This window comes from Peribacillus sp. NPDC055009, from assembly GCF_053608705.1.
Genome location: NZ_JBSGVZ010000001.1, coordinates 293,175 through 405,555 on the forward strand (window position 1 = coordinate 293,175; position 112,381 = coordinate 405,555).

Sequence of the window (112,381 nt, forward strand, 5' to 3'; positions counted from 1 at the left end):
ATAGAAAGGCAGAGCCAGTGTTTTATAGAAGGAAGTGTAAGAATGTTTAATCAATTAACGAATAACGATAGTATCCTTAATCAATTACGTGCAGACTGTGAGAATTGTTTTGGTTTGTGCTGTGTGGCTTTGCCTTATGCAAAATCTGCTGATTTTGCATTTGATAAAGAGGGAGGTACACCATGTTCAAACCTGCAATCAGATTATCGTTGCGGCATCCATGAAAATCTCAGAGCTAAAGGGTATAAAGGCTGCACGGTATATGAATGTTTCGGTGCCGGTCAAAAGGTATCTCAACTCACCTATGATGGAAACGATTGGAGGAACAACCCAGAGTCAGCAAAGGAAATGTTCGATGTATTTCCTATTATGCAACAACTTCATGAAATGCTTTGCTACTTAAATGAAGCACTGAATTTAGAAGATGCGCAACCTCTTCACCGAGAATTGCAGACCGCTTTTGAAGACATGGAATATCTCACTCAACAAAGTCCAAAGTCTATCATGGACCTGAATGTGCCAGCTCATAGAGCGATCGTTAATGATTTACTTCTGCGCACAAGTGAACTGGTACGTGCAAAGGTTTCATTTAAGAAAAATAAAAAAAAGTCGAACAAAATAGGTAGGGGAAGTGACCTGATCGGTGCAAAGTTGAGAGGAGCTGACCTTAGGGGAGCGAACTTAAGAGGAGCTTTGCTTATTGCATCTGACCTCAGAGAAGCCGACATGCGAGTGACGGATCTTATTGGTGCAGACTTTAGGGACGCTGATTTAAGAGGTGCCGATCTCACCGGAAGCTTCTTTATCACACAAGCACAGATTAACTCGGCTAAAGGAGACACAAAGACAAAATTACCACCTTCATTAAGCATTCCCAATCATTGGAGATAGAAGTTTAGCCAAGATTGGAGCGAGATTTCATGTAGAGCAAACGCTTAACGAATAATGAGATTGTTTAATTCACGAGTAAAAAGCGGAAACTTATGAGTAAAAGCACTAAATTCACGTGTAAAAGGCGGAAACTTACGAGTAAAAGCACGAAACTCACGAGCAAAAGCGCCAGATTCACGAGTAAAAGGCGGAAATTCACGAGTAATGGGAAATTTACTACATAGTGTATGAACATCAATAGCGGTCAAGTAAATTAGATTTGCTTTAATCCGAAGCTTTTACAAAGAGTGAACCCTGCTAACATGCGATTCTTCATTAGGAAGGATCGTCTTTTAAATTTGGGAGGGAAATTTTCATTTTTCCATTTGACTCTGACGTTGCGTAATACCTTACTGTTAATGATATCGAAAGGAGGTAAAGAGCAGTGGCAATGAAAGTGAAGGAGTTAGCCGATTTGGTTGGCATTAGTGTGCGGACGCTGCATTATTATGATGAAATCGGGTTATTATCGCCAGAGGAAATAACCGATGCAGGTTATCGCCTTTATTCGAATGATAATCTTGAAATGTTGCAGCAAATCCTGTTTTTCAGGGAACTTGGCATGCCATTAAAGGAAATAAAACAAATGATTAGCAGCTCTTCGTTTGATAAACAAGATGCGTTAAAGCAACATCAAAAAATGTTGCTGGAGAAACGCAGTCAGCTCGATAAATTAATTAAGACGGTCGAAAAATCGATTAGACATATGAAAGGGGAAATTCAAATGACGAATAAAGAAAAATTTGAAGGGTTTGACTTCAGTCAGAATCCATATGAAGAAGAAGCTCGCAAGCTTTGGGGGGATAAAGCTGTCGATGAGTCGAAGGCTAAAGTGGCGGGCATGTCCAAAGATGCACAGAAAGTTGTATCAGCAATCTATTTAAAACTTGCGTCAATCCGAAATGGCTCGCCAAAGTCGGAGGAGGCACAAGAGGCAATTAAAGAATGGTATGATTGTTTGAACAATAACTTCGGCACATACTCGCTGGATGCTTTCAAAGGATTAGGTCAAATGTACGTGGACGATCAACGCTTCACCAAAAATATCGACCAATATGGTGAAGGGTTGGCAAAATTCATGTGTGATGCGATGGGGCACTTTGCTGACGCTAACAAAAATTAAAACTCAAGTTTGAGAGATTTCATGATGGAAGGTTGCTGCGGCAACCTTTTTATTTTGGTACTAAGGGGACGGTCAGTTTAAGAAGCTGTATACTGTGATTATGGGAATATTTAGAATTTAAGAGAACAGGGGGAAACTTATGGAATTTAGGAATGATTCCTTTAACCTCGGGAAAATCAATGATGTTGATGGAAGTAAAGTTGCTGTTTTTAATGGAGATACCATTTATACAAGTATCGTCACTAAACTTAGGGCCGCAGGTTGTGTTTTCGCGGAGGAAGAGGCCCGTTTGCTTATCAACGCGGCAGGGACAACGGCCGAACTGGCCGGGATGGTGGATAGACGGATAGTGGGTTTGCCCCTTGAACACGTCATCGGTTGGGCGGAATTCTGCGGTATCCGGATAGAGGTTCATCTCGGAGTTTTCGTACCCCGCCGACGGACCGAGTTTTTGGTCCGCCAAGTGACAGCACTCGCTATGCCAGGAGCAGTCGTAGTGGACTTGTGCTGCGGCACGGGCGCGGTTGGCTCCGCGGTTGGCGATGTTCTCGAAGGTATCGAGTTGTACGCAGTCGACATTGACCCAGCCGCGGTGCGGTGCGCGCGTCGTAACGTCACTTCAATCAATGGTCAGGTTTACGAAGGGGACCTCTATGAACCGCTTCCAGCAAATTTACGGGGACGTGTTGACGTCCTGGTCGCAAACGCACCATACGTCCCCACTGAGGGAATCGGTCTATTACCCCATGAAGCGCGCATGCATGAGGCGAGGGTGGCATTAGACGGAGGGGCGGACGGGCTTGATGTCCAGCGAAGGGTGGCGGCCTCGGCAACAGTTTGGTTGGCACCGGGTTCCCATTTGTTAGTCGAGACGAGTGAGCGGCAAGCGATGCAGACCGTTGAAATCTTTGCTGGATACGGGATGATGCCACAGATGGTAAAGTGTGAAGAACTGGACGCCACTGTCGTAATTGGAACCAGGCCCGCACTCAAAAGAAATGTTTGAGGGCACTTGTTAAGTTAAGACTAGGGAAAAAAACGTGACCTTCAAAAATCAAATTTTTGCAACAAAATGAGGCAATCGAGCAATAAAAAAATCCAAGTCATCTTGAGGTGCTGGTTAAAATGGAACTTTGGAAAATGAGTCAAAAGGTATCGGAGCTAAGCGATGTGATTCCTTATTATTTTTTTAGTCTAGTCTTTTCCTGTTTGTCGATTTCCACGATGTTGGTTATATTTAGCTTCGGTACCTAGGGGGTGCTTGGCATTATCGTGTTTTCTTTTTATGTTGTTATCCCTTATTTATTATTTGCTGTTCCGGTACAGGTCCTTTTCAATAAACATCCTAAAAAATTCAGTTTAATTTATTTTAGTTTTTATATTTTTTTCTCTTTGCTGGCTGTATTCATTTATAGTGCGGTGCTTAATTTTGACTTCAGTATGGATGTTTTAACTACAAGAAATTACTATGCAATAAGCCTTTCTGCGTCACTGTTTTTTGGTTTTGGGACTCGGTCTTTTTACAAAAAAAGAGCCCTGTATCTTGAAATGGGAACTTCAGATTGTAGACAAATTCAAACGTTGCCTCCAGGCACTCGCTTTCCGTGGGCGGTCCGGGAGCTTCCTCGGCGCCTTTGCGCCTGCGGTCTCCCCTGGAGGCGCTTTCCCACAGGAGTCTCGCACCTTCCGTTTCATCAACATTGATTTAAAATTTTGATAGAGCCCCTTTTGACAAACAAAAGGGACCAGTTAAATGATCCCTTTTCGACATTATTTCTTTAGCAAGTTTACGATTTCTTTTGCTTTTTCTAATGTAACTCCTTCAATGATACTGTTATTTTTTCGAACAGCCGTACCGAAATGATAGTGACCGGTATGCAGTTCGGAATGGATAGAAAGGATATTATCCTTATTTAAGCCGCTTCCAACCAGTATGGCTATGTCGCCGCTGACTCTTTTCATTTGTTGAATCGTTTTCATGCGGCTGGGGAGATCCCCATTACCTCCTGAGGTCAATATCGTTGTGATTTCTGGATATTGTGCTAGCATTTCAGCTGAAATGACCGGGTCGTTTGTTTCATCGATGGCTCGGTGGAATGTAATCTCCAAACCTTCACATACCGTCAATAATTCTTCGAGATATGGTCGATTGATTTCATTATTTTCATTTAATGCACCCAATACAACCCCGTTGGCTCCCAGTGATCGAATGATTTCGATATCTTTTTTCATTATTTCCAAATCATTTTTCGTATAACTAAACGACTGGCTATGAGGCCTTACCATCACGTTGACTGGTATCTTTACTGAATTGACGACAGCTTCTATCAGGGCGTGGCTGGGAGTTAATCCCCCCTCGGCTAAAGAACTGACAAGCTCGATTCGGTCTGCGCCCGATTCTTCGATAATAATGGCATCCTCTATCGTTGTGGCAATGAATTCAATGTACATTGGATTTTCCTTTCCTTCATGCAAGTGTTATAAGATTATTAAATCCATTAAGAATAGTAAAGTCAATTCATTAATAGATAGTTTTCCCTAGCTTTCCTCAAATGGAATATCTTTATTTCGCTATTTATGAAACGAAATGAACTTTCAAACGTATAAAAAAAGAATATATTCAATGGTATATTTGAAAGTGAAATGTTCGGCAGTGTAATTAAATGAAAATCATCATGACGGAGGTTATTTAATTGGATAAAGAAAGTAAGGAAATAAAGAAATCGAGGTTTTACAAAGTAGGGATGGGGTTCCTGATCATTTCCCTTCTCACTTGGATCATTCCTGTCGTAGCTCCTTTTACCCCATTTTCGACTGCGGTTAAAGCGGGGGTCATAACAGGTGCAATCGTCTTTGCGGAGGTCATGTTTTGGGCAGGAGCACTTTTGGTCGGGAAAGAAGTGGCTGCTAAATATAAAGGTTATTTAAACCCGAAAAATTGGAGAAAAGAAAAAGGATGAAGCTGTTTTTTAAAAAGGGCCGGGAGTGAAGCCCAATGGAAACTGAGTTGTTGAAAGTTTTCGATTCCAATCGCATTCAAACCGGCGTGAGGAAGTACATAGATTGGGATATTGGCCTGCTGGTTCGCAAGTAGGGAAACGAGATTGGATTACTATTATGAAAGCACCATTAGATTGATCAGAGAAAACCTCGTTAATTGAAAATAAAGCTCCGACAAAACGATTCGAGTTTTGTTGGAGTTTTTCTTTTTTCTTGAAAAAAACATTAAGTACATCGACCTGTATCCTTACCAATCAACGGCAGCCTATTGGCTCGTTTTGTCTCAGCTCGATACGCATATGTCCTTAGTTGTTACCTTATTTGTCCTGAATTGCTCATAGGGATAATGACTTTGTCTCTGTGCTGATTCAGTTGATAAAGCGAGACATACAAGACTGTAATAGTGATGGCAGGCTGCAACTTTAAGGCGGGGATGTTGTTTTTCATGAACTAGGGAATTTATCACTTGTAAGAATATTACAAAATTGTAAGATGAACAGTGTATAAATTTTGTTAAGGGGATGAGTGAAATAATGAAAAAAATGGTTTTATGCATTTCATTTTTTGTAGCTTCTTTAGTACTTTTTGGCTCCCTTGATTCTTTTGCAAGCAAAGCTTCAGCAGAAACACACACCTATGATGGAAAAAGTCCTTACTATAATAGTTGTGCGAATAGCGCTGTCACTAAGAAGTCAGTGAAAATTTATGCCAATGGCGGTTCTGCCAATTTGGAGTTGAAGTTCAGCACTGTCTGTAAAACCGCATGGGCGAAGATCACTCTAAGCCGACCAGCTAAAACAGACGGGGAAGCAACGGCATTGGTTGTCCGAAATACTGATAATAAACAATTTAGCTGTGCATCTCCTGGAGGAAATGGTGAAATAAATAAAGGTCAAACGTCATGCTATACACCAATGGTATATGATTTAGATCCGCGAAAAGCAAAAGCGGTCGCTTTTTGGCCATATACAGCAGGTGAAACCGATTGGTATTAATGAAAAAGGAAAAACCTTCATCTATATTTTTGCAAAGAAAGGATGAATGTATTGAATAAAAAGCTTAAAATGATAGGTTTATCCATGGTGATGACACTGTCGATGTTTCTTGTCGACTTTGGTTTTGGAAAAAATCAAGCACTGGCCGAAACACACACCTATGATGGAAAAAGTCCTTACTATAATAGTTGTGCAAGTTCGGCGGTAACGAAGGATAAAAAATGGATCGATTCCAATTCGTACGTAGAATTGAAATTCAGCACTGTCTGCAAAACCGCATGGGCAAAAGTGACCGTAACACGGCCCGCTGTATACAACCATGAAGCGGATGCCAGGATCGTCCGAAGTACTGATGGTAAGGCCTATACATGCGCCAGTTCTGGGGGCAATGGTGTTGTGAATATCGGGCAGACCTCGTGCTATACACCAATGGTATATGATTATGATCCGCGAAAGGCACAGGCCCAAGGGATACATGCGATACCTAATAGTGATGCATATAAAAAAGCGGTGACCATTTGGTACTGAAAAACAAAGGCAAAAAAAGCATCCTTATGGTCGGATGCTTTTTTTGCCGTCAGATTGTAATCACGCTTTCATTTCTGCTTCCAATTGAAGTAGATATTTTTTCATCTCCGTGCCTCCCCGGTAACCGGTAATGGCCCCGTTTTTTCCGATAACCCGGTGACAGGGCACTGTGATTAGAATAGGATTGGCACCAATGGCGGTACCAACCGCCCGAACAGCTGCAGGTCTTTGGATGATTTGGGCAATATCGGAATAGGAACAGGTTTTTCCATAGGGTATTTGATTCAGCGCTGCCCAAATTTCTTGTTGAAAGGGCGTGCCTTTTACATCTGCGGGAAGAGAGAAAGTCTTCCTGGTTCCTTCGAAATATTCTTGTAGTTCTTTTAGATAGGGATTTAATGCTTTCTCATTTTCAACAAGGCTCGCCATTGGAAAGCGTTTTTGTAGCCAAGACTTAAGTTCTTCATACGTTTGATCCGGAGAGCCTACATAGCAAAGCCCTTTTTCCGTCTTGGCCACATATAATTGCCACTTATCATAATGCAATATGGCCCAGTCAATGGTTTGTTCTTTATCATTCTTCATTTTCTTCACGCTCCAAAGCTTTGAGATAAGCATTCCGATATTCTGAAGGGGTATTCCCCATTTTTCTTTTGAACAGCGTCAAGAAATAGGGTGTACTAGAGAACCCCACAGCCAAGCCTATTTCGGTTATCGGCTGTTCGGAGTTTTCCAGCAGCCTCGTTGCTTTTTCAAGGCGAAGCCGTTGAATGTATTCAGTGGGCGATATCCCCTTCACGCGCTTGAATGAACGTTGTAAATGATAGGGGCTGCCGTGAGAAATATCCGCCAATTTGTTCAAAGTGAGGGGTTCGCTGTAATGGGTGTCGATCCATTCGGTTATTTGTTCAACCCATTCTTCCGTCGGCAAATTCATTCCTTCCGGTTTACATCGTTTACAAGGCCGGAAATCTTCTTCCAAAGCCATCATGGCATTTTTGAAAATCTTCACGTTTTCCTTATTCGGCACCCTGGATTTACAGGAGGGCCTGCAAAAGATGCCTGTCGTAATTACTCCGTATAAAAAATGATCATCATATGCGGCATCACAATCTATAATAGCTTTCCAATATTCATTCGGGAAAAGATTCACTGCATTCACCTCTTCATTTAGTATACAAGAAAGGGTTGATATACAACCATTTTGATAATATAAAAGCAAGATAACGTAATTGTTCGAGTTAGAAAAGAACACTATTGGTCTGTTAAAATAAGGGAGTTGGATGAAGGAAGGAGCGAGATAACGTACTTACTTTTCATTAGAATAAAGCTAAAGGAGGAGCGGAATGAAAGAGAAATTATCAAATGTTGAAGTCAAGACTGAATTGAGAATTCGTGCACCAAAGGAGTTCAGTTTTTCGGAAAATCTTAAATACTTATCACGATCCTCCAATGAATGTCTGTTCGATATTGTTAATCAAAAAATTTATCGAGCACTTGTTGCCGAAAACGAGACTCTTTTAATAGAAATCAGTGCGATGAATGAAACGGAGCTGACCGTTCGGTTTCCAGGGCGAACTGCACCGATGGATAATCAGGTAAAGGATGCTGTTTCCCAATACGTTCGTCACTGGTTCGATCTTGAGACAAATCTGCTTCCTTTTTATGAATTGGCCCAAAATGACCCTATATTGCAAAAGCCGGCAAGCCAATTCTTCGGTTTGAGAAATATGGGCATCCCCGATTTATTTGAAGCGATTGCCTGGGGAATACTTGGTCAGCAAATTAACTTGACCTATGCCTATACCTTGAAGCGTAGGCTTGTGGAGGGATTTGGTGATTTTGTTGAATTCGATGGAAAGCAATATTGGCTGTTTCCGACGCCAGATGTGATTGCGAAATTGACGGTCGAAGATTTTGTCGATATGAGGATGACGGTAAAGAAGTGTGAATATTTAATAGGTGTTGCTCAACTGATTGCAGAAGGGGAACTTACTAAAGAAAAGCTGTTGAATGCAAGGAATGTAAAAGAGGCTGAAAAAATGCTGACCAATATACGGGGAATCGGCCCGTGGACAGCGAACTATGTCTTGATGCGCTGTTTGCGTTTTCCAGCAGCCTTTCCCATCGATGATGTCGGGCTGCATAATTCCATGAAACTGGTCATGCAAACGGAAGCAAAACCAACGAAAACGGAAATCCTGAAACTTTCGGAAGCGTGGGCCGATTGGGAATCCTACGCGACCTTCTATTTATGGAGATTGCTATACTGAATACCGCTTCGGAGATAAACCTGCAAGTAACGTCGATAAAACTCCATATTCGGAGATAAAACAATAAATTTCGCCGATATATCTCCATTTTCGGAGATAAAACTATAGAATTCGTCGATATATTTCTATTTCGGAGATAAAACTGTAGAATTCGTCGATATATCCCTGTTCGGAGATAAAACTATAGAATTCGTCGATATATTTCTATTTCGGAGATAAAACAATAAATTTCGCCGATATATTTCCATATTCGGAGATAAAACTGTAGAATTCGTCGATATATCTCTAATTTCGGAGATAAAACAATAAATTTCGTCGATATATCTCTAATTTCGGAGATAAAACTATAGAATTCGTCGATATATTTCTATTTCGGAGATAAAACTGTAGAATTCGTCGATATATCCCTGTATTCGGAGAAAAAACTGTAGAATTCGTCGATATATCTCTAATTTCGGAGATGAAACTGTAAGTATCGTCGATATAACTCCAATTTCGGAGATAAAACTATAGAATTCGTCGATAAAACTATAGAATTCGTTGATATATCTCCATTTTCTAAGTTAAAGCATTTCCTGCCCAAACACGTTGAGTTCATATATCATAACTTATTACATTCAATCTTATAGAGGTGAATGACCATGTATATGTACCCAACGTATCATTATGAAGATCAAGCTTATCTTGAACGGCAGTTTCCCGGTCTATCCGGCTTTCCGGGCATACCTGGTTTACCTCAATTTCCAGGGCAGCCAGGACCACCGCCGGGTTCGCAAGCACCAACAGCTCCCCCGCCAGCGTTTATCCCCCAACAGCAATCGGCTTCAACATTTGCCGTAGATCCAGGTGCGATTTCATTTTGCCTTTTCAGGAATACTTTTATATGGCTAAACAATGGTGCGCGTTTCTGGTATTACCCCATCTTCGTCGGTCCGCGTTCTGTTGCCGGCTTCAGGTGGAATGGCAGGTTCTGGACGATTTTTGGCATCGATACAAGACAAATCAATTCATTTAGTTGTTTTTGAAAAAATGCTCAAAGGAGATGTTTCCTTTGAGCATTTTATGTTTCAGCTTGTTTTGCTTTCCTCCAGTACGAAAAGGTATGGCAGCAATATAGAAGCAGTACTACCCAAAGAAAAACATCATTAAAGGAAATGCCTATCGTTGATCGACCCCCTAAAGCGGTCAACATTCCGACTAGGGAAAGGAGATAAATGTGTAAAGCAACTGCGCCTTGATCCCCACATCATGATCGGTGTGACCATCTTTTTTAAATAGGACACTGAGAAATAAACCGATAGTACCTCAGGTGGAAACGTTATCATTTGAAAAGGATTCAAGAATTTCATTTCGCACTCCCTTTTTTGTTGCTTAAGTCCTTGCGTTTTTCAATGTGGCGAAATAAAAGGCCAACAATGTTCAATATTTAATAGAAATGGTAAAATCATTATGCTCCTATAAAATTTAGTGAATGAAAATGAAAATAGAGGATGCTGTTGAAAATGAGGAAAGTATCGCTGGAAACCAAGATTCTCGGGTTAGTCTTATCGTTGAGCCTTTTTTTGATTATCTTATTGACTACTTCTTTTTCCTATATGGAAGGAAGGCAAATAGCGAAGGATAAAGGTCAATTGGCGTTGGAGCTTTCAAAGACGGTTAGCTTCATGCCTACCGTTACAGATGCCTTTGAAACTGACGATCCCGCTGGCATAATCCAGCCGATTGTCGAAAGGATCCGCAGGGAAACAGGGGCTGAGTTCATCGTTGTAGGGAATGCAGAGGGAATTCGCTATTCCCATCCGCTGGCTTCTGAAATTGGGAAGCGGATGGAAGGCGGGGATAATAGCAGGGCCATTCGGGAAGGCGAATATTATGTCTCCGAGGCGGCAGGATCACTCGGACTTTCCATTCGGGGGAAGTCACCGGTATTCAATGAGGCTGGAAAAATAATTGGAATCGTCTCCGTCGGTTTTTTAGTGGACGATGTCCGCGCCCAAATTTTCAAGGATTTGTCCAAAGAGATGATTGTATCTTTAGTGGCCATCATGATATCGATCATTGGCAGTTATATGCTGGCAAGGAGCATACGTAAAGATACATTGGGGCTGGAACCATTTGAAATCGCCAATTTATATAAAGAAAAAAATGCAGTGCTGCATTCGGTGAAAGAAGGTATTCTGGCCATTGACCAAAATGGGTCGATTACCTCGATGAATCAGCCGGCGAAAAAATTGCTGGATATTAAAGAGTCAGTTCGCCATTTGAACGTGGATAACGTGGATGGCCTATTTCCTTCGAAATATTTATTCGAAGTGCTGAAGTCCGGTGAACCGCAAGTGGATAAGGAGATTTCATGGAAAGACAAATCCGTTATCGTTAATTGCACGCCAATCTTCGATAGTGAAGGGGTAAGCGGTGTTGTCGCTTCGTTCCGTGATCGAACGGAAATTGAGGAAATGGTCAACACATTATCTGAAGTGAAGATGCATTCAGAGGATTTGAGGGCACAAACCCATGAATTTACCAATAAACTATACGTCCTTTCAGGATTGATACAATTAGGAGAATACGATGAAGCGATAGAAATGATTCAAAGCGAAACATCCGAATTGCATTCCCTGAACCGTGTCGTGTTCGAACAGATAAAGGATACAAAAGTACAAGCCCTGTTACTTGGTAAGATAGGGAAAGCATCGGAGAAGAAGATCATCTTTGAAATAGACGCACAAAGTTACCTAGAGAAACTGCCGGATCATATAAAATTGTCACAACTAACATTAATTCTAGGCAACATTATCGATAATGCACTTGAAGCGGTTTCAAGCATGGAAGAGCCGCACGTGAAATTTTTCGCCACAGATATCGGAAATGATATGGTATTTGAAGTGAGTGATAACGGAAAAGGAATACCTGAGGATGCGATCGCCCATATTTTCGATCGGGGTTTCACTTCGAAAAACAGCGGAAGTCCGAGTGGTTATGGACTTTCGAATGCTGATCATGTCGTAAAAGAGCTGGGCGGCATTATCGAAGTTCAAAGCGAGGATGGAAACACCATATTCACAGTGTATCTTCCTAAAGAACAGAGAGGAGGGAAAAGATGCTGAAGATAAGAGCAGTCATCGCAGAAGATGATTTTCGTGTAGCGGATATCCATGAAAAATTCTTAAAAAACTTTGATGAAATAGAAGTGGTCGGAAAAGCTGTCAATGCCAAAAAAGCGCTTCGTATCTTGGAACAAAAAAGTCCGGATCTGCTTTTGCTTGATGTTTATATGCCAGATCAGCTTGGTACAGACCTTCTTCCGGACATACGGAAAAAATTCCCGAATGTGGATATTATCATGATTACCGCGGCAACGGATAAAGAACAACTTGAAAAGGCCCTTCACTATGGTGTAGAGAATTATTTAATTAAACCAGTGGAAATGAATCGCTTCAACCAAGTTATCGAAGAGTATCTGAAGAAAGTCCATCTGATGAAATCCAAACAAGAAATAGATCAGGATTTTGTTGATCTCATTTTGAAAAAGGGATCTTCCGTTTCGGAAACGAATGATGGGCCGTCCTTACCGAAAGGGGTCGACGAAATTACTTTGGCGAAAGTGATCGAGGTACTCGAAGCAAGCGATATCGGTTTGTCGGCTGAGCAAGTGAGCGGTCAGATCGGTGCTTCCAGGACAACCGCGAGACGTTATCTGGAATACTTGATATCCGTTAAGAAATGTAAAGCGGAAGTCGTATACGGGGTAGTGGGAAGACCTGAACGAAGATATTATAAAATTCAATAGAATTAAATGTGGAACACCTTCACGATTGGAGGTGTTTTTTTATGCATGCTGTACAACGGTTAAAATGGTTTGAAAGATTTCAAAAAAAGCAATGTGAGTTAGTTTAGAAATCCTCTGCAATGCATAAAGATTTAGTCACTGTTTGCTTAATAATCGTATCTTTTCCTTAAAGAACCCGCCATTCAACCCGGGGAATGGAGTCTGGTTCACTCTGGAAAATCGCCTCCGTGAACACAATGAACACAATTAATTTAATAGTTTTAAAACACAATAAATTGAAAACGCTTACAGATAAAGTGATTTCATATACAATTTAGAAAATTAGAAAATTAGAAATTAAGGAGTGATCATATGCTCGCTTTATTAGGATACTTGATGATATTAGTGTTTATGATTTTAATTATGACAGGGCGACTTTCAGCCATGATAGCTTTGATTGCAGTACCAAGTGCCTTTGCACTTATTGGCGGGTTTGGTGGTAAAATGGGTGAGATGGCGTTGGAAGGAATCAAAGACGTCGCGCCAACGGGAATCATGATTTTATTTGCGATCCTTTTCTTTGGCATTTTGATTGATGCTGGGGTTTTTGACCCGATCATCAATACGATTCTTAAGGTTGTAAAAGGCGATCCGGTGAAAATTGCCATCGGCACGGCAGTCCTGGCCTTACTGATTTCCTTGGATGGAGATGGTACGACTACATATATGATAACGATTTCAGCCATGCTTCCGCTATATAAACGGATTGGAATGAGACCGCTAGTATTGGCCGGTATTGCTGTTTCGTCATCTGGAGTCATGAACCTTCTTCCTTGGGGAGGCCCTACAGCACGGGTAATGACCGCTTTAAAACTTGAAATGTCCGATGTGTTCACCCCTGTCATTCCTGCGATGATTGGCGGAGTCCTATTCGTCCTTTTCATGGCATATTGCCTGGGTAAAAAAGAAAGAAAGAGAATTGGAATCATTGAAGTCGATTATCATGCTGTGGCACAGCACGCGGCTGCAACGGAAGATGCTTATCTTAAGCGTCCTAAATTGATAATATTCAATTACGCATTGACTCTTACACTGCTGGTTGCGTTGATTATGGAACTTATGCCTTCAGCGGTTCTGTTCATGGTAGGTTTCGCAATTGCCATTACGGTTAATTATCCGAAACTCAGTGATCAGAAAGAGCGTGTGGCAAACTATGCGGACAATGCTTTATCTGTAATTTCGATGATTTTTGCAGCAGGTGTCTTCACTGGAATCCTTGCCGGTACGGAAATGGTCGATGCCATGGCAAACTCTTTGATTCAGCATATTCCAGATCAAATGGGCGCACATTTTGCTGTCATCACAGCCATCATCTCAGCACCTTTTACGTTCTTCATGTCTAATGACGCATTTTATTATGGTGTGCTCCCATTACTTGCTAAAGCGGGAGCTGCTTATGGAATCGACCCTGCCCTGATCGGCAGAGCTTCACTATTAGGTTTGCCCGTCCATCTATTAAGCCCGCTTGTTCCATCTACCTATCTATTGGTTGGAATGGTAGGGGAAGATTTCGGTGCCTTGCAGCGCACGTTCCTTAAATGGGCATGCGGTTCGACGCTTGTCATGATAGTGGTTTGTGTCCTATTGGGAATCATCCCGCTATAAAGCTCTAAGAGTCCCGTTCGTCACGATGCGAACGGGACTCTTTTCTGTCTGTATCAAGCGCTGAATAAATCTGGAAAAGTGAGATACATTATGTTTGTCTTCTCTTTCGCGACAAAGTTAGCTTTTTCTTTTATTGAATGAGGAATGTACGTACCTTAAGATTAGAGGAAACTATATTAATATGAAGGGAAGGGAGCAAAATGGCTCACTTTAATATAAAAGTTGCAGTTCAAAAGTTCGGTAACTTTCTAAGTTCAATGGTCATGCCGAATATATCAGCATTCATAGCATGGGGGCTAATCACTGCCCTATTCATTCCATCTGGTTTCCTGCCAAATGAAAGCCTTGCCAAAATGGTTACACCGATGGTTACGTTTTTACTGCCGCTTTTAATTGGGTATACGGGTGGTAAGCTAATTCATGACCACCGCGGCGGCGTAGTCGGTGCCATTGCGACAATGGGCGTCATCGTCGGATCTGACATCCCGATGTTCCTTGGAGCCATGATAATGGGACCGTTCGGCGGTTATGTCATCAAGAAATTCGATCAATTGATTGAAGGGAAAGTAAAAGCCGGTTTTGAAATGCTTGTTAATAATTTCTCAGCTGGGATTATTGGAGGCTTATTGTCCATTCTATCCTTCTTGGCCATCGGGCCTGCTGTGGACGTATTTACAGGCTGGCTTGTAGCAGGAGTCGATTGGCTTGTCGGTACAGGTTTACTTCCGTTGACAAGTATCCTGATCGAGCCTGCCAAGGTATTGTTCTTGAACAATGCCATCAATCATGGTGTACTATCACCAATTGGTGTAGAGCAAGTTAAACAAACAGGGGCTTCCATCCTGTTCCTTCTGGAATCGAATCCAGGACCAGGAATCGGCGTACTGCTTGCTTATTGCTTTTTTGGAAAGGGAACGGCGAAGAAATCGGCGCCAGGAGCTGCCATCATTCATTTCTTCGGCGGTATCCATGAAATCTATTTCCCTTATATCCTAATGAAGCCGATGTTATTCTTAGCCGTCATTCTTGGAGGGATGAGTGGAGTTTTCACATTGGTCCTACTAGGCGGAGGATTATTCGCTCCAGCATCTCCAGGCAGCATACTTGCCATTACAGCGGTAACTCCGCATAATGCGGGTGCATATATTGCTAACTTTGCAGGCGTCATCGTAGCCGCCCTTGTTTCATTCATCGTCGGTGCATTCATCCTGAAAACAGGAAAACAATCTGAAGAGAATATTGAAGATGCCGCGAAAAAAATGCAAGAAATGAAAGGCAAGAAAAGCTCTGTTGCCGAAGTATTCGCTTCAGATCCGGGAACGTTGCCAACAAACGTCAGCAAAATAATATTTGCCTGCGATGCCGGGATGGGATCAAGTGCGATGGGGGCTTCGCTGCTTCGCAAGAAGGTGAAGGAAGCCGGATTGAATATCACTGTTACAAATACGGCAATCTCAAACATTCCTGCTGATGCACAAATCGTCATTACACAGGAAGAGTTAACTCCAAGGGCACAGAATAAAGTGCCGAATGCCTATCATGTATCTGTCGATAATTTCCTATCAAGCCCTGAATACGATTCATTGCTTGCAAGGCTTCAGGATGACGGTACCGATGAGCTGCATGAAATCGTCGAAGAGGCTGAAGAGAAGGTTCCCGGTGTTCGTGAACATTCAATCGAGCCTGGCATCGACGAGGATGAGCAGGAAGGTAATGAATTGCTTCGTGAAGAAAACGTCTTCCTTAATCAACAATTCGCCAATAAGGAAGAAGCGATCCGCTTTGCGGGAAGAGCTTTGGTCAATGCAGGTTACGTTAAGGAAAGCTATATTGAAGCAATGATTGCTCGTGATGAATTGACTTCAACCTATATGGGGAATGATGTAGCCATTCCGCACGGAACCGAGGAAGCTAAGAAAGATGTCCTTAAATCTGGATTTACCGTTTTGCAAATTCCTGATGGTGTCGACTTTGACGGCCAAAAGGCACGATTGATATTCGGCATTGCCGGCAAGGACGGGACACATCTTGAAATTCTATCTGGCATTGCAGTTACCTGCTCTGACATGGAGAATATTGAAAAGATGGTTAAAGCCACATCAGCCAGGGAATTGATGGATATTATAAATGTAGAAAATAATTAAATACTCTTAACCAAGAATAGAAAAGCGATTTACGCTTTTCTATTCAGTATTTTCTCGTGTTACTCCACCTGAAATGAGTTGGTAGCATGTATATTACTTCAAGGGAAAAATCAATCATTGAATTGATCATAAAAACTTCAGGAAAACATACAGCCTTATCCATTGCGACACAATTGAATGTTAGTGTCCGGACGGTTCAACGCGATCTGAAGTCCATAGAAAAAATCCTGCAATCATTTGAGTTGCATTTAACACGCAATACACATGAGGGACTGTCCATCGACGGGAAGAATGAACAAGTCTTTCGGCTTGTACAGCACCTGATGGGCAATCATCCGATCGATCAAACGCCACAAGAAAGAAAGTTGCATCTTCTTTTAGCTTTACTGCAGGAAGAATCATATAAAACTCAAGTTCTTGCGGGGGATCTCGGTATAAGCATTACGACTCTTACAACCTATTTGGACGAACTGACCGAATGGTTAAAGAATTTTAATATCGTGATTACCAGAAAAAGGGGAGTCGGAATAGAGCTTGCCGGCACCGAAGAAAATAAACGAAAAGCCCAGGCAGCCTATTTCTTGCACTTCTTTAATGAAGAGCTGATTGAAAGTTTATTTTTGCTGCAAGAAGGAAAATTTCCAGAAGCGAAAATCCTCGGCTATTTCGATCCCGAATATCTTCTGGCTATCGATGGGGTGCTGTTTTCCACTTTTAACAGTGCCCATTCCCGTTTGGCGGATAGCGGGTATATAGGGTTAATTGTACATATTTATGTAACCCTGCAAAGAAATGAAAGCCAATATTTTTTGGAGAAGGACTTCAAGAAAATAAACGAACTTTCCGATGAGAATAATCTCATGAATAAAATAGGCAAGGAACTCAGCACCATGCTGGAAGTTTCTTTTACCATCGATGATATAAGCTACCTAGCAGCCATCCTTAAAGGCTCCAAGCTTCATGCGGCGGATGCCGTACCATATGACAGTGTATTGCTTGGCCAGCTGATAAGAAACCTGATAAAAGATGTTTCGGCACAACTGCAAATTGATTTGACCAAGGATTTCCCATTGTATCAGGGGCTCCTTGCCCATATGGAACCATCGCTTTTCCGAATCAAACAGGAAATGGGATTGTACAATCCCTTAACCGAAGATATCAAGCGAAAGTATCCGGTTCTCTTTTTGGCAGTGAAGACCAGTCTGGAAAAGGGATTTAAAGAAATAAAAGAATTTCCTGAAGATGAAATAGCCTTCATCGTCCTTCATTTCGGATCTGCATTAGTGCTCCGGGAGGAAGAAATATCCATAAGGGCTCTCATCGTTTGCCCGACAGGTATTGGTACGTCGAAGATGCTTGCAAGCCGGATCAAAAAGGAAATCATCGAAATCGAGACTGTTGAAATCAAGACGATCAAAGACATCCAGCAGCAGGACAGCCTGAAAAACTATGATGTAATCATTTCTACCGTCCGGCTTCCGTATATCGATAGTGATTATATCCTTGTATCCCCTCTTTTGAGTGAAGAGAATATTTTGAACATCAGGAATTATTTAAGGAAGAATATCGAAAACTTCACGAAGAATAAGCGTTATGGCATTCAGTCAGCCCATAAGGATACCGTGACCAAAAAAGAGGATGGCGAACTGAAAGAAGTGCTGCAGGAATTGAAAGATGCCCAGCAGAGCATCGAGTCGATCATGGATAATTTCCGGTTTTATCGGCTGCCGCATCTGAAAGGACATCCAGAAGTCATTGAAGAAATGGTGAGGATGGCTGAAACGGAAGAACTGCTGCTGGGTGCGGATGGTGTGGTCAGATCCTTGAAGGAACGGGAAAAAAAGGGCGGTTTAGGCATTCCGGGCACTGGAATGGGCCTTTTCCATACGAGACATAAGAATGTAAAAGAACTGATATTCCAGGTGGCCCACCTGGAGGAATATCGTCTGGTCAAAGGTATGGACGGAAATGACGTCCATATGAAAAATTTACTGCTGATGCTGGCACCTGAAGAATTAAGTGTGAAGCAGCAGGAAATCGTCAGCTTAATAAGTTCAAGCTTAATTGAAAGCAATGAATCCATCATGATTTTTTCATCTTCGGACGAAGGAATGATTAGAAGAAGGCTGGAAGCCATATTTTTGGATTATTTATATACTAACTTGATAAAGGGATGATTGTAATGAAACAAGCAGTACATTTCGGTGCAGGAAACATTGGAAGAGGATTTATCGGAGCACTTTTTTCACAATCTGGATATCATGTGACATTTGTAGATATAGCTGATCAAATCATCGATCAGTTAAATGATAAAAAGCAATATCAAGTCAAACTGGCCACTGATCAAAAAGAATCCGTCACAGTGAAAAATGTATCGGGTTTAAACAGTTTAAAGCAGGAAGAGGAAGTCATTAAAGCAATTTCCGAAGCAACCTACCTCACCACTGCTATCGGTCCCAATATTTTGCCTCATATCGCTCCTTTAATTGCAAAAGGATTAGCATCAAGGGTGAAGGAAACCGATGAAAAGCTATATGTGATCGCTTGTGAAAACCAAATATCGGCAACAGACCTTTTAGAAGGATACATTCTGGAAAACTTGGATCAAGATACAAAAGAAAAACTAGCCGATAAAGTCTACTTCTTTAACTCAGCAGTCGATCGCATCGTTCCTATCCAAAATAACGAAGGATCACTCGATGTTTTGGTGGAACCTTATTATGAATGGGTCGTTGAAACGAAGGAAAGCATTCCTGCCGTTGAAGGGATGACCATTGTAAAAGAACTCGCTCCATTCATTGAGAGAAAACTGTTTACCGTTAATACAGGACATGCCGTCATTGCTTACCTCGGTTATCTCAAAAATGAAAAATCAACGATTGACCAGTCGTTGGAAGACGAAGGCATTGTGGAGCAAGTCAAGAAAACCCTAGGGGAAACGGGCGCCTATTTAATAGAGCAATACGGTCTGGATGCAGGTGAGCATCAGCAGTATATCGAAAAAATCATTAATCGTTTTAAAAACTCCTACCTGAATGACTCGGTGAATAGAGTCGGACGTTCACCGCTGCGTAAACTCGGGCCAAACGACCGTCTCGTGCGCCCTGCCGTAGAAGCAAAGAAAGCCGGCCTTTCCTATACTAATCTGGCGAAAGCGATAGCGGCCGCTTTACTCTTTGATTTTAACGAAGATGAAGAAGCAGTTAAGCTCCAAGCAATGATCAAAGAAAAGGGTGTAGCTGCCGTTCTTAAGGAAGTTAGTGGATTGGACGAAAGCAGTGAAATAACAAAAGAGGTTGTCAATCATTACAATGCGTTGAAAAAATAAATAATTTAAGTTAAAAGCTCCTGAAATGAATTTTCAGGAGCTTTTAAACATAGGGAAATTGTTAAAAGGGCTTATTGTGCTTACTATCGTGATCGAATGCGGTTTACAATGCTCAGAAGGAAATAATGCAATACCAACTAAACCACTAAAGATAATTGACTACATTGCAGGAATTTTATATGATAATACTGACTGACTAATCAATCGGGAGGTGAGAAAGAATTTCTACTCAAGAAAAGCCGGATAGAAGAGAGCAAATATTAGAGATATCACAACAACTTTTTGCGTCTCTTGGTTATCATAAAACGAAGATTTCTGACATCGTTCGAGAGGCGGGCATTGCACAGGGTACTTTTTATTGGCATTTTAAAAGTAAAGAAGCTATTGCTTTAGAAATTATTCAACAAGGGCGGATCGGACTTCTGGAAGTAGTAGCACACGGACATCGGAAATCTCCTGGAACAGTTCAGGATGTTTTGAATTCCTCTGAAAAGTTATTTGTGGAGTTGTTTGATTTTTCGGAATCTAATCGATATATGATGGAGATGATATTCAAGGGAATTGATGGTGAAGAGTCACTTAAACAGGCGATCATTGATACTCGATTGAAGGTGGAAGAAGCTTTTGAGAATAATATTAAAAGAGCAATGGAGCTAAACATTTTACCGGAAAGGGATTCTGGTTTACAAGCTGCATTATTAATGAGTTTATTTGAAGGAATCCTATCTAGGTGGTTATTCGGGCCGGTCTCAGATGGTTCGCATATCCGAAGCAGAACAACGGCTGAGCTGGCTAAAGAAATGGTTAGATTCGAATTTTTTGGATTATTAGGAACATAAAAAGGAGACAGATTATTATGAAGAAAAAATATTCATACATTACATTAGTTTTATTAGTAGCATTTACTTTGATATTAAGCGCATGTGGTACGAAAGACGATAAGGCAAGCGAAAATAAAGAAAGCAGTGCAGATTTATTACAACAAATCAAAGGTCGCGGAACCCTTAAAGTAGGGCTTATGGGTACATATCAGCCATACAATTTCTTGAATGAAAAAAAAGAGATGGATGGATTTGATGCTGATATCGCGAAGGAATTGGCCAAACGACTTGGAGTGGATGTTGAATTTGTTTCCCAAGAATTTTCAGGTATGGTAGCAGGATTACAAACTAAAAAATTTGATGCAGTTATCAGTCAAATGACCATTACTGATGAACGCAAAAAACAAATGGATTTTACAGAACCATATATCACAAACAATGTGAAGGTAATCGTTCAAGAAGATAATAATACGGTTAAGTCTGTAAAAGATTTCAAAGGCAAGAACATTGGAGTGGGGCTAGGAACTAATGATGAAACATATCTTCGTACAGAGCTGCTTCCGGAAGTGGGAGACTTTACGATTAAAACATATGATGACGTGATTACATCATTAAAGGATTTGGACTCTGGAAGAATCGATGCAACCATCAATAATATGTATGCGTTGAAACCAGTTGTAGAGAGTAATGGATTTAAGATCAAGGCTGTTGGTGATCCGGTTAAATCTGATAAAGCAGGAATCGCGATTCGTAAAGGCAATGAATCATTATTGAAAGAATTGAACAAACATCTAGCTGATATGAAAGAAGACGGCACATATAAAGAGATTTTTGTGAAATGGTTTGGGGAAGAGCCACAAGAATAAACCTATAGTAGTAGAAAGGATACAAGCAAAGTTATGGATGTTATTTGGATTAACCTGCCATTTTTATTGAAGGGAGCATACTATACGCTCCTTATCACCATTATTTCAATGTTTTTTGGATCGATTATTGCTGTGATTGTGGCGGTAGCAAGATTAAAAGGTAATAAATTTATTAGATGGATGGCTCGTGCATATGTTTCCATCATAAGAGGTACGCCCACTTTGGTCCAAATTATTATTGTGTATTATGGACTGGCTGATTACGGCTTTAATCTTCAACCACTAACAGCGGCTTATATTGCGTTAAGTATCAGCATCGGGGCCTACCTTTCTGAAACATTGCGCGGGGCGATTCAATCCATCCCTAAAGGGCAATATGAAGCGGCATATGCATCTGGAATGACACCATATCAAACGATGCGCAGAATTGTTTTTCCGCAAGCGATTAGGGTAGCCATCCCGCCAGCTGGCAATACATTCATTGGGATGTTGAAAGAAACATCGCTTGTCTCCGTTATAACGGTTACCGAATTATTGCGATCTGCTCAATTATTAATTGCCCAATACTATGTGTACATGCCATTTTATTTAGCGATTGCGCTAATGTATTGGATCATGAGTACAGGATTTTCCTTTGTATTGGAAAGAATTGAAAAAAGGTTATCAATATATGACTAAGTATGGAGAGGTAGAATGATAAACATCAGTAACCTATCGAAGAGTTTTTCAACCTTAGAAGTGTTGAAAGATATTAATTTACAAGTGAACAGCGGCGAAGTTGTTGTGATTCTTGGGCCGAGTGGTTCAGGTAAAAGTACATTGCTTCGATGTATAAATGGACTGGAAGAATTGACGAGTGGAACTATTGAAGTGAGCAACATTATCGTTGATGCGAAAAAAAGTCATAAAGTGCGCAATAAACAAATTAAAAAGGTCCGTCTACATACGGGAATGGTTTTTCAACAATTTAATTTATACCCGCATAAAACGGTATTGGAAAATGTTATCGAAGCACTGTTAATTGTGAAAAAGTGGTCGAAAAATGATGCAGTGATAAAAGGGGAAACGCTGTTAAAAAGAGTAGGTTTGATTGATAAAAAAGATGTGTATCCTTCGCGATTATCTGGAGGTCAGCAACAAAGGGTCGCGATTGCCAGAGCACTTGCAATGGAGCCGGATATCTTATTGTTCGATGAACCAACGTCGGCATTAGATCCAGAGTTGGTAGATGAGGTGTTGGCTGTAATTAAAGAACTCGCTTATGATGGAATGACCATGGCCATTGTTACTCATGAGATGACATTTGCTCAGGAAGTCGCTGATCGAATCGTCTTCATGTCAGATGGTGTCATCGTTGAAGAAAGTCCACCAGAGGAATTCTTTTCACAACCACAAACTGATCGAGCCAAGAAATTTTTGAAGAAAATGTAGATAATATAAGGAATGCGGGAGGAATTATCATGAGAGTGGTAACAAAATGGAATGGCCAGCGTGCTTTCACAGCTGTTGGAGATTCAGGTTATGAAGTCAATATGGACGCAACACCTGCATATGGAGGCGAAGGTAAAGGGTGTACACCAACAGAAATGCTTTTAGCTTCCCTAGCTGGATGCATTGGAATAGATGTCACGATGATACTGAAACCTTATTTGTCATCTGTGGATAAGCTTGAAATTGAAACAGATGGTACGAGAAAAGAAGAATTGCCAAAAGGATTCACATCCATTGTTGTGACTTTCATAATTGATGGACAAGTGGACAGTAAACGAATCTGGAGAGCAATCGATCTAGGAAAAGAGAAATACTGTGCAGTATCAGATTCCTTGAAAGCCAATATCTCATTCCGGCTTATTTTAAATGGAGAAGAGCAAACGAAAGTGGTAACTGGTCAGAACGAAGCAGAATAATATTTTTAACCTTTCAAAAGCGCTGTAGAGAAATCTCTACTGTGCTTTTGTGGTTTTTAAGGAAAAAAAGGGAACGAATAAATTTTAGCAAATTTAAAAAATGCTTGTAAATAGTAATCATTACGTTTTATAATGAAAGACAGCCAATACAAGAGTGACATGTAAATTTTTTTAAAGTATAAATCGTAATCATTTTGATTTATTAGACGGAAAGCACTGAAAGAATGAATTGAAAAAGGAGGATTCGTGCAATAAATAGAGAATTTGGTGCATTTTTTAATAATTTGGTGATATTGCAAGAGATTTAGAGCTGTTACTCAAGGGTTTAGAGCAAAAACTCGTGAATATGGAGCAAATCATCGTGAGTTTAGAGCAAATACTCGAGAATTTGGAGCAAATACTCGTGAGTTTAGCACATTTACTCGTGAATGGATGTTTACTCTCGAGGAGGATTACATAGTTTGATTTCTGATAAGCATTCGGGGATGTGTTACGTCGTTTGTCATGATGGTAAAGCTGCATTCTAAATCGTAATCAATACGATTTTGTGTCGGCCAAAATAGTTGAGGTAATGGAGGAAATATATCGTGTTCAGGAAATGTAAATCAATTTTTATTGTTTGTTTAGCATTCTTACTTTTGGCTGCTTGTTCCACCGAGTCTGCGAATGAAGTGGGAGGGGAGAAGGAAGTGAACTTGCTTTTTAATTTTGCGACTAGCTCGCTTGATCCGAATGTCGATACTAGTTATGTGTCACTAAGGGCTGGGATCACTGAGACATTGGTGCATCTCAATGATGAGGATCTGACCATCGAACCTTGGCTGGCGAAAAGCTGGGATAGCAAGGACGGTCAATTATGGAATTTCGAGTTAAGGGAGGGTGTGACTTTTCAGAATGGAAAGCCGATGGATGGCAAAGCGGTGAAGGCTTCGTTGGAGAGGGCGGTGAAAGATAGTCCGTCGATCAAGAATGCCTTGCGCATTGAGTCGATTGAAGCGGACGGAAATGCGCTGACGATTAAGACGGAGGTTCCTTTTCCTGAGTTTCCTTCTGAATTGGTTCATCCAAATACATCGATTATTGACGTGAAGGAAAGTGACTATATAAACAAGCCGATAGGTACAGGGCCATTTGCCGTTTCGAAATTCATACCAGGTACGGCTGTTGATTTAATACGTTATGAGTCTTACTGGGATGGGGCCGCAAAGCTTGAGAGCGCCAGGTTTTCGTTTAATGAAGATGCCAATGCACGGTCTCTTGCCCTTGAATCGGGAGGCGCCGATATTGTTTTCCGTCCGGAAGTGGAAAGCCTGGAAAATTTAAAGGCGATAGATGGTGTGAAGGTTGAATCGACATCCACTTTCCGCGTCCATCAAATGACGATGAATTTGGAACGTAAAGCATTGCAGGACATACACGTCCGAAAGGCGATAGATGCCTTGATCGATCGTTCATCCATTGCGGAAACGATTTTACATGGTCATGCAGAAGTGGCGACGGGGCCATTTCCATCAACATTCTCTTTTGCTCCGGACTATCCGAAAAAAGAGAATGGAATGGAAGCCGCTAAGGTGTTTCTTGATCAGGCGGGATATAAGAAAGTGGATGGTGTCATGCAAAAAGACGGTAAACCGTTAACGTTTACACTGCTTACATACAGTTCACGTGCCGACCTGCCGTTAATTGCCCAAGTTTTTCAATCGGATGCCGGTCAGTTGGGGATTGATGTGAAAATCAAGCAAATAGAAATCCCTGAAGAGTATATGGCTGCCAATCGCGATTGGGATTTAACGACCTACAGCAATTTAACGGCTCCGCGCGGGGATGCCGGTTATTATTTAAATGCTACTTACCATCCAAAGGGAGCCTTGAACTTCAGTGGGGCCGATGATAATCGCCTGACGTCCCTGATTGATGAGCTAAACGTAACGGTCGGACAGGAGAAGCGCTCGGATTTAGCTGAGGAGATTGCGATGTATGTGGATGAACAGGTGTATAATTCATTCATTTTACATCCGAATACACTTGTTGCTTATGATGCCGATAAAGTTGAAAACTGGATCACTTCGAGAAGCGAATACTACATGCTGACGAATGAACTGGATGTGAAGTGAATGTTGCGCATCTTAGTCCGGCGATTCATTGAGGTCGTGATATTTGTCCTTGTAATTACATTCATCTCTTTCCTTTTTGTTCGGCTTGCTCCAGGGGACCCGGTTCTCTCGATACTTCAAGTGGATGATGTGTCGATCACAAACGAGCAAGTCAATGAGCTTCGTGAAGAATTGGGGTTCAATGATCCGCTGTTAGTGCAGTATGGCGATTGGTTTATGGACTTTATCCAATTGGATTTCGGGCATTCCTATCTGACGAATCAGCCTGTGATGGAGATGATCATGAGCGGACTGCCTGCAACACTTGAGCTGGCGATTGGCGCATTGCTTGTCATGCTTGGTATAGCCATTCCATTAGGTTCGCTTGCTGCCTTGTACAGGGGAAGCTGGATTGATCAGATAAGCCGTGCCGTTTCTTTGTTGGGGGCAGCCATTCCTAGCTTTTGGCTGGGGCTGCTCTTGATAGATTTATTTGCGGTACGATGGGGAGCCCTTCCAACGATGGGCAGGGACGGGTTTCGTTCTTTGATTCTGCCGTCGGTCACGCTGGGGCTGGCCATCACAAGTGTGTACGTCCGTTTGCTGCGTTCGAGTTTGATAGATTCCCTCAGTCATGATTTCATCAGGGCAGCCCGATCAAGGGGGATTTCAGAGACGCGGATATTCTTTGCCCATGCATTTCGTTATAGCTTGCCCCCGGTCATTACCGTATTCGGCGTCAGCCTTGGCAGCCTGATTGGCGGTGTAGTCGTGATCGAAGTGATTTTTGCCTATCCAGGGATAGGTAAGATGGTCGTGGACTCGATTCGGTCGCGGGATTATCCAGTCATCCAAGGGTACCTGCTGGTCATGGCCATCATTGTATTCATGGTTAATAGTGCCGTGGATTTATCTTATCGTTATTTAAATCCGGAGCTAAGACTGAAGGAAAGGAAGCATGGAAAATGGAGTTAGTTATCAAAGAAAAATCCCAATGGCGCTGGAGAATGACCGTCCTATTTACGGTGATGGCGACAGTTCTTGCCGTTACGGCTTACACCTTTCTTATTCTGAAACATGATCCGACACTGGTCAATCTGGAAGAAAGGCTATGGCCGGCGAGCATGGAACATCCGTTAGGGACGGATCATCTAGGGCGTGATTTATTGACGCGTCTTCTGCTTGGGGCACAATTGACGGTTGGCTACGGTCTTTTATCTTTGTTTGCCGCAGTTATCATCGGCGTCCCGTTCGGGGTGATTGCCGGTTTTAAAGGAGGGCTGATCGATCGGATCTTCATGCGCATTGCCGACGCGTTTCTCGCCTTCCCTGATACAATCGTTGCCATTGTTCTTAGTGGTTTATTAGGACCAGGAATCGAAAATCTCCTGTTGGCGATCGTTCTGGTGAAATGGGTGAATTATGCCCGGCTTGTGCGAAGTACGGTGATCACCGAACGTCAGAAGGATTATGTCACAGTTGCTAAAATCAATGGATTAAGTTCATTTGGGATCATGCGGAAGCATCTAGTTCCGCACCTTATTGGGAACGTGCTGGTCCTTTCTAGCCTCGATTTAGGAAAAATCATTTTGCTCATATCTTCCTTATCATATATCGGGCTCGGTGCGCAGCCGCCGGCACCTGAGTGGGGAGCCATGCTGAATGATGCCCGTCCATACTTTCAATCCAATATGTTGCTGATGATTTACCCAGGGCTAGCCATCGTATTTGTCGTCCTTCTATCCAACATGCTCGGTGATTATTTGCGCGATGCATTCGATGTGAAAAAGGAGGTGGAATCATGAGCATTTTATCCGTGAGGCATCTAAATATCATGGGGAAGCAAAATCATATCGTCAAGGATATTTCATTGGATGTGCAGAAAGGTGAATGGTTCGCACTTGTCGGACAAAGCGGGAGCGGCAAAAGCATGACTGCCATGGCAATATGTCAGCTGCTTGCACCCAATCTCCAAGCGAAGGGAGAAATATGGTACGGGGAAAAGAATTTATTAACGCTATCTTCCTCAGAAATCAGGAAGATTCGCGGAAAGCGCCTGGCTTATATTTTTCAAGATTACCAGGGTTCATTTACACCGTTCCTTACCATCGGTAAACATTTCGACGAATATCAGCGAACACATTTGAACCTTTCCAAAAAGGAGAGGCGCAAGCAAGCGGTCAAGGCGCTCATTTCGGTGGGCCTGAATGAAGATATCTACAGCAGATACCCTTTTCAATTAAGCGGCGGGCAGCTTCAACGCGTATCCATTTCAATAGCCCTGCTGCTTGAGCCGGATATATTGATAGCGGATGAACCGACCACAGCCTTGGACAGTGTATCTTCATTTATGGTCTTACAGCTGTTATCAAGGCTCCAAAAAGAAACCGGATGTGCGATCTTGTTCATTACCCATGATTTACGTCATGTCAGGAAGTATGCGGATCGCCTTGCGGTCATGAAAGACGGGGCCATCATTGAGACCGGTGATAAAAATCAGGTATTGAATCATCCACGGCACACTTATACGAATGAACTGATTCAATCATCACCATCATTGAGCAGAATTCCATTTAAGCTTGAAGGAGTGTCAGGATGAGTTTATTAGACGTACGCAATGTCCATAAAAGCTATGATAACGGAGTGGAAATACTAAGGAACGTGAATTTCAGCATCGAAAGGAAGGAATGCCTTGGATTAGTGGGAGAGAGCGGGAGCGGAAAAAGCACATTGGCAAGACTCATCCTTCAGGTTGAATCTTTTGACCAGGGCAGCATCCTATTTGAAGGAACGGCGCTGCAAAACAAAAGCGAACGCAGTTTAAAACCGTATCGTAAGAACATCCAGGCTGTTTTGCAGAATCCTGCATCGGCTTTGAATCCAAAACTAAGGATAAAAGATTCACTAATGGATCCATATCTTCAATTTGGCAGCCAGGTAAATCTGAAACATTTTACTTTTACAAGTGAAGCGAACTTTATCGAACAGCTCCTGGAAACTGTGGAGCTTCCAAGGAGTATTGCTGAACGTTACCCGCATGAGCTAAGCGGCGGACAAAAGCAGCGGGTGACCATTGCACGCGCAATCAGCATTGAACCGGCCCTCATTATATTGGATGAACCGGCTTCAAGCCTGGACGTTCTGTCTCAAGCGGCGGTGCTGAAATTGTTAGGCGGGCTGCGGGAGACTTTGGACATTTCTTACCTTTTTATTTCCCATGATCTATCGGCTGTACAGGAGATGAGCCAACGGATCATGGTGATGAAAGGGGGTGTTATTGTAGATTCTTTTGAAAAAGAACAGCTTTTTTGCAGCGATCGCCATTCATACACAAAAGAACTGATTTCGATGTTTGAATAATGAAGTTGTGTTTAATTGAGTTTTAAATCGTAATGATTTCGATTAAATTTGATACTTAGGAGGAAGTAAGGTGGCATGTGAGGAAGTCGGGAGAACGATTGCGGATTCTTTCATCATCAATTCAACCATTTATTACACATTTAAATAGTGACACCATATAACGAGTTGCTTTCGGCAATTCGTTTTTTTAGGTAAAAAAATGAATTCCAATAAACTTACTTGACATTATAAGCTTATGAAAATATAATTACTTACATAAAGTAACTGACAAAGGAGATTCATACATGAATAAAAATGATGCAGGTCAAGTTTTTTTAAGGGTGATTTTAGGTCTTACTTTTTTCATTCACGGCGTTTCAAAGTTTCAAGGGGGCATAGGAAATACGGCGGGATTTTTCGATAGCCTTGGCATTCCTGGCTTCATGGCATACATCGTTGCAGGAATCGAATTGATTGGAGGACTTGCGGTTATACTGGGTTTGGGAACACGAATCGTATCCGTCCTATTTGCGGTCATTATGGCGGGGGCGATTTTCACGGCTAAATTACCTGCTGGTTTTCTTGGAAACGGGCAAGCGGCGGGTTACGAACTGGACTTGGCACTGCTTGCCATGTCTGTCTATCTAGCGTGTGCAAACCGCACGGTTCTTTCTTTGGATCATGTGATTTTCAATAAAAAAGGGAAGTGACAATATGGATAAAAATTTTCATCAAAAACCAATTACCTTTGTTGGCGAGGTCAGTATAAATGTATTGGATTTAAATAATGCCATTCTGTTTTATCAAGAAATCATCGGTCTTCAAGTATTGAATAAAACCGACCGGCAAGCTGTTTTGACGACAGACGGTAAAACCCCGTTGCTGACACTTGAGCAGCCTGCAGATGTGATTCCGAAAGAAGGGCGGACGACGGGCTTGTATCACTTTGCCCTTTTACTGCCAAGCCGTGCTGACTTATCGATATTTTTACGCCATTTACTTCAAACGAAATATTCTTTTGGAGCGGCTGATCATGAAGTGAGTGAAGCGCTGTACATTACCGATCCGGATGGCAATGGGATTGAAGTATACTCTGATCGGCCATCAACTGATTGGAGATGGGCCAGAGGGGAAGTCGCAATGGGCACGGATCCGCTGGATGGGAATGACCTTCTGAAAGAAAGCGATGGCGAGTGGAGAAAACTGCCTGCAGGTACCTTAATGGGGCATATACATCTGCATGTAGCGGATTTACGTAAAACGGAGGAGTTTTACATGCAAGGTCTTGGGTTTAGCGTCGTGAATCGATATGGAGGAGCGCTCTTTACTTCAACCGGTGGATATCATCATCACATAGGGTTGAACACTTGGAATGGCGTTGGCGCCCCTGCTCCTAAGGAAAATAGTGTAGGGCTAAACTGGTATACTCTCGTTTTTGCAGACGAAGAAGCGAGAAAAAAAGTAACCGAACAACTGAAAGGAATCGGGGCTGTCGTCACGGAAAAAGAAGGGTTTTTCGCTGTAACAGATCCATCAGGCAATGAGATTCATTTAATCGTCTAAATATTATAATCAGAAAGCAATGGTGAGAGGATATGGGATTCTTAAGTAGATTATTTAGAAATAAAGAAACCGCGGCAGGGGAGAATGGAAAAATGACAAAAGTATTATTCGTAAAAGTGAACGATCGTCCTGCAGAACAGGCAATCAGCTCGAAAATGTATGACACCTTCTTAAAAGCATATAAAGAGACACACCGTACAGATGAAGTGACCGAGCTGGATTTATTTAAAGAAGAACTTCCTTACTATGGAAATACGGCGATAACCGGGTTGTATAAACGCAACCAAGGTCTTGAACTGACAGCCGAAGAGGAAAAGGCGGCCGAATTGGTTGACCAATATTTAAATCAATTCCTGGCCATGGATAAAGTGGTATTCGCTTTCCCTCTATGGAACTCAACGGTTCCTGCACCGCTAATCACATATCTTTCCTATTTGGCCCAAGCCGGTAAAATGTTCAATTATACGGCGGAAGGTCCTGTCGGGTATGCTGGTGATAAAAAAGTCATGCTATTGAATGCCCGCGGTTCCGATTATGCATTGGAAGGTATGGCTTCTGCTGAAATGGCCGTGAATTTAGTGAAAAATATCATTGGCCTATGGGGGATAAACAATCCGGAGGTCGTGGTCATTGAAGGCCATAATCAGTATCCGGACCGGACACAAAAAATCATCGCGGATGGTTTGGAAAACGTTGTAAAAGCGGCTGAAGCATTCTGATTGCGAAGTAAAAATGAATAGAAGCAAAAAAAGGCCCTCATTATCAATGAGGGCCTTCAGACTGTAGACAAATTCGCAGAAATTGAGTTTGCCTTGATCTACACGGCATTATTCGGCCGTTCACGCATTAATTCGACCTACATGGGATTTAATTCGACCGTTGATGCGTTTATTCGACCTACATGGGATTTAATTCGACCGTTGGTGCGTTTATTCGACCTACATGGCATTTAATTCGACCGTTGAAGCATTAATTCGACCTACATGACCTTTAATTCGACCGTTGATGCATTAATTCGACCTACATGGCATTTAATTCGACCGTTGATACATTTAATTCGACCTACATGTAACTTAATTCAACACTTAATTCAACCGTTCACGAATTTTTTTAACCTTCACCTCACTATTCGGAATTTGGGCATTTATTTTAGGGTATACGCATGAAACCCGCTCGCTTTCCGCCGATAAACTAAAGGCCCACCATATATATAATGGGGGCCTTCTTTGTGTTATTTGACCTGATACTTTTTCAAGCGGTATTGAAGACTTTGGCGGCTAATATTCAGGGCCTTGGCTGCTTTGGAGATATTCATCCCATGTTCTTTTAAAATCTTCTCCAAGTATTGCTTTTCAGTATGGGTGATATAATCATCTAGAGATAAGGTCGACTCCTGTAAATCTCCATTTTCATGATTTTCTTTTTTATCGGGACGAATGTCTTCCAAATGGGCTTTCTTCCTAAATAGAGCCGGAAGGTGGGTGATGGCAATCTTTGTATCGCCAGGTTCCATTAAATTCATGGCCCCCTCAATGATATGTTCAAGTTCCCTTACGTTCCCGGGCCAGTCGTAATCATAAAAAAGCGAGTAGACATCTTCGCTGATTCCTTCTATATTCAATTCGAACAGCGCATTGAATTTCTCGATGAAGGATTGCGCCAGCAGAGGAATATCCTCTTTCCGTTCACGAAGAGGCGGGATGAATAACGAAACGACACTTAATCGGTAGTATAAATCCTTTCGTAAATGATCATTTGCAATGGCATCTATCGGATCTTCATTTATCGTTGCAATGACCCTAACGTCAATTTTTTTATCCTTTGTATCCCCAACACGGCGAATCGTCCTTTCTTGAAGGGCCCGTAATAATTTCGCTTGCATGTTTGGATTTAATGAGTTGATTTCATCGAGAAGGATGGTACCGCCCTGTGCCTGTTCGAATAATCCAGGCCTTTCAATCGATCCGGTGAAGGCGCCTTTCTTTGTTCCGAAGAGTATTCCTTCAATTAGACTATCTGGCAGGGCAGCACAGTTTTGGCTGATGAAAGGATGTGTCGAACGGCTGCTGCCATTATGGATGCTTTGGGCGAAGAGCTCTTTTCCTGTGCCCGTTTCCCCGACGATGAGGATGGAGGATGCCGTTCTGGTCGAGCGCTTGCTCTTTTCTATGACTTCCAGGAAATTTTCACTCGTTCCGATGATGCTGTCAAACGTATATTTGGTATCGCCCTTATTTAAGATATTATCTTTAATGATTCTTTCCAGATTCGTTATATCCTTTGCCACTTCAATTGCTCCGATGATATTTTGCTTTTGATCCAAAATCGGAAACGTATTATTGATTGTTGTAATTTCCTGACCAAGATTATTGAAGTAGGTCTGCTTCGAGTTCTCGGTTGTCTTACCCGAATGAAGTGCCCTTATTAATGTACTCTCCGTTTCTTCCTTGAATTTAAAGATTTCGTGAATCTTCTTCCCTAACACTTCTTCTGAATCCATTCCTTCTATTTCTGCCATTTTCTTGTTATATACAATGGTCCGCCCTTTTATATCGATTATATGTATCCCTGTATCGATTACATCCACAAGCGAATAGAGGATGGATTGGAAACCATCTATTTTAATGATTTGATCTAAATTCATGAATGCCTCCCGTTTTTCTTCTTTTCTTAGAGCTATTGTAGAGGAATTGAAGTAAAGGCGCAAATAAAATTTGCACAGCAAGATAATTTTGCATCGAAGTGCAAAAATATTTTGCGGAAAAAGTGATAAAACGCTGTTTTTTATGTTTTTTATAGTTGGCATGAATCTTGCATTATAAAAAGTGTAAGGTTTAAGCGACATAAATAGGGATTAGAGCAAAAAAAGATGGCATACTATGTCAATTTTGCCCCAAAAGTGCTGAATTTCATTGCATATCTAATGAAATATCATTATTTTTTCAAAAAAATGAAAAGTTGGCACGGAACTTGCTTGTTAAGTAAGGGTGAAGAAAAAAACATAAAATTTTAGGGAGATGAGCTATAATGGTCCAAACATATAAACACGAACCATTTACTAATTTTAAAATCGAAGAAAACAATAAAGCTTTTCAAGCGGCATTGAATGATGTAGCTAATGATTTAGGGAAGAAATATCCGCTGATCATTAATGGTGAAAAAGTGTTTACTGATGAAGTCATTACCTCTGTAAACCCAGCAAATAAAGAAGAAGTTATTGGAACCGTATCCAAAGCCAATAAGGATCTTGCTGAGCAAGCGATGCAAGCGGCAGATAAGACATTCCAAACTTGGAGAAAAACGAAAGCGGACGTGCGTGCAAATATTTTATTCAGGGCTGCAGCCATCGTACGGAGAAGAAAACACTATTTCTCGGCCCTATTGGTGAAAGAAGCAGGAAAGCCTTGGAATGAAGCGGATGCGGATACAGCGGAAGCGATCGACTTCATGGAATACTATGCACGTCAAATGCTGAAGCTTAAAGACGGCATGCCAGTGGAAAGCCGTCCGATTGAACACAATGCTTTCAATTATATCCCGCTTGGTGTCGGTGTCATCATCTCACCTTGGAACTTCCCGTTTGCGATCATGGCAGGCATGACGACGGCAGCTCTTGTTTCAGGAAATACGGTCTTATTGAAACCGGCCAGTACAACACCGGTCATTGCAGCTAAATTCATCGAAGTGCTGGAAGAAGCGGGCATGCCTGCAGGAGTTGTGAACTTCATTCCAGGAAGCGGTGCCGAGGTTGGCGATTATTTGGTAGATCATCCTCGTACACGTTTCATCAGCTTTACCGGTTCTCGTGATGTTGGAATCCGTATTTATGAGCGTGCGGCAAAAGTTCATGAAGGCCAAATCTGGTTAAAACGTGTCATCGCTGAAATGGGCGGTAAAGATACGATCGTTGTTGATAAAGAGGCTGATCTGGAATTGGCGGCACAATCAATCGTCGCTTCTGCATTCGGATTCTCCGGTCAAAAATGTTCTGCTTGTTCACGTGCCGTAATAGTGGAAGATGTATATGACCAAGTCTTGAATCGTGCCATTGAATTAACGAAAGAAAAAACAGTCGGGGAACCAACAGATCTAAACAACTTCATGGGTCCGGTTATCGATCAAGCAGCTTACGACAAAGTCATGAGCTACGTTGAAATCGGTAAAGAAGAAGGGAAAATTGTTACAGGGGGAGAAGGAGACAATTCAAAAGGTTTCTTCATCCAGCCAACTATCATTGCCGATGTGGATGAGAACGCACGTGTCATGAAAGAAGAGATTTTCGGACCAGTGGTTGCATTCTGTAAGGCAAAAGATTTCAATCATGCAATCGAGATTGCCAATAACACGGATTATGGATTAACGGGTGCGGTCATCTCGAACAACATTGAACATATCGAACAAGCGCGTGAGGATTTCCACGTAGGTAACTTGTACTTCAATCGCGGCTGTACTGGTGCAATTGTAGGATACCAGCCATTTGGCGGATTCAATATGTCAGGTACAGATTCAAAAGCGGGCGGTCCTGATTATTTAGTTCTTCATCTTCAAGGAAAAACAACATCTGAAACGCTATAAATCTTAGGGGGAATCAACATGACAACATTAACGGAAAAATTAATCGAGCAAACAGAACAATATGGTGCAAACAATTATAATCCACTTCCAATCGTCATTTCGAAGGCAGAAGGAGTTTGGGTGGAAGATCCTGAAGGCAACAAATATATGGATATGCTTAGTGCCTATTCAGCAGTGAACCAAGGCCACAGGCATCCGAAAATCATCGACGAATTAAAAAAACAAGCTGATCGCGTAACATTAACGTCCCGTGCATTCCATAGTGATAAATTAGGACCATGGTATGAAATGGTTTCGCGCATTACGCAAAAAGACATGGCACTGCCTATGAATACAGGTGCTGAAGCTGTTGAAACTGCAATCAAAGCTGTTAGACGCTGGGGTTATGATGTTAAGGGAATCGCAGAAAACCAAGCTGAAATCATTGCATGTATCGGGAATTTCCATGGCCGGACGATGGCAGCAGTGTCCTTGTCATCCGATGATGAATATAGAAGGGGCTTTGGACCGATGCTGCCAGGAATCAAGCTTATCCCTTACGGCGACCTTGATGCATTGAAAGAAGCGATTACACCGCAAACGGCTGGATTTTTAATCGAACCGATTCAAGGTGAAGCGGGAATCATCATACCGCCACAAGGATTCTTGAAAGAAGCTTACGACTTATGTAAAGAAAATAATGTCCTATTCGTTTCTGATGAAATTCAGTCAGGACTTGGACGTTCAGGAAAAATGTTCGCCTCTGACTGGGATGGAGTAGTTCCGGATATGTACATTTTAGGTAAAGCGCTGGGCGGCGGGGTTTTCCCAATCTCTTGCGTAGCTGCAAACCGTGAAATCCTTGGCGTATTCAATCCTGGTTCCCATGGTTCTACATTCGGCGGCAATCCATTGGCATGTGCGGTTTCCATCGCTTCATTGGAAGTCCTTGAAGAAGAGAAGCTTGCTGAACGTTCATTGGAGCTTGGACAATACTTTATGGATAGTTTAAAAGAAATCAAGAATCCAATGATTAAAGATATCCGCGGCAGAGGCTTATTCATCGGAGTCGAATTAACGGAAGCAGCAAGACCTTATTGTGAGCAGCTTAAAGAAGAAAAATTGCTTTGTAAAGAAACACATGATACAGTTATCCGTTTTGCTCCGCCATTAGTGATTACAAAAGAAGACTTGGATTGGGCAATCGAACGCATTAAAAAAGTTTTATCCTAATATACCTATGAGGTGAATTCCATTGAGTACAACAGTCAAAGAAGAAAAAGAAACTGTCAGTTTGCTAGATTCAACACAGGTCGTAATCAAGGAGGCGCTGGATAAGCTTGGCTATTCTGAAGAAGTGTTCGAGCTTTTGAAGGAACCTCTTCGGATGCTGACCGTCCGGATTCCAATCAAGATGGATGACAATTCGACGAAGATTTTCACTGGATACCGTGCACAGCATAACGATGCTGTAGGTCCGACGAAAGGCGGAATCCGTTTTCATCCTGAAGTCGATGAAGAAGAAGTCAAGGCACTTTCAATGTGGATGAGTTTGAAATGCGGAATCGTGAATCTGCCATATGGCGGAGGAAAAGGCGGCATCATCTGTGATCCGCGCCAAATGTCCATCGGTGAATTGGAAAGGCTTAGCCGTGGATACGTTCGGGCAATCAGCCAAATAGTGGGGCCGACTAAAGATATTCCGGCCCCGGATGTTTATACGAATTCACAAATCATGGCATGGATGATGGACGAATACAGTAGAATAAGAGAACACGATTCGCCTGGTTTCATTACAGGCAAGCCACTGGTACTGGGCGGTTCACACGGTAGGGAAAAGGCGACGGCACAAGGTGTCACCATCTGTATCGAGGAAGCGGCAAAGCGTAAGGGCATAGAATTGAAAGGTGCACGCATCATCGTCCAAGGGTTTGGGAATGCAGGAAGCTTTTTGGCCAAATTCATGCATGATGCTGGTGCGAAAGTGATTGGCATATCGGACGCATATGGTGCCATCTATAAACCTGAGGGTCTGGATATCGATTACTTACTTGATAAAAGGGATAGCTTTGGGACGGTAACGACACTATTCGATAATACAATCACCAACCAGGAGCTTCTGGAACAAGATTGTGATATTTTAGTGCCTGCTGCCATTTCCAATCAAATCACCAAAGAAAATGCACATCTTATCAAAGCCCAAATTGTTGTGGAAGCAGCTAATGGACCTACCACTTTGGAGGCAACCAAGATCTTGACGGAACGCAATGTGCTTCTCGTACCTGATGTATTGGCAAGCTCAGGCGGTGTGACAGTTTCTTACTTTGAATGGGTTCAAAATAATCAAGGTTATTATTGGGAAGATGCAGAAGTCCAAACCAAATTAAAAGAGTTATTGGTCAATTCATTTAATCAAGTATATGAAATGTCCGAGACAAGAAAAGTGGATATGAGGCTGGCAGCGTATATGGTGGGTGTCAGAAAAATGGCAGAAGCCTCGATATTCCGTGGCTGGGTATAAGCTAGCCAAATAATGGAGAGTGGAGGAGTGATTCCGTGTTAAAACCGATTCATACCATCGAGTGTGCTCAGGATGGGACCGTCGAACAAGTTTACGTTCAAAAGAATTCCTATGTTTATGAATGGGAGAGGCTCTTTTTAGTGAAAACGGAGGATGGGAAATTGATTGATGTTTCAATAGGTGCCAGTGGTCACATTACTGAAATTAATGTTTCGGCAGGGGATCCTATAAATAGAAAGCTTCCTTTAGCTTTGCTCCAAGACGATTTTGTTATAACTGGCTCTGATTGATTATAGGAAAGAGGGTGTTCCAAAGGCGGAAGTGATTTCTGCTTTGGGATGCTCTTTTTTTGTTGTGATCATTTATATGGTGATGACAAAGCCAGGAAAAAGTTTGAAAAGAAAAAACGCCCTGTTTCATGGTAAAATATCAGAATGATTGGACAATGCACCAAGCAGTTACAAACCAGGAAGCTACAAGGTGAATGACCGATCTGCGGGGATTGTCACGGTTTGAATATGTAAAGTTGAGAGGAGGCTGGAAGGGTGAATATGAATGTGGATATATTCAGGAGATTATCCGATTTTGATAATGTTTTGGTCGTAGATGATAAAGGGATTATCATTTTTTATGATATGGCAGATTTAAATGTCCTTATAGAGCTTGGGATAAGGCCGGAAGAATTCATGGGGAAGAGTGTCACTTCCTTTTATAAAAATATCACGAACGAAAATAGTACGCTGATGAATGTGTTAAGGACGGGAAAACCGTTATGTAATATAAAACAAGAGATGATCACCAAAACGGGAGAGGTCATCGAAACGATCAATTCCACATTTCCGATAGCCGAAAACGGTAAAATAATTGGAGCCGTAGAATTCTCTAAGCGTTTCTTTTCCAAGGATGCCATCCAATATTTGGACAAATATTCGAGCCATAAAATCTTCAGGAGAAATAATACCGTTTATACGGTCGATGATATTATTACGGTTAACCCTAAAATGGAAAGCATTAAAGATAAACTTGGAAGAATTGCGCTAACGACCTCAAATGTTTTGATCGTTGGGGAAACGGGCACAGGGAAAGAACTTATCGCTCAGGCGATCCATAATTTAAGCGATCGATTTGGAAAGCCCTTCATTTCACTTAACTGCAGTGCGGTCCCTGCTAGTTTATGGGAAAGCACTTTGTTTGGTACGAATAAGGGGAGCTTCACCGGATCGGAAGACATGCCGGGTCTATTCGAACAGGCGGAAGGCGGAACTTTATTTCTGGATGAAATCAATTCACTGGATATGAATCTTCAGGTGAAGCTTCTGAAGGCGATTGAAGAGAAAACGATCAGGAGACTGGGCGGGAAGAAAAATATCCGCTTGGACATCAGGGTGATTTCAGCAACCAATGAGGTACCGGATATTTTACTGGCGGAGAAACGGTTGCGGGAAGATTTATTCTATAGAATCGGTGTCGTACAGATTGACTTGCCAAACTTGATGGATAGAAAAGAGGATATAGAAGTCCTTGTTGATCATTATCTGAATTTTTACAACAATACGATGAATATATATATCGACGGTCTTCAGGATGAAGTGCTGGAGTGTTTCAAAAGATATCCATGGCCAGGGAATATCAGGGAATTGAAAAATGCGGTTGAGACGGCATATAATCATGTCCAGTCCAGTAGAATCACCCTTGATGATATTCCTGGAAGAATAAGAGATTATACTGAAGCTCCAATGGCTAATAACAACAGTCTTAATGTGGATTCCTTAAAAGATGCGGTTCAGCAATATGAAAAAGAGATCATTGTGAGTCAGTTGAAAAATACGAATGGGAAAATGGCGGAATCTGCCAGACAGCTTGGTATCTCCAAACAATTATTGAAATATAAAATGGAAAAACATAAATTGCGGTAAAAATTCTTTTACGCTAGAGGTAAAAATTTCACCACTTTTTATTGGATTTGGATAATCAAAGGGTCACGATTCTAGACGCTAAATAGAATCGTGACCCTTTTTTGCCTTGTGTGCAGGGGAATATGCCAGTGATGTTAAAAATAATTAAAATATTGTTAAGATTGGCACGGCATTTGCTTATATAAGTGATAGGCGTATTAAAAGCTGGTTTCATTAAGTGATAAAAAATAGAGGTGAATGGATGAATACAAACAAGATAGTACGTGACAGCCTTATTTTTGGTTTTGCTTTATTTGCCGTATTTTTTGGGGCTGGCAACCTGATTTTTCCTCCGTCGATCGGACTTGCGTCAGGGTCGGATTGGCTTCCGGCTCTAGCGGGCTTCATTCTTACGGGAATTGTACTCCCTATACTGGGAGTTGTGGCGGTCTTGAATTCAAAAGGGAAATTTGAAGAACTGACAAGGCCGATCAGCACTTGGTTTTATAAGGTATTCAATCTGGTTGTCATGATCGGGATTGCGATGCTCGTCACTGTACCCAGGACGGCCGCTACGACCCATGAAATGGGGGTCCATACATTATTCCCGAATGTCCCTTCTTTCGTGACGATGGTCGTTTTCTTTGGATTGAATTTTTATTTTGCCAGCGATCGATCCAATCTCATTGATAAAGTCGGACAAGTGCTAACGCCTGCTCTGTTCGCCATTCTTCTTTTTATCGTCATCAAAGGCACTATCGATCCACTGGGGGCGCCTGTAAATACGGAAATTCAAAATCCGTTTGGCCACTCGTTTTTTAGTGCTTATCAGACGGGTGATGTGTTCACCGGCCTTCTTTGTGCATCGGTTTTCATTGGCTCGATTGCAGCAAAAGGATATGCGGAACCTTCCAAAATGAAGCAAGTGGTCATGAATGGAACCATAGTGGCTGGTTTGGGATTGCTCATCATATACGGAGGGCTTCTATATATCGGTGCTACAGGAAGCGGATTATTCCCTTATGAAATGGAGAGTGCGCAGCTGGTGACGAGCCTGGTTTATAAACTGCTTGGGGATTACGGCACCATTGCATTGGCTATAGCGGTTTCATTAGCATGCCTTACCACCTCAATTGGAATAACCGCTTCAATTGCAGATTTCCTTAGCGGGTTGACGAAACAAAAAGTGAGTTACCGCAATTGGGTAATCGTCGTTTGTGCCATTGGAGTGTTGATGGGGCTAATGGGTGTCGAAAAGATCATCGACTATTCCGTACCGTTATTCATGGGAATTTACCCTGTTTCGATAGTGATTGTCTTACTTGGCGTTTTCCGCAGGTACATACCAAACGCGGGTGCCTATAAGGGGTCGGTCCTGGCCACTTTCATCATCAGTTTATGCGAAACATTGGAAAGCGTCGGTATCCATATGGGATTCATGAATGATTTCATTTCCATCATCCCATTCAGTTCATATGGTTTTGCATGGCTGATTCCAGCCGTACTGGGATTCGTCGTGGGAACGTTCATTCACGGAAAACAGGCTCAGGGAACTCCTTCAAGCCCCATGACTGGTGAAAACCATTTATCTTAATTGTTGGGAAACGGCATAAGGTTTAAATATGGAAGGATGAAGGGAAGTTTCCACGTTCATCATGTTGGATTTTACTTATTAAGGAGAGGGAAAGTATGATTGAAAATAAACGAAATATGAATTTTATTTATATAAATGGGAAAATATTTACATCGAATCCAAAACAACCTTATGCGACTGCCATGGTTGTTCGTAATGGGCGCATCGAGTGGGTAGGAGAACAGTCAGAGACAGACGGAATGAATGGGGAACAGATTGATCTTCAAGGGCGGCGGGTGCTTCCCGGATTAATAGATTCACATCTTCATCCGCTATTTTTAGCGAAGGCGGCCAAGCAAATTCCATGTATGCCACCTGTCGTTGAATCGATTGAGGATTTGATCAAGGCCGTTCGTGAACAGTGTGAATCCCAAAAATCAGGGGATTGGATTGAAAGCTGGGGATATGATGAAGGGAAATTGACGGAAGGACGGTCCCCTTCACGCTACGATCTGGATAGGGCGACGACGGAAGTACCTGTGGTAATAACCCGGACCTGCGGCCATATAATTGTCGTGAACAGCAAGGCATTGGAATTGGCGGGAATTACAAAGGACACGCTAAATCCAGCAGGGGGAGAGATTGACAGGGATTCAGAAGGGGAGCCGACCGGAATATTACGGGAAAATGCAAAAGAACTGGTCAATAAAGTGATGCCGGTTCAAACATTCGAAGAAGAAACAGATACTCTCGCCGAATTGAGTCCTAAATTATTAGCACATGGGATTACTGCAATCACTGAACTCCTGGCAAGGACCAAGCCGATCGATTACTTGGATTTGTATAGGGCTGCGAGCGAAAAGGGTTTAAAGCAACGTACTGTTTTATACTATATTTGGGAAGATATGAAGAATGATATGATCCTGGATAAGGGTAAAACAAACAGAGAAAACCAGAATCATATCGGTGGGGTTAAGTTATTCTCGGATGGCAGCGTGTCGGGGCAAACCGCGTGGGTCGACCCTCCATTTTTAGGCGAAGAAAAGAACCAGGGCATTCAGATGACCTCAGAGGCGGAGTTGTTAAGTGCAGCTGAGGCAGCCAGGGAAAACAATATACAATTGGTCATACATGCAATGGGGGAGCAAGCGATCGATATGATCGTGAATACCTTTTACGGAAAAACGGGATGGATCGCTGATGGTCCATCAATAAGAATCGAACATGCAGCCATGCCTAAAAAGCAAGCACTTCAGCGAGCAGCAGAAACGGGTATCGCTTTTGTTCCTCAACCAATCTTCTTATATGCCGAAATCGAAAGCTATCTTAATAATCTAGGTGCAGAACGCACAAGGCAAACGTACCCCATCCAATCCATGTTAAAGGCAGGCATAAAGCTGGCATTCTCTTCCGATGCACCAGCAACAGCATGGGTTGATCCGGTCAATCCGTTCGTCGGAATCAAGGCAGCCGTCACGCGAATTGCCTATGATGGTACGGACACCGGTCAGGATCAGCGTGTGGATGTACCTACCGCTATTACACTCTACACGCGGGCAGCTCAGGAGATAACGAGAATCCCGGATGTCGGGCAGCTCACTCCCGGCTATCATGCAGACTTCATTGTGCTTGACCAGGATATTTTGGCGATAAGACCGGAGGAAATCGATAGGATTACAGTGGAAGAAACCTATATGGGCGGTTCTTTGGTTTATCAAAAAGAAAAGACGATAAATAAATAGAGGAAATAGGGGCGAAAAGGGAGCGGATTTCCTTTTCGTCCCTTTCGTTTCTTAGAACGGTGTTCAATGGTAGTAAAATTTTTTTTACGCTAGAGGGTGAAAAAATTTACACTTCCATGGTGTATAAGGGGAAAAGGGGTTGCTGTAATCCTATTTTTCAAGAGCGGGAAGGGTAATCCGGAAATTGGCACATAACTTGCTGATTACTAGATAGAGAGATTCTTATAGTTCATATTTGAGGAGGAAATGGTCATGCATAGTTTGAAATTATATCCGGAAATAAAAAGTGTAAGGGAAGATGTGATTGCTTGGCGACGTCATCTTCACCAGCATCCGGAATTATCTTATCAAGAGGAGAAGACATCGCAATTCGTATACGAAACCCTGTTGTCATTTGGAAACCTGGAAGTTACACGTCCGACAAAATATAGTGTGATGGCCTGCTTGATTGGCTCCCAACCTGGGAAAACATTGGGCATCCGTGCAGATATGGATGCGTTGCCGATTGAGGAAGAGAATTCTTTCGATTTTAAATCTCGAACACCAGGTGTCATGCATGCTTGCGGTCATGATGGACATACGGCGATGCTTCTTGGTACGGCGAAAATCCTTTCCGGAATGAAAGATAGCCTGAAAGGTGAAGTCCGCTTCTTTTTTCAGCATGCCGAAGAGTATTTTCCTGGGGGAGCGCAGGAAATGGTCGATGCAGGCGTTATGGAAGGTGTGGATATCGTGATTGGTGCCCACCTCATGTCCACCTTTGAAGTCGGGAAAGTTGGCATCGTATATGGACCGATGATGGCTGCGCCGGATGGTTTCTTTCTGACCGTTAATGGTAAGGGGGGCCATGGTTCTGCACCTCATGAAACAATTGACAGCATCGCGATCGGGGCCCAGGTCGTTACGAATCTTCAATATATCGTTTCCCGCAATACAGATCCGCTCGACAACTTGGTTCTCTCAATTGGAAAGTTCGTTGGAGGGGAAGCGGCCAATGTCATTGCAAACTCCGTAGAGATTAGCGGGACGGTTCGTAGTTTTGATTTGAAATTCCGTGAATCCATGCCAATTCTTATGGAAAGGGTCATCAAAGGCATTACGGAAGCACATGGTGCCTCGTATGAATTTAACTATTTAACTGGATATCGACCAGTCATAAATGACAATGAAGTCACCAAACTCATGGAAGAAACAGTCCGTGAAGTTTATGGAGAAAAGGCTGTCGACCATCAAAAACCGACGATGGGAGCTGAGGACTTTTCGGCTTTCCAACAAAAGGCACCTAGCAATTATTTCTTGATAGGAGCTGGGAATAAGGAAAAGGGAATAACCTATCCCCACCATCATCCGCGTTTTACTTTTGACGAAGATGCCATGGAATACGGTGTTAATATTTTTATCCATGCTGTTCGTAAGATTTTAGGATAGAATCCAAGGAGCAAATCACTGGAGAACATTAGAAATCCTTGCCGGGAAGGAAAAAAGAACTAGAAAGTACATTATCCAAGATCTATGAAAGCACCTTCGCGGACCGTACACTTAATTGGGTATGGTTACGCGAAGGTTTTTTCAAATGGAAGGAATTAAATGGTTTATGGCACTGAATGATTGATGGCATATTGTCATATTCGCTTTCATAAACTGTTACAAGCCAATAGCCAAGGCGAGAAAGGAGTTGATCATGGTTGCTCGAAACCGATTCAACAGCTTTTCTTTATCTGTGTGTGCTTTCTAGGAAATTAAGCCCACAGCTAGAAATATTATGTTAAAATACAACATGGGATTTAAACATCAAAAAAATAGTGGTTTTTCTTAATTCGACCAGATTTTACAATTAAATGGTGAATATTCAGAATTCCGCTGTTTAAAAAAGGGGAGTTAAATAGGAGTATGAGAATCTCAGAATTAAAAAGGAACGCCCTTCAGTCGTTGGGAGGTAAATGGGGAGTAACTGTATCGCTGATGTTGCTTCTGTTCTTGATCAACATCATTTTACCTTTAATTGTCGAAGTGATAGGAAGCGGTGGGTTTTCACAATGGCTCATGCAGGAAGAAACACCGATATGGTCTGATATCTTCAGTCTCGTCTTTTCCATTGCCTTAATCCCGCTTACCATTTCAACCACTTGGTTCTATCTGAATTTGGTTAGGGAAGGAAACCCTGATATTCCAGAAGTATTTGCTATCTATAAAGAAGGCAAAACCTCTTTCAAGCTTATTGGGGCATCCATCTTACAAGGTATTTTCATTTTTTTATGGTCATTATTATTAATCATTCCGGGTATCATCAAAGGCATCGCCTATTCGCAGGTGTTTTTCTTATTGAAGGATCATCCTGAATACACGGTGCTTGAAAGCATTACAGAAAGCAGAAAAAGGATGAAGGGCTTGAAATGGAAGTATTTCCTTATGCACCTAAGCTTCATCGGATGGGGCATTCTTAGCATGTTAACGCTGGGAATTGGTTTACTATGGTTGATTCCTTATGCAGGAACAACAATGGCTGCATTTTATAATGAATTAATTGTGCCACAAGATGACGATCAACAATTAGAGGTATAAAAGATCAACCGATAGCAACTGGCTATCGGTTTTTTTATTCCCGATTCCCCTTAAAAAGGTTAAATTGTTCATTTTGCCTGGTGTATAATAGAATATTGAGAATGCCATTTAGGGGGATTACATAGTGAGTGGGTATAATATTGCGGATATGGTATACCAATTGTTTTGCCTTGTATTTCTAATCCTGATCATCGTGGGAACCGTATCCCTTTTCCGTTCAATCAAGCACCGTAAAACCAGATTGGATATAATGGAAAAGAAGATGGATGATTTGCATGAACTGATTAAAAGGGGCAAAAATTGACGGCTACAGTGCAGCCGTTCAGACTGTAGACAAACTCGAAGAAAAGCGAGTCTGCCTGCAGTTTTTTTTCTTTTAAAAATTCCAGCTTGATTTCAGAAATCCGCTACCTTTCCGCCTGCCACAGCCTCCTCACCGCAAGAGGCTGTGGGGTCTCGGCCAGCCCAGTTATTCGGCAGGAGTGTCACAAATTCACTTAAATCCAGTGAGGGCTTAACTAACCTGACGGCTGCATTGAGCAGCCGTTTTTTTATGCAGTGGATTCATTCCGAATCAAACTCGGGTATTATAAAAATAATTTATACTGAAATAACTTAGTGGAAGGACTTTCACCGAATTTGAAAATGAGGATCGGATTTTAAGCTTCAATTGAGAGACATAAAAAAATAGAAAAAGAAAGGGAATTGTAAAAAAATAAGCAGTTTTACATAGGGTTGTTGGGATTGTGGGGCAAATTTCATGTAAGGCTGCTGGTATGGAAGATGCATGGTTTATTGCGGGATTTTACCCTATAATGGAATAGATGTGTATTTAAGGATATGGTGAAAAAGTCTATCAGGAATGCTCGACCCTTTAACAAATCGACTGAGATGGTAAGCTGAACATTCGATCCTTTTGTTAGGTAACTTTTAAGAAGTGGGAGGAGTCGGTATCATGAAAGAAGTTATTGCAGTAAAAGAAATTACTAGGTTTAAAACACGGACGGAGGAATTTAGTCCGTACGCTTGGTGTAAACGGATGTTAGAAAATGACCCGGTGAGTTATCACGAAGGAACGGATACGTGGAATGTTTTTAAATATGAAGATGTGAAGCGGGTTCTCAGTGATTATAAGCATTTTTCAAGTGTGCGTAAACGAACTACCATATCGGTTGGAACGGATAGTGAGGAAGGTTCTGTGCCTGATAAAATCAAAATTACTGAGGCGGATCCACCTGAGCATAGAAAACGCCGTTCACTGCTGGCCGCAGCATTCACACCTAGAAGTCTTCAAAACTGGGAACCTCGCATTCAGGAAATTACGGATGAGTTGATTGGACAAATGGATGAGGAAACGGAAATCGATATTGTGCAATCATTGGCGAGTCCGCTTCCGATCATTGTCATGTCGGATTTGATGGGCGTTCCCTCGAAAGATCGTTTATTGTTTAAGAAATGGGTGGATACCTTATTTCTTCCTTTTGATAGAGAAAAACAAGAAGAAGTAGATAAATTGAAGCAAGTGGCCGCAAAAGAATACTATCAGTATTTGTATCCGATTGTTGTGCAAAAACGATTGAACCCGGCGGATGATATCATCTCAGATCTATTGAAGTCAGAAGTGGATGGGGAAATGTTTACGGATGATGAGGTTGTCCGGACGACCATGCTGATTTTAGGGGCAGGGGTCGAGACAACTAGTCATTTACTGGCCAATAGCTTTTATTCCCTGCTATATGATGACAAGGAAGTTTATCAAGAGTTACATGAAAACCTGGATTTAGTTCCACAGGCGGTCGAAGAAATGCTCCGATTCCGATTCAATCTTATTAAATTAGATCGTACCGTAAAGGAAGATAACGATCTATTGGGAGTGGAATTGAAAGAAGGGGATAACGTGGTTGTTTGGATGAGTGCAGCTAATATGGATGAAGAGATGTTTGAAGACCCCTTCACCCTTAATATTCACCGCCCTAATAATAAGAAGCATCTCACCTTCGGAAATGGCCCGCATTTCTGCCTGGGAGCGCCGCTAGCCAGGCTGGAAGCGAAGATTGCACTAACTGCCTTCCTGAAGAAATTCAAGCATATTGAAGCGGTGCCATCGTTCCAGTTAGAAGAGAATCTTACCGATTCAGCGACCGGGCAAACTTTGACATCACTACCGCTTAAGGCAAGCCGCATTTAAAAAACGAAAAACCTTGTGCCCTAACCTGCATAAGGTTTTTTTCTTTTTGCATGTTGAATGGCACCCGTTAAATCGAGTTGATGTTCCTGTAGTCGTCGGGAAATCTTATAGTAACCTGAAGTTGAGGTGACAATGACGAATGGAGTAGTATGATAAAGTAGTAAATTTTGTGCCCAGGCAAATTCCTGAATTCGGTTGGCGGGCGATTACACTCACCATGCAATGAAGAAGATATGATAAAATGGAAATTTCCATATGAATCGGTTTTAAATAAGTGAAAGGATGTTATTATGAAATTAAAGCAGCAATTAACCATTGCCTTTTTAATAAGTGTACTTTCTTTAATCGGGTTCAGTTTCATGGCATTTACCATAAGTGCAAATGAATACCTGAAATTTGATGAAGATGTGATTTCCTTGGTGCAGGGATGGGAGTCTCCACTTCTCACGGACATCATGAAGTTCTTTACCTACATAGGTTCAACCGTTTCCCTGATCATCCTTTCCTTGATCATTTTGTTTTTCTTATATAGGGTTTTGAAGCATCGTTTGGAACTGGTCTTATTCACTGCAGTCATGGTTGGTTCACCTCTTCTCAATTTGATGGTTAAGCTATTGTTTCAACGCGCCCGGCCCGATTTACATCGACTCATCGAAATTGGGGGGTACAGTTTCCCTAGTGGACATGCCATGAATGCATTTTCCTTATACGGTATTCTTACATTTTTGCTATGGCGTCACATTACGGCTAGGTGGGCAAGGATTCTATTGATTCTGATCAGCATGATCATGATTCTCTCGATAGGTATTAGCCGTATATACTTGGGGGTCCATTATCCTAGTGATATCATTGCCGGATATTTGGCGGGTGGTTGTTGGATCGCAATTGCCATTTGGTTTTTTCAAAGGTATCAAGACCGCCGGAAGAACAAAGGTCGTTAATAAAGGGAGCAAGATTATTGCAAGATAAGCAGCCGGCGGGTAACAAGTCAGCTGCTGATTCAAGAAAGTTAGGAGCGTATTAAATGGAAAACTGGATTACGGAATTCATGAACGATTTTGGGTATATAGGAATCTTTCTATTAATAGCATTGGAAAATATTTTCCCGCCGATCCCGTCAGAGGTCATTCTTACATTTGGCGGCTACATGACAACAAAAGCGGATATGACGATTATTGGCGTCGTGATTGCTGCGACTATAGGGTCAGTGGCAGGGGCAGTCGTCCTTTATGGAATTGGTTTACTTCTTGATGTTAAGGTCATTGAAAGGTTCGTGGAAAGATGGGGCCATATTCTTCGGTTAACGGTATCGGACGTCCATAAGGCGAATTCATGGTTTGACAAGTACGGGGCATGGACCGTGTTTTTCTGCAGGCTGGTTCCGTTGATCAGAAGCTTGATTTCAATTCCTGCAGGTATGTCCCATATGAGCTTTTGGCTCTTTCTGCTTTACACAACATCCGGAACATTAATTTGGAACATCATCTTAGTCAATATCGGGGCAGCTGTTGGGTCTTCCTGGGAAGATATAGTAGGATATATGGACATTTATTCAAACATCGTTTATGCGATATTGGCTTTGTTATTGATTACTTTCGTTGTTTTGATTTTGAGAAGGAACAAAGGCAAAGTATAATTTCAGTTTAGTTGATTGGGCCGTTATAATCGGCACTTCATTACATAACGGAAAATAACCGCCAAAGGCTGTCATTGCGACAGCCTTTTTCTTATGGAAGGAAGTAGGCTGAACTCAGAATAAAGGGGGAATGCTTTGGGCAAAATGAGTGAAACGAAAAAGGAATGAGGTTCGGAATATGGCTTCTTTTTTCAAACAAAAGAGACAAGTAAAGCAACGTGAAAAGAAGAAGGAAGATGAAAATCAATCCAAAAGCAAAACGCCAATTTATATTGAAAGTTCCCTTTCTGCCAATCTGGAAATCGTGAAGAAAAAGACGGGAAAAAGTCCTGACATCATTATCCGAACGTTGAAAATCGGTCAAAATCCAGAGATAAAAACAACTATTTTGTATGTGCAGGGTCTGATTGATAATCCTAGCGTAACGGACTTTTTAATTGAATCAATCATGAAAAATCCTCACCTATCAAAAAACATACTTCCACTGGAAGCATTGGAAATTATCTCTGAGGACGTGGTTTCCCTCGGTGGCGTGGAAAGGGTCACGGACTGGGAAAAACTATTTTTGACTTTATTATCAGGGGACAGCATCATTTTTGTTGATGGAGTAAACATCGCCCTTGTTGCCAGTACAAGAGGAGGAGAGAAGCGCTCGATTCAGGAACCGAGCACGCATTTGACTGTCCGGGGATCTAGGGAAGGGTTTACGGAATCGAATGGAACGAACATCGCCATGTTACGCCGCATCATCAATACACCGGATTTATGGATAGAGTCGATGAAAATAGGCACTGTGACAAAAACGGACGTTTCCATCATGTATATAAATGGAATTGTCAAGGAAGGGATTGTCGAGGAGGTCAAGAAGCGCTTAAATCGAATTAACATCGATAGCATTCTTGAATCAGGATATATTGAACAATTGATAGAAGACCAGGTCATGACCCCATTCCCAACCCTTAACCATACAGAAAGACCGGATATGGTTGCGGGAAATCTTCTGGAAGGAAGAGTGGCGATATTCGTTAATGGAACGCCTTTCGTCTTGGTGGCCCCGGCAATATTCGTACAGTTTTTTCAATCTGTCGAAGACTACTATAATCGCTTTGACATTGCATCTGCCACACGTTTTTTACGGATCATCGTTTTCATCATCTCGATAGTCGGGCCGGCTGTCTATGTTGCAGCCACGACTTTTCATCAGGAAATGATTCCAACGAAGTTGCTGGTCATTGTAGCGGCCCAAAGGGAAACGGTTCCTTTGCCTGCCGTCGTTGAAGCGCTTCTTATGGAAATGACCTTTGAAATATTACGGGAAGCAAGTCTTCGGATGCCAAAGGCCGTTGGTTCGACGATGTCCATTGTCGGAGCATTGGTCATCGGGCAGGCGGCCGTCCAGGCTGGTATCGTATCTCCGGCAATGGTCATCATCGTCTCGATCACGGCAATCGCCAGTTTTGCAACCCCTTCTTATGCCATAGCAATATCTGCCCGCATTGTCCGGTTCGGATTCATCATTTGTGCCGGCACATTAGGTTTTTATGGGATGATTTTAGCCTTTATCATTCTCATCGTCCATTTATGCAGCCTGCGTTCACTTGGAGTTCCTTATATGACACCGCTCGCCCCTCTGAATCCTGAAGGGCTGGGCGACACATTCTTCAGAAGACCTATGTGGGCATTCAAGGAAAGGCCTAAATTTTTAACCAACGAAAATAATCTGATAAGGGAAGGCGACAATCAAAGACCACTGCCTCCTGAATCGCGTGGAATGAAAACTTCTGACGGGAAAAAAGGTGAAGGCAATGAATCGTAAAAGATTAGTTCTGCTCTTGATGATGTTGATTGCAACCATATTCACCACAGGCTGCTGGGATAAAACAGAGTTAAACGAAATGGCCATCGTCTCGGCGGTTGGACTCGATAGAAATAAAGAAGGAAAGTTAGTGGGAACGTTCCAAATCATTAATCCAAGCAATGTAGCGGGAGCTCTTCAGGGCGGAGGCGGAACGAATCCACCGATATCCATTTATAGGGCTGCTGGAAATAATATACTTGAACTGGATAATATCGCTTCAACTAAAATCTCGCGAGATATGTATTTTGCCCATGCCAACTTGATTGTCATCAGTGAGGAACTAGCAAAAGAAGAGGGCCTCAACGATATTTTCGACGCATTTGAGCGCTCCCCGGAATTCAGGGCAACTACGAGGATCGTGATTGCCCGGGGTGTGAAAGCAAGGGATATTGTCGAAACTTTAACCGCAATCGATAAGGTATCTGCTGAGAAAGTCATTAGGACGATTGAAACCACTGAAAAAACCCAGGGGAAAAATATTAGCATCAATCTCCAAGAGGTGATCAAAAATCTGCTTAGTACCGGAAAAGAACCGATAATAAGCGGTTTTACCGTGAAAGGAAACACAGGTAAAGAGGATAAAATGGAGAATACCATGTCCTCGGATATTGAGGCAAACCCTAATGCAGCAGGGATAGGTGTTTTTAAAGATGGGAAATTGATTGACTGGCTGGATGGCGCTAAGGCAATAGGATCAATGTGGGTATTGGATAGGATTGAAAATACCCATTTAAACCTTGATTGGGAGGGGAAAAAAGACGCAATCACCTATTCAGTTATTCGCCAAAAAACCAACGTCGGAGCAAAATTGGTAAACGGCAAACCGAAAATATCGATAAAGGTCCATGCAGAGGGAGATATCCGGGAGGTGAATGTTCCTTTAAATCTAACCGATATGCATGTTCTGATAGATATTGAAAAGAAGTTAGCGAAAGAATTGAAGAAGGAGATGGAAGATGCGATCGTTCGGGCACAAAAAAATAAATCCGATATTTTTGGCTTTGGGGAGCTCATGCACGAATCCCATCCGAAAGAATGGAAGAAGTTGGAGAAAAATTGGGACGATGATTCTTTTCCTAAACTGGAAGTTGATGTGCAGGTAGAAACTTTCATTCGCCGTACCGGATTACGTAATAAACCGTATCTTTCGAATTTAAAAAAGGATGATCAATAAAAGGAAAGGAAGTGGCATCCTTATGGAAAAGGCAAATATCAGCGGTTACCAGCTGTTCGTCCTTATTTTCCTGTTTGAAATGGGCAGTGCACTTTTGGTTGGGCTTGCAGGTGAAGCCAAGCAGGCTGCCTGGCTGGTCATCCTTATCGCGATGATAGGCGGATTTTTATTATTTTTCATTTATTATGGCCTTTTTCAATACTACCCTGATCAGTTGTTAACGGAATTTGTACGAAATATATTGGGGAATTTTCTAGGCAGGATCGTAGCTTTTCTATACATCCTTTATTTCATCTATCTTGCTGCAAGGGTGCTGAGGGATTTCGGAGATACGCTGCTTACTTTTGCCTATCCTCGTATTCCGTTATTTGTTGCGAACGCTGTATTTATTTTAGTCGTGGTGTATACGGTCCGTAAAGGGATAGAAGTATTGACGAGGACGGGGGAACTATTCTTTGTCTTGGAGAATTTACTTTTAATGACCTTCATGCTTCTGATTATTGCTTCAGGCATGATCCATTTAAACAACTTAAAACCCATTTTTGAAATTAGTGGGACAGAGATGATGAAAATGGGTTTCACTAAAACCGTTTTCTTTCCATTTGGCGAGATCATAGTGTTTTTAATGATTTTTCCTTATTTAAATGAACCTCAGCGACTGAAAAAAATTGGGATATGGAGCTTGGCGACAAGCGGTATTTTTCTCGCGATAATAATGGCTGTGAATGTTGCTGTACTTGGGGTGGACCTTACAACACGTTCGCAATACCCTCTTCTTACCCTTATTCAGTCCATAGAGGTCGCGGGCTTTCTCGAACGTCTCGATGTGTACTTTTTGTTTTTGTTGATGATTGGCGGGTTCATCAAGATAAGTGTATTTACTTATGTGGCGGTAACGGGTACGGCGAATATTTTCAATGTTAAACAGCCCTCCAGACTTGCATACCCTGTTGGCTTTGTCATTTTACTGATTTCCATAATAATAGCAAGCAGCTATACGGAACATATGCATGAAGGGCTAGGAGCCGTACCGATATACATTCACCTCCCATTTCAGGTGATCATTCCGTTGCTTCTCTTGATCATTGCCTTTTTTAAGAATCGAAAAAAAAGGAAGACAAGCACCAAAAAAAGTTCCTGAAAGGCGGAGTTGATCAAAAATGAAATTCTTCGGTATTACGCTTTTGCTTCTAATCCCTTTAGTGGTCATATCTTTAGGTATGGATATTCTATTGGGATTTGATTTGGATAATTCAATCAAGCATGCCTTTAACCCATTTTTGGTGAAGGACCCCGCTGAACTTATCCTTTTTTTCATTCTTTTTGCATTCCTTGTGTTCAGCTTCTTTTATCGAAAAAAAAAGAAAGGCAACGCCAAAGGACAACAATGATGGTGCAAATTCGCCTTGCTGAAATAGAGATGAACTCCGAATTTGGGAGTTTGTCTTTTTGCTTTTTTCCACCTTGCAAACGCATTTCATAGTATGATGATTAAATGAGATATTTTCAGCGGAATGTAAAATCATTCAACAACAAAACCCCGGGAGGAAGACGGCAACTTGGATATCAAATTGAATCAAAAAATCATAAAAGACATGTGCGGGGCCGTCTCCTTCAAAAGAGGGGAAGCTTTTCAGCGTGCCAATAAAGTGAAATTTGAAAGCTACCGTCAAGATGGTTGTGAAGCAACGGTTAAAGGCAAGGAAGACTTCCATGTCACGATTGAAACGGATGCTGTAGGCGGATTTCAGACGAAATGCAGCTGTCCTACGCTAGCTTCCTTCCATCGGGATTGTCAGCATATTGCAGCCGTCCTGCTGTCGGTTTACGACCATCAGCAAGGTGGAACGATCCCTGAGGGCCTGCATTCAACCGTTTCTAATGCTTCAGCCAATAAGCAGTTGTCAGAGGGCTTGCTGACCCTTTTCGATAATCAGCCTGTCCGCAAAAGCGGCCATCAGCGCCACTTTGAAAATAGAAAGGTGCTTGAAGCAGAGTTTACGTGCAAACCAGTATGGATGGGCACGGACCAATATATGTTAGGACTGGAAATGAAAATCGGTGCTTACAATGTGTCGAATATTCGGGATTTCCTGAAGCGAGTTAAAGACGGAAAATCTGCCGAAGTGTCCCATTCATTTATATATGACCCGATATTGCATTGTTTTCAGAATGAAAATGATTCCGTGCTTCAGGAACTCATTACGGTGATATCGGATGAAAAAGTCTATGTTGACGCCCTGATGGATAAATCTGAATATACATTGGATAATCATTTATTACTTTTGCCTCCATCTTCTTTTCGAAGGCTTGTCCCCATCCTTGAAGTAGCGCCAATGGTGAAGCTTGCCTATGGTAGCCTTACATACAATGGCTTTCGTTTATCGAATGGACCGCTTCCTTTACAGTTTGAATTTACCGAAAGCGAGGTCAAAGGATATCAACTGAATATTAAAAGGCTGCACGAAATGATCGTCATGATTGCATACACATTGGTTCTATTTGAAGGGAAATTGGTTCAGCTTGAAGATGGGGATTTCCAACGCCTTTCAGAGTTGAAGCAAATGATGGAGGATTCGGGGATGGTTCAAATTCCAATCCATCATGACCAGCTGGAACTATTCCTGGACAAAGTGGTACCAGGTTTGAAAAAACTCGGTGAAGTTCATATAGCAAGAACCATCACCGAATTGTTTTTGAAGACACCGCTGGTTGCAAAGCTATACTTGGATCGAGTAAAAAACAGGCTGCTTGCGGGGCTGGAATTTCACTATGAAAATATCGTGATTAACCCTTTGGAAAAGCAGGAGTCAAAGGTTATAAGGGATGTTGAGAAGGAGTCGGAGATACTGAAGCTGATGGAGGATAGCCAGTTTGCCAAGACGGACGGCGGCTATTTCTTGCATAATGAAGAGTTGGAGTATGAGTTTTTGTACCACATCGTTCCGAAACTTCAAAAGCTGGTACAAATCTATGCCACGACGGCAGTAAGAAACCGGATTTCCCGTGGAAATGCTGCACCGCGCATAAGGGTTAATATTAAAAAAGAACGTACTAATTGGCTCGAATTCAAATTTGAAATGGATGATATCCCGGATAAACAAATTCGTGAGGTCTTAGCAGCGCTTGAAGAAAAGAGGAAGTACTATCGTTTAAGGAATGGATCGCTGCTTTCCCTTGAAACAAGGGAATACGAGGAAATCAATCGTTTTCTGAATGCACTTCCTGTACAGGATGAAGACCTGGAGAGCACGCTGAACATGCCAATCGTAAAAGGGCTTCAGCTCCTTGATTCCGTGAATGACAGCCAAACATTCACAATGGAGGAGTCATTCCGTCAGTTTTTGGATAACATCGGGAATCCGGGCTCCTTGGAGTTCACGGTGCCAAATAGTCTGGTCCCTATCTTGCGCGAGTATCAAAAAAACGGCTATAAATGGATGAAAATCCTTGCCCAATACGGTTTTGGCGGAATTCTTGCTGATGATATGGGACTGGGAAAAACACTGCAAAGCATCGCGTTCATTTTATCCGAGCTGCCTGACATCCGTGAGAAAAGGGTTCCGGCGCTTATTGTCTGCCCATCATCATTGACCTACAATTGGCTGAGCGAATTCACTAAATTCGCTCCTGATATACAAGCCGTCGTCATTGATGGCGACAAGACTGAAAGGACGAAGCTGCTTAAGGAAGCGAAGGATGTGGATGTAGTGATCACCTCTTATCCATTGCTCCGGAAAGACATCGCATCGTTTGAAAAGCAGGACTTCCATACGGTGTTTTTCGATGAGGCACAGGCCTTTAAGAACCCAGTGACACAAACGGCACGAGCGGCCAAGAAGATAAATGCTGCACATCGCTTCGCGTTGACTGGTACGCCTATCGAGAATTCACTAGAAGAGCTCTGGTCCCTTTTCCACGTCGTATTCCCTGAACTATTCATGGGGTTAAAGGAGTATAGCAATCTCTCAAGGAAGCAGATTTCCCGCAGGATACGCCCATTTTTGCTGCGGAGAATGAAAGAGGACGTGCTAGGTGAACTTCCGGAAAAAATCGAGTCGCTGGAATCGATGGAACTGCTTCCTGATCAGAAGAAACTGTACGGCGCCTATCTGGCGAAGCTGCGGCATGATACGCTGAAACACCTGGATAAGGACACCCTCCGGAAAAATCGGATCAGGATCCTCGCTGGCTTGACCCGGCTTAGGCAAATATGCTGTCACCCCGCCTTGTTTGTGGACGGATATAAAGGCAGTTCAGCTAAATATGAGCAACTGATGCAAATTGTCGAAGAATCGAAGCATTCTGGAAGACGGGTGCTGATTTTCTCGCAATTTACAAAAATGCTTCAAATTATCGGCAGGGATTTGGCCATGAAGGGACAACCTTTTTTCTACCTGGATGGAAAAACCCCATCAAAGGAACGTGTGGAAATCTGCAATCGATTTAATGCAGGAGAGCGGGATATATTCCTCATTTCATTGAAAGCGGGGGGGACGGGTCTCAACCTGACAGGTGCCGATACAGTCATTCTATATGACCTTTGGTGGAATCCGGCAGTTGAAGAACAAGCCGCGGACCGTGCCCATCGAATGGGACAGAAGAATGCTGTTCAAGTCATCAAACTTATTGCCCGTGGTACAATCGAAGAAAAAATGAATGAACTTCAAGAGAAAAAGAGACACCTTATTGAAGAAATCATCGACCCTGGAGACAAATCGTCGTCTGCACTTACAGAAGAGGATATCAGGGAAATCTTGATGATATAAGGGAACAGCTGAAGGTAATCTTATTAATGAATCGAATAGTTCAGTTATGGAGCAGTCCTTTGTAAATGAGGAGTGCTTCTTTTATTTTTAAAAGAAAAGGATATTACGGTAACAATAATAATATAATAAAAAACAACAATGTTTTATTGTAAAACGATAAAAATTGTGTTAAATTCAAATTGATAAAAAATAAATGAGGTGCTTTTTATGAAACAAGTGTCAACGATCTTTTTGAAGATAGCCGTTATTCTTATTGGAATGCCGATTCTTGCTTTGTGCATCTTTGTGGTGCCTGAGATTGCGAATTTTGCAGCAGAATTATATCCGGATATGACTTATTTGAAATATCTCGTTTTAATCGATTTGTATGCATCGGCGATACCTTTTTACTTCGCTCTATATCAAGCCTTTAAACTTTTAAGCTATATTGACAAGAACAAAGCTTTCTCGGAATTATCTGTAAGAGCTTTAAAGACAATAAAAAATTGTGCAATCACAATCAGCAGCTTGTATGTGGTAGGAATGCCGCTCTTTTATCTCATTGCGGAGATGGACGACGCCCCAGGCATCATAGTAATCGGATTGGTCATCATTTTTGCTTCAATGGTGATTGCAGTCTTTGCTGCTGTTCTTCAAAGGCTTTTGCAAGAGGCCATCGATATAAAATCAGAAAATGACTTAATAGTCTGAGGTGAATAAAATGGCAATTATAATCAATATTGATGTAATGCTGGCTAAAAGGAAAATGAGTGTTACAGAACTTTCTGAGAGGGTTGGAATAACGATGGCTAACCTTTCCATATTGAAAAACGGCAAGGCAAAAGCGATTCGATTATCAACTTTAGAGGCGATTTGCAAGGCGTTAGAATGTCAACCCGGAGATATTTTAGAATACCGTAATGATGAAGACACCCAAGGATAATGGTAAAGGGGAGTAAAACATGAATTTTTTAACCATTAAAAAAGTGGAAACACCAATCATGCGAGCACTAAAACAACTCGTTCGGTTTGGTTGGGAGCAGGCCCTGTCATGTTTGTTTCCTGCCGTTATTTTTGCTTCTTTGGCTATTACAAAATTCATACCGCTTCCCTTCCTGCCGCGGTATGACTGGCTGCTCATCATCTGCCTTCTGATGCAGTGGTGGATGCTGCGTTCCGGGCTTGAAACACGGGATGAACTAAAGGTTATCACATTGTTCCACCTTATTGGACTTGCTCTTGAACTTTTCAAGGTACATATGGGCTCCTGGACTTATCCAGAGGAAGGTATTTTTAAGATCTTTGGAGTGCCTCTGTATAGCGGATTCATGTACGCAAGTGTAGCGAGTTATCTTTGCCAGGCGTGGAGGAGGTTAAAGGTTGAACTTGTCAAGTGGCCGCCGTTTTTGGTCGTTGTATCTCTTGCAGCTGCGATTTATTTGAATTTTTTCACCCACCATTATTGGATTGATGTTCGTTGGTGGTTATCTGGACTTGTCATCATCGTCTTTTGGCGGTCATGGGTCACATACGAGGTTGGTGGAGCTCGATATCGTATGCCAATCGCGCTTTCTTTTGTGCTCATCGGATTTTTTATATGGATAGCCGAAAATATCGCAACGTTCTTTGGGGCATGGGAATATCCAAACCAAACCGATGCATGGAGTCTTGTTCATCTAGGAAAGGTAAGCTCATGGCTCTTATTAGTAATTGTTAGCTTTCTTATAGTAGCGACGCTAAAGCAGGTTAAAGGGAAAGATTCCACTAAGATGGATGCTAATCATTTTTTATAAAATGACTTCACACAAGAAAATAAATAAGTAAAGACGACACATTAATTCGATATATCAAAATTGTGTCGTCTTTGTTTTTCTATGCTTTTATATACTAGATAACCTAATGGTAATGCGGTGTCATATTCCGAATTTCTATAGACAAAAGTAAAATCACCTTCACTCATTTTTATGAAACAAGTTTTAATCCCACTGCTGCGCCAAGGACCATGGCTATAAAAACGACTCTTCGCCAATCTTTGGATTCCCCATATAATAGCATCCCGATTATCGCTCCGCCTGATGCGCCGATTCCTGTCCAGATAGCATAAGCAGTCCCCATCGGCAAGGTTTTCATGGCATAAGCAAGAAAAAGGAAACTTGCTCCAAATCCGATGAACAACAGCAGCAAGGATTGCCAATTACGGTCTTTGTGCAATTTATTTATCATCGCAACCCCAAACATCTCAAATAGCCCCGCTAAGATTAAAGAGACCCAAGCCATTATGATTCATCCCCTTTCTCTGCCTTATCATCAGTCACTAGCTTCAAGCCAATCACCCCTGATAATAAAAGGAGGATCAATAGCGTTTTGCTCAGCTTGAAGGATTCTCCAAAGAAAATGATTTCTGAAAAAACGGTACCGGCTGTCCCCATACCGACAAAAACGGCATATACCGTACCGACAGGAAGCTTCCTGCCAGCCATTATCATCAAGTAAAAACTGATGATGATCGAAATGACCGTTCCAGACCAAGTCCAAAAGTCATCTGCATGTTTTAAGCCAATTACCCAAAATACTTCAAAAAAAGCTGCAATAAATACTTTAATCCAGTTTGTGCTCATGAATACCGCACCTCCAATTTTATTCTTTACCAAAAAAAACAAAAAAAGCCCAAGAGATAACCGTTAAACAGTTTCTCCCAGGCTTTTATCCTTCCGTGGCACAGCATGCTGTGAGTTTTCTCTCGGACCAGACCAGCAATAGACGCACTGCGGAACCCTAGAAAACCTTTGACATATGCAATTACCTTTCATTATACATACTTTTTGAACTTACTCAAGGTATAAGTTTAATGAAAAAAATGGATGGCGAGCTTTTTGCTTCACTAAATAATCATTAATTTTTCATGACCTATCAATGCAAAAAAGAACATAGTCAGGTCGAAAAAGCCCCGCTAAAATTTCGGGGCTTTTTTGACTTGCTATTTAGGCACTCACTATCCGTTTCCGGGATGGACCTTCTTTTTTATGTGATACATAGCTATGCAGGATCATTCCTATGATGACGATAAAGATGCCGAACCATGATAACGGAGAAGGAATCGGTAAAGATAGGAATAGTAATTCGCCAGCCAGTGCAAAAAGGACCTCCATCGATTGTGTAGCTTCGACTGAAGCTAATTTCTGCATATTTCCACTTACCAAATCGGTCGCTTTGAAAAAAAGGACTGTGGCAATGACACCTGAAAATAGTGCGACCAAAAGGGATTGGAAACTCTGCATCTTCGTCGGTGCCCCTACTGTAAAGAAACCGTACAATGAAAGCAGGAACCAGAATGGCAAACTCGCCAAAGTCATTCCCAATACACGCTGGTAAGCATCTAAACGACCTTCGGATACTTCCATCATTTTGCGATTTCCCAAAGGATATGCAAACGAAGCGATGACGATTGGAATCACTCCCAGCCAAAGATTGGCCATTGAAATGTGTTTAGTATGTTCCAGTTGCATCAGGATGATCCCAAGCAGAATGATCATGGACATGAGGAGGCCTTTCACAGAAACCCTTCCTCTTTGCCTTTCGATCCCATCTTTCGTTTGGACACTTTCAAAAAACAGCGGCGCAAGCAGCGCACCCGAAATGATCGTGATTTGCCAAGTGCCGGCGATCAGCCAGCCAGGTGAGTAGGCGGACGCAAAGCATAAAGGAGCATAAAATAACCCAAATCCGACAAAACTCCAAAGCAGCCAAGGACCTGGCTTTTCTCTCATCACTTGTAAAAGGGGACGCAGGTTTTTTCTGCTCAATACGATACACAACAGAAATGGCACCATGAAGAAATAACGCAGCGAAGCACTCCAAATCCAACTTCCGCCAGACAACTCCATGGCCTGATTCAAAACAAACGTAAATGCAAAAAAGAAAGCAGAACAAATACCTAATATAATCGGACGCAATTGACTCACCTCAATCTGTTTTATGAGTCAGTAAGACTCTGGAAGGATGGCAATCGTTTCGGCTTTCTGAATCCACTGTTTTAAAAGCGGAATGAATTTTCGGAATATTATAAGCGATCAATTTAAATTTTCCTTCAAAAGCAAAAGAAAATCAACAGGATTCTTTTAGGCTAGTGAAATTCATTCTTCATGATTCGACATGACATAAAAAGAATGCTTGTTGGAATTAAATGAAGGCGTTTCCATTTCAATATCCATTTTAACAATATATACCAACTAAAGAAGCGGGAAACGTTGTCATGACGCGTGTTATGAAGGTATTACTAATATTTTATATAAAAATCATATAGAGGCAGATAATATATGAAGATACGAGAATTGACGAATATGGTAGGTAGTGGTATCTTAATAGAAGTGCAAATAATGTCGAATGGTGACGAAATATATAAATACAACATTCGCAAGAAAGTTAGTGGGGTAAATTAAATGAAATCTACAGGTATTGTACGTAAAGTTGACGAATTAGGACGGGTAGTCATTCCAATTGAACTGCGCCGAACATTAGGAATTAATGAGAAAGACGCTCTGGAGATTTATGTAGAACAAGAGCGCATCATCCTTCAAAAATATAAACCAAACATGACTTGTCAGGTTACAGGTGAAGTTTCCGATGACAATATGAAACTTGCTGACGGTAAATTAATACTTAGCCCTGAAGGTGCCGAACTTCTAATTAAAGAAATTCAAGCCAGCATGGAAACTGCTAAATAATTAATATACTAGATACATAGCATCCAAGTGTAGGGAAGGTTTTCCCTACACTTTTTTATATTAAATGGTGAAATAATAAAAATGGTTCGATTCACGGACGAAACCAATTCTTTCATAAAGTTTCTGTGCGTTTACATTATCCTTGCCTGTCTCCAGTGAAACTCCTTTGGCACCTGTTTCGCGTGCAAATGTGATGGCCGCGTTCAATAACTCCTCGCCAAATCCCTTTTTGCGGGCGGACTCCTTCACGAATAAATCATTCAATACCCATGACCGCATCATACTCACAGATGAAAAAGAAGGATATAATTGTACAAAGCCAATAGGATTTCCTTCATCATAGGCCATAAAAACCACAGACTCCCCATTTTTCAGCCTTTCCCTTAAAAACTCGCTTGCACGACCAGGATCAGAGGTTTGCTCATAAAACACTCTGTATAAATCAAAAAGTTCCGTCAGTGATTCCAGCTCATGTAATGTAGCCTTCTGTATGCTCATAAATGGCCCCCCAATTGTTAGAATACTCTAAATTTACCATTTAATCATACTTCCCGCCAAATTCAGGACCACATTTTCCGGCGCCAAAAATCAGGATGGAGCCTAAAAAGGTGCCATCCTACATGAAAAGGGCTATTAAACCCAAGTTGGGCTGTAAACTCATGGATTATAAGCGATAATACGTCAAATGCAGCAGCAAACTCACGAATTATAAGCGTTTACTTATGAGTTTTGGCAATTTACTCGTGAAATTAGAACAAATACTCGTGAGTTTGGCCGATTTACTCGTGAAAGGAGCATCATCAAATTGGGACCTAAAATAATAAATCAAATCCTTCATTACTCGAGTGGTTTAGCTTCTAAACCGCCTGTATTAAGAATGTGAACTTTAACGTTTATATCATGTAGTGAATCGTTATCTAAGTAGTCCTTCGGATCATTTATATGATTCTTTTTCCAGTATTTTGTCTCTTTGATATAAAGGATTTTACCTAAGCTTAAAGGATCTGCGTTCTTTTGAATCCCTGTCATGAAGGTTGTTTGGATTTCTTTTTTTATTTGGCTTTCGAATTTTCGTTTTATTTTATCGATATCCATTTGTGTATCAAGCCCCAGTATCTTACCTGATACATCAACGTCAATATTGAATTTGTACTTTCCATCCATGAGAACAGGCTTTACTTGATAATGCGGATGGGAGAAAGAGGCATAGATGTCTTGCTTATTCATGTTAATATTTAAGGGTGTTTTGTTGGTCCTTTTATTGAGCCAGCGTAAACCGCTCAAATCCTTTTCAGAGAACCAGGGCTGGGACACTTTATAATAAATGACAAATGCACCATCCATAAAGAGACTTTTTCTTTTTTTATCCTTTTCCTTCCATACTTTATCGTTCCAGGAAATGGAGGGCAGGATGGTTGTGGATGCTTTTTCCCGCTGGTTAGAATAATACTTTTGGACCGTAATGGGTTGGATGAATGATCGATTCCGGTAGACATCCTCAGGTAAATATAATGTCGTGTATAAAGGCGATAAATTAAAATAACCATTAATGGAGAAAAGCTCATCCATGGAACTTTTTGTCGCAAAGATATTGGCAGAGTACCTAAGTAACTGGTTTCTGTATATATAATCCACTATTTCTGTACTTTGCTGCTTCAAAACATTTTCACTGATGACAAATGTGGAAACATGACCTATATAGAGAGACTGTTGAGTATTGCGCATTAGTTTATTAATGGCGATCGAGATGGAACGCGCTTTTTGTTTCCCTACATATACGGGCGGGGCTTGAGTGGGTTTTGCCTCCGTTTTAGCTACCGCAGAGAAGTCCACAAGTTGCGTATAAACAATGTATTCCCCATCTTTGAAATCTATCCCGATGGCCGTTATATAATGAAAGTCCTGGATCGTTTTTTCATCCCAGCAGCCTGAAAGTAAAAGGAATAGAGGGATGGTTAATAATATTTTGCAGATGCGGAACATGGCCTTACTGCCCCTTTCTGGTCTTATCATTAGCTGCCAAGGATCGTTTGCTCATGGAATTCCATGGCCTCTTTATGAATGAATCCAGTAGTTTAGTGAATATTGGCGGGTTCATTCCGCCAATATATGAAATCCCGAATGAATCAAGCCTGGATAGTAAAGTGACAATGGAAAGGAAACCGATTATCGTGCCATAGATTCCATAAATACAGCTTAGTAACAGCACAAACATGCGCAGAATCGTTACGGCCCCTGTTAAAGACTGGTTTACAAGAGTATAAGATGCGACAGAGGTTACGGCAGTAACCACAAGCATGGTTTGTGAGGTCAGTCCGGCCCTTATCGCGGCATCACCGACAATGAGTCCGCCTACAACAGCAACTGTCTGCCCAACCGCTTTAGGTAACCTGACTCCGGATTCGCGGAATAATTCAAATAAAATGAGCATGAGAATGAATTCCATGGTGGCGGATAAGGGAAGTCCAAGCCTTGAAAGGGTGATGGTGGCCAATAACGGGAACGGCACCTGTTCAATGTTGAAAGCGGAAATGGATATCCAAAACCCCGGCAATAAAATGGTAATGCCAAGCCCCATAAAGCGAAGCAGTCGCTCAAGACTTACAAATAGATAAGGAAGATTCGAATCTTCTGCTGTTTTTATTTGCAATAATAATGTAGAAGGAGCCACGATTATTGTTGGCATTCCGTCCACGATTAGAATGAATCTTCCTTGATTGAGTGCTTCCACTACAAAGTCGGGGCGACTTGTATAATGAGTGAGTGGAAATATACTAAATTTACTGTTAGTGATCAATTCCTCCAATTGTTGGCTGCTCACCAATATATCAATATCAATGGAGTTAATCTTGGACCTCACATTTTTAACGAGTTCTTTATCAATGATGTCATCCATGTACATTAGTGCGACTTTCGTTTGACTGCGCCTGCCGACAATAAAGTCTTCATAGGCGAGCGATTTTGTTTTTAGCCGCTTTCTGATTAAAGCGGTATTTATGGATAAATCCTCGACAAATCCATCTCTTGGTCCTCTTACAGAGACCTCGAAGGAAGACTCCTCAGGCTGCCTGTTCGGAACATTGGACAAATTTATTGAAAATAACTTTTGGGTTGATGGAATGAATAATAAGGCATTCCCGGAGAAAATCAGCTGCTGGACGCTATTGAATTCACTATCAATTGTCACTTTAGTCAAATCTATCAATGGTTTTAGCTTGTTGATTGCCTCTTCTTCATCGATTCTCTCATCCAATTCCATCATTTTGTTTAACTTTTCCAAAATCCCCTCGTTCAGTAAACTGATATCGGTCATACCCGAGCAATAAAAGATAAGGACAGGAATGGGCCTTTCGGTTTCTCCAATATAAATCGTGTCAAATATGATATCCGAGCTTGAACTGAATAACTCCCGAAATGTCTCCTCCTTTAATTCAGGCAGGGTTGGTTCATTTTTGGATCGTTTCATTCTCATGTCGTTTACCCTCCTTAGATCTAATGAACGTGCCGATAAACAAAAAGGCGGACAAAAGTAACAGGAAATAAAAAGCGCCAGGATAATAAAAAGTTTGGGTCACATGCAAAAACTTGAAATTACTGAATGGTACGATGGAGATGACGACCATGAGAAAGCCGACAGCGAAAAGAATTCCTACCTTCATTTTTTCAGTTTTCCTATTAAAGATTTCCGTTATTAAGAATAATGCCAGTGAAACACGGATATAGGCACCAGCAAGCCATTGATAAATGGAAAAGAAATCTGTATGTTCAATATATTTTCCAATAGTCAGCAGCCGCCACTGTTCATAGGCAGGATACCTCATGGCTTCGGCTAAGGTCGGCCCGAATTCAGCGAGTGCAGCTGTTAATGGGCCGAGAAGTAGAAACACTAATCCGAGGCATATGAAAACCAATACTTTCCGACTGATTTTATCAGAAATCTTTTCCTGAAAGAAAGCCAGTAAAATCAGTTCGGCAAGGCCATAACCAGTATATAGAAAGCTCTTAACGCCATGAAAATAGCCATTCTCGAAAAGGGGAAGGAGGTGGCTGTAGTCTTTTGTCGGCATATTTCCGGTCGCAACGAAAATGCCAAGAATGATGACTATTGGCAATAATACAGAAGAGCAAATGGCGATGGAGCGCATACCAGAATGGGCAAGAAAGATACATAGCAGTGTAAACGGAATGATAATCGCTAAACTTGGGGTTTCAAAAAGAAAGCTTGTAGTGATCCAATCTATCGTTTCCTTTGTAGTCGCCAAAACAAGGCTGATCAGGTAGATCACTATAAAGAATAAAGCGATATTTTTAATATGTTTTCCAAATCTATTTTCAAGCCAACCCGTCAGGGATTGATTATTCATATTCTTGATTATCCTCGATAATATGTAGACCCAAATTGGGATCAACCCAATCGTAATGATAGAAAAAAACCATGAATCCCTTCCGCCGGTGGATAGGAGGAAAGGAATTAAGATAACGTGATTAAGAAGGCCGATTGATAAAAAGAAGATGCTGAGGGTTTGTATCGAACTAATTTTCTTCAAGATGATCCTATCCCCATTTCCATTTTTTAAAGATTGGATTGATGCATATGCCATTCATTTGTTTATGGTTGCTAAATGTGGAAATAGTATACGTGCTAATGATATGGATTAAATTTCCTGATGTTTAGTGATGAGCTGTAGAGCAAAGCAAAGTATGCCGGAAAAAGGATTTGTCTTAATTGATAAAGAATATATATAGATGCATTTTTATTGAACATCAAGGGGGAATGAAGGTGGATTTAAGATACCCGATTGGAAAGTTTCAGTTTGATGGGGAGATTACTATTGGTGTAGCCGAGGGGTGGCTTAACGAGATCGATGCTTTGCCTCGGATGCTGCGGGAAGCGGTAGGCAACATGGAAGATGAACAACTGGATACGGCTTATCGGCCTGGAGGATGGACGGTGCGCCAAGTGGTGCATCATGTTGCGGATAGTCATATGAATGCGTATATTCGCTTCAAATTGGCCCTTACGGAAGAAAGTCCGGTCATTAAACCATACGAAGAGGGGCAATGGGCAGAGCTGCCTGATTATGATTTGCCGATTGAAGTTTCTCTATCACTGCTCGAAGGTATACATATTCGAATGTGCAAACTTTTATCAGGTCTTCATGCGGATGATTTGAGCAGAACATTCATCCATCCTGATTCGGGAGAGGTGACAGTCGGTGAAAATATAGGAATTTATGCCTGGCACGGACGCCATCATCTGGCTCATATTACTTCTTTATCAAAGCGCCAGGGATGGTGAATATGACTGAGAAAGGTGTGATTACTGTGAATGCCGAAGTGAAAATCGAACAATTAACATCAATCGAAGAACATCTTAATGATCTTTCCGACCTTTTGGTGCAAGTGGTGGATGATGGCGCGTCCATCGGTTTTTTACCTCCCATGGAACGGTCTGAGGCGATTGATTATTGGAGTAGTGCCATAAATCCTGATGTGATTCTATTAGTTGCTAAATTACAGGGTAAGATAGTCGGGAGTGTACAGTTACATTTATGTTCAAAGCGGAACGGCGGCCATCGAGCGGAAATCGCAAAATTAATGACGCATACTGGTTATAGACGAAATGGAATAGGACGTTCTCTCATGCTAGAGGCTGAGAAGAGGGTCAAGCAGGAGGGACGGACATTATTGGTCCTGGATACAAGGGAAGGGGATCCTTCTAACTCCCTGTATACATCATTGGGATATATTCAGGCAGGCAGGATTCCTGATTATGCGAAATCTGCAAATGGTGAATTACATCCGACCATGTTTTATTATAAAAATAAAATCGGGTAACGAATTGTAAGGGGGGAATCCAATTGCAAGCTGTAATCGAAAAAGAAGGTAATGGGATTATCGCAAGATTTGATCGCCTGCTCAATCATTCGGTTGAAAAGGTATGGGGTGCTTTAACGGAGAATGATAAGGTGGAAAAGTGGATGTCCAACCTGGAAATGAAAGACCTTCGAAAAGACGGGACCATAAAATTCAATTTCAATGATGGGTCAGGGAAATCTTTTGATATGAAGGTCAGGGACTTCCAAGAATTTTCCGTTTTAGATTTTGAATGGGGGGACGGCTGGGTTCGTTTCGAGGTATCCCCTGAAAAGGATGGATGCTCATTAGTATTGAAAGAATCCATCACGCCAGTTAATGATCATACATCAAAAGATTTGGCAGGCTGGCATATATGCCTTGATATGTTTAGTGATTTACTTGATGGTCATCATCAGGACTTCCCGATGGATGAATGGGAAGAAAGGCATAAGGAATATACGGCCGCCGTCAAACGAATTGAAGGATGAATGGAATGTGTGACATGCAGGTGGATGCATAAGGAAGCGGAAAAGTGAATTTCGGCCAAAACCGAAGTGAGGCTTCTGTCATTAAGGCAGTTTTTTATTGATATTCCAATTGGCTCCATGTTAAGATGACTTTAACTTTTAAGAAATGGAGGTTTTCCTTGTGACATTTATCAGACTGCGTTTCCAATCTTTGAACCGTTAATTGAATACGTTCAAAGGCTCTGCATGTCCGCAGGGTAAATGGGAATGGTCTGTCTATTTTTAAGGAAACCTTCATTTTACGCTTTAGTGAAAAAAAGAGACGATTTCAACCTCTTTTTTTGTGTCCAGCTGATGCCGCGACAACCTTTGTGATCAAAGGGTTTTCGCTATTCCAGTTGACTTTAAAATAGAAGAATTATTAAGGGGAGAAATACTTTACCTATCCAAGGAGGTCATTTTGGATACGTGTAAAGTGGTGAATTCTCCTTGTATTGACCAAACCGAAGGCCAGTAGGAGATTATTTTTTATCGGGAAAATAATCATTCTCTCAGTTTCTTTAGATAGGTTCTGATCCATTTACTCTAAACACAGGCAGATAGCCTGTGTTTTTTTTAGGGCATTAAGAAAAAAATATTCAAAATAGAATGAGGTGTTTAAGAGATGAAATCATTAAATGAACAAGTAAAGGACAATTGGAAAAAGAATATCACTCTTTTTCTAGGCAGTCAGACCATATCCCTCTTTGGTTCGTCCTTAGTTCAGTATGCCATCATGTGGTATATCACGTTGAATACACAGTCGGGTGTCATGATGACGATATCCATCGTTTGTGGTTTCGTGCCTACCTTTATACTCTCCCCAATCGCGGGGGTATGGGCAGACCGCTATAATCGGAAGATGCTGATCATTCTTTCGGATTCATTGATTGCCATTTCAACGCTGATTTTGGCCATATTGTTTTTAATCGGCTACGATGAGCTTTGGCTGCTTTTCGTCATGTCCGCTGTCCGGGCGATAGGAACTGGAATCCAGACTCCTGCAGTCGGGGCCATTCTTCCGCAGCTTGTGCCAGAGGATAAGCTTACGAAGGTGAATGGGACAAATGGAAGCATTCAAGCGCTGGTGATGCTAGTTTCCCCCATGGTGAGCGGCGCGCTGCTTACGATGGCTTCAATCGAAACCATTTTCTTCATTGATGTGATTACAGCTGCAATTGCCATCTTCACTTTGCTGGCATTTTTGAAAATTCCAGCACATGCGAAGGCATTACAAAAGCAAACTACCAGCTATTTCACCGATTTGAAAGAAGGATTCAGTTATATCAGGAATCACGACTTTCTTAAGAAGTTCTTTATATTTTTCGCATTTTTCTTCGTGCTTGCCGCACCTGTAGCATTTCTTACACCGCTTCAGGTCACACGCTCTTTCGGGAATGATGTTTGGCGGTTGACTGCGATAGAGATCACTTTTGCCATCGGAATGATGCTAGGCGGGATTTTCATGGCTTCGTGGGGAGGCTTTAAAAACAAGATCCATACGATGACACTTGCGAGCCTAATAATTGGCGCCTGTACTTTCGCTCTTGGAATCATCCCCGTTTTCTGGATTTACTTGATCATCATGGGGGTAGTCGGATTGGCGATGCCCATTTTTAATACGCCGTCCATGGTCTTGTTACAGCAGAAGGTAGAGGGTGATCTTCTTGGGAGGGTATTTGGTGTTTTAGGGATGATCTCGACATCGATGATGCCCCTGGGAATGCTAGTATTCGGACCGATATCCGACATCATTAAAATTGAGTGGCTGCTTATAGGAACTGGTTTATTGCTGTTCATTCAAGGTTTTTTCCTGCTGGGCAGCAAAGTGTTGATCGAAGCCGGAAAACCAATCCCGAAAGATGCCCCCGAGTAATGGTACACGGGACACCATGTGAGCTGAAGGACTGGAGCCAGAAGGGTATTGGATATTAGGGCAGCACTCCAGTTTTTTATTCTTATTACACCATGAAAGTCATCATTAGATTGGCTAAGGAGGAAAAGATGGATTTTTTGGGAAAGTTATTTAATTGGATGGTAGTTATCGGAATGATCCTACTTATAGGACGACTGCTTACGATGGCGTTTTTATTTCTGGAAATTCCATTTACGACCTTTTTTAAGGACTACAGTCTCATTTCGATCATCATTTTAATAATAGGTGCAATTGGTCAGCAATTCACCAAACCGGGTAAAAGGTAAATTGGTTTGAGTTATCATCTTTCCTTTTCATGGGAAATGATCAGCTTCGAATCCAACAGATCGACATATTCTATTGTCGGTCTAAAGTTTTACTGGAAAAACGGAAGGTATGAGACTCCGAGCAAAGCGAGTGCCTGGAGTGGAAAGTGAGTTCACTAAGTTCCTGACGAATTGAAAGCCAATTCCGTTGAATATGCAAAACAGCATGTCGTTGCGCATGATGATATCATTACAGGTGATGGTCCGGATGGTGCAAAAGAATTCGGAGAGAGCCTAGCTGCAGCATTACGCTAAATCTCGTTTTCTGCTAACCTTGTTATTACCCATTTGAAACCCTTGGATTCTATGTAATCCAAGGGTTTTTTGAATTTGAAAACGCAATAAGTTCTTTGTACCTACATATTTATCCTTAATTGGCAATTGACAAGGTTTGATTAGGTATATAGTATGTTTATGTGGAAAAATAAAGTAAGTGATCGTAAATAAGGAAGGATCCATTTTGAGCATAGATTGAATCTTTGTTTTCACACAGGTAAGCGAAGCATTTTTGCAGGTCAAATAAAAAGGGGAAATTATTAATGAGAAGTTCATTGATTGAAAAGAAAGAAAAAGTGAAGAGGAGGATATCGGTCCGGATAAAATGGTTATTATTTATATGCACATCCGTTTTTCTAGCTATTGTCGTATCCGTTTCGATAATGGGGGTAAAAGTGACCTCCATTTTTAAAGAAGATAGTATATCCATCAACAAAAGCTCGGCCCAAAATGCGGCGGCACAAATCAATTTGAGCATGGCCACGTATGAGAATTCGCTAGAGCAGTTATCACAGCTAGTTTCCAATCAGATCAAGAATGGTGATTCAATCAAGGATATCCAAAAAACGATAGAGGCATTTCAAAAGAACAATGAAGATTTAATTTCTGTTTATTATATGGATGGATCGGATGGTTCCTTGTATGCTTCGCCCCAAATGGATTTCAATCAGGATGCAAGGGAGACCAAGACATATACGCAGCTGACCGAAAGGCCAGAAACGAAATGGATGGATGTGTATAAGGATGGAGTTTCAGGGATGATCATGACTTCCGTTGTAACGCCCGTTTTATCGGACGGGAAAATGGCAGGAGCCCTGGGCTATGACATCGACCTTTCGACAATCGGGAAAATGAGGACAACCATCGAAAAAGAGTCCACTAGCAATCTGGTTATATTGGATTCACAAGGTTTTATTGTGAGTTCATTCATGCAGGGGATGGACGGGAAGAATATGAATCCTGAAAAAAGCGGGATGGAAGTAGGTGTGGAGGATTTCATGGCGGATACTGACCGATTCAATTCAGAGTTCAAGTGGGTGGCCGACATGTATAATGGCAACGTCAAGGCGAATCAGGCCTTGACGTTGGAAGGTGAAGATTATACAGGTGAATTGAGTACGGTCCCTGAAGTGAACTGGAAGGTTTTGGCGCTCAATCCAGATAAAATACTGCAATCAAAGCTGGATGACATTAATAGAATCGTAGTGATATCAGGTATTTTAGGTCTTCTATTCGGGACGGCATGTGCTCTTTATCTAGCAGGAAAGTTAACGAAGATCATGGCCGACTTCCAAAAAATCATAGAAAAGACAGCTAATGGGGATTTAGTGTCCGAATTTGCCATTAAATCCAATGATGAGATTGGGGACTTAAGCAAAAGCTATAACTCGATGTTGGGGAAATTAAGAGGATTGGTTACCAAGGTAAACGGCAATGCGGAATCGGTGACAAAGGCCAATGCCGGCTTAAGCCAAATAGCTGCTGAGAATAGTGCGGCCATTACAGATGTTTCACGCGCGATAGAAGAGATTGCAGCGGGAGCATCGAATCAATCTGAACAAGTGGAGCATGGTGCGGGCACGATCCAGGTTCTTAGTGGCGAAATCGATGGGTTATCAAAAAAATCGAGGGAGACCCAAACCGTATTGGAGCTTGCATCTGAAAAAATAGAGTCAGGGAAACAACAGGTAAGTGGCTTGGAAACGTCGTACCATAAATTAGAAATGGCTTTTGCTGCAGTCAACAGCATGAGCTTAAGACTTGTGGAAAAATCAAAAACCATTTCCGATGTCACGAATGCCATCTCGAAAATATCGGAACAAACCAATTTGTTATCTTTGAATGCATCCATAGAAGCGGCAAGGGCAGGTGAGTCCGGCAAAGGGTTTGCTGTTGTGGCGAATGAAGTAAGGAGCTTGGCTGATGATTCAAAAGAAGCTACAAAAAACATTCAAGCCATCATCCAAAGCATTCTGTCAGATACAGAGGAATTGCTGAGGACGACCAATGAAACGAATCAAATCAGCAAGGATCAGAAAAATGCCGTGATCACGGTAAGTGAAGCCATGAAAGAGCTGGAGGATTCCGTTGAGGAGATTTCTAATTCGATCCAGGAAGAAACACGATCCATTGAAAGCATCAATCAACAGAAAGAAACGGTTATTAAAGTAATAGAAGAAATCACCGCCGTATCTCAGCAAACGACAGCTTCATCAGAGGAAATTGCATCATCGATGGAGGAACAAGCAGCTTCATCCAATGAAATAGCTCAATATACACAGCAGCTATCACAGTTAATAAATGATTTGGAGCATACGCTCGGGGAATTTCAGATAAAGGATTAGAGGAACGGACAACATAAGTGTTTCGAAAAGGGGAGGCCACTAAGTGGTCTCCCCTTTGTTGTATTGCCATTGACCCTGATTTCTGTGAACTGGGCATCTCTCTTTAGTGGACAAAATCACTAGAAGTACAAAAGTACAATTTAGAAGGACTGGTCAAGTATCCATGCTTTTTTTACAAAGGGGAATAATATATAGGAATCGGACAAGTAGGGTCCAATGGCTCAAGGCCCAAAAAGGGGAGAACAACATGCATTTCGAAATAGGAATGACTATTTTTGTGTTCGTCATGACAATGATAGTTATATTGTGGAGGCCAGGAGGTATCAATGAAGCATGGCCAGCTTCAATCGGTGCAGTGATAATTTTACTGAATGGCACAGTATCCCAAGGCGATATTTTGGATATCATCAATAAAATCGGGGGCGCATCGATCACCATCATGGCAACGATTGTCATGGCAGTCATCTTGGAAAGTTTCGGATTTTTTCACTGGGCGGCTGCGAGACTTGCGATCCTTGCCAAAGGATCGGGGTATCGTCTGTATTGGTACATTCAATTATTGTGCTTTTTAATGACCTTGTTATTCAATAACGACGGCAGCATCATGATTACGACCCCCATCTTGATCTTGCTTTTGAAAAATCTCAGATTAAAGCCGCATGAAGCCATCCCGTATCTTTTGAGTGGAGCATTGATTGCAACAGCTTCAAGTGCGCCTATTGGTGTGAGTAATATTGTTAATTTAATCGCTTTGAAAATTGTGCACATGACGCTTTATATGCATACTGCCATGATGTTTGTACCTGCAACTTTGGGGTTGGTCTTCATGTCATGGTTGATGTTCGTAGTGGTCAAGAAAAAATTGCCCAAGAAACTTCCAAAAATTTCTTATGACATTGAGGAAAGTTTCTTCACTAAGAATTTCCACCCCCTAAAGGGGAAAGTGACGGTTGAAACAAAAAGGCAACGCACAAAATTCATGTTGAAAGTATTGCTCTATGTGTTCGTGGTGCGCTGTTTACTCTTTGTAGCTTCTTATTTTTCCATTCCAATCGAGTGGGTTGCTGTACTTGGCTCTTTATCTTTACTGATCTGGAGGTGGTACCATTTACGGACAAACCCTGTCGATATCTTAAAAAAGACCCCATGGCACATCCTGATATTCGCATTCTCCATGTATGTGATCATTTATGGTCTACATAATGTAGGCCTTACAGACATGCTCGTACAGATATGCGAACCGATTGTAAATCAAGGGTTACTGAGTGCGAGCTTTGTCATGGGAGGATTGGTTTCGATTCTATCAAACATCTTCAATAATCATCCAGCATTAATGATAGGTACCATTACCTTAACCGAAATGGGACTGGATCCGGTCACATTAAAAACTATCTATCTAGCTAATATAATCGGTAGTGACATGGGATCATTGTTATTGCCCATCGGTACTCTTGCCTCACTTATCTGGATGCACATCCTGAAACAAAACAAAGTGAAAATTAAGTGGAAAGATTATTTAAGTGTAACCCTGATAGTCATACCAATAACGACAGTGGTGACACTGCTCTTATTATTTTATTGGGTGCAAATGATTTTTAGCTGAATAACCCCCTAGGAGGAGATAGTAATGAGTGATGCGTTTGCATTACTGGGTAAACAGATTGATGTCCAAATCTCAGGAAAAAAAACTTTCAAAGGAATTCTAACTGATCTGAGCACGGATATTCTAGTGTTGTTCAATGGACAGCAGTTTTTGTATTTTCCTATGCTGCACGTCCATAGATTCAATCTGAGTACAGAGATTGATAACGAGATCAAAAATCCTATGGAGTCCCCCATAATGGAAGACATGGCGTCGATTTCCTATCGTAAAACACTAATGAACGCAAAAGGGGTTTTTTCAGAAATCCATGTTGCTGGACACATTCCTTTACACGGCTATATAACCAATGTTTTCAATGATTACTTTGCATTCTACTCGCCTGTATATAAAATGATGTATGTCTCGCTGCATCACCTTAAATGGCTTACCCCGTACAATCAAAATGCCACACCCTATACACTCAGTAAAGAGAGTTTTCCCGTCAACCCTTCAGATGTGCCAATGCTGCGTTCTTTGGAAGACCAATTAAAGAAAAATGCAGGAAAGCTAGTAGTATTTGATGGGGGAGAGGACCCGATGAAAATCGGTATGCTTAAAAAGGCGGAAAACAACTTGGTTGAATTAACGACAGCCAGTGGAGAACATGTGTTTTTGAAGCTTTCACATATTAAAACGGTGTACATGCCATAGATTCATAGAAACGAGGGGAAGGCCATTTAAGCTTTCCCCTTTTTTCTTCTGCTAGATGATGGGTGATATCAATGGATTCGGGTTCCTGATCCTTTTTTAGAGTTGCCAAGCTATATGTGTAGTTCATCACGTTACAGCAAGGTCTGTTTATGAAAACCTCAAATGCGTTGCCCCTCCTAAACTATGTTGCATATCTTCACTCCTATATCGTTAGTACGACTTTATCATCACTGGCCTCAGCTAACTTTACCCTTTCTGTCCAAAAAAATAAAATCTTCTAGTAATTTTCCGATTCCAACCATGTACATTTCTCCATGACCTGGGTAGCTATAGGGAAAGTCACACTGTGACGGTAAAAGAACATAATATAGGAATAATGGTTTGTTTTTAAAGTGGTTTTATTGAATCGGATTGATGATAATTTGTGAAAATAGGCTAAATGTTTTATTCTGTTCGCCGATAATATGGAAGTGTTGAGAGTTAAGGCTCATTTTTTTTGGGTGGATGATAGGATAAAAGATTCATGTGATGGAGTTTACTTTAACATCGTATATTTAAAAATATTTCAGCTATAAAGGAAGGTTAAAATGTTTAACGGAAAATTAAGCGGAATGATACTTACATTGGTATTCATGATCAATTTCACTTTTTTACCTGGCTTAATGGCCGAGGCAGCAGAGCCTGTCCATACTGTAACCTCTGGCGAAACGGTTGAATCGATTGCCAAGACATATGAGATATCGGCTGAACAATTAATGAAAACGAATGGTTTACCGGATGATAAGTTATTTGCGGGCCAAAGGTTGACAATCATTCACACGGCGTATACTCCTTCCATCTTTCAATGGTCGGAGAGAGGAAAAAAAATTGCAAACTATGCGAAATCCTTTATAGGGTTTAAAAAGACAGCTGGAGAGGAGACGCCTGAAAAAGGATTTGATTCGAGCGGATTGATTCATTGGGTGCTTTCCCGGCAAAATGTGCCGGTCGACCGTTTGACAGTAGATGGTTTTTATAAGCAAGGGATGGATACAGCCACTCCGAAAACGGGGGATATTATATTCTTTCTGGAAAAAGACAGCTTAAAAGTCGTGACTGCGGGTATTTATGTCGGCAAAAACCAATTTATCAATTCTGGATATGGTGCGGAAACGGTGCAGGTGAGATCCACTACAGAAGATTACTTTGCAAAATACCAAGTGGCGTACAAAACATATACGCCTAAAGGAGAGCATATCGTCCAAACGGGAGAAACGCTTAAAAGTATATCGGAGAATTACAGCATTTCCATGAGGACGATCAAAAGTCGTAACGCTTTAAGTACGGATGAATTGATGCAAGGGCAGTATCTTCAACTATACAGCAACCCGTTGTATCCGTTTTATGTAAACCAGGAGGCTGCATATGATAAAGCATATGATGTCATCAAGTATGCATACACTCTACGCGGATTCAACTATGTTTTCGGTGGGGAAGATCCGATGATCGGAATGGATTGCAGCGGATTCATTTATTGGGTCATGAAGGAACAGGGCCTTTCAGTAAAACGGGGTTCTGCAGCGGATTACTTCTCATTACTGTCCAAAATCGAAAATCCAAAGGCAGGGGATTTAGTGTTTTTTAGGGACACAGGAACAAGGCTGGGTGTGACCCACGTAGGTATTTATCTAGGTGATGGCCGTTTTCTCCATACAACGGAAAACACGGGCGTTCATATCTCCAATCTTTCGTCAGTTTATTTTGCCGAGAAATTCGAAAGCTTCGGCCAAGTTGAAAGCCTTATGGACTAAGAAGATCATTCAATCTGTTTATATTCAAGAGTCGCTTTTTCAATGGCAGTAACGAACCGTTTAAAAAGATCACAGTGATTGACCCTGTTTTTACTGGTAAAGTCATCACCTTTGAAAAAGCTTTTTCTAAGCTTAGTGGAAAGTTCCAATTGCACGCCTGCACCCGTTTTGGATATGTTGGTGATGTTGTTTCCTTTCATCCCTGAAAGGTGCTGCGGTGCATGAGCAGTTTGGAATCCAGCTTTGTTGAGGCATTGCTGTATCAGGTTCTTAAAGGGTTCGTTCCTTCCGCCAAAGTAAATCAGCGCATTATGTACGTCGTAGTGGCCATGGATGGAAAGGGTGGTTTGTGCGTTCGCTGCCATTGAAACGCCGATCGGTTCATTGAACAAGCGGGATGTTATATGGAGGACCTGGTTGCCCCTTGGTTTAAGACCTTCGAATAGATAGGTGCTTGCACAAAGTCTCTCTCCAAGTGCGGCTGCAATCTCGCTAGTTCCTGGTTCGATGTTCCCGCCATGTATGGCTAGAACTGCAATATCAGGATTCCTGTGATGAACGATGATACGGTAATCGAGGTCTTCTTGTTCATTTTGCTCTAGTTCAATAAAATCAGTATAGTTATTTTCCTTCATGGTTATCCTCCGTATATCTTTCACTCGTTGACGGCAAAAATAAAAAAAGCGGGGATGCCCCGGCTTTTTTCATTTTTCGACAGTCGTATATTGTTCTATCTTTTTTTGCTCGTCGGGTGTTAAAGTTTCTGTTCGTTTAAACGTATTCATGGTCACAAGCAGGGCCGCTATTATAAAAACGGGTATGACCCAGCTTGTTATTTTTTTTACGATATTCATATTCTACGTCCCCTTATACATCGCTAAAATTCATATGATATTTAGAAAAGGAGGAGCTGGATTGCTCGTTTATTGCTGAGCTTTCCAGCTTCCATTTCTTCTTTTATCCCCTGCTCCGGATAATTGTCCATTTTTCTCGTTTTTAACAAGTACTTGAACACCGCCATAATACATGGGGGAAATCTTCTGAATGACTTCATATCCTGAATCTTCCAATTCTGATATTGTTTCATCCGAAAGCCTGGATTCTGTATAAATCTTCTTTCCATCAAAGACGAACCGATTACGGTCGACGATATCCTGAAATGGGCCTTCATTCTCTGTGTAAGAATAAAGAACCTGCATCAATACTTGCGGAATCCTATCCCCTCCTGGTGAGCCGATCCCAATCGATTCCTGCCCTGGTTTCTTGAGAATGGTCGGAGCGGTGAAAGTTCTTGACCGTTTATATGCCTCTTGAGAATTCAAGCCGGACCGGAAATTTTTCAATTGATCGTTAAGGAAAAATCCATTCGTATAATCCCCAGATCCGAAAAAGTTACTGAGCGTATTTGTTGTTGAAACGACAGTGCCATACTTGTCCATTATCACAAAGTGTGTCGTACTTTCATGTTCTTCTGAACCATTCGATTCTTTATCGTCCCATTTTTCACTTTTGATCTTATTTTTAAGATTATCCAAATGAATGGGGGAGAGCAATTTTTCCGCTTTAGAGTGACTTATTCCATCTCCAACATGGGCGGACCGATCTTGATAAGCAGTATCCGTGATGCCCCCCAAGACTTTCATATAAGCTGATTTGCTTGAAGTATCACCTAGGTTCATTTCCTCGGCGAGCTTTAACATTTCAAGAACTGTAATTCCTGAAAAGGGCGGAGGGGCGGTAAAAACATCATAACCGGCAAATGCTCCTTGGACCGGCTTACGTTCCTTCACCTCATAGCGTTTTAAATCCATCAAGTCGATATCTGATTCTCTTTTAATATCCCGTGCAATTTCCCCTTTATAAAAACCATCAGGACCTTCCTTTTGAATCTGCTTCAATGTTTCAGCAAGTCTTTCTTGGACGAGAGTTTTGCCTGGTTCAATGGCATCACCATCAGGATAAAAAAGAGAAGTCGCATCGGAAGATATCCTTGGCTGAGCTGCTTCTAAGCGTGATGATAACGATTTGTCGACTTCAAATCCGTCTTCAGCCAGATCTATCGCCGGCTGAAGAAGATCCTCCATCGGTACGCTCCCATACTTATCACTTATAACCTGCATGCCGGCCACTAAGCCTGGAATCCCTGTATCGTGTCTTGAACTTGGGTCTTCCGGAGAGGATTCACGATAATCGATAAAATTGGGATCGCCGGATTCCGGGGCAATCAGCATACCGCCGCCGCCACCCACGCCAGATCCATAAGGTTCAACTACACCTAATACATAGGATACCGCAATGGCGGCATCCGCCGCCGTTCCACCATTTTTTAATATATCCATCCCTACATCTATTGCGATTGGGTTTGAAGAACTGACCCCATATGATTGTTCCGTTTTACTCTCTATCGGATCATTCGTGTCAGAAATAGGGGGTGTCTTCGAACATCCAGCAATATATATGAGTATGCTAATGGGAATGAGCACTTTTCTCGTCATACGGTTAATCATCGATTATTCCCCCTTCTCGTTGAGCTTCCAAGTTGTTTCTCTTTTCACATAGTAGTATCCAATCGATCCTTACTGAATGGGCTGGATGTCCTGTTGTATAGCTTGTGCTGCCTTTTTCTCTTGTGCAGCTTTTTTCTTTTCCTTTGCTTCCTTCGCTGCTTTTGCTTCTTGTTCACGTTGTGCCTTATGGTCGATTACCTTTTTGTGATCCAAGGTAATCTCGATGCGATCCTCTTTTTTCGACCACTGGACCTTTTCACTCGTTTCCTTCGTCAACTGCCGGTAAACACGTGATTTGTCGATTGAAGAGGTAGCTGGCCTTGGTGTTGCTTCTTCAATTTGAAGTGGAACGACATCGATTGTAGCTTTTCCGTCTTCCGCTAAATGGTATTGAACCATGGCCGAATCCTTTGTGCGTGTCCAGCCTTGATCGAATATGAAATTTCCTAAACTATAGAAAATGATTCCATCTTTATAAACATCAAACGATTGAAGCACGTGGGGGTGATGGCCGATGATGATGTCAGCCCCCGCATCGATGATAGCTTTAGCCAAGTCTTTTTGACGAGCGGTGGTTGATGTTGAATACTCTTGTCCCCAGTGCATATTCACCACAACCAAGTCTGCGTTGCCTTGCTTGGCATTCCTTGCTTTGCCGATCATTTCAAATAATAAATCAGGGTTGGAGTTCAATAGTCCGGCTTTATCATTTTTTGACACGGCATCCTTACCGTAAACATCTGTGAAGCCAAGTGTTGCGACACGTACGCCATCAACATCCGCATAGTCGATGCTATTTTTAGCTTCCGCAGTGTTCGATCCAACACCGACATAGTGCATATCTGCACTTTTGAATTCATCAATCGTGTCAAGGAGTCCTTGTTCTTCATAGTCCATCATATGGTTATTTGCCAAAGACATCACAGAGAAGCCAGCATCTTTAACGGCTTCCACACCACTAGTATTGGAGTTTAACCGGATGGGCGTATCTGCTTCCTTGTAGTTAGATACCTCTTCTTTTAAAGAGGTATGTTCATAATTCCCACTGACATAATCTGAATTGGCGAAATATGGCTTCATATACCGGAAGAGGTATTCATACCCGTGCCTTTCCGTCACTTCTTCAACATAACGTCCCATCATCACATCACCGACCATTGTCATAGTCAATGGTTGATCGGATTTTGGAGCGGTTGTTTTCACTTCTTCAGCCCGTCCCATCCAAGTGGTGATGACCAAAGCGATTAGTAATATAGGTAGTATGATTCCAGAGTATTTAAGATTCTTTTTCTTAGTGCGTTTAATAAAGATAAGTGTTTTTTCTTTTGCATTTAAAGTCCGTTTCATTTTTTGCACCTCAGAATAGGTAGTACACGTTCATTAAACCGAAAGTCAAGCCGGATAATAAAAGCGTGCTGCCAAGTGTCAATGGCATTCCTTGTCTTTGAATCGTATTCGCTATCAATCCAGGTACGATTATACCGATTCCCCGAAACTCGAATATTTCAAATGGCATGACGGGGTAGACTAAGTCCAATAGGAGCTTCAAGCAAATCCCGGTCACCATCATGGCTGCGAATTTTCTTCTTCCATATAAAATCACCCATCTTGAAAGACCATGAGTGACGATTAAATAAGTTACGACACTGATGATCAGGATGGTCAGCATGATTTCCCATTGGTCAAATACCAATGCCAAATAACCTGGCACGATAAGTCCTGCGGGTACGACACCCGTTTTTTCTGAAAATATAAGGCTAAGCGTAACTCCTAGCACTAGGGCTACATATAAATCCGATCCAAACATTAAGGTTCCTCCTACTTAACTCGCTTTTTGCTTCGTTTTAGATTTCATGAATGCTTCAATTAATGGTTCCGCTGCACCGTGAATATTCCCGACACCGTAGACGATGCGATTTTTCATCATTGGGCGGAGGCGGGCCACGATTTCTTCAGTTGACCAGTTTTCCAAATCCCAATACTCTTTTGTATCCAATTTACCTTGCTCGAATGCCCGAGTGATCGGTGATGTGGTTTCACCAATGGATATGACGATTTCAGATTTTATGTAAGGCAATACATCTCTAGCAAATTGCTCGGTACGGTCCACACGGTCGGGACGGCAATTCATGATGACGATAGGAGGTTCTGTGCTGTATCCGAATGTATTGACTCGTTCCCAGATGTTCAACGTCGATGACGCGTCATTGGCAGCAAAGCCATTGACAAAGAAAGTTGGCTGGATGGGATCTCCGAATTTGGTGATCCGCATGGCACCTGGATCGGGATGCGCATTCAACATGCCGCGAAATGCTGTTTTTTCATCAATGCCCAAAGCTTCCGCAACGGCCAATGCCAGGGATGCATTATCCGGAAATACCATATAGTCGAATTCGCGTAGAAATTCTTCCGAAATTCTGGAGTTATCTGCAACAATCACTTTTGTGTTGCGTTCTTTGGCAATTTGCTTGAAAAAGTCCAAGTATTCACTTTCGATGGTTATTAAGTGACCATTATAGGGAATGGTAGCGGTGAAGGCTTCAGCAACCTCATCCAAAGTCGGTCCCATGACATCCATATGGTCTTCCAATACATTCACGATGACCCCGATGTTTGCTTGGATCATTTTGTTTTGGAAGATTAGTTGATAGTCAGGCTGTACGGCCATACATTCACAAACCAACGCCTCGGTTCCTAAATCGGCAACTTCTTTAATTACACGCCGTTGTTCTCCTATGTTGGGTCCTTCCGGTCGGCGTACAATCGGTTTTTCCTTGTCGGTAAACCAATAGATCATTCTTGCTGATGTACCGGTTGTTTTACCTACTGTTTTGTACTTAGCTTCCTGGATCACACCTGTAATCAGACGCGTTACAGTCGATTTCCCTCGGATCCCATTCACATTCACACGTACCGGGATGGAGTCGAGACGCTTCTGATGGCGCTTTTGTTCGAAAATGCCATAGCCAAGCAAAAAGATCGCACAAATAAATATTGGTGCCATTTTTTAACCTCTCTTTTTTTAAATATTTGATTTACTGAATACACACTACATGATTTTAAACTTAATAGGCAAGAGTCAATTATTCTATTGCAATATAGTTATTATCAGCTTTTTCAAATAAATGTATATTGGAGTGTAATAGTATCTAATGGGATAAATTGTTTTATGAGTACAAAGATATGGCTGGAAATCAAGGGAATCCTCGGTTTATTTACACTAAATTATGGAAAGTTTAATAAAAACCCATTTTGGTTAGAATCAAAATAGATTCATGAGCATTTAAACCTAATTCATAATGGCTATATTTGAATAATAATTGTTTTTGAAAAGTGAGGTTTATTACAGTTTATTAATTGTTTCTACCCATTGTTTGACATAAACGTAACAATTTTTATGCATTTGTAATTCAATGTGAAATATTGCATCTAACGACTCAATTAGTTGAACTCTTTTGAATATGGATAAAGATGAGTAAAAGAACACATCTCTTTTTTTTGATATTTACCGGTTTTTTCCTTAGGTAATACCCATGGGTCTATCATTGATCTTTTACCTAAAACATGAAATAAACTAAAGTTAACCCATTTTTTAAAAAAATACCTAGTTTCTTCTATAGATATAGTGTTTATAGATGAATGCAAAATAAAAAAGCCCAGAAGCATTTCTGAGCTTTCGGCTTATATATTGAAAATAATGGAATGGTCACGAATCTCCGTTCATCTGGAGATTTAACGTTGGGGAGTCTTGAGCTGCAGCCTGGGTAGCTGATTATGGAAGGAATCAGGTCAACTGGATTTCTTTCTGTCAGAAATTTCAAGGTTGGAGCCCTTTTTACCGCCATCAATCACATAAAATCTAGGAGTTAATCTCCTTCTTTTTCCTTGATTGTCAGGATTCATCTTCATATAATTTTCGTATTCTTTGCGAAAGAATTCATCGGTTTCCCGTTCCAGTGCTTTTCTTTCGTTAAAATCTGTTATGAATTTGAAAAAACGTTTCATATGAATTCCTCCTTATGGGGTTAAAAGGTCTTGGTTTAATAGTATCATATCATTAATGAAATTTAACCTTTTTAAAAAATTTGAAGTGGGAATCGTGTTTTTGTGTGAATAAAGTTGTGAATGGCTTGATTCGAGAGAAAGCATGCAATGGAACCTTACTGGGTATATGTTCTCGTGCATGTTGAAAGGAAATGTCGGGATTTGCAGTAGCAGGTATTGGAAGTGATGAATATTTAAGTTAAAATATTCCTTTAATCAATTATACACTAAATATTCTGAAAACAAAGGAAAATATTCACTTCCAGCCGCTTCTGATAGATTTGTTTTTTAATGGTTCATTATTGTGTATAGTTATTTATTCCCCGAATATACGAAAATGAAACAAACCTTATAATGGAAGGGAAAAAGCAATTTCCCGCATTCGGGAAATTGCTAGTGTCATAATTGGAACTTCTTAACCTGTTCAGTGAGCAGTTCTGCCGAAGATGCAAGTTCACTGGCATGATTCGTGATTTCATCCATCGAAGAGCTGGATTGCTGAGCGGAGGCGGAGACTTGTTCGATTCCTGCCGCGGACTCTTCAGAAACGGCTGCGATATCTTCGATTGCCTGATTGATTATTTGGCTATTTGTGGAAATGTAGTTCAATTCGTCTGTTATATGCAGTATTTTCATTTCAATATTCCCGACAGAATGATTGATTGTTTCAAAGGTTCGCCCTGTGAGCGTGATTTGTTTCGTGCCTTCATCCACTTGAGTATAACCATCTTCTAGGGAGTGGACAACCGTTTTTGAACCTGTTTGAATGGCGGAGACAATATTGGTGATATCCCCAACGGAGTCTGTGACCTCTTCAGCGAGTTTCCGCACTTCATCGGCGACGACAGCAAAGCCCTTGCCATGTTCACCAGCACGAGCAGCTTCTATGGCTGCATTCAGCGCCAATAGATTAGTTTGATTGGATATATCCTTGATGACCTGCACAAGCTGCGAAATTTGCTGTGATTGAGAATCGAGCCCTTTCACTTGCTCTACGGCATCTTTGACAATCCCATCAATACTTTGCATCTGTTGGACCGAACTGCGCATTAAAGTGGTGCCTTCCTTGGTCAAGGAAAGGATTTCGGTTGAACTGTTAGCTACATCCACCCCTTCTATGTAGGCAAGCTTAATCCTGCCGGTGAAATCATCCATGATGCGAACCATTTCAGATGCCCGGTTGGCTTGTGACTCCGAACCTTCCGAAAGTTCATACATAGTAGTCGCTATCTGTTTGCTGCCCTGCTGCACTTCATTTGCTGATTGAGTCAGATCTTCGCTTTGGTTGGAAACGGATTGCGAAACAATGAGCATTTTTTCAATCGTATCACGAAGGTCTTTCTGCATTTGATTGGCGGATACCGTTAGTTCGCCCATTTCATCATTTGACTTTTGCTCCAGGGGCTCATGATTCAGCTCTCCTGCAGCCACCATTTTCATCCTATCTCTGATTTTAAGGAGGGGGGTGGTAATGAGGTTGGCAGTGACAACCGCAAGGACAAGGCCGATAAGGACTGCCGCAATGGATATGATGATACTTGTCGTCTTAACCGATTTCCCGCTGGTGATGACGGTTTCACCTGAAGCGACAATCAATTCCTCGCGTTCCGAAACAAGCTCCTTGAAACCCTCCATAACTTCATTGCTTATTGGCGCCACTTCATTTTCGAGTATCTCTTTAGCGCGTTCTTCATTTCCATTTTCATATTGTGGAAACACCCGGTCTACAATCATCGTCCTCCAATCCACGCTTTTCTCGATTAATTCCTTCGCTTCAACAGAATCGCTTAAGGCAAGGAGATCCTCCTGGATGACCTGGCTTTCTTCGGTATATTGTAAGAACCCTTCTTTATAACTCTCGTCACCATAAAGAATATATGCCCGGGCGTATGCGGTTCTTTGTGCTAGATTGTATAGCAGCTTTTCGTCTTGGATAAGAAGCGGAAGCTCCTTTTCGATGATATCCTGGGAATATACCAGTGACTTGTTGCTGCTGTAGATGTTGAATGCTCCTAAGATGACACATAAAGATATGATGAGTGAAAATGCCACCAATACCTTTGCTTTAATGCTTTTCAAATTATTGGACCCCTTTATCGATATTTTATTCACACTGTTTTATCGGATAAATAAAAGGATATTTAAGCAATGAAAAGTTAACCAAATTTTCCATCAGATCCAATGTTCTCTTAATATAAACATCTTGATTTCTTATCGTTTTCAAGTTACTATTGATTTGGAAAAATATAATATTCCGCGTTAAGGCGGAAGAGGTTCTAGCTACCCTCTCAAAAAAACTAAGGAGAAACAGTGCTCTATTCTTAGGGTGCTGTTTTTTTCCGTAAAAAGGAGTTTTATAGAAATGAAGAAGAAAGAAAAGGCAGTGGTTGTGTTTAGCGGAGGTCAGGACAGTACGACGTGCCTGTTCTGGGCGATGGAGAGATTTGAGGAAGTGGAAGCGGTGACGTTCGATTATAACCAGCGGCATAGCTTGGAAATCGAATGCGCTCAAAACATTGCCAAGGAATTGGGCATAAACCATCATATCCTTGACATGTCGCTGCTGAACCAACTGGCACCAAATGCGCTGACGAGAAGTGATATTGCGGTGGCGGACGGAGAAGAAGGGGAATTGCCGTCGACGTTCGTACCAGGGAGGAATTTGCTGTTCCTTTCGTTTGCCGGAGTGCTGGCGAGTCAGATTGGCGCTAAACATATTGTCACCGGTGTTTGTGAAACGGATTTCAGCGGATATCCGGACTGCCGCGATGTATTCATTAAATCATTGAATGTGACCTTGAACTTGTCGATGGACCAGTCATTCGTCATTGATACGCCGCTAATGTGGCTTAATAAAGAGGAAACATGGGAGCTAGCGGATCAGCTAGGCGCGTTCGATTTTGTGCGCGAAAAGACCCTGACTTGCTATAACGGAATCATCTCCGACGGCTGTGGAGATTGTCCGGCATGTAATCTGCGGAAAAAAGGACTGGATGACTATGTAAGCAGACGGAAGGTGCTTTCATGATGTACGGTTTTACGATAGTGGATAAACTCCAAAAAATAGATGAAGATATTCAGCGCAGCCAATTGAAGTATACGAACAAGAGGGTTCTCGTGAGTAAGGAATTCACCTTTGATGCGGCACACCATCTGCATGATTATGAAGGAAAATGCAAGAACCTGCATGGCCACACGTATAAGGTCATTTTCGGATTAAGCGGGTATACAGATTCACGCGGGTTGATGATAGATTTTGGGGACATCAAGGATATATGGAAAAATGAAATTGAAATCCACCTGGATCACCGTTATTTGAATGAAACCCTGCCGCTCATGAATACAACAGCTGAAAATATGGTTGTCTGGATTTATGAAAAAATGGCCGAATCCCTTTCATTAAAAGAATATGAAGGTGCTAGAGTCGAATTTGTTCGACTGTACGAAACGCCGACAAGCTATGCAGAAGCCAGACGGGAGTGGATGGAAAGTGAGTAAACTCCCGGTTATGGAAATCTTTGGGCCGACCATCCAAGGAGAGGGAATGGTCATTGGCCAAAAAACCATGTTCGTTCGGACGGCCGGCTGCGATTATTCGTGTGCCTGGTGTGATTCCGCATTTACATGGGATGGCTCCGGTAAGGAAGATACCGTCCAGATGACTGCTAGAGAAGTATGGGATGAGCTGAAGCGTATTGGGGGTTCCGCTTTTTCCTTCGTTACGATATCAGGAGGAAACCCGGCTCTGCTGAAAAACCTAAACGTCTTGATAGCGATCTTACATGAAAATAAAATGAAAATAGGTGTCGAAACCCAAGGGAGCCGATGGCAGGATTGGTTTCTCGATATTGATGAACTGACTATTTCACCTAAGCCGCCGAGCTCTGGAATGAACACCGACTTTACGGTGCTCGACAAAATCATCTCGAACCTTGCCAATCGAAATCCTGAAAACCATGTCTCATTGAAAATCGTCGTCTTTAACGAGGAAGATTATCAATATGCCAAACATGTACATGGGCGTTACCCGGAAATTCCTTTTTATCTGCAGGTCGGCAATGACGACAGCAGGACGGCGGATGATCGTCAATTGATCAGCGGCCTATTGAAGAAGTACGAAGAGTTAATTGATAAAGTGATAACAGATGATGAATTGAATGATGTGAAAGTCCTGCCCCAGCTGCATACCTATATATGGGGTAACAAGCGGGGCGTATAAAGAAAAGAGAGCGGAGGCAGTGTGATGCGTAATCACACTGCCTTTTAAGCTATTACAACCTTTGAATGTGTGTAGCTTTGAAGGATGATGTGTATTTAAGGCCATATCCAAATAAGCGATCCATTCCAATATGCGCGGTCCAAATTAAACCAATCAGCATCAATGCATCCGACTTTAGAAAAATGGCTAGCAAAATCATGAAGATGGACAGAGTATAAGTATGAAATAAGTTATAAACCCTTGCTCCAATCCGATCATTGATCAGGTAGGCCAGCATGGAAACATCAGGCGATAAAATCAATAGAAGGAAAATCCACCAGCTGAATTCATATAACGAATAGATGTAAATCACCGCTACAAGGACCATGAGTCCTTCAATATGAAGGTATTTCTTTACCATATTAAAACCTCCAATGTTTAATTGACCTATGGTCAATAATATTCAAAAAATTATATGATGTTCCTGATGATATTTTTTACATGAAAATAAGCTAGGCCTTTTACATCTTGATAAGTTAGCTCAGAATTAATATAAAAAGTTATGAATCCGTGAAGAGAAAGAAAAATCGACCATATGGATGCAGGATTCAATTTGTTGTCCGTTAGGTCTGTCAGGGACTGGATTAGCTTTTCGTATGTTTTATTAGAATCAAATTGAAGTAACTGCTGAATTTCTTTTTCCTTCGATAAAAACATGATGGAATAATGATTTTGTTGGGTTAGACCGAACTCCAAGAAGCACAATAAAATCTTTTCCATTTTTACAGAAGAATCATTTTCCGACATGATGATAGCATCGATTAAATTATTTAAAACGGAGAAATCCGTTTTTACCAAACTATAAAATATTTCCGCCTTATTATTAAAATGATAATAAATGGCTCCATGGCTGCAATCCAATGATTTAGCCAATTGCCTCATGGAGACATTAGAATACCCTAACGTTGCAAAAAGGTTTCTAGCTTCATTCAACACCATGTCCCTGGATAATTCTTTACCTGCCGATTTCCTTGGCGACATCTTGTCACCTCCTTATTAATTGACCACTGGTTAATTAGGATGATAGCTCACTGATTTCCAAATGTCAAATATTAGATTGAATAATAATTCCTGTTTTTAAAGATAAACTTTACCATTTATTGAAGCGGAATTCCCCTAGTGTTGCAAAGGGGAGCAGGACATTGCAGCGTTTTTATTTTTAACTTTAATACCCCTATATGGTATTATAAGGATATTATTGGAGCTTTGAGGGGATGGATAAATGAAAAAGAAATTCGGTATTTTGGCATCAATTTTCATAGTCTTGACGGCTTTTTTTTATTCAATAAACCGTATAAAGATAAAACAATTCCTGTAGAAGACATTTTTGAAGTGTATCCACGAGATCAGGTAATAATAAATGAAATGATGATCATAGATGGAGTTGATGAGGTCAATCCGAGTGATGTCGATTTGAATGATGAAGAGGAATTGGAAAATTTGGTAAAAAAGCAATATGAGCAAAATCAAAAGGGAGAAATAATTTTTACAGAAAAAAATCAGTGAAATCACCTGTCTGTAATGAGTAAACTAATGGTGGAGGCGGCAGTTATTGATAGTTTCGGATAGTATCTATGGGGAACACATTGTAGAGGGAGTTCTGGAAGAGCTGATAGTAAGCAAACCGGTCCAAAGATTGAAGGGGATACATCAAGGCGGGGCAAGTTATTTAGTTAATGAGAAGTGGGATGTCACACGATTTGACCATTCAATTGGTGTGATGCTTTTAATAAAAGCGCTTGGAGGTTCATTGGAGGAACAAATCGCGGGCTTGCTGCATGACGTATCCCACACTGCATTCTCACATGTAATTGATTTCGTTCTGGATTGTAAGGATGAAGATTATCATGAAAAAATATATGAACAAGTCATTATGGAATCCGAAATCCCATTTATACTGAAGGAATTTGGATATGATCGTAAAGTCATTTTTCAATCAAAATGGGAATTGCTTGAACAGCCAGCACCTGAGTTATGTGCCGATCGGGTAGATTATACGCTCCGGGATATGTATCAATATGGACATATCACAATCGAAGCCATTAAAGAATTTCTAGAACATGTAATCATAATAAATGGAAGGATGTATCTGGATAATATTGAATCGGCGGAATGGTTTGTGAAAACGTATTACAGCGAAGTTATTGATTTTTTCATGAACCCACTTAATATATATGGCTATGATATCTTGGCAAAGACCTTAAAAGTGGCTTTAGCAAAAAAACTGATCAGCCTTGATGACTTACTCGGTACAGATGAAGAAGTCATGTGCTTGTTAAGCTTCACTGAAGACCATGAAGTTCAAAACCTGTTAAAACGGATCCATGGTAATGTAAAGTTGAAAGAAGATCAAGTGGAATACGATATACATCGGAAAAATAAAATGCGCCTGATAGATCCTTCAGTTATTCAAGGAACTAAATTGGTAATATCATCCAGTTTATCGGAAAAAGTCAAGAAAATGGGAATTGAAGCCTACAAAAAAGCTTCAAAGGGCATGTATCTAAAAGTGATTTCCGATTGAATTTCGTGTCAAACCATACGGGCAGTTTTTTCTCGGAAACATCTAGGTCTCCTCCCTTAGTTGATTTAGACAATCGACATTAGGAAGGAGCTTGCTTAACGGATGCCTTATACATCTGAACCAGCACCCTTTAATAATTAAAAAACCAATGATGCTCTCAAAGTATTAACGCCATTTTCTAAATAACCCTTTAAACAGGTTAATGTATAAACCCAACCTTCTTTTTGTCCGATCATTTTGTTTATTATTTCAGGGTCGTCCTCACTCAATCCTGATTCGTTTACTTCAATGATTGTACTCGTTTTATCCATCTCTTTTAGTGTAATGGTAACAATCGTTTCTTGATCATTTCCGCCCCACGCAAACACGATTTTCCTATTTTCCTCAACTTCCATTACATTAATGACCACTTCAGCATCGTATTCGTTGTATCTCAATGTAAGTGTCCTGCCTTGTTCCCATCTTTCCGAACTCGATGAGAACCAGAAATTCCTGATTTTTTCAGGATTCACTATGGCTTCAAACACTTCATTAGCTGGCTTGATTATCTTAAATTTCGTGATTATTTGGGTATCCATACTAAAACAACTCTCTTTCGATTTGTTTTTATTGTTTTCCACTATCCCAATCTACTGATATTGACGGCAGTGTCCGTCCAGTTTCAAGCAAGCTCTTCAGGTTACTTAGAATGGCTGGCCATCCATTATTCAAGCCTTCATAGGTATTGTCATCATATACGAAATCTGTCTTCAAAAGCTCCTCATGCCTAAGAATTAACTTCACAGTCGAATCGCCCATTTTCTGTAATTCAAAAGTGACCCGTGTAGGCTGCTCGCGAGGTGTTTCGTCTCCTGCCATGATCCATGTAAACGAGAGCAGGTGCAACGGCTCGCATTTAAGTACATTACCATGATCAGTAATCCGCCCATCTTCCAGCAAATATTTAACGGCTGCCCCTTCTTGCCAGTCAGACTGTACTTGCAATCCAAAGTGATATTTCTTCGTGACTTCACCACTCGTCAAGGCTTCCCAAAGCTTCTCTGGTGTGGTTGCGATATAAATAGGATAGACAAACGTAGTTTTTTTCATAATTCTTTTTCCTCCTCGCCAAATAAGGTATCAAGATCGTAACATGACTCTATCATTGATTTTCGGCTTTCATATACAGGCGGTCAAGCAGTTTTTTGCGACAGAAATCGGCAAAGTCATTGCATTGAAGAAGATTTGAAGTGAATTGCTAATATCGGATTCTCCGTGACATAAAAGGGCCATATGGAAACTTCTTGATTTCCAATCGTTTTCAAGCTACGATAAATGAGGAAAATGATAATCCGCCCGGGCGGAAGAGGTTCTAGCTACCCTCTCAAAAAAACTAAGGAGAACAGTGCTCTTTCTTAGGGTGCTGTTTTTTCTGTATAAGGAGAATTAAGAAATGTTAAGAATTTTATTGTATTTAGTATCCATAATCACGGCGAATGTGGTTACAGCAGCTTTTGCGCCATTACATTTTGGCATGTTCATCATCCCGATGGGGACATTGCTCATCGGGGGAACCTTCATCTTCCGAGATCTGGTCCAGAATAAATTCGGCCGCGAGAAGACCTATATATGTATCGTCACTGCACTTATTCTATCTGCATGTGTATCATTTTTATTAGGGGATACGTTACTGATTGTATTTGCTTCCGCATTATCGTTTGTGGTCGCAGAAACAGCGGACACGGAAATTTATACCCGTTTAAAGCTTCCGATGAGTTGGAGGGTGTTTTACAGCGGGATCGTTGGAGGATTTTTCGATTCGGTGATATTTGTCGTGATTGGCCTAAGTCCACTGGGTGCCAATATATTGCCATGGGAAGCAGTACCCGCTGCGGTCATCGGGCAAATCATCGTTAAAACCATCATACAGTCAATTGGTGCCGTACTGTTGGGACGAATCAACGTAGAACTGGAGAAACGTGTAGTCTCCAGTTAAATGCCAGGAGGGGTGCACTCGATGGAAGGAACCAAAAAGGAAGAAGATAAATGCTATTGCCTCGAGGCCTTTCGTGAAAAATATGGCCCCCATGTTCAAGGGGAATGCATGAAGCTCTCCTGCGCCAATTATCGCAAGCATAAAGGAATTGACAAAAAAGGACCAAAATAGGTCCTTTTTTTGCGCGTTAACGGAGTAACTCGCGAGTAAACGTGAAAAACTCACGATTAAATAGTGCGAAACTAAGTGTGCAGTACGAATTCACGAGTAAAAGTGCAAAATTCACGAGTAAACAGTCCAAACTCACGAGTAAACAGCGCAAATTCACGAGTAAACAGTGCGAACACAAGAGTGCCGTATGAATTCACGAATAAACAGTGCGAAATTATGAGTGCAGGACGAATTCACGAGTAAACATCAAAAAAAGCTTCCTGAACCGTTCCATTAATGGGGCTAGGAAGCTTTGTATTTTGTTTAGAATTGCTCAGTGGTTTTCCGAACTAATTTTTCGAGGAAGAAAAAGCATTCTCGCTTCCGTTCAAGTTCTGTTTGTCCATTTTCGGTGACATGATAATATTTCCTGCGGCCTGACTCGGACTCTTTCCAATGGCCTTTTATGAATTCTTTTTTTTCTAACCGTTTCAGGGCGGAGTAGAGGGTGCCTTCACTTATTTGATATTTGCCCATGCTCATTTCCTTCAAGATCTTCGTGATTTCATAGCCGTATAGCTTTTTTTGTGAAAGAAGTGAAAGCAAAAGGAGGTCAATGCTTCCCTTCATTAATTCTTTATCCAAATAAATTCTCCTCCTTTTCATTTCTAAAGTGTAATACGTTGTACATCGTATCACAAGGTGCATTTTACTTTTCTAAAAAAAAATGGTTAAATGACGATTGCTAAATAAATTTAATCATAGTAAAATGTGCTTCGGAACGGATGAGTTGTGAAGAGTGTGGTAAGGATACTATATACATGATTTAATTGTTTTAATGAAAATACGGAATAGGATAGAAGAATCACTACTCAAGGGGTATTAATTGATTTTTTTTCAAAAATCATTTAGATTCTATTTATCAACAAGAGCAAAGAAAGAAGGTCCTAGATAGATGAAAGTGAAAGCACCAGAGCCATTCACATATATTGGTGGAAAGAGAGCTGTTCTTTTACTTCACGGGTTTACCGGAAGTACAGGAGATATGAAGAAATTAGGGAAATACTTGAATGATCTTGACTATACTTGCCACGGACCTCTTTATAGAGGGCATGGAGTGTCTGGTGAGGAACTCGTTAAGACTGGTCCAAAGGAATGGTGGGAAGATGTAGTTAATGGCTATAAATTCCTTAAAGAAGAAGGCTATGAAGAAATTGCTGTTGTAGGAATTTCCTTAGGAGGAGTTTTCTCATTAAAAGTGGGAATTGAATTGCCTGTAAAAGGCGTAGTTTCAATGTGCGCTCCGACGCAAGGGAAAAGTATCGATCGACAAAAGAACCGCTTGCTCAATTATGCACAGGCTTATAAGAAGTTTGAGGGTAAAAATGCAGACCAAATTGCTGCAGAAGTGAAGCTGCTGGAAGAAGAGCCTATGCCTCAACTTAAAGATGTGCTGAATATTATAAATGAGACAGGTGAAAATTTAGATTTAATCACATCACCAACGCTTGTTTTACAAGGGCGCTTGGATGATCCTGACTATACGGAGAGTGCTACAGCGATTTTCAATGAAGTGGATACGCAGCATAAACACTTGATATGGTATGAAAATTCAGGTCATATTATCACATTGGGCAAGGAACGTGAACAGGTGTATGAAGATGTGTATAAGTTCTTAAATACACTGAACTGGTCGGAGTAATAAGCGAGTTGATAAATCCCCTTTAAGTTAAACTGTGTAAAGCCTGCATTCATAAGTAGGCTTTACACTATACTTGAGGGGATTTTACTTTGGCTGAAGATTTATTTGTAGAAAAAGACATTTAAGGTGTCGTTATTGTCAATAGTTGCCAATAAAATATCATTCACGTCGGCATTATATGTTATTTTGATTCTGTTTTTCAGCCATGCTTCGTCCTTGCCGCCCCGATTTAATTCTTTAGCATCAATCTTTCCCTCTTTAATAATCGTTTTAGGAAATGTGAAGGCATTTGTTGCTAGGTGCATATCTGCTGGGGTTACCGCTTCATATTGAGGATATAAGAACAATGAAATGGTACCACCTGGTTCCCATAGTGCGAGTGATACTTTTTGAATATCTTTGACTTTTTCTTTTCTTAATTCCGATAATAAAACATCGATCGAGATTCGGGCCCTTGCCAAGCTTTTGTATATGATTTGTCCATTTTCGATAAGGGGAAAGGGATCAGAGTCAAAAAACCTTCGGAGTTTACCCCACTTAAGGCTTGTAAACACACTAATTATATATAAAATGACCAATACACCTGTTGTTATCATTGAGCCCTCCAAACCTAACTGTTCATCAGATAAAGGGTGAGCAAGAATGTTTCCAATAATTAATGCCATTATGAAATCAAGTAACCGTAACTGCGAAATGGACCGTTGTCCCATCAATTTAACCGAAAAAAGTAAGAAGATGAAGGATATAATGGCTCTTAAAGTCCACTGGATTGCAGTAAGAGTTTCCTGGCTATTAAAAAATTCCACAAAAAATTCACGTCCTTATTTCCTTTAAAGGAGATGTAATGGTCAGTAGGATGAATTGAAACAACTGGGAGCGTATTTAAGACATCTTTAGATGGGGCCGTTTATAGTTTAAGCCACCTCCTTCTTAAGTATTACCCAACCTCGGTCCTTCTGAGACTTTCTTAAATGTTTTCAAAAAATTTATATTAATATAACAACTTTAAAACGTATTGTAATTAAAAATAAACTGATTTAAAATGATATCTTTCCTAAGAAATTTATTTAAAAAATATCCTTGTATAATATCAGTGACGATGGTCTGATAGTTTCTACCTGGCAGCCGTAATGCCGGACTACAAGGAAGTATGAATATAGAAGAGATGGACAAGTTCATGTTGGTTCGCTTGTGATCCATATAACATGTTTGAATGGATGCTCTTACTTTTTCACACTTTCTTCCAGCGGCTGAAGGTGTAAAAAGGTGAGGGCTTTTTATATAAAAAAAACGAATGGGAAATGATATAGCCAAAGGGGATGAAAGCATGTATTTCTTATTGAATATATTAGGTGTTTTAGTTGTAATGGGCATCGTTTACCTTTGTTCACCTAATAAAAGGAACGTTAAGTGGAAAGCCATTCTTACCTTGCTGGTTCTAGAATTGCTTATCACATGGTTCATGTTATCGACAAAAATTGGGGCGTGGGTCATTAATCTGATCGCTTCATTCTTCACCTGGTTGATTGAATGTGCGAATGAAGGGATTTCTTTTGTCTTTCCTTCACTTATGGCAAATGAACAAGTGGATTTCTTTTTCAGCGCATTGATGCCAATTATCTTCATTATCACGTTTTTTGATGTTTTATCGTATTTCGGTATACTTACCTGGATCATTGATAAAGTGGGATGGCTCATCTCAAAAGTATCCGGATTGCCAAAACTTGAGAGTTTCTTTTCGATTCAGATGATGTTCCTAGGAAATACTGAGGCACTTGCCGTACTCCGCCTTCAGCTCAGTGCGATTAAGGATCAGCGTCTTTTGACATTTGGAATCATGAGCATGAGCAGCATCAGCGGTTCAATCATTGGAGCCTACCTGTCCATGGTACCGGCAACCTATGTTTTTGTAGCGATACCTTTGAATTGCTTAAATGCCCTGCTGATAGCTAACATGCTGAATCCTGTCGATGTCAGTAAAGAAGAAGACGTCGTTTATGTACCTTCCAAGGAGGAACGTAAAGATTTCTTTTCCACCATTTCCAACAGTATGCTGGTTGGGGCCAAAATGGTCTTCGTTATCATGGCAATGGTTATCGGCTATGTGGCGTTAACGGCCAGCGTAAACGGCATTTTCGGTTTCTTCGTGGATGGATTGACCATTCAAAAGATTTTCTCTGTCATTTTTAGTCCATTTGCATTCTTGCTTGGATTATCTGGACATGATGCCATGTATGTTGCTCAATTGATGGGAATCAAGCTTGCCACAAATGAGTTCGTTGCCTTGCTCGATTTAAAAGATAAAGTCAGTACACTGCCTCCGCATACAGTTGCTGTGGCTGTCACTTATCTGACGTCATTTGCCAACTTCAGTACAGTGGGCATGATTTATGGAACATTCAATTCCATTCTCAATGATGAGAAATCGAACATTATCGGAAGGAATGTTTGGAAGCTGCTGGTTAGCGGGATGGCTGTTTCCTTGCTAAGTGCCATGGTCGTTGGATTATTCGTTTGGTGATTTAACACATTGGCATCCATTTTTATGAATGGGTGCCCTCTTTTATATGAAAAAAGCTGTGCAGGTTTTCCCTTGCACAGCTTTTTCGTTTATTTCGTCAAATAGTTTTCCGTATAATATGGTTTATCTTCCTCATCGAAGGCAACTCCGACACCGAGCGATTCAAAATCCTTCTGTAATTTGTTTTCCCTGTGTCCAATGGAATTCATTAGGCCTTCATGGGCAAAGATACTGCTATTCTGACCGGCAGCCAGGTTTTCCCCAGCCATTCGAAAATTGATTTTGTCATCTTCCATCCGGTCAAAAGGGGATTCTCCTTCAAGGTTTGTATGGTTGAAGTATTGATTCACGGCCATATCTGAACTATGATCCTGTGCTGTGACCTTCACTTGTTTATCCCATGAAAGCACTGAGAGCTCATGATTGACCCGTGAGGCATTGGTCAAATCGAATAATTGATATTCAAAGCCCTTCTTTAATCCGGGACCGGCTTCTGCAAAATAGCCGCTCTTTTGCTTTTCGAGTTTTGCGTCGATGATTTGGATTGCCGTGACTGTATTTTTCTCATGTTTGTCATAAAAAATGGTCACATAGCTATTATCCATTTCAAACATATCGTATTCGCCGCTGTCACTTCGAATTTGGTAATAGACGTTTCCTTTAAGCAGTTTTGTTACAGGCTCCCCCATTTTCCCAGTCACGGTTTCTTTGGGGGTGCCGCGTTTAATGCCCTCCTTTGAGGCAATCAAATCTTGGTTCGTATATAAACCAACAACTTTATTGGTGTTATCATAGGCAACCATGAAGAAATTTTGATAATTTTCGTGATAGGCGAACCAGTCCACGCCATATTCATTTCGGGTATTCCGTTTTGCTTTACCAGCCAATTTTTCTACATCATCCTTCGTATCGCCAATTTCGATATTACGGACTGAGAAGGATGCATCGGCAGGTGCTTCCAGTGCTGGTTTTTTCACTTTTTCCGTTTCCTGCAATTCTTTTTCAGAAGCGGTATCCAATGTTTCCGACAGCGAGCCAATCAGGCTGCTGACTCCAGTACTCAGTTTTTCCAAAGCGGTTGAAACCTCGGGCCCGTTTATAATGGAACGAACATCTGAAGCAAAGGCACTAACCCCTGCTTTGAATCCAGACTCCTGAATATCTTTACCATATCCATACCATAATCCAGAGAGTAGGAGTATGAGGACCACAATATTAAACAATTTCCGCAAATCGATCACTCCTGCTCTATCCAGGATTTAAATCCCGTTTAATGAAAGATCATCGGCACAAAACTTAAGACAGGTGGGGCACATAACAAAAATAGTGAACACAGAATGAGTATTTGTGAGGCTGTTTTTGGAAGCTTTTCCTTCCCTTTTCCCGAGTACCAGCCACTGAACTGAAGTTTATTTCTATACCAGACGAATAATAAAATCAGTATCGCAATCGATCCTAGCCAGCCATACTGATTCACTCCTATGTTTATATATATGCCGTTTACAATGCTCGAAATGATTGTGCCGGCTATCCCGAATATTAATATGATGCGTATCAATTCTAATAAGACCCTCATATGTCACTCCTTGGTTTCACCATTATACTTCTTCGATTAAAAAATAAAAACTTTAAATGATGTGATATTACATATTATACCAAAAATAAGGAGGGGAATAAAACAGGTGCCTCTTACGATGGGGAATTTATGGGAATATGGGGCTAGCTTTAATTATTGGTTAAACCAGGAGAATTCTTTATAAACAAAAAAGGATTAGCCACTTCAAGCTAATCCTTTTTGTTTAAGATTACTTTAATTGATCATTCAATACACTTTCCTCTAGAACGGAAAACTTATCACCATACACCCTGGTTATGTGGTTTTCCCCCCAGGTACATAGTGCGGAAAGAATACTTTCCAGGCTTTGTCCATACTCACTTAATTCATATTCCACTTTTGGGGGGACCTGGTTATAAACGATCCGATTGATGACACCGTCCTGTTCCAACTCCCGCAATTGTTGAGTCAGCATTTTTTGGGTGATGTTTGGCATTAGGCGCTTCAATTCACTAGTCCGCTTTTTTCCGTGAGTCAGATGGCAGAGGATTACGCATTTCCACTTCCCGCCCAGTACTTCCAGTGTTGCTTCAACGGATATATTGTACTTCTTTTTTTGCATGATTTGTATACTCTCCTTATTTTATAGGAACTTTAAGGTACCTATATTACTTTAAAGTACGTACTGTTTTTTATTTGTATTATATCTCATAATAACATTTGCACACCGAATTCCACTGTACCATTTATAAAAAAAGTTGCTTAGGCAATTTCAATGATAGTACAAAACAATAAGAAGGAGAAGAGGATATGATTTCAAATAAAAATAGAAGTACATGGGCATTGCTCGCTTTAGCGATCAGCGCCTTTGCAATTGGAACAACCGAGTTCATCAGCGTGGGATTATTACCGCTCATTTCTAAAGATTTACACATTACAGTCACGACGGCGGGGTTGACGGTATCTCTATACGCCTTGGGGGTCATGTTCGGGGCACCTATCCTTACATCCCTTACATCGAATATGTCGAGAAAGACCTTATTGCTTTGGATCATGGTCGTGTTCATTGCCGGAAATGCATTGGCGGCTTCTGCGACCACGATCAGTGTGTTATTGATCGCACGTGTCATTTCAGCGCTTGCACATGGTATTTTCATGTCGATCGGCGCTACGATTGCGGCTGATTTGGTCCCTGAAAACCGCAGGGCGAGTGCCATCGCCATCATGTTCACAGGTCTAACGGTGGCAACGGTGACCGGAGTTCCGTTTGGAACGTTCATCGGGCAGCAATTCGGCTGGAGATTCGCTTTCATCATCATTGTGGCAATCGGCCTGATAGCTTTCATCGGAAATGGCATCCTTGTCCCATCCGATTTAAGAAAAGCTGCACGGACGACGTTCCGTGACCAAATCAAATTGGTGACGAATGGACGTTTGCTGTTAGTATTCATCATTACAGCGTTAGGATACGGAGGTACATTCGTTGTCTTCACGTACCTGTCGCCATTACTTCAGGAAGTAACAGGGTTTAAAGAAGGAACTGTGGCCTTGATTTTGCTAGTATATGGAGTAGCCATAGCGATAGGGAATACTCTCGGCGGGAAATTGGCCAATCGCAATCCTATTAATGCCCTATTCTATATGTTTCTTATACAAGCCATTGTACTGGTGGTCTTGACCTTCACGGCACCGTTTAAGATAGCTGGTTTAATTACGATCATTTTAATGGGATTGTTTGCATTCATGAATGTTCCAGGGCTTCAAGTCTATGTCGTCATGTTAGCGGAGCGTTTCGTGCCGAGTGCAGTGGACGTGGCTTCAGCCATCAATATTGCCGCCTTCAATGCGGGAATCGCCATTGGTGCCTACTTAGGAGGGGTGATTACCGATTCGATCGGACTGATCCATACAGCATGGATAGGTGGAGTCATGGTGTTTGCAGCAGTGATTTTAACAGGCTTGAGTCGGGCCTTGGAAAGTAAAGACCGTACCAAGGGAACGGACAAAATAGCATAGGAATGAAAAAGTGATGCATGTTAGAAAAAGCATGCTATGCGTTTAGAGTATCAATAACCAAGTATCATTGCATCCCTTCAGCGAATGATGGAAGGTTCCTTGAAGGGATGTAATGATACTGATACTTAAACGCATTACAATCTTAAAAAACAATGAAGAGAAAATTTGGAGGTAGAGTATAATGGTGAAAAATTTACAAGATACAACTACGTTGCATAATGGAGTTAAAATGCCTTGGTTCGGATTGGGCGTATTTAAGGTGGAAGAAGGACCGGAGCTGGTAAATGCAGTTAAAGTGGCCATTAAACATGGTTATCGCAGCATCGATACGGCTGCCATTTATGAAAATGAAGAAGGGGTTGGACAAGGGATTCGTGAGGGATTGAAAGAAGCTGGAATCTCAAGGGAAGAATTATTCGTAACATCAAAAGTCTGGAATGCTGATTTGGGATATGAATCAACAATCGCGGCTTACGAAAAAAGCTTAAAGAAACTTGGCTTGGAGTACTTGGATTTATATCTTATCCATTGGCCAGTGGAAGGGAAATATAAAGAAGCTTGGAGAGCGTTAGAAACTTTATATAAAGAAGGAAAAGTAAAGGCGATCGGTGTGAGCAATTTCCAAATTCACCATCTAAAAGATTTGATGGAAGATGCAGAAGTGAAGCCGATGGTCAATCAAGTGGAATGCCATCCGCGTTTAACTCAAAAAGAAGTTCAGGCATTTTGTAAGGAACAAGGAATACAACTTGAAGCATGGTCTCCTTTGATGCAAGGTGAACTGCTGGATAATGAAGTATTACAAGCAATTGCGACCAACCATGGCAAGTCTGTTGCACAAGTCATTTTACGCTGGGATTTACAAAATGGGATTGTAACGATTCCAAAATCAACTAAAGAACATCGTATTGTCGAAAACTCAACTGTATTCGATTTCGAATTGACAGAAGAGGAAATGAACCAAATTGATGGATTGAATCAGAATCACCGTGTTGGTCCAGATCCTGATAATTTCGACTTTTAATTAAGTATGAAGGAGAGGGACGGGATATCCGTCTTTCTCTTTTTTTATGGATTTCTGCATCGGAATTTACAATGACAGCTTCGGGAATCTGATTAGTTGACACAGTATTACTGGGATGATATAAATGCATGTGCATGCATTATATAAAAAAGGAGATAAAAAATTATGAATGATTTATTTTCACCTTATCGCATAAAAGAACTTGAACTGAAAAATAGGATCGTCATGCCGCCGATGTGCCAATACTCCGTCGAAGCGGAAGATGGTATACCAACGAATTGGCACCATCAGCATTATGTAAGCAGGGCAGTTGGCGGTACGGGGTTAATTATAGTTGAAATGACCGATGTGGAGCCTGATGGGCGCATTTCGAATCGCGATCTTGGATTATGGTCCGACGATCAAATTGGGGCTTTCTCCAACATCGTTAAGGAAGTTCATCAATACGGTGCAAAAATCGGAATACAAATTGCCCATGCAGGCCGTAAAGCGGAGGATGCGGAAACGCCGGTGGCACCATCAGCCATTGCGTTTGATGAAACGTACAAAACACCAAGAGCTTTAGAAACGGAAGAAGTGAAGGAAATGGTCGATAAATTCCGGGCATCGGCCAGAAGGGCAGTTACAGCAGGATTTGACGTAATCGAATTACATGGTGCACACGGGTATTTAATCCACCAATTCACATCACCGCTTACGAATAAACGTGATGATGAATATGGAAGAGACCTGACAAAATTCGGAGTGGAAGTCATTAAAGCAGTGAAAAGCGAAATGCCTGCCGACATGCCTTTAATCATGCGCATTTCTGCAAAAGAATACGTTGAAGGCGGATATGGTATTGAAGAAAGCATTGCATTTTCACAAGTCTTTAAAGAAGCAGGCGTCGATATGTTCCATGTGAGCTCTGGAGGAGAAGGCCCGATTGGAGCAGACGGAAGGCCTGGTACCCATGCCAGCTATCAAACTCCGTTGGCCAGGGAAATCAAAAAAGCTTTGGATATTCCGGTGATTGCCGTAGGTAGATTAGATGATCCGATTCTTGCAAATTCAATCATAGGTAATGAAGAAGCGGATTTGGTTGCCGTCGGCAGAGGAATGCTGCGAAACCCTTATTGGGCATTGGAAGCATCTAAAGCTTTGAATAAAAAAACGGAGATCCCTGAACAATATCAACTGGGATTCAAGCATTAATACGAATTCATGCTTTAAAACGCCGGCGAATAATATATTCGCCGGCGTTTTTACAGTCAGGCTTGAGGGAATTTTCATCAGGAAATCGATTACGTGATGTTTAACTGGAAATTTTGCTATAATGAAAAAGATAAATCAAACGATAATTCGAGGTGCTAATTATGGAAGAAATCAAAATCATTACAACTGAAGAAGTGGAAGCTAAGCTTGAGGCAGGAGAAGCGATGGAACTTGTCGATGTTCGTGAAGACGAAGAAGTGCAAGAGGGAATGATCGAAGGCGCTAAACATATTCGCATGAATGATATCCCGGCAAACCTTGACTATTTTGATAAAGAAAAAGAATATATTTTTATCTGCCGTTCAGGACGCCGCAGTGAAAATGTATGCCATTATCTTCAGGAACAAGGATATAAAGTGGCAAACATGGTTGGCGGAATGCTTGAATGGGACGGCGAAGTCATCGTTAAGTGAGGTTCCTCAAAAAGACCTGTTACTTTTGTAAGCGTAAATCCAGGAATGTGACGGTTTATTTGAATGAAGAAAGAAAAAAGATCATGGTTTGTTCACAGTGCCGTGAATATGCAGAAAGACGCGCATATTTGAAGGCGTAAAAAAAGAGACCTTTCACCATGAAAGGTCTCTTTTTTCTGTATGGACCTCTTCTAACTGGAATGTATAAATTATATGTTAAAATTAGGGGTTAAAATCAGAAAATATAGAAAAAGGAGAGTTGAAGCATGAATGTTCATAAAATAGCGGTCATTGCGGGTGACGGGATAGGCCCTGAGGTGATTGATGAGGGTGTAAAGGTCCTTAAAGAAGTAGCTGCAATTGCCGGGGAGTTTTCTTTCCAGTTCACCTATTTTCCATGGGGCTGTGAATATTATCTTGAGCACGGTAAAATGCTTCCCGACGACGGACTTGAACAACTGATGAAGTTTGACGCTGTGTATCTTGGGGCGGTCGGTTATCCTGGTGTCCCGGACCATATTTCTTTACGTGAACTTCTGCTGAAAATCAGAAAGGGATTTGATCAATATGTGAATGTTCGACCCGTTAAATTGCTTCAAGGTGCACCCTGTCCATTAAAAGACGTGACTCGTGACCAAATCGATATGGTTGTCATCCGTGAAAACAGTGAAGGGGAATATTCCGGTGCCGGTGATTGGCTTTTTAAAGGCAAGCCGGAAGAAGTCGTCCTGCAGACGGGGGTCTTTTCAAGAAAAGGGACGGAGAGGATCATCCGTTATGCGTATGAACTTGCGCGTAAGACGGGCAGGACGCTAACGAGTATAAGCAAGGCGAACGCTTTGAATTATTCAATGGTTTTTTGGGATCAGGTTTTTGAAGAAATTGGACAGGAGTTTCCGGATGTAGAAACGAATTCCTATTTGGTGGATGCTGCAAGCATGTATTTTGTCAAGCAGCCCGAACGGTTTCAAATCGTTGTCACCTCCAATTTGTTTGGTGACATCATCACGGATTTAGGTGCTGCCATTGCAGGCGGGATGGGACTGGCGGCCGGTGCCAATTTAAACCCGGAACGGATTTATCCTTCGATGTTCGAACCGATCCATGGTTCAGCCCCGGATATAGCACATCAAGGCATTGCCAATCCACTTGCGGCCATATGGTCCGCCAGTCAGATTCTCGATTTCTTTGGGCATGAGGTTTGGGGTGCTAAAGTGTTGGACGTGATTGAACAGGTGATGGTTGATAAAAAGGCGCTCACCCCTGATATGGGCGGGACAGCTTCTACAGGAGAAGTCGGGGATGAAGTGGTTGCATTAATATCCGCTTTACAAACAAATCAAGTATAATATTTTTGAAAAATGGGCATCCTGCACAATAACTATCATTATAGTAAAAGGGCGGGGAGAGCCGATGATACAAGTCAAATTATTTGATTATGAGCATGAAAAGGATCTTGAGGATGAAATGAACTTTTTCCTTGAAGACATTCGTGATAATCAAATAGTCGATATCAAATACAATGTCGCCACTACAGGTGAAGAGGAAGAGGAACAGATCTACTGTTTTAGTGCGATGATCATCTATAAAAAAAAATAAAGGCCGGCTGGCCTATATTCAACATTAGACTACCTATTGCTTGCTGGCAGGCAATAGGTAGTCTTTTTTTATGGAAATCAGAATTTTGACTTCCTCGGAAGGGAGCATATACGATGTGGAAATTAGGTCGATGTCGCTTCCCCGCCGTTGACATGAAGTGTTTGTCCTGTCACAAAACGGGAATCATCAGAAGCGAGATAGACAAAGGTGGGAGCCAGTTCAAATGGCTGGCCTTGACGCTCCATCGGGTTATCGACTTGTGTCACTTCGTCTGCCGAGAAACTTGCCGGGATGAGGGGTGTCCAAAACCTTCCGGGTGCAACGGCGTTCACCCGGATGCCTTAATCGACAAGACTGTTTGCCAAGGCACGGGTAAAGCCAATGTTGGCCCCTTTAGTCGCCGTGTAATCAATTAATTGCTTATTCCCATTAAACGTCACAACAGAAGATGTATTAATGATGGAGGACCCAGCTTTTAAATGGGGAAGGGCAGCACGGGTCGTGTAGAAGTGGGAATAGATATTCACCTTAAAGGTATCATCGAATTGCTCATCCGTAATATCAAGCAAGCTTAATTGTTGAAATTGAATACCCACGTGGTTACAAAGAATATTGAGCTTTCCAAATGTTTCGATGGTGTCTTCCACGATCTTGATGCATTGCTGTTTATCCCTTAAGTCACCAGGCAGAAGTAAGCAACGTTGTCCAAGCTCTTCAATTCTCGTTTTAGTCCGATTGGCATCCTCATGTTCATCCAGATAAGCGATGGAAACATCTGCGCCTTCTTTAGCAAAAGCGATGGCAGCCGCAGCGCCAATTCCACTGTCTCCGCCAGTTATCAATGCGACACTGCCTGTTAATTTTCCACTGCCCTTATAATTGGGATTTTCGATGATGGGCCGTGGCACCATTAATTTTTCTACACCAGGCTGGCGAAATTGGCGTTGCTCCGGAACCGTGATGGGGACGTCTTGATAACGAGTGATTTTTCCATAATTCGGATGCATGGGATAGCCTTCACATGATGATTTCTTTTTCTTATCTTCTGCCATGAGGAGTCCTCCTAAAAAAGAATTTAGTCGGATTACTCTATGACGATCAGGTATATGCCGTGCATGAAGAACATGTATGGGGACGGGCTCGTTGCCGTACAGCTCGAATATGCTGAAGTGTAGAAAAAAAGTTTTTGGAGGCCTCAATATGCCATATTATTATAGCGAAGAAGTGAAATTGTTATTGGTCGATCAATCTGATGAAAAAGTGGAGTTATTATATGATTCCAACCCAAATACCTTTGAATTGCCGCTGATAGGACCAAGACCGCCATATTATTATAACCCGCGCTATGTGCCGTTTTATCCCGTGATTTAAGGTCAACGTACTAGGGGGAATGCATGAAGAAAGGAGTTTGCTGAAATGGGCTGCCTTGGTCTTTCGATGAGTGGACTAAAAGCAGCCTCAATTCGATTCAACTAAGTTCCGGATCATAACAGATGTCATTAAGAAAAACTGATTATATTTATCTATGAATTTTACAAACACGGAGATAATAGGTAAAGTTATACATAATACATAGAGCGGACTGGTGTATTTAAAGGAGAGATCCATTTTGGATAACAATATGAAACAACTAATAGAAAATCTACAGCAATCGGATGGTGGACATATCTTATACTGTTTTAATGAATTGGAAGCCTACATTGAAAATGAGGCAACTTTCATCATTGCCGGTGTTCAACAGGGAGACCATATTCTGGTCGTCGAAAATGACCGTATCTTTCCTTTTGTGTACAAGAAATTGCAGCTTCATTTAAATGAGGAGCAATTGGAGCAAGTGCATCTTATGAACAATTTTGATTTTTATTGTTTTCATGGAAACTTCCAACCTTCGACGATGGTTAATTATTTCTTGGAAAATATCGTTACATATACTGAACGCAATCAGCACGTGCGGACTTGGGGCCATGTTGAATGGGGCCATGACGATCAAGCCACCTTAGCAATAGGAGAATATGAAAAAGGAATCGACAAATTGATCAAGGAACGAGGATTGATTTCTGTTTGTGCGTACGATGACTGCAGAGTGCCTGCCGAGCTTAAAATAAACTTGATCAAGCATCATGGGGTACTGATAACCGATGAAAAAATCACGATTTTAGCAAACGGATAGAATGGAAGGGGCGAGTTATTTGGAAAGTTTTACTGAACGGGTAATTAATATCATACAACAAATCCCATCCGGTAAAGTGATGACATATGGTCAAATTGGACAGCTCGCCGGAAGTCCGCGCGGTGCAAGGCAGGTCGTAAGGATCCTTCATTCAAGCAGCAAAAAGCATGACCTTCCTTGGCACCGGGTAATCAATGCCAAAGGAGAAATCGGCATAAAAGCGGAGGGAGCCGCAGAACACCAGAAGGCGATGCTCGAGAGTGAAGGCGTCACTTTCACGAAACGGAATACCATTGATCTTGAAGCCTTTCGCCATCATCCAGAAATATTTTAAACGAAAAGCCGGATAATAGAGGCGTCGCGGGTACGGCCCAAAAAAGTACGGTGAAGACCCAAATAACCGCATCTTCGCCTGAATCAAAGCCCAACAAACACCGAATGGATGTATAGGCTTACGAAATCGCAGTAAAAGAGGCTGATCCAAGCGGATCAGCCTCTTTTACGAATTATGAACGGGCATACATGGCAGCATTCATTCCGGCGAGTCTTCCGGTTACTAATGCCGATGTGATATTATAGCCGCCTGTGTATCCGTGTATATCCAGAATTTCACCGCAGAAATACAGTCCGTCCATTAGTTTGGATGCCATTTCCTTTGGATGTATTTCTTTGACGGATACGCCGCCGCCCGTGACGAAGGCTTTTTCCAGCGGCTGGGTGCCGTGCACTCCGAATTGGAAGTCCTTGCATAATTCTGCAAAGCGGCGGATTTTTTCATTTGATATCGTCGCTCCTTGTTCTTGAAGGTCGATGCCGCTTCGCTCAAGCAGGAAGTGAAGGTATCGTTCAGGAACTAAGCCTTTTAAGGTGTTTTTAATGGCTTTTTTCGGTTCGGCCTTGATTTCCTTCATGATATCTTGAAAAACCTCTTCCTTGTTTCGGTCCGGCAGGGCATCGAGTTTCATAGTCACTTCCGACAGGTTCCATTTTTTCATCGCTTTCACGACGAATTGGCTACATCTTAGAACAGCTGGACCGGAGACGCCAAAATGGGTGAAGAGCATATCCATTCGGTGTGTAATCAGGGCCTTGCCCTTTGGGTTAAGGACACTCAATGAAACATCGCGAAGTGCGAGACCTTGAAGTGTTCGATTTTTAATGAATGTTTCATTGCTAAGTACGGGAACTTCAGTTGGGAAAAGCTCGGTAATAGTATGTCCCGCCTTTTTAGCCCATGCGTAGCCGTCTCCCGTTGAACCGGTGTGGGGAACTGATTTTCCGCCGACTGCAATCACGACTGCATCCGTGTCAATGGTCTGGCCATCTTTTAACTGGACACCGCTGGTTTTTCCATGTTCATAGAGAACTTCCGCAACTGGGGAGTTCTTATAGATCGTTACTTTTAAATTCGACAGGCGCGTCAGAAGGGCATCCACGACACTTTGCGCTTTATCGTTGACAGGGAACATCCGGCCATGGTCCTCTTCTTTAAGAGCCACGCCCAATTTTTCAAAGAATTGAATAATGTCTTCATTATTGAACTCTGAGAATGCACTGTATAGAAATCGCCCGTTTCCAGGGATATGCTGAATGATTTCATCGATTGAGAGCCTGTTCGTCACGTTGCAGCGTCCGCCGCCCGAGATTGCAAGTTTCCTGCCAAGCTTCTCGCCTTTATCCACTAACAAGACATGGGCACCTTTTTCCCCGGCTGCAATTGCTGCCATCAATCCGGAAGGACCGCCGCCAATTACCACTACATCATATTTCAAATTGATCACCACTTTATCATTTTCAGTCCCTTCATTATATAGCAAGAGCCCGTCAGATTGCGAATGTAGAAGAAAAGGAATTATTTGTTTGTGTATTATCATGGAAAACGATAAACTTGAGTGTAGTTTTCTATAGAAAAAATTCTTTAATATGATAAGATAAAGAGCGTGTGAAACGTAACTGACAGAGGCAGGAAGGGATTAGATGTCATCTAAGTTTTTAAAAGGGGCTTTTATATTAACGCTGGGAGCGATCATTTCCAAGATACTTGGTTTATTTTACGTTATCCCATTTGAACATATGGTTGGGAATAAAGGGGCTACCCTCTATCAATATGGGTACGTTCCATATACCATTTTCATTAGTTTTGCAACGGCAGGCATGCCGCTTGCTGTTTCTAAATTCATTTCGAAGTATAATGCGCTTGAGGAATACGCAGTCGGTGAGAAGTTATTTAAATCGAGCCTGAAATTAATGGTTGTCACAGGTTTTCTCGCTTTTTTGATTCTCTATACGATGGCCCCGCTGTTTACTGGAGTCTTTGGGGTCAGGCAGGAAGATGTCAGTGATGTCACCGAGATCATACGGGCAGTCAGCTTCGCCTTGATTTTTGTACCGTTCATGAGCATCATCCGCGGCTTCTTTCAAGGTCATGAAGCGATGGAACCAACGGCCATCTCTCAGGTTATTGAACAAATTGTCCGCATCGTGTTCCTTTTGGCCGGTGTGTATGTTGTTTTGAATGTCCTGGATGGAGAGTTAGTGAGAGCCATCCAAGTAGCTACCTTCGCGGCAACGGTCGGGGCTGTCGGCGGTTTAGTGGTGTTATTTTGGTATTGGAAAAAACAAAAACCCCATTTGGACAGCTTGATGAACAAAGACCGGGGGACGATGGAAATTTCCCTGAAGGAGATTTATAAAGAAATATTTCTTTCGTCGATTCCTTTCATATTTGTCGGAATCGCGATGCCATTGTTTCAGTTTGCGGACTTGCTGTCTTTCAATAAGGCGATGTCATCAATCGGTTTGCAGCACGTCGCAGAAGATGCCCTTGGGGTGTTGAATGTATATGCCCAGAAGCTTGTCTTGATTCCGATGACACTTGCAACCGGATTTTCAATGGCGCTTCTTCCCTCGGTGACGAAGGCATATGTAAGCGAGGATTCGGAAGAGTTAAACCGCCAGCTGAACCAAGCCTTCCAAATTTTGTTGTTCATTACGATTCCAGCTGTCGTTGGCATGTCGGTGCTAGCCGATCCAATCTATAGTGCCTTTTACAGCCATGATCCACTTGGAATCAGTGTCCTGAAGGCATATGCGCCCGTTTCCATCTTATTTGCGCTTTTTTCCGTTTCGGCGGCCATTTTACAAGGCATCAATCAGCAAAAATATACAGTGCTCAGCCTGCTTGTGGGCTTTTTAATCAAATTGAGCTTGAATATCCCGTTGATCAAGCTGTTTGAAACGGAAGGATCCGTTTATGCTACGGCATTCGGCTACTTGGCTGCCGTGCTGCTGAATTTGTATGTCATTACCTACTTTACTGGATATCGTTACGGCCTTACCATCAGAAGATCTGTTTTGATCACAGTTTTTTCAATAATAATGGGACTGGCTGCATGGGGCATGAACAGTTTATTATCGCTTTGGCTTACAACGGAAGGGCGCTTCCAGGCGATTTTGATCGTGGCCGTTTGTGCAATTTTTGGAGCGCTCATTTATGCGGCGCTTTCCTTGAAAAGCAAACTTGCCCATCGTTTGTTCGGTACCCGGATCGATCGGTTAAAAGCTAAATTAGGATTATAAGCTGGAAGTTTGATGTGTAAAATAAAGGGTATTGAATGGTGAATCCCCAGATTAAAATATATTGGCCTTGCCTGACATTTAAGTGGGCAAGGCTTTTTACTGAAAAAGGCTTTAGGAGGAAACGATGAGAATAGATAAGATTTTATCCAATATAGGTTATGGCAGCAGGAAAGAAGTGAAAAAGCTCCTGAAATCCGGCGCCGTGAAGGTCAATGACAGGCTTCTTAAGGACCCGAAGGAACAAGTGGACCCTGAAACGGAAATAGTTACGGTTCATGGTGAACGGGTTGAATACAGGGAATTCATATATATAATGATGAATAAACCGCCAGGCGTATTGTCGGCAACGGAAGACAACTACCAAGAAACGGTCATCGACATCTTGGAGCCGGAGGATTCGGTATTCGAGCCATTTCCTGTAGGCCGTCTTGATAAGGACACAGAAGGTTTATTGCTAATAACGAATGATGGAAAGCTTGCCCACCAACTGCTTTCTCCAAAGAAACATGTCCCTAAAACATATTTTGCGGTCATTGATGGCGAAGTGACGGAACGGGATATCGAGGCATTCCGCAACGGCGTGACCTTGGATGATGGATACGAAACAAAACCAGGTGAATTGAACATTTTAAAATCAGGTCTGACATCGGATATCGAGCTAACGATCATGGAAGGAAAGTTCCATCAGGTGAAGCGGATGTTTGAGTCCGTTGGCAAACGTGTCGTCTACCTAAAGCGTCTTTCCATGGGGAGTTTACAGCTTGATGAGGAACTTGAGCTTGGTGAATACCGTGAGTTGACGGCGGAGGAGCTTGAACAGTTAAAGGCAGGCCAACCGACTGAATGATAGCTGGATACAAAAAATGAGGCGGACAATATTGTCTGCCTCAAAGTATTTTACATATCGATCTTGTTCGGGTGGTCGTTCTTTTTACGATGACATCTTCACCTTTTTACTTGTTGTCGTCCAAAGGCCACGGCTTGGGCTTTGAACAAGGTCATTGTATGCTAAGACATTTAAATCGCGCTGCACAGTTCGAGGAGTGATGCCAAATTCTTCTACAAGCTCTTGAGTAGAAACCGTACCGTTATTACTAATGAACATATAAACGGATTTAATACGGGTTAACATGCGATTTGTTGAAGGTTTCAAAAAATCACTCCTTATTCTTTTCATTGTTATTTTGAACAAATGAAAACAACCGATATGTCGGACAGCATTTCAGCTGTCACTATGTACTTGCTATACCCACCCTATAACTCCTCGGAAACATTTAGAAAAAATAAGATGTCATTAGCTTCATTCTACCCCTTTGCAAAAGCAAATTCTAGGAAAAGATACTAATTGACTAAATATTACATTTATTATATCAAATTTTAACAAAATTATTCTCTATACCTATAGAAAAATTAATAAAGAGCTGTTCCATTTGTTCATGATCATATTTTTCCAATACAGGATGCTTACTATGCATCCTGAGATGTCGCACAAATCGAACGTTGACTTTTAAGGCATATACATGTTATTTTACTTAAATGGATTATAAATCGTAACAATTACGTTTTGTGTATTGGTATAGGAATTGCTTGATGGCTTGCGGTTACGATGTCATAATGAGGTATCGGTCAGTATAGACTTTTCATACATATCTAAAAAGGATTTAAATATAAACCAATTCGAGGTAGAGCCATATGAACGAAAGATTAATGGAGTTTTTATTGCGCGACGAAGTAACCAGACTTTCTGGCGTCAAAAAACAAGTGTATGAATTCATCGTGAACGAAGAAGATTATCTTGCATCGAAGGCGGACACGGTCGATCAATTCATGAGATTGCTGGTAAAGCATTCTCCGCCAAGGCTCGCAGCCCGTCATTTCAACATGTCATATGGGGAAATCATTCGTTTCATGAATGAAATAGAAGATGAACTGAATGAGAGATTAGAGGAAAGATGCAAGAAAGTGAAGTGGATGGACTACACGGAAAAGGACCAGCAGGCATTTGAGGAATATCATAGGAAGTTATATCTTTTCGTAAATTAATAAATTGGATCATGAAAATGCCCTGGAATGAAAGGGCATTTCAGACTGTAGCCAAACTCGATGAAAATCGAATTTGTCTACAGTTTTTTTTGCTTGTACAAATTTAGACGTTGATTTCCACTTCAGGCACTCGCTTTCCGCGGGCGGTCCGGGAGCCTCCTCGGCGCACTTGCGCCTGTGGGGTCTCCCTTGGACTCGCTATTCCCGCAGGAGTCTCG

Annotated in this window: 111 protein-coding genes, 3 pseudogenes and 4 riboswitches; of the genes and pseudogenes, 83 read left to right on the top strand and 31 right to left on the bottom strand. The window is 41.6% G+C overall.

Annotated features, from left to right (window positions below; all coding sequences use genetic code 11):
- Positions 1 to 42: 42 nt before the first annotated feature.
- The 4 genes from ACWF5P_RS01490 to ACWF5P_RS01505 all read left to right on the top strand — a co-directional run bounded on the left by ACWF5P_RS01490 (position 43) and on the right by ACWF5P_RS01505 (position 3,757).
- Positions 43 to 891, top strand: coding sequence for a pentapeptide repeat-containing protein (locus ACWF5P_RS01490; RefSeq protein WP_434167652.1), 849 nt, complete (start codon positions 43 to 45; stop codon positions 889 to 891).
- A gap of 424 nt (positions 892 to 1,315) precedes the next feature.
- Positions 1,316 to 2,053 carry a MerR family transcriptional regulator gene (locus ACWF5P_RS01495; protein ID WP_101223117.1) on the top strand — a complete coding sequence of 246 codons (738 nt, stop codon included), beginning with the start codon at positions 1,316 to 1,318 and terminating at the stop codon, positions 2,051 to 2,053.
- Positions 2,054 to 2,276: 223 nt separating this feature from the next.
- Positions 2,277 to 3,059: a putative protein N(5)-glutamine methyltransferase gene (locus ACWF5P_RS01500; protein WP_452444621.1), complete on the top strand. Its 783-nt coding sequence runs from the start codon at positions 2,277 to 2,279 to the stop codon at positions 3,057 to 3,059.
- Between the two features lie 266 nt (positions 3,060 to 3,325).
- Positions 3,326 to 3,757, top strand: coding sequence for a UPF0715 family protein (locus ACWF5P_RS01505; protein ID WP_452444517.1), 432 nt, complete (start codon positions 3,326 to 3,328; stop codon positions 3,755 to 3,757).
- Between the two features lie 66 nt (positions 3,758 to 3,823).
- Here the strand turns inward: ACWF5P_RS01505 and ACWF5P_RS01510 are convergent, their stop codons facing one another.
- Positions 3,824 to 4,504 (bottom strand): copper homeostasis protein CutC, encoded by a 681-nt coding sequence (locus ACWF5P_RS01510; protein WP_434167650.1) that lies wholly within the window; start codon positions 4,502 to 4,504, stop codon positions 3,824 to 3,826.
- Between the two features lie 242 nt (positions 4,505 to 4,746).
- Between ACWF5P_RS01510 and ACWF5P_RS01515 the strand changes: the two genes are divergently transcribed.
- The 3 genes from ACWF5P_RS01515 to ACWF5P_RS01525 all read left to right on the top strand — a co-directional run bounded on the left by ACWF5P_RS01515 (position 4,747) and on the right by ACWF5P_RS01525 (position 6,576).
- Entirely contained in the window at positions 4,747 to 5,013 is a 267-nt protein-coding gene (locus ACWF5P_RS01515; protein ID WP_230176643.1) for a transporter suffix domain-containing protein, read from the top strand.
- A gap of 573 nt (positions 5,014 to 5,586) precedes the next feature.
- Positions 5,587 to 6,048, top strand: a complete 462-nt coding sequence (locus tag ACWF5P_RS01520; protein WP_241589143.1) for a YjfA family protein — start codon at positions 5,587 to 5,589, stop codon at positions 6,046 to 6,048.
- Positions 6,049 to 6,132: 84 nt separating this feature from the next.
- A complete protein-coding gene (locus ACWF5P_RS01525) occupies positions 6,133 to 6,576 on the top strand; it encodes a DUF2690 domain-containing protein (RefSeq protein ID WP_202190598.1) in 444 nt (147 codons plus the stop codon).
- A gap of 60 nt (positions 6,577 to 6,636) precedes the next feature.
- On the opposite strand, the gene ACWF5P_RS01530 is transcribed toward ACWF5P_RS01525, so the two are convergent.
- Together ACWF5P_RS01530 and ACWF5P_RS01535 are read right to left on the bottom strand one after the other, a co-directional pair.
- Entirely contained in the window at positions 6,637 to 7,161 is a 525-nt protein-coding gene (locus ACWF5P_RS01530) for a methylated-DNA--[protein]-cysteine S-methyltransferase (RefSeq protein WP_101223110.1), read from the bottom strand.
- Positions 7,151 to 7,753, bottom strand: coding sequence for a bifunctional transcriptional activator/DNA repair enzyme AdaA (locus ACWF5P_RS01535; protein ID WP_397315445.1), 603 nt, complete (start codon positions 7,751 to 7,753; stop codon positions 7,151 to 7,153). The genes ACWF5P_RS01530 and ACWF5P_RS01535 overlap by 11 nt, the downstream gene beginning before the upstream one ends.
- A gap of 169 nt (positions 7,754 to 7,922) precedes the next feature.
- Between ACWF5P_RS01535 and ACWF5P_RS01540 the strand changes: the two genes are divergently transcribed.
- The 23 genes and pseudogenes from ACWF5P_RS01540 to ACWF5P_RS01650 all read left to right on the top strand — a co-directional run bounded on the left by ACWF5P_RS01540 (position 7,923) and on the right by ACWF5P_RS01650 (position 31,063).
- On the top strand, positions 7,923 to 8,849 hold the full coding sequence (locus ACWF5P_RS01540) for a DNA glycosylase (RefSeq protein ID WP_434167649.1): 927 nt from the start codon (positions 7,923 to 7,925) through the stop codon (positions 8,847 to 8,849).
- Between the two features lie 641 nt (positions 8,850 to 9,490).
- Positions 9,491 to 9,874, top strand: coding sequence for a collagen-like protein (locus ACWF5P_RS01545; protein WP_434167648.1), 384 nt, complete (start codon positions 9,491 to 9,493; stop codon positions 9,872 to 9,874).
- A complete protein-coding gene (locus ACWF5P_RS01550; RefSeq protein WP_434169749.1) occupies positions 9,810 to 9,998 on the top strand; it encodes a hypothetical protein in 189 nt (62 codons plus the stop codon). Before ACWF5P_RS01545 ends, ACWF5P_RS01550 begins: the two co-directional genes overlap by 65 nt.
- A 353-nt stretch (positions 9,999 to 10,351) precedes the next feature.
- Positions 10,352 to 11,956: an ATP-binding protein gene (locus tag ACWF5P_RS01555; RefSeq protein WP_434167647.1), complete on the top strand. Its 1,605-nt coding sequence runs from the start codon at positions 10,352 to 10,354 to the stop codon at positions 11,954 to 11,956.
- On the top strand, positions 11,950 to 12,639 hold the full coding sequence (locus ACWF5P_RS01560) for a response regulator (RefSeq protein ID WP_434167646.1): 690 nt from the start codon (positions 11,950 to 11,952) through the stop codon (positions 12,637 to 12,639). Before ACWF5P_RS01555 ends, ACWF5P_RS01560 begins: the two co-directional genes overlap by 7 nt.
- Before the next feature lie 351 nt (positions 12,640 to 12,990).
- A complete protein-coding gene (locus tag ACWF5P_RS01565; protein ID WP_063594521.1) occupies positions 12,991 to 14,283 on the top strand; it encodes a CitMHS family transporter in 1,293 nt (430 codons plus the stop codon).
- Between the two features lie 200 nt (positions 14,284 to 14,483).
- Positions 14,484 to 16,427 (top strand): PTS mannitol transporter subunit IICBA, encoded by a 1,944-nt coding sequence (locus tag ACWF5P_RS01570; RefSeq protein WP_434167645.1) that lies wholly within the window; start codon positions 14,484 to 14,486, stop codon positions 16,425 to 16,427.
- Between the two features lie 86 nt (positions 16,428 to 16,513).
- A complete protein-coding gene (locus tag ACWF5P_RS01575) occupies positions 16,514 to 18,604 on the top strand; it encodes a BglG family transcription antiterminator (protein WP_452444518.1) in 2,091 nt (696 codons plus the stop codon).
- A gap of 5 nt (positions 18,605 to 18,609) precedes the next feature.
- A complete protein-coding gene (locus ACWF5P_RS01580; RefSeq protein ID WP_434167643.1) occupies positions 18,610 to 19,755 on the top strand; it encodes a mannitol-1-phosphate 5-dehydrogenase in 1,146 nt (381 codons plus the stop codon).
- Positions 19,756 to 20,021: 266 nt separating this feature from the next.
- A pseudogene (locus ACWF5P_RS01585) lies at positions 20,022 to 20,141 on the top strand (TetR/AcrR family transcriptional regulator); the annotation flags it as partial.
- Between the two features lie 90 nt (positions 20,142 to 20,231).
- Positions 20,232 to 20,594, top strand: coding sequence for a hypothetical protein (locus ACWF5P_RS01590; protein ID WP_434167642.1), 363 nt, complete (start codon positions 20,232 to 20,234; stop codon positions 20,592 to 20,594).
- A 17-nt stretch (positions 20,595 to 20,611) separates the two neighbouring features.
- Complete coding sequence (locus tag ACWF5P_RS01595) at positions 20,612 to 21,442, top strand: transporter substrate-binding domain-containing protein (RefSeq protein WP_452444519.1); 831 nt, start codon at positions 20,612 to 20,614, stop codon at positions 21,440 to 21,442.
- Positions 21,443 to 21,475: 33 nt separating this feature from the next.
- Positions 21,476 to 22,120 (top strand): amino acid ABC transporter permease, encoded by a 645-nt coding sequence (locus tag ACWF5P_RS01600; protein WP_214770723.1) that lies wholly within the window; start codon positions 21,476 to 21,478, stop codon positions 22,118 to 22,120.
- Between the two features lie 15 nt (positions 22,121 to 22,135).
- Positions 22,136 to 22,873, top strand: coding sequence for an amino acid ABC transporter ATP-binding protein (locus tag ACWF5P_RS01605; protein ID WP_452444520.1), 738 nt, complete (start codon positions 22,136 to 22,138; stop codon positions 22,871 to 22,873).
- A 29-nt stretch (positions 22,874 to 22,902) separates the two neighbouring features.
- Entirely contained in the window at positions 22,903 to 23,349 is a 447-nt protein-coding gene (locus tag ACWF5P_RS01610) for an OsmC family protein (protein ID WP_434167639.1), read from the top strand.
- A 587-nt stretch (positions 23,350 to 23,936) separates the two neighbouring features.
- The gene (gene nikA / locus ACWF5P_RS01615; RefSeq protein ID WP_434167638.1) at positions 23,937 to 25,463 is read left to right on the top strand and encodes a nickel ABC transporter substrate-binding protein; all 1,527 of its coding nucleotides are present in this window, start codon (positions 23,937 to 23,939) and stop codon (positions 25,461 to 25,463) included.
- Positions 25,464 to 26,417 (top strand): nickel ABC transporter permease, encoded by a 954-nt coding sequence (gene nikB, locus ACWF5P_RS01620; protein ID WP_434167637.1) that lies wholly within the window; start codon positions 25,464 to 25,466, stop codon positions 26,415 to 26,417.
- Positions 26,418 to 26,449: 32 nt separating this feature from the next.
- On the top strand, positions 26,450 to 27,247 hold the full coding sequence (nikC, locus tag ACWF5P_RS01625; RefSeq protein ID WP_434169713.1) for a nickel transporter permease: 798 nt from the start codon (positions 26,450 to 26,452) through the stop codon (positions 27,245 to 27,247).
- Positions 27,244 to 28,041: an ATP-binding cassette domain-containing protein gene (locus ACWF5P_RS01630; RefSeq protein WP_434167636.1), complete on the top strand. Its 798-nt coding sequence runs from the start codon at positions 27,244 to 27,246 to the stop codon at positions 28,039 to 28,041. The genes nikC and ACWF5P_RS01630 overlap by 4 nt, the downstream gene beginning before the upstream one ends.
- The gene (locus ACWF5P_RS01635; RefSeq protein WP_434167635.1) at positions 28,038 to 28,802 is read left to right on the top strand and encodes an ATP-binding cassette domain-containing protein; all 765 of its coding nucleotides are present in this window, start codon (positions 28,038 to 28,040) and stop codon (positions 28,800 to 28,802) included. Before ACWF5P_RS01630 ends, ACWF5P_RS01635 begins: the two co-directional genes overlap by 4 nt.
- Positions 28,803 to 29,086: 284 nt before the next feature.
- On the top strand, positions 29,087 to 29,491 hold the full coding sequence (locus ACWF5P_RS01640) for a DoxX family protein (RefSeq protein ID WP_260358432.1): 405 nt from the start codon (positions 29,087 to 29,089) through the stop codon (positions 29,489 to 29,491).
- 4 nt (positions 29,492 to 29,495) lie between these two features.
- Positions 29,496 to 30,344, top strand: a complete 849-nt coding sequence (locus ACWF5P_RS01645; RefSeq protein WP_452444521.1) for a VOC family protein — start codon at positions 29,496 to 29,498, stop codon at positions 30,342 to 30,344.
- Positions 30,345 to 30,376: 32 nt separating this feature from the next.
- Entirely contained in the window at positions 30,377 to 31,063 is a 687-nt protein-coding gene (locus tag ACWF5P_RS01650; RefSeq protein ID WP_452444522.1) for an FMN-dependent NADH-azoreductase, read from the top strand.
- A gap of 512 nt (positions 31,064 to 31,575) precedes the next feature.
- Here the strand turns inward: ACWF5P_RS01650 and ACWF5P_RS01655 are convergent.
- Positions 31,576 to 32,988, bottom strand: coding sequence for a sigma 54-interacting transcriptional regulator (locus ACWF5P_RS01655; RefSeq protein WP_434167633.1), 1,413 nt, complete (start codon positions 32,986 to 32,988; stop codon positions 31,576 to 31,578).
- A gap of 383 nt (positions 32,989 to 33,371) precedes the next feature.
- On the opposite strand from ACWF5P_RS01655, the gene pruA reads away from it, so the two are divergent.
- From pruA to ACWF5P_RS01760, 21 genes are all read left to right on the top strand, one after another.
- Entirely contained in the window at positions 33,372 to 34,919 is a 1,548-nt protein-coding gene (pruA, locus tag ACWF5P_RS01660; protein ID WP_434167632.1) for an L-glutamate gamma-semialdehyde dehydrogenase, read from the top strand.
- 18 nt (positions 34,920 to 34,937) lie between these two features.
- Entirely contained in the window at positions 34,938 to 36,131 is a 1,194-nt protein-coding gene (locus tag ACWF5P_RS01665; RefSeq protein WP_034309472.1) for an ornithine--oxo-acid transaminase, read from the top strand.
- Positions 36,132 to 36,153: 22 nt separating this feature from the next.
- Complete coding sequence (locus ACWF5P_RS01670; RefSeq protein ID WP_434167630.1) at positions 36,154 to 37,419, top strand: Glu/Leu/Phe/Val dehydrogenase dimerization domain-containing protein; 1,266 nt, start codon at positions 36,154 to 36,156, stop codon at positions 37,417 to 37,419.
- Between the two features lie 35 nt (positions 37,420 to 37,454).
- A complete protein-coding gene (locus ACWF5P_RS01675) occupies positions 37,455 to 37,709 on the top strand; it encodes a hypothetical protein (RefSeq protein ID WP_076364404.1) in 255 nt (84 codons plus the stop codon).
- Positions 37,710 to 37,970: 261 nt separating this feature from the next.
- Positions 37,971 to 39,335: a sigma-54 interaction domain-containing protein gene (locus ACWF5P_RS01680; RefSeq protein WP_452444622.1), complete on the top strand. Its 1,365-nt coding sequence runs from the start codon at positions 37,971 to 37,973 to the stop codon at positions 39,333 to 39,335.
- Between the two features lie 241 nt (positions 39,336 to 39,576).
- Positions 39,577 to 40,908 carry a branched-chain amino acid transport system II carrier protein gene (brnQ, locus tag ACWF5P_RS01685; RefSeq protein ID WP_434167629.1) on the top strand — a complete coding sequence of 444 codons (1,332 nt, stop codon included), beginning with the start codon at positions 39,577 to 39,579 and terminating at the stop codon, positions 40,906 to 40,908.
- 95 nt (positions 40,909 to 41,003) lie between these two features.
- Complete coding sequence (locus ACWF5P_RS01690) at positions 41,004 to 42,629, top strand: amidohydrolase (RefSeq protein WP_452444523.1); 1,626 nt, start codon at positions 41,004 to 41,006, stop codon at positions 42,627 to 42,629.
- Positions 42,630 to 42,881: 252 nt separating this feature from the next.
- Positions 42,882 to 44,057 (top strand): M20 family metallopeptidase, encoded by a 1,176-nt coding sequence (locus ACWF5P_RS01695; protein WP_434167627.1) that lies wholly within the window; start codon positions 42,882 to 42,884, stop codon positions 44,055 to 44,057.
- 462 nt (positions 44,058 to 44,519) lie between these two features.
- Complete coding sequence (locus tag ACWF5P_RS01700; protein WP_434167626.1) at positions 44,520 to 45,191, top strand: DUF975 family protein; 672 nt, start codon at positions 44,520 to 44,522, stop codon at positions 45,189 to 45,191.
- A 124-nt stretch (positions 45,192 to 45,315) separates the two neighbouring features.
- Positions 45,316 to 45,495: a DUF4083 domain-containing protein gene (locus tag ACWF5P_RS01705; RefSeq protein WP_230176665.1), complete on the top strand. Its 180-nt coding sequence runs from the start codon at positions 45,316 to 45,318 to the stop codon at positions 45,493 to 45,495.
- Positions 45,496 to 46,143: 648 nt separating this feature from the next.
- Positions 46,144 to 47,379 (top strand): cytochrome P450, encoded by a 1,236-nt coding sequence (locus tag ACWF5P_RS01710; protein WP_427572403.1) that lies wholly within the window; start codon positions 46,144 to 46,146, stop codon positions 47,377 to 47,379.
- Positions 47,380 to 47,669: 290 nt separating this feature from the next.
- Positions 47,670 to 48,320 (top strand): phosphatase PAP2 family protein, encoded by a 651-nt coding sequence (locus ACWF5P_RS01715; RefSeq protein WP_434167625.1) that lies wholly within the window; start codon positions 47,670 to 47,672, stop codon positions 48,318 to 48,320.
- Between the two features lie 83 nt (positions 48,321 to 48,403).
- On the top strand, positions 48,404 to 49,015 hold the full coding sequence (locus ACWF5P_RS01720; RefSeq protein WP_101223084.1) for a DedA family protein: 612 nt from the start codon (positions 48,404 to 48,406) through the stop codon (positions 49,013 to 49,015).
- 178 nt (positions 49,016 to 49,193) lie between these two features.
- Positions 49,194 to 50,831, top strand: a complete 1,638-nt coding sequence (locus ACWF5P_RS01725; RefSeq protein ID WP_230176667.1) for a spore germination protein — start codon at positions 49,194 to 49,196, stop codon at positions 50,829 to 50,831.
- Entirely contained in the window at positions 50,821 to 52,047 is a 1,227-nt protein-coding gene (locus tag ACWF5P_RS01730; RefSeq protein ID WP_452444524.1) for a Ger(x)C family spore germination protein, read from the top strand. Before ACWF5P_RS01725 ends, ACWF5P_RS01730 begins: the two co-directional genes overlap by 11 nt.
- Before the next feature lie 22 nt (positions 52,048 to 52,069).
- Complete coding sequence (locus tag ACWF5P_RS01735) at positions 52,070 to 53,188, top strand: GerAB/ArcD/ProY family transporter (RefSeq protein ID WP_452444525.1); 1,119 nt, start codon at positions 52,070 to 52,072, stop codon at positions 53,186 to 53,188.
- A 19-nt stretch (positions 53,189 to 53,207) separates the two neighbouring features.
- Positions 53,208 to 53,438 carry a hypothetical protein gene (locus tag ACWF5P_RS01740; protein WP_101223080.1) on the top strand — a complete coding sequence of 77 codons (231 nt, stop codon included), beginning with the start codon at positions 53,208 to 53,210 and terminating at the stop codon, positions 53,436 to 53,438.
- 168 nt (positions 53,439 to 53,606) lie between these two features.
- Entirely contained in the window at positions 53,607 to 56,816 is a 3,210-nt protein-coding gene (locus ACWF5P_RS01745; RefSeq protein WP_452444527.1) for a DEAD/DEAH box helicase, read from the top strand.
- 207 nt (positions 56,817 to 57,023) lie between these two features.
- On the top strand, positions 57,024 to 57,506 hold the full coding sequence (locus ACWF5P_RS01750; RefSeq protein WP_230176671.1) for a DUF2975 domain-containing protein: 483 nt from the start codon (positions 57,024 to 57,026) through the stop codon (positions 57,504 to 57,506).
- Between the two features lie 10 nt (positions 57,507 to 57,516).
- On the top strand, positions 57,517 to 57,738 hold the full coding sequence (locus ACWF5P_RS01755; RefSeq protein ID WP_101223077.1) for a helix-turn-helix domain-containing protein: 222 nt from the start codon (positions 57,517 to 57,519) through the stop codon (positions 57,736 to 57,738).
- 58 nt (positions 57,739 to 57,796) lie between these two features.
- The gene (locus ACWF5P_RS01760; protein ID WP_452444623.1) at positions 57,797 to 58,588 is read left to right on the top strand and encodes a DUF817 domain-containing protein; all 792 of its coding nucleotides are present in this window, start codon (positions 57,797 to 57,799) and stop codon (positions 58,586 to 58,588) included.
- Between the two features lie 169 nt (positions 58,589 to 58,757).
- Here the strand turns inward: ACWF5P_RS01760 and ACWF5P_RS01765 are convergent, their stop codons facing one another.
- The 3 genes from ACWF5P_RS01765 to ACWF5P_RS01775 form a co-directional block, all read right to left on the bottom strand.
- Positions 58,758 to 59,072, bottom strand: a complete 315-nt coding sequence (locus ACWF5P_RS01765; protein ID WP_034309447.1) for a DMT family transporter — start codon at positions 59,070 to 59,072, stop codon at positions 58,758 to 58,760.
- Entirely contained in the window at positions 59,072 to 59,413 is a 342-nt protein-coding gene (locus ACWF5P_RS01770; RefSeq protein ID WP_063232562.1) for a DMT family transporter, read from the bottom strand. Before ACWF5P_RS01770 ends, ACWF5P_RS01765 begins: the two co-directional genes overlap by 1 nt.
- A gap of 72 nt (positions 59,414 to 59,485) precedes the next feature.
- Positions 59,486 to 59,585: riboswitch (guanidine-I (ykkC/yxkD leader) on the bottom strand.
- 191 nt (positions 59,586 to 59,776) lie between these two features.
- Positions 59,777 to 60,748 (bottom strand): multidrug resistance efflux transporter family protein, encoded by a 972-nt coding sequence (locus ACWF5P_RS01775; RefSeq protein ID WP_434167619.1) that lies wholly within the window; start codon positions 60,746 to 60,748, stop codon positions 59,777 to 59,779.
- A 486-nt stretch (positions 60,749 to 61,234) separates the two neighbouring features.
- Between ACWF5P_RS01775 and ACWF5P_RS01780 the strand changes: the two genes are divergently transcribed.
- Positions 61,235 to 61,519 carry an AbrB/MazE/SpoVT family DNA-binding domain-containing protein gene (locus tag ACWF5P_RS01780; RefSeq protein WP_053536026.1) on the top strand — a complete coding sequence of 95 codons (285 nt, stop codon included), beginning with the start codon at positions 61,235 to 61,237 and terminating at the stop codon, positions 61,517 to 61,519.
- Between the two features lie 60 nt (positions 61,520 to 61,579).
- Here the strand turns inward: ACWF5P_RS01780 and ACWF5P_RS01785 are convergent, their stop codons facing one another.
- The 4 genes from ACWF5P_RS01785 to ACWF5P_RS01800 all read right to left on the bottom strand — a co-directional run bounded on the left by ACWF5P_RS01785 (position 61,580) and on the right by ACWF5P_RS01800 (position 66,120).
- Complete coding sequence (locus ACWF5P_RS01785) at positions 61,580 to 62,017, bottom strand: GNAT family N-acetyltransferase (RefSeq protein ID WP_434167618.1); 438 nt, start codon at positions 62,015 to 62,017, stop codon at positions 61,580 to 61,582.
- A gap of 339 nt (positions 62,018 to 62,356) precedes the next feature.
- Positions 62,357 to 63,502, bottom strand: coding sequence for a Ger(x)C family spore germination protein (locus tag ACWF5P_RS01790; RefSeq protein ID WP_434167617.1), 1,146 nt, complete (start codon positions 63,500 to 63,502; stop codon positions 62,357 to 62,359).
- Positions 63,503 to 63,506: 4 nt separating this feature from the next.
- On the bottom strand, positions 63,507 to 64,991 hold the full coding sequence (locus ACWF5P_RS01795; RefSeq protein ID WP_434167616.1) for a spore germination protein: 1,485 nt from the start codon (positions 64,989 to 64,991) through the stop codon (positions 63,507 to 63,509).
- On the bottom strand, positions 64,966 to 66,120 hold the full coding sequence (locus ACWF5P_RS01800; RefSeq protein WP_452444529.1) for a GerAB/ArcD/ProY family transporter: 1,155 nt from the start codon (positions 66,118 to 66,120) through the stop codon (positions 64,966 to 64,968). Before ACWF5P_RS01800 ends, ACWF5P_RS01795 begins: the two co-directional genes overlap by 26 nt.
- Before the next feature lie 173 nt (positions 66,121 to 66,293).
- Between ACWF5P_RS01800 and ACWF5P_RS01805 the strand changes: the two genes are divergently transcribed.
- The 10 genes and pseudogenes from ACWF5P_RS01805 to ACWF5P_RS01850 all read left to right on the top strand — a co-directional run bounded on the left by ACWF5P_RS01805 (position 66,294) and on the right by ACWF5P_RS01850 (position 76,829).
- The gene (locus ACWF5P_RS01805; protein ID WP_434167614.1) at positions 66,294 to 66,818 is read left to right on the top strand and encodes a YfiT family bacillithiol transferase; all 525 of its coding nucleotides are present in this window, start codon (positions 66,294 to 66,296) and stop codon (positions 66,816 to 66,818) included.
- Between the two features lie 2 nt (positions 66,819 to 66,820).
- A complete protein-coding gene (locus tag ACWF5P_RS01810) occupies positions 66,821 to 67,357 on the top strand; it encodes a GNAT family N-acetyltransferase (RefSeq protein ID WP_434167613.1) in 537 nt (178 codons plus the stop codon).
- Between the two features lie 23 nt (positions 67,358 to 67,380).
- Positions 67,381 to 67,866, top strand: a complete 486-nt coding sequence (locus ACWF5P_RS01815; protein WP_434167612.1) for an SRPBCC domain-containing protein — start codon at positions 67,381 to 67,383, stop codon at positions 67,864 to 67,866.
- A 643-nt stretch (positions 67,867 to 68,509) separates the two neighbouring features.
- The gene (locus tag ACWF5P_RS01820; protein ID WP_452444530.1) at positions 68,510 to 69,760 is read left to right on the top strand and encodes an MFS transporter; all 1,251 of its coding nucleotides are present in this window, start codon (positions 68,510 to 68,512) and stop codon (positions 69,758 to 69,760) included.
- 128 nt (positions 69,761 to 69,888) lie between these two features.
- Positions 69,889 to 70,086 (top strand): hypothetical protein, encoded by a 198-nt coding sequence (locus ACWF5P_RS01825; protein WP_101223067.1) that lies wholly within the window; start codon positions 69,889 to 69,891, stop codon positions 70,084 to 70,086.
- Between the two features lie 165 nt (positions 70,087 to 70,251).
- A pseudogene (locus ACWF5P_RS01830) lies at positions 70,252 to 70,380 on the top strand (DJ-1/PfpI family protein); the annotation flags it as partial.
- Between the two features lie 284 nt (positions 70,381 to 70,664).
- Positions 70,665 to 72,746: a methyl-accepting chemotaxis protein gene (locus ACWF5P_RS01835; protein WP_452444531.1), complete on the top strand. Its 2,082-nt coding sequence runs from the start codon at positions 70,665 to 70,667 to the stop codon at positions 72,744 to 72,746.
- Between the two features lie 247 nt (positions 72,747 to 72,993).
- A complete protein-coding gene (locus tag ACWF5P_RS01840; protein WP_101223064.1) occupies positions 72,994 to 74,349 on the top strand; it encodes an arsenic transporter in 1,356 nt (451 codons plus the stop codon).
- 24 nt (positions 74,350 to 74,373) lie between these two features.
- Positions 74,374 to 75,039: a DUF2642 domain-containing protein gene (locus tag ACWF5P_RS01845; protein ID WP_434167609.1), complete on the top strand. Its 666-nt coding sequence runs from the start codon at positions 74,374 to 74,376 to the stop codon at positions 75,037 to 75,039.
- A gap of 587 nt (positions 75,040 to 75,626) precedes the next feature.
- Positions 75,627 to 76,829, top strand: coding sequence for a C40 family peptidase (locus ACWF5P_RS01850; protein WP_260358404.1), 1,203 nt, complete (start codon positions 75,627 to 75,629; stop codon positions 76,827 to 76,829).
- Positions 76,830 to 76,834: 5 nt separating this feature from the next.
- Here the strand turns inward: ACWF5P_RS01850 and ACWF5P_RS01855 are convergent, their stop codons facing one another.
- The 8 genes from ACWF5P_RS01855 to ACWF5P_RS01890 all read right to left on the bottom strand — a co-directional run bounded on the left by ACWF5P_RS01855 (position 76,835) and on the right by ACWF5P_RS01890 (position 85,459).
- Positions 76,835 to 77,464 (bottom strand): poly-gamma-glutamate hydrolase family protein, encoded by a 630-nt coding sequence (locus tag ACWF5P_RS01855; RefSeq protein WP_101223061.1) that lies wholly within the window; start codon positions 77,462 to 77,464, stop codon positions 76,835 to 76,837.
- A gap of 69 nt (positions 77,465 to 77,533) precedes the next feature.
- A complete protein-coding gene (locus tag ACWF5P_RS01860) occupies positions 77,534 to 77,683 on the bottom strand; it encodes a CapE family protein (protein WP_157831026.1) in 150 nt (49 codons plus the stop codon).
- Between the two features lie 69 nt (positions 77,684 to 77,752).
- Positions 77,753 to 79,336 (bottom strand): gamma-glutamyltransferase family protein, encoded by a 1,584-nt coding sequence (locus ACWF5P_RS01865; protein ID WP_260358402.1) that lies wholly within the window; start codon positions 79,334 to 79,336, stop codon positions 77,753 to 77,755.
- Positions 79,337 to 79,405: 69 nt separating this feature from the next.
- Entirely contained in the window at positions 79,406 to 80,683 is a 1,278-nt protein-coding gene (locus ACWF5P_RS01870; RefSeq protein WP_434167608.1) for a CapA family protein, read from the bottom strand.
- A gap of 10 nt (positions 80,684 to 80,693) precedes the next feature.
- Positions 80,694 to 81,143 carry a poly-gamma-glutamate biosynthesis protein PgsC gene (gene pgsC, locus ACWF5P_RS01875; protein ID WP_048687555.1) on the bottom strand — a complete coding sequence of 150 codons (450 nt, stop codon included), beginning with the start codon at positions 81,141 to 81,143 and terminating at the stop codon, positions 80,694 to 80,696.
- 15 nt (positions 81,144 to 81,158) lie between these two features.
- Positions 81,159 to 82,340 carry a poly-gamma-glutamate synthase PgsB gene (pgsB, locus tag ACWF5P_RS01880; protein ID WP_101223059.1) on the bottom strand — a complete coding sequence of 394 codons (1,182 nt, stop codon included), beginning with the start codon at positions 82,338 to 82,340 and terminating at the stop codon, positions 81,159 to 81,161.
- Positions 82,341 to 83,125: 785 nt separating this feature from the next.
- Positions 83,126 to 83,341, bottom strand: a complete 216-nt coding sequence (locus ACWF5P_RS01885) for a hypothetical protein (protein ID WP_101223058.1) — start codon at positions 83,339 to 83,341, stop codon at positions 83,126 to 83,128.
- 438 nt (positions 83,342 to 83,779) lie between these two features.
- A complete protein-coding gene (locus ACWF5P_RS01890) occupies positions 83,780 to 85,459 on the bottom strand; it encodes a methyl-accepting chemotaxis protein (RefSeq protein WP_434167607.1) in 1,680 nt (559 codons plus the stop codon).
- A 185-nt stretch (positions 85,460 to 85,644) separates the two neighbouring features.
- Positions 85,645 to 85,687: riboswitch (PreQ1 riboswitch) on the top strand.
- A 55-nt stretch (positions 85,688 to 85,742) separates the two neighbouring features.
- On the opposite strand from ACWF5P_RS01890, the gene queC reads away from it, so the two are divergent.
- The 3 genes from queC to queE are packed head-to-tail and all read left to right on the top strand — an operon-like array spanning position 85,743 to position 87,599.
- Positions 85,743 to 86,408, top strand: a complete 666-nt coding sequence (queC, locus tag ACWF5P_RS01895) for a 7-cyano-7-deazaguanine synthase QueC (RefSeq protein ID WP_101223056.1) — start codon at positions 85,743 to 85,745, stop codon at positions 86,406 to 86,408.
- A complete protein-coding gene (queD, locus tag ACWF5P_RS01900; RefSeq protein WP_101223055.1) occupies positions 86,408 to 86,878 on the top strand; it encodes a 6-carboxytetrahydropterin synthase QueD in 471 nt (156 codons plus the stop codon). The genes queC and queD overlap by 1 nt, the downstream gene beginning before the upstream one ends.
- Entirely contained in the window at positions 86,871 to 87,599 is a 729-nt protein-coding gene (gene queE / locus ACWF5P_RS01905; protein ID WP_452444532.1) for a 7-carboxy-7-deazaguanine synthase QueE, read from the top strand. Before queD ends, queE begins: the two co-directional genes overlap by 8 nt.
- A 52-nt stretch (positions 87,600 to 87,651) precedes the next feature.
- Here the strand turns inward: queE and ACWF5P_RS01910 are convergent, their stop codons facing one another.
- Both ACWF5P_RS01910 and ACWF5P_RS01915 read right to left on the bottom strand, forming a co-directional pair.
- Positions 87,652 to 87,999, bottom strand: a complete 348-nt coding sequence (locus ACWF5P_RS01910) for a DUF4260 domain-containing protein (protein ID WP_434167605.1) — start codon at positions 87,997 to 87,999, stop codon at positions 87,652 to 87,654.
- A 50-nt stretch (positions 88,000 to 88,049) separates the two neighbouring features.
- Positions 88,050 to 88,619, bottom strand: coding sequence for a TetR family transcriptional regulator (locus ACWF5P_RS01915; RefSeq protein WP_434167604.1), 570 nt, complete (start codon positions 88,617 to 88,619; stop codon positions 88,050 to 88,052).
- Between the two features lie 225 nt (positions 88,620 to 88,844).
- Between ACWF5P_RS01915 and ACWF5P_RS01920 the strand changes: the two genes are divergently transcribed.
- Both ACWF5P_RS01920 and ACWF5P_RS01925 read left to right on the top strand, forming a co-directional pair.
- Positions 88,845 to 89,144 (top strand): hypothetical protein, encoded by a 300-nt coding sequence (locus ACWF5P_RS01920; RefSeq protein WP_434167603.1) that lies wholly within the window; start codon positions 88,845 to 88,847, stop codon positions 89,142 to 89,144.
- Between the two features lie 46 nt (positions 89,145 to 89,190).
- Entirely contained in the window at positions 89,191 to 90,162 is a 972-nt protein-coding gene (locus ACWF5P_RS01925; RefSeq protein WP_452444533.1) for an HD domain-containing protein, read from the top strand.
- Positions 90,163 to 90,299: 137 nt separating this feature from the next.
- Here ACWF5P_RS01925 and ACWF5P_RS01930 read toward each other — a convergent pair whose 3' ends face one another.
- The gene (locus ACWF5P_RS01930) at positions 90,300 to 90,740 is read right to left on the bottom strand and encodes an SRPBCC family protein (RefSeq protein ID WP_434167601.1); all 441 of its coding nucleotides are present in this window, start codon (positions 90,738 to 90,740) and stop codon (positions 90,300 to 90,302) included.
- A gap of 28 nt (positions 90,741 to 90,768) precedes the next feature.
- A complete protein-coding gene (locus ACWF5P_RS01935; protein WP_101223048.1) occupies positions 90,769 to 91,251 on the bottom strand; it encodes an SRPBCC family protein in 483 nt (160 codons plus the stop codon).
- Between the two features lie 250 nt (positions 91,252 to 91,501).
- Positions 91,502 to 91,544: riboswitch (PreQ1 riboswitch) on the top strand.
- A gap of 50 nt (positions 91,545 to 91,594) precedes the next feature.
- On the opposite strand from ACWF5P_RS01935, the gene ACWF5P_RS01940 reads away from it, so the two are divergent.
- A complete protein-coding gene (locus ACWF5P_RS01940) occupies positions 91,595 to 92,137 on the top strand; it encodes a VUT family protein (RefSeq protein ID WP_434167600.1) in 543 nt (180 codons plus the stop codon).
- Positions 92,138 to 92,158: 21 nt separating this feature from the next.
- Positions 92,159 to 92,308 carry a hypothetical protein gene (locus ACWF5P_RS01945; protein ID WP_157831025.1) on the top strand — a complete coding sequence of 50 codons (150 nt, stop codon included), beginning with the start codon at positions 92,159 to 92,161 and terminating at the stop codon, positions 92,306 to 92,308.
- Between the two features lie 303 nt (positions 92,309 to 92,611).
- On the opposite strand, the gene ACWF5P_RS01950 is transcribed toward ACWF5P_RS01945, so the two are convergent.
- Positions 92,612 to 92,932, bottom strand: a complete 321-nt coding sequence (locus ACWF5P_RS01950) for a PadR family transcriptional regulator (protein WP_101223047.1) — start codon at positions 92,930 to 92,932, stop codon at positions 92,612 to 92,614.
- Positions 92,933 to 93,242: 310 nt separating this feature from the next.
- Between ACWF5P_RS01950 and ACWF5P_RS01955 the strand changes: the two genes are divergently transcribed.
- Positions 93,243 to 93,989, top strand: a complete 747-nt coding sequence (locus tag ACWF5P_RS01955) for an alpha/beta hydrolase (protein WP_101223046.1) — start codon at positions 93,243 to 93,245, stop codon at positions 93,987 to 93,989.
- A gap of 101 nt (positions 93,990 to 94,090) precedes the next feature.
- On the opposite strand, the gene ACWF5P_RS01960 is transcribed toward ACWF5P_RS01955, so the two are convergent.
- Complete coding sequence (locus ACWF5P_RS01960; protein ID WP_434167598.1) at positions 94,091 to 94,795, bottom strand: YetF domain-containing protein; 705 nt, start codon at positions 94,793 to 94,795, stop codon at positions 94,091 to 94,093.
- A gap of 254 nt (positions 94,796 to 95,049) precedes the next feature.
- Positions 95,050 to 95,150: riboswitch (purine riboswitch) on the top strand.
- Positions 95,151 to 95,316: 166 nt separating this feature from the next.
- Between ACWF5P_RS01960 and ACWF5P_RS01965 the strand changes: the two genes are divergently transcribed.
- Positions 95,317 to 96,510 carry a nucleoside transporter C-terminal domain-containing protein gene (locus ACWF5P_RS01965; RefSeq protein WP_101223498.1) on the top strand — a complete coding sequence of 398 codons (1,194 nt, stop codon included), beginning with the start codon at positions 95,317 to 95,319 and terminating at the stop codon, positions 96,508 to 96,510.
- Between the two features lie 89 nt (positions 96,511 to 96,599).
- Here ACWF5P_RS01965 and ACWF5P_RS01970 read toward each other — a convergent pair whose 3' ends face one another.
- The 3 genes from ACWF5P_RS01970 to ACWF5P_RS01980 all read right to left on the bottom strand — a co-directional run bounded on the left by ACWF5P_RS01970 (position 96,600) and on the right by ACWF5P_RS01980 (position 98,687).
- Complete coding sequence (locus tag ACWF5P_RS01970) at positions 96,600 to 97,742, bottom strand: CAP domain-containing protein (protein WP_452444535.1); 1,143 nt, start codon at positions 97,740 to 97,742, stop codon at positions 96,600 to 96,602.
- 38 nt (positions 97,743 to 97,780) lie between these two features.
- Positions 97,781 to 98,086 carry a hypothetical protein gene (locus ACWF5P_RS01975; protein ID WP_101223496.1) on the bottom strand — a complete coding sequence of 102 codons (306 nt, stop codon included), beginning with the start codon at positions 98,084 to 98,086 and terminating at the stop codon, positions 97,781 to 97,783.
- 229 nt (positions 98,087 to 98,315) lie between these two features.
- Positions 98,316 to 98,687, bottom strand: a complete 372-nt coding sequence (locus tag ACWF5P_RS01980; RefSeq protein ID WP_063232600.1) for a winged helix-turn-helix transcriptional regulator — start codon at positions 98,685 to 98,687, stop codon at positions 98,316 to 98,318.
- A 188-nt stretch (positions 98,688 to 98,875) separates the two neighbouring features.
- Between ACWF5P_RS01980 and ACWF5P_RS01985 the strand changes: the two genes are divergently transcribed.
- From ACWF5P_RS01985 to ACWF5P_RS02010, 6 genes are all read left to right on the top strand, one after another.
- Positions 98,876 to 100,081: an MFS transporter gene (locus ACWF5P_RS01985; protein WP_230176687.1), complete on the top strand. Its 1,206-nt coding sequence runs from the start codon at positions 98,876 to 98,878 to the stop codon at positions 100,079 to 100,081.
- 181 nt (positions 100,082 to 100,262) lie between these two features.
- Positions 100,263 to 101,105 carry an aldo/keto reductase gene (locus ACWF5P_RS01990; RefSeq protein WP_427571662.1) on the top strand — a complete coding sequence of 281 codons (843 nt, stop codon included), beginning with the start codon at positions 100,263 to 100,265 and terminating at the stop codon, positions 101,103 to 101,105.
- 165 nt (positions 101,106 to 101,270) lie between these two features.
- On the top strand, positions 101,271 to 102,299 hold the full coding sequence (locus ACWF5P_RS01995; protein WP_101223042.1) for an NADH:flavin oxidoreductase/NADH oxidase: 1,029 nt from the start codon (positions 101,271 to 101,273) through the stop codon (positions 102,297 to 102,299).
- A gap of 161 nt (positions 102,300 to 102,460) precedes the next feature.
- Positions 102,461 to 102,772 carry a rhodanese-like domain-containing protein gene (locus ACWF5P_RS02000; protein ID WP_034309364.1) on the top strand — a complete coding sequence of 104 codons (312 nt, stop codon included), beginning with the start codon at positions 102,461 to 102,463 and terminating at the stop codon, positions 102,770 to 102,772.
- Between the two features lie 266 nt (positions 102,773 to 103,038).
- On the top strand, positions 103,039 to 104,121 hold the full coding sequence (locus tag ACWF5P_RS02005) for a tartrate dehydrogenase (RefSeq protein WP_101223041.1): 1,083 nt from the start codon (positions 103,039 to 103,041) through the stop codon (positions 104,119 to 104,121).
- 64 nt (positions 104,122 to 104,185) lie between these two features.
- On the top strand, positions 104,186 to 104,371 hold the full coding sequence (locus ACWF5P_RS02010; RefSeq protein ID WP_048682016.1) for a sporulation protein Cse60: 186 nt from the start codon (positions 104,186 to 104,188) through the stop codon (positions 104,369 to 104,371).
- A 122-nt stretch (positions 104,372 to 104,493) separates the two neighbouring features.
- On the opposite strand, the pseudogene ACWF5P_RS02015 reads toward ACWF5P_RS02010, so the two are convergent.
- Positions 104,494 to 105,423, bottom strand: a pseudogene (locus ACWF5P_RS02015) (SDR family oxidoreductase).
- Between the two features lie 148 nt (positions 105,424 to 105,571).
- Between ACWF5P_RS02015 and ACWF5P_RS02020 the strand changes: the two are divergent.
- From ACWF5P_RS02020 to ACWF5P_RS02030, 3 genes are all read left to right on the top strand, one after another.
- Positions 105,572 to 105,742, top strand: a complete 171-nt coding sequence (locus ACWF5P_RS02020) for a hypothetical protein (RefSeq protein ID WP_402939091.1) — start codon at positions 105,572 to 105,574, stop codon at positions 105,740 to 105,742.
- Between the two features lie 238 nt (positions 105,743 to 105,980).
- Positions 105,981 to 106,541, top strand: a complete 561-nt coding sequence (locus tag ACWF5P_RS02025) for an MEDS domain-containing protein (protein ID WP_434167596.1) — start codon at positions 105,981 to 105,983, stop codon at positions 106,539 to 106,541.
- A gap of 1 nt (position 106,542) precedes the next feature.
- Positions 106,543 to 106,875: an MGMT family protein gene (locus ACWF5P_RS02030; RefSeq protein WP_101223038.1), complete on the top strand. Its 333-nt coding sequence runs from the start codon at positions 106,543 to 106,545 to the stop codon at positions 106,873 to 106,875.
- Between the two features lie 172 nt (positions 106,876 to 107,047).
- Here ACWF5P_RS02030 and ACWF5P_RS02035 read toward each other — a convergent pair whose 3' ends face one another.
- On the bottom strand, positions 107,048 to 108,313 hold the full coding sequence (locus ACWF5P_RS02035) for a BaiN/RdsA family NAD(P)/FAD-dependent oxidoreductase (RefSeq protein WP_260358629.1): 1,266 nt from the start codon (positions 108,311 to 108,313) through the stop codon (positions 107,048 to 107,050).
- Positions 108,314 to 108,518: 205 nt separating this feature from the next.
- Here ACWF5P_RS02035 and ACWF5P_RS02040 point away from each other — a divergent pair, with 205 nt between their 5' ends.
- Positions 108,519 to 110,120: an oligosaccharide flippase family protein gene (locus ACWF5P_RS02040; RefSeq protein WP_434167595.1), complete on the top strand. Its 1,602-nt coding sequence runs from the start codon at positions 108,519 to 108,521 to the stop codon at positions 110,118 to 110,120.
- Between the two features lie 124 nt (positions 110,121 to 110,244).
- Positions 110,245 to 110,967 (top strand): pseudouridine synthase, encoded by a 723-nt coding sequence (locus tag ACWF5P_RS02045; RefSeq protein ID WP_434167594.1) that lies wholly within the window; start codon positions 110,245 to 110,247, stop codon positions 110,965 to 110,967.
- 84 nt (positions 110,968 to 111,051) lie between these two features.
- Here ACWF5P_RS02045 and ACWF5P_RS02050 read toward each other — a convergent pair whose 3' ends face one another.
- Complete coding sequence (locus ACWF5P_RS02050) at positions 111,052 to 111,273, bottom strand: DeoR family transcriptional regulator (RefSeq protein WP_034309346.1); 222 nt, start codon at positions 111,271 to 111,273, stop codon at positions 111,052 to 111,054.
- A 539-nt stretch (positions 111,274 to 111,812) separates the two neighbouring features.
- On the opposite strand from ACWF5P_RS02050, the gene ACWF5P_RS02055 reads away from it, so the two are divergent.
- A complete protein-coding gene (locus ACWF5P_RS02055; RefSeq protein ID WP_434167593.1) occupies positions 111,813 to 112,163 on the top strand; it encodes a hypothetical protein in 351 nt (116 codons plus the stop codon).
- Positions 112,164 to 112,381 lie beyond the last annotated feature (218 nt).

Excerpts from the sequence above, each read along its gene's own strand:
- ACWF5P_RS01990 (WP_427571662.1), top strand. The coding sequence starts at position 100,263 with ATGGTGAAAAATTTACAAGATACAACTACGTTGCATAATGGAGTTAAA.
- ACWF5P_RS01820 (WP_452444530.1), top strand. The coding sequence starts at position 68,510 with ATGAAATCATTAAATGAACAAGTAAAGGACAATTGGAAAAAGAATATC.
- ACWF5P_RS01695 (WP_434167627.1), top strand. The coding sequence starts at position 42,882 with ATGCATAGTTTGAAATTATATCCGGAAATAAAAAGTGTAAGGGAAGAT.
- ACWF5P_RS01725 (WP_230176667.1), top strand. The coding sequence starts at position 49,194 with ATGGCTTCTTTTTTCAAACAAAAGAGACAAGTAAAGCAACGTGAAAAG.
- ACWF5P_RS01930 (WP_434167601.1), bottom strand. The coding sequence starts at position 90,740 with ATGGATACCCAAATAATCACGAAATTTAAGATAATCAAGCCAGCTAAT.
- ACWF5P_RS01600 (WP_214770723.1), top strand. The coding sequence starts at position 21,476 with ATGGATGTTATTTGGATTAACCTGCCATTTTTATTGAAGGGAGCATAC.
- ACWF5P_RS01740 (WP_101223080.1), top strand. The coding sequence starts at position 53,208 with ATGAAATTCTTCGGTATTACGCTTTTGCTTCTAATCCCTTTAGTGGTC.
- ACWF5P_RS01540 (WP_434167649.1), top strand. The coding sequence starts at position 7,923 with ATGAAAGAGAAATTATCAAATGTTGAAGTCAAGACTGAATTGAGAATT.
- ACWF5P_RS01510 (WP_434167650.1), bottom strand. The coding sequence starts at position 4,504 with ATGTACATTGAATTCATTGCCACAACGATAGAGGATGCCATTATTATC.
- ACWF5P_RS02020 (WP_402939091.1), top strand. The coding sequence starts at position 105,572 with ATGCCATATTATTATAGCGAAGAAGTGAAATTGTTATTGGTCGATCAA.
- ACWF5P_RS02000 (WP_034309364.1), top strand. The coding sequence starts at position 102,461 with ATGGAAGAAATCAAAATCATTACAACTGAAGAAGTGGAAGCTAAGCTT.
- ACWF5P_RS01835 (WP_452444531.1), top strand. The coding sequence starts at position 70,665 with ATGAGAAGTTCATTGATTGAAAAGAAAGAAAAAGTGAAGAGGAGGATA.
- ACWF5P_RS01935 (WP_101223048.1), bottom strand. The coding sequence starts at position 91,251 with ATGAAAAAAACTACGTTTGTCTATCCTATTTATATCGCAACCACACCA.
- ACWF5P_RS01870 (WP_434167608.1), bottom strand. The coding sequence starts at position 80,683 with ATGAAACGGACTTTAAATGCAAAAGAAAAAACACTTATCTTTATTAAA.
- ACWF5P_RS01750 (WP_230176671.1), top strand. The coding sequence starts at position 57,024 with ATGAAACAAGTGTCAACGATCTTTTTGAAGATAGCCGTTATTCTTATT.
- ACWF5P_RS01760 (WP_452444623.1), top strand. The coding sequence starts at position 57,797 with ATGCGAGCACTAAAACAACTCGTTCGGTTTGGTTGGGAGCAGGCCCTG.
- ACWF5P_RS01645 (WP_452444521.1), top strand. The coding sequence starts at position 29,496 with ATGGATAAAAATTTTCATCAAAAACCAATTACCTTTGTTGGCGAGGTC.
- ACWF5P_RS01860 (WP_157831026.1), bottom strand. The coding sequence starts at position 77,683 with ATGAATATCGTAAAAAAAATAACAAGCTGGGTCATACCCGTTTTTATA.
- ACWF5P_RS01550 (WP_434169749.1), top strand. The coding sequence starts at position 9,810 with ATGGCAGGTTCTGGACGATTTTTGGCATCGATACAAGACAAATCAATT.
- pgsC (WP_048687555.1), bottom strand. The coding sequence starts at position 81,143 with ATGTTTGGATCGGATTTATATGTAGCCCTAGTGCTAGGAGTTACGCTT.
- ACWF5P_RS01850 (WP_260358404.1), top strand. The coding sequence starts at position 75,627 with ATGTTTAACGGAAAATTAAGCGGAATGATACTTACATTGGTATTCATG.
- queC (WP_101223056.1), top strand. The coding sequence starts at position 85,743 with ATGAAGAAGAAAGAAAAGGCAGTGGTTGTGTTTAGCGGAGGTCAGGAC.
- ACWF5P_RS01665 (WP_034309472.1), top strand. The coding sequence starts at position 34,938 with ATGACAACATTAACGGAAAAATTAATCGAGCAAACAGAACAATATGGT.
- ACWF5P_RS02055 (WP_434167593.1), top strand. The coding sequence starts at position 111,813 with ATGAACGAAAGATTAATGGAGTTTTTATTGCGCGACGAAGTAACCAGA.
- ACWF5P_RS01770 (WP_063232562.1), bottom strand. The coding sequence starts at position 59,413 with ATGAGCACAAACTGGATTAAAGTATTTATTGCAGCTTTTTTTGAAGTA.
- ACWF5P_RS01715 (WP_434167625.1), top strand. The coding sequence starts at position 47,670 with ATGAAATTAAAGCAGCAATTAACCATTGCCTTTTTAATAAGTGTACTT.
- ACWF5P_RS01635 (WP_434167635.1), top strand. The coding sequence starts at position 28,038 with ATGAGTTTATTAGACGTACGCAATGTCCATAAAAGCTATGATAACGGA.
- ACWF5P_RS01855 (WP_101223061.1), bottom strand. The coding sequence starts at position 77,464 with ATGAAGGAAAATAACTATACTGATTTTATTGAACTAGAGCAAAATGAA.
- ACWF5P_RS02045 (WP_434167594.1), top strand. The coding sequence starts at position 110,245 with ATGAGAATAGATAAGATTTTATCCAATATAGGTTATGGCAGCAGGAAA.
- ACWF5P_RS01595 (WP_452444519.1), top strand. The coding sequence starts at position 20,612 with ATGAAGAAAAAATATTCATACATTACATTAGTTTTATTAGTAGCATTT.
- ACWF5P_RS01780 (WP_053536026.1), top strand. The coding sequence starts at position 61,235 with ATGAAATCTACAGGTATTGTACGTAAAGTTGACGAATTAGGACGGGTA.
- ACWF5P_RS01630 (WP_434167636.1), top strand. The coding sequence starts at position 27,244 with ATGAGCATTTTATCCGTGAGGCATCTAAATATCATGGGGAAGCAAAAT.
- pruA (WP_434167632.1), top strand. The coding sequence starts at position 33,372 with ATGGTCCAAACATATAAACACGAACCATTTACTAATTTTAAAATCGAA.
- ACWF5P_RS01845 (WP_434167609.1), top strand. The coding sequence starts at position 74,374 with ATGAGTGATGCGTTTGCATTACTGGGTAAACAGATTGATGTCCAAATC.
- ACWF5P_RS01570 (WP_434167645.1), top strand. The coding sequence starts at position 14,484 with ATGGCTCACTTTAATATAAAAGTTGCAGTTCAAAAGTTCGGTAACTTT.
- pgsB (WP_101223059.1), bottom strand. The coding sequence starts at position 82,340 with ATGGCACCAATATTTATTTGTGCGATCTTTTTGCTTGGCTATGGCATT.
- ACWF5P_RS01800 (WP_452444529.1), bottom strand. The coding sequence starts at position 66,120 with ATGGCATATGCATCAATCCAATCTTTAAAAAATGGAAATGGGGATAGG.
- ACWF5P_RS01995 (WP_101223042.1), top strand. The coding sequence starts at position 101,271 with ATGAATGATTTATTTTCACCTTATCGCATAAAAGAACTTGAACTGAAA.
- ACWF5P_RS01910 (WP_434167605.1), bottom strand. The coding sequence starts at position 87,999 with ATGGTAAAGAAATACCTTCATATTGAAGGACTCATGGTCCTTGTAGCG.
- ACWF5P_RS01560 (WP_434167646.1), top strand. The coding sequence starts at position 11,950 with ATGCTGAAGATAAGAGCAGTCATCGCAGAAGATGATTTTCGTGTAGCG.
- ACWF5P_RS01690 (WP_452444523.1), top strand. The coding sequence starts at position 41,004 with ATGATTGAAAATAAACGAAATATGAATTTTATTTATATAAATGGGAAA.
- ACWF5P_RS02040 (WP_434167595.1), top strand. The coding sequence starts at position 108,519 with ATGTCATCTAAGTTTTTAAAAGGGGCTTTTATATTAACGCTGGGAGCG.
- ACWF5P_RS01805 (WP_434167614.1), top strand. The coding sequence starts at position 66,294 with ATGAAGGTGGATTTAAGATACCCGATTGGAAAGTTTCAGTTTGATGGG.
- ACWF5P_RS01490 (WP_434167652.1), top strand. The coding sequence starts at position 43 with ATGTTTAATCAATTAACGAATAACGATAGTATCCTTAATCAATTACGT.
- ACWF5P_RS01650 (WP_452444522.1), top strand. The coding sequence starts at position 30,377 with ATGGGATTCTTAAGTAGATTATTTAGAAATAAAGAAACCGCGGCAGGG.
- ACWF5P_RS02030 (WP_101223038.1), top strand. The coding sequence starts at position 106,543 with ATGGAAGGGGCGAGTTATTTGGAAAGTTTTACTGAACGGGTAATTAAT.
- ACWF5P_RS02005 (WP_101223041.1), top strand. The coding sequence starts at position 103,039 with ATGAATGTTCATAAAATAGCGGTCATTGCGGGTGACGGGATAGGCCCT.
- ACWF5P_RS01755 (WP_101223077.1), top strand. The coding sequence starts at position 57,517 with ATGGCAATTATAATCAATATTGATGTAATGCTGGCTAAAAGGAAAATG.
- ACWF5P_RS01965 (WP_101223498.1), top strand. The coding sequence starts at position 95,317 with ATGTATTTCTTATTGAATATATTAGGTGTTTTAGTTGTAATGGGCATC.
- ACWF5P_RS01580 (WP_434167643.1), top strand. The coding sequence starts at position 18,610 with ATGAAACAAGCAGTACATTTCGGTGCAGGAAACATTGGAAGAGGATTT.
- ACWF5P_RS01720 (WP_101223084.1), top strand. The coding sequence starts at position 48,404 with ATGGAAAACTGGATTACGGAATTCATGAACGATTTTGGGTATATAGGA.
- ACWF5P_RS01640 (WP_260358432.1), top strand. The coding sequence starts at position 29,087 with ATGAATAAAAATGATGCAGGTCAAGTTTTTTTAAGGGTGATTTTAGGT.
- ACWF5P_RS01945 (WP_157831025.1), top strand. The coding sequence starts at position 92,159 with ATGGAAGGAACCAAAAAGGAAGAAGATAAATGCTATTGCCTCGAGGCC.
- ACWF5P_RS01610 (WP_434167639.1), top strand. The coding sequence starts at position 22,903 with ATGAGAGTGGTAACAAAATGGAATGGCCAGCGTGCTTTCACAGCTGTT.
- ACWF5P_RS01810 (WP_434167613.1), top strand. The coding sequence starts at position 66,821 with ATGACTGAGAAAGGTGTGATTACTGTGAATGCCGAAGTGAAAATCGAA.
- ACWF5P_RS01940 (WP_434167600.1), top strand. The coding sequence starts at position 91,595 with ATGTTAAGAATTTTATTGTATTTAGTATCCATAATCACGGCGAATGTG.
- ACWF5P_RS01575 (WP_452444518.1), top strand. The coding sequence starts at position 16,514 with ATGTATATTACTTCAAGGGAAAAATCAATCATTGAATTGATCATAAAA.
- ACWF5P_RS02010 (WP_048682016.1), top strand. The coding sequence starts at position 104,186 with ATGATACAAGTCAAATTATTTGATTATGAGCATGAAAAGGATCTTGAG.
- ACWF5P_RS01975 (WP_101223496.1), bottom strand. The coding sequence starts at position 98,086 with ATGAGGGTCTTATTAGAATTGATACGCATCATATTAATATTCGGGATA.
- ACWF5P_RS01520 (WP_241589143.1), top strand. The coding sequence starts at position 5,587 with ATGAAAAAAATGGTTTTATGCATTTCATTTTTTGTAGCTTCTTTAGTA.
- nikC (WP_434169713.1), top strand. The coding sequence starts at position 26,450 with ATGACCGTCCTATTTACGGTGATGGCGACAGTTCTTGCCGTTACGGCT.
- ACWF5P_RS01765 (WP_034309447.1), bottom strand. The coding sequence starts at position 59,072 with ATGGCTTGGGTCTCTTTAATCTTAGCGGGGCTATTTGAGATGTTTGGG.
- ACWF5P_RS01555 (WP_434167647.1), top strand. The coding sequence starts at position 10,352 with ATGAGGAAAGTATCGCTGGAAACCAAGATTCTCGGGTTAGTCTTATCG.
- ACWF5P_RS01980 (WP_063232600.1), bottom strand. The coding sequence starts at position 98,687 with ATGCAAAAAAAGAAGTACAATATATCCGTTGAAGCAACACTGGAAGTA.
- ACWF5P_RS01795 (WP_434167616.1), bottom strand. The coding sequence starts at position 64,991 with ATGAGAATGAAACGATCCAAAAATGAACCAACCCTGCCTGAATTAAAG.
- ACWF5P_RS01885 (WP_101223058.1), bottom strand. The coding sequence starts at position 83,341 with ATGAAACGTTTTTTCAAATTCATAACAGATTTTAACGAAAGAAAAGCA.
- ACWF5P_RS01865 (WP_260358402.1), bottom strand. The coding sequence starts at position 79,336 with ATGATTAACCGTATGACGAGAAAAGTGCTCATTCCCATTAGCATACTC.
- ACWF5P_RS01605 (WP_452444520.1), top strand. The coding sequence starts at position 22,136 with ATGATAAACATCAGTAACCTATCGAAGAGTTTTTCAACCTTAGAAGTG.
- ACWF5P_RS01785 (WP_434167618.1), bottom strand. The coding sequence starts at position 62,017 with ATGAGCATACAGAAGGCTACATTACATGAGCTGGAATCACTGACGGAA.
- ACWF5P_RS01955 (WP_101223046.1), top strand. The coding sequence starts at position 93,243 with ATGAAAGTGAAAGCACCAGAGCCATTCACATATATTGGTGGAAAGAGA.
- ACWF5P_RS01840 (WP_101223064.1), top strand. The coding sequence starts at position 72,994 with ATGCATTTCGAAATAGGAATGACTATTTTTGTGTTCGTCATGACAATG.
- ACWF5P_RS01565 (WP_063594521.1), top strand. The coding sequence starts at position 12,991 with ATGCTCGCTTTATTAGGATACTTGATGATATTAGTGTTTATGATTTTA.
- nikB (WP_434167637.1), top strand. The coding sequence starts at position 25,464 with ATGTTGCGCATCTTAGTCCGGCGATTCATTGAGGTCGTGATATTTGTC.
- brnQ (WP_434167629.1), top strand. The coding sequence starts at position 39,577 with ATGAATACAAACAAGATAGTACGTGACAGCCTTATTTTTGGTTTTGCT.
- ACWF5P_RS01790 (WP_434167617.1), bottom strand. The coding sequence starts at position 63,502 with ATGTTCCGCATCTGCAAAATATTATTAACCATCCCTCTATTCCTTTTA.
- ACWF5P_RS01825 (WP_101223067.1), top strand. The coding sequence starts at position 69,889 with ATGGATTTTTTGGGAAAGTTATTTAATTGGATGGTAGTTATCGGAATG.
- ACWF5P_RS01525 (WP_202190598.1), top strand. The coding sequence starts at position 6,133 with ATGGTGATGACACTGTCGATGTTTCTTGTCGACTTTGGTTTTGGAAAA.
- ACWF5P_RS01680 (WP_452444622.1), top strand. The coding sequence starts at position 37,971 with ATGAATGTGGATATATTCAGGAGATTATCCGATTTTGATAATGTTTTG.
- ACWF5P_RS01915 (WP_434167604.1), bottom strand. The coding sequence starts at position 88,619 with ATGTCGCCAAGGAAATCGGCAGGTAAAGAATTATCCAGGGACATGGTG.
- ACWF5P_RS01545 (WP_434167648.1), top strand. The coding sequence starts at position 9,491 with ATGTATATGTACCCAACGTATCATTATGAAGATCAAGCTTATCTTGAA.
- ACWF5P_RS01530 (WP_101223110.1), bottom strand. The coding sequence starts at position 7,161 with ATGAAGAATGATAAAGAACAAACCATTGACTGGGCCATATTGCATTAT.
- ACWF5P_RS01655 (WP_434167633.1), bottom strand. The coding sequence starts at position 32,988 with ATGAATTTAGATCAAATCATTAAAATAGATGGTTTCCAATCCATCCTC.
- ACWF5P_RS01735 (WP_452444525.1), top strand. The coding sequence starts at position 52,070 with ATGGAAAAGGCAAATATCAGCGGTTACCAGCTGTTCGTCCTTATTTTC.
- queD (WP_101223055.1), top strand. The coding sequence starts at position 86,408 with ATGTACGGTTTTACGATAGTGGATAAACTCCAAAAAATAGATGAAGAT.
- ACWF5P_RS01985 (WP_230176687.1), top strand. The coding sequence starts at position 98,876 with ATGATTTCAAATAAAAATAGAAGTACATGGGCATTGCTCGCTTTAGCG.
- ACWF5P_RS01700 (WP_434167626.1), top strand. The coding sequence starts at position 44,520 with ATGAGAATCTCAGAATTAAAAAGGAACGCCCTTCAGTCGTTGGGAGGT.
- ACWF5P_RS01730 (WP_452444524.1), top strand. The coding sequence starts at position 50,821 with ATGAATCGTAAAAGATTAGTTCTGCTCTTGATGATGTTGATTGCAACC.